Below are 115,343 nucleotides of genomic sequence, written 5' to 3'. Positions count from 1 at the left end.
ATCAAAAGAGGAGGTTCCTTCCTGATGATGTCTCCCTATCAAGTAAACAAAGATATCTTTTATGATCAAAATGTAGAGGGTATATTTGTCCTCACACCTGAAGGACAAACGATCTTGTTTGAGGATGAAGTAGCCTGTACACTGTGGACACATATTTGTACGAAAGAAACAATTACGCTAGAAGAGATGCTAAAAGAGATATCGGGAAAATTTAATGTTAATACAGAAAATACGATGATTACAAATGATATACAGATGTTTTTAGATGAATTAGTTAGGCATAGGTTACTTACTACCTAGGTAATGTTCCTATTTGCTATCATGATAACGAAAATGATAGATATCCATGCCAAACAATTTGGGGCATGATCAACTAAGATAATAAGTAAGTACATGCAATCATGCCCTGTAGCATCTAAAAATATTTGTACGTTAAGAAGGAGATTTTGGTTTGGATATCATAAGAATATTCAAAAATAAAAACTATACATATCTTTTTCTGGCGAATGTAACCTCCTCTATGGGCAATAAAATTGGTCTCATCGCATTCACATTGTATATTCTTACAAGATTTTCTTCACAGCCTATCTTTGCTACCATTACAGAATTAATGTACTCTCTCCCCATGCTTGTCATTTTCTTGTTCATCGGTGCTGTGGCAGATCGTTTTGACCGCAAAAAGATTGCTTCTTGGGCGGATTTTATTTGTGCCTTTCTTTCTCTAGGATTACTTTTTGCTATTGCCATTGATTCCATCGTCCTTTCCTTTTTCATCATATTTGTGAGGAGTGCTGTCTCTAATTTTTTTGGTCCTGCACAAAGAGCAATCATGCAAGGCATTTTAACCGAAAAGGAATATCCAGTAGCTACCGGTTTAAATCAAATGGTAAACAGTATTCTTATATTAGTAGGCAGTTCCATTAGTATCTTTCTTTATTGGCACATTGGTATAGAGGGAGCAATCTTGGTAGATGCCATATCATATCTGGTATCTGGATTGCTAATCCAATTATGCCATATCAAAGTAGAAATCAGATTACCAAATGGTGAAAAGTCGTGGAAAGATGTATCAATAGGAGCCTTGATATCAGATTTCAGTAAAGGTGTTGGATATATTTGGAATAATAAACTAGTATTAGCCATATCAAGTGCTTTTTTTCTATTTGGAATTATAAATGCCGGTTATGCACTCATTCCTACTTATGCATTGAAGTACAAACTTGCTCCAGAGTCATATGAGACAGTATTGCTATGGATGGGGATTGTGTCAGGAGTAGGTGCTTTGTTTGGAAGTGTAGTCGGGTCCTATTTAGCAACTAAAATGAAACTATATCACATAGCAGTTCTTTCCCTTGTGATTATGGGGAGCTCGGTTGTTTTCTCAGGTCTTACGAACAACGTCTCCGTTTTTATTCTCCTTGATTTCTTCATTTCTCTGGCTTTTCCCTTATTAAATATAGGTTTTGGTGGTTGGTTGCCAAGTCTAGTTGACCCCAAAATAATTGGAAGAGTATATGGATGCCTTACGCCTATGATGATGCTGTCACATTCTGTTACGTTGGGGATTATCGCTGTTACTTTCCCCGTTTATATAGGTGTAAGCTTCTTATTCTTCATACACGGCACATGCATGCTTCTAGCGGCCATTTTTTACTACTATATCTTTCAAAAGAATTTTGCAAATAGGCGAGTGGTTGAGCAACAAATGTAAAAGCTATTATTGGAAACATTTCGTTTAAAAAACGCTTTTTCCCCCTATGACCATTCGTTATAATGAAGAGACAAAAGGATGATAACGGATCCATGTAGGTAACTAAAAAAGCGGGGAATTCATGTATGCAACAAAAATATTTTGAGCAGCATCAGCATAGTGATATTGATGAATTGGCGGATATTATTGGTGAACTATTACAAAATCCGATTACCATTGAAGATTTGGATCATCGACTGATTGCATATAGTTCGCATGGAGATAGTACAGATCAGGCTCGTTGGTCTACGATCATGGGACGACGCGTGCCAGAAAAAGTATTAACACGCCTCTGGAAGGATGGCGTTTTTCAACAACTCTTTTCACAAAAGGACCCCGTACATATTCCTGAAAAGACGGAGATTGGACTTGGAAAGCGGGTTGCGATCGCCATACGGAGAGGCAATGATATCTTGGGTTATATCTGGGCACAAGAGGTAAATCGTCCTTTAACTTCCGAAGATGATGAAATCTTGCGTCAAGCGGCTAAGGAAGCGGTACCCCGACTACTACAACGACAAGGGAAACGTAAAGCAGAACAGGACAGGCAAAAGGAATTTTTGTGGGAGCTTCTGTTAGGTGGTCATGGGGAAGAGCCTAAGCTACAACAGAAAGCGATCAGTCTACATATGGAAGTAATTCCTCCTCTACTTGTTTGTACGATAGAGGTTTTGGAAGATAAGGGTGAACAGGTGCATCAATTACTATATCCCCTGTTGATGCGAGATAAAATCTACAGTCTAACAGATGGTTCTCAACTCATTCTGCTCATGCAACACCCCAAGGGAAAAGCTGTGACAGAAGATGCTTTAGTCTCTTTTTCCGAGCAATTTTTAGAGGATAGTATGTCTAAGCTCACGGACAAGTTTGGAAAGGGAAAGGTCTATATTGGTTGTGGTCGTCCTGTTCGTTCACTAACCGAGGGGCGTCAAAGCTATCAAGAGGCATTACAGATGAATGTCGTAAAACGATTGTTCCCTCATGAAACAGAGCGGATACTGAGGTTTCAGCAATTGGGAATCTATCGTTTTTTACCACAGATGAAAAACTGGAATAAAGAACAAGCTTACAAGAATGATCATTTGGCTAAGCTACTTTATTATGATCAAGAAAACCAAACGAATTTGACGGAAACATTGGAAGTCTTTCTCGACCATGTCGGAAAGGTAAATCGAACAGCAGCCCATCTGCATATTCATATTAATACGCTCAGCTATCGATTAAAGCGGATTGAGGAAATTATGAAAATTGATTTAGATGATCCAAACCAACGATATTCGCTATATATTGACTTAAAGGTAATGAAGCTGGAATAAAACTTTTATGCATTTGTGAAAATTCACAAACAAACGCTTTTTCTCTCAAGGGAATCTCTAATGCTCCCTTTATGAAAACGCTGTATTATTGAGTAGTGAAGAAGATATTGTAAGTGAAAGAGAACTGAGCAGGGGCTATCAAGGGAGGATTTTATAATGATTATCGGGATTCCTAAAGAGATTAAGAACAACGAGAACCGTGTAGCAATCACGCCTGCTGGAGTGACAGCATTCGTACAAAGCGGCCATCAGGTGTTAGTTGAAACAAATGCAGGCCTTGGCAGTGGATTTACTGATACTGAATATCAAGCAGTGGGTGCTACTATCGTGCCAACAGCAGCAGATGCATGGGCAGCTGATATGGTTATGAAAGTAAAAGAACCACTTGCTTCTGAATATAACTATTTCCGTGAGGGACAAATTCTATTTACCTACTTGCACCTGGCACCAGAACCAGAATTGACCAAAGCATTGGTTGACAAAAAAGTGATCGCAATCGCTTATGAGACTATTCAAATGCCAAATGGTTCTCTTCCACTCTTAATGCCAATGAGTGAAGTAGCAGGACGTATGTCCGTACAAATCGGAGCTCAATTCCTCGAAAAACCATACGGCGGTAAAGGTGTACTTCTAGGTAGTGTTCCAGGCGTACCAAAAGGTGAAGTAGTTGTCGTAGGTGGTGGTATCGTAGGTACTAACGCTGCGAAAATGGCGGTAGGTTTAGGCGCAAATGTTACAATTCTAGATATTAGTGCAGATCGTCTTCGTCAGTTAGATGACCTATTTGGTGGACGCGTTCATACATTGATTTCTAACAGCTTTAACATTGCTAACGCAGTGAAAAAAGCAGACTTGTTAGTAGGAGCAGTTCTTATCCCAGGCGCACGTGCTCCACGTCTGGTAACAGAAGAAATGGTAAAATCTATGGCTCCAGGTTCTGTGATTGTTGACGTTGCAATTGACCAAGGTGGTTCTATTGAGACGATTGATCGGATCACTACACATGATAACCCAACATATGAAAAGCATGGTGTTATCCATTACTCAGTAGCAAATATGCCGGGAGCAGTAGCTCGTACGTCTACACTTGCTCTGACAAATGTAACAGTTCCTTACGCTGTACAAATTGCTAACAAAGGATATGTAGAAGCGATCCGTAGCAATGTAGCTCTAGGAAAAGGGGTTAACGTTATACACGGTCAAGTAACTTATAAAGCAGTTGCTGATACGCATAATCTACCATTTGTTGCTTTGGAAGATGCTTTATTAGTAGCAAGTAAATAATAAGTTCCAAATTATAAAAATAATTCATTTGAAAAAGTGACATACTTTTTGTTAAAAAAGGTATGGCACTTTTTCTTTTTTTGACTTTATATCCAATGCTAAAGGTTTATGGTATGCTCTTATATCGAGAACAGAATATGCGTTAGGAGTGAAGTGGCAACAATGTATAAGCACCTAAAAAAGTTTATCTTTAAAATGGAGCCTGAATCGGCACACGAGAATGCGATTAAAGGATTACGAATTGCCGACAGCATTCCTTTAGGCAAAAAGGTATTAAACATGATGTATGGCTATGAAAATCCAATGCTCGTAAACAAAGTTTGGGATATTGTATTTCCTAACCCAGTAGGGATTGCAGCTGGTTTCGATAAAAATGCGGAGGTTTATCGTCCCCTGGGATCAGTTGGATTTGGTCATGTAGAAGTAGGGACACTGACTCCGTTAGCCCAACCAGGAAACGACAAGCCACGTTGTTTTCGCTTGAAGGAAGACGATGCGATTATCAACCGCATGGGTTTTAATAACCATGGTGTACAAGCAGCAGCGAAATCATTAAATCATTACCAAGATGCTTGCATGCCTGTTGGTGTGAATATCGGTAAAAACAAGCTGACCCCAAATGATCAAGCAGCAAACGATTATGAGAAATGCCTTGAAGCTTTATATCCCTATGGGCATTATTTTGCAATTAATGTAAGCTCACCTAACACTCCTAACTTACGTGACTTGCAGGAAGTAGACAGTTTACGCCATCTTCTTCGGACGATTCGCCAGAAAGCGGATCAGCTAGAGAAGTACGGTGCGAAGCGTAAACCAGTTCTTTTAAAAGTAGCCCCAGACATGTCAGATGAACATATGAAAGATGTTGTTCATGTTGCCTTGGAAGAGGGTATGGATGGATTAATTGCTACCAACACTACTCTGTCTCGAGAGGGTGTCACCAATCGTACGCTGGCGCAGGAAACAGGAGGACTGAGCGGTCCTATGTTATTGCGACGTTCAACTGAATGCGTGCGTGATATTTACAAAGAAGTGGGCGATAAATTGCCGATCATTGGGGTAGGTGGTATCTTCACTGGTGATGATGCATATCGCATGATGAGAGCAGGAGCGTCTATGGTCCAGATTTACACGAGCATGATTTATGTGGGACCAGGTGCTGCCACAGAGATCAACAAACGTCTGGTTCAGATATTGGAGCAGGATGGATTTACACATATTAGTGAAATTATTGGGATTGATCATAAATAAATACACAACTCGTAAAGAAAAGGAGTCCTTCATTTTGAAAGAAAGACTCCTTTTTATTTTTACAAAGGACGGTAAATCACATTTCTTCTTTATAGCCTTACCCCTATTTTCCTCTACACATTGTTCGAAAAATTCTACTTGGGATTTCTAAAAAACCAGCTACAATATATGTGAGAAGATACAACAAGGAGCGAACAGCTTTACATAATGATCATAGGAGGTCATGTAAATGCGGACACTAATGGTAGGTGCAGGTGCAATCGGTGGATATTTCGGTTGTCGTTTGCTGGAGAGTGGCAGAGATGTTACTTTTCTTGTACGTCCAAAACGTAAGGCACAGTTGGACGAGAGAGGTTTACTTATTCAAAGTGTTAACGGCGATTCCACAGTCCATCCCGACTTATTACTAGCTGGAGAAGAGGCTCCTCCTTTTGATGTCATTATGCTATCACCAAAGGCATACCAATTGGATGATGCAATGAACGATATTTCCCCGTATGTGGGTGAAAATACCATGATTATACCGCTCTTAAATGGGATCGCTCATATGCAGCTACTACAAGAACGCTTTGGAGCAGATAGAGTTTTGGGCGGCTTATGCTTTATCGAAACGACACTTAACGCAGACGGGGATGTTGTCCAAACCAGCAAGGTACATCGACTAACGTTTGGAGAATGGAATGGTGGTACGTCTGAGCGAGTAGAGCGATTGTATGAGTATGTAAAAGCGGCCAATGCGAGCTTTGAACTGTCAGAAAATATTCAGCAAGAGGCTTGGCACAAATATTTGTTTATCACCATGCTGTCAGGTATTACCACGTTGACGAACGCTGCAGTGGGACCAATTCGCGATTCACCGTATGGGGTGGAGCTAACGAAACAATTGGCGGAAGAGTGTGTGAGCGTTATGAAGGCGATTGGTGCCCCTATCTCTGATCAATTACTAGAAATGGCGACGAGCGCTTTCGAACAACAGGGCTACAAAATGAAATCCTCTATGTTACGAGATATGGAGAAAGGGTTACCGATTGAAGGGGAGCATTTGCAAGGTTACTTGCTTCGCCTTGCCGAACAGCATGGAATAGAAACACCGATGCTACGAATTGTTTATAATAACGTAAAAGTTTATGAACAAAAGCGTGAAAGTGCATTCTAATGTTATAATAAGGGGCAGAAAAGGAGGGCTATGCTGATATGGAAGTTGTAAAAATTGCTCCCCGTGGCTATTGCTATGGCGTAGTGGATGCCATGGTACTGGCTATTAAAACGGCCAAAAATCAAAATGTGCCGCGCCCTATCTACATTTTGGGAATGATCGTGCATAATGCGCATGTGACAGATGCTTTTGAACGTGAAGGAGTTATCACGTTGGATGGAGAAGATCGTCTAGCGCTTTTAGATAAAATTGATCAAGGAACCGTTATATTCACAGCACATGGAGTATCGCCGGAAGTCCGTAAAAAAGCCAAGGAAAAAGGACTGACGGTTGTGGATGCTACTTGTCCTGACGTAACGAAAACGCACGTTCTGATTAAAGAAAAGATTGAGGAAGGCTACCATATTCTCTATATTGGTAAAAAGGGACATCCAGAACCAGAGGGAGCGATCGGGATTGCACCTGACCAGGTTCACCTGATTCAAACGCTGGAAGACCTGCAAAACGTACAAATTACAAGCGACAAATTGGTGGTAACCAATCAGACGACGATGAGCCAATGGGATGTAAGGCACCTAATGGAAGCCATTGTAGAGAGATTCCCTACTGTAGAGGTTCACAACGAAATATGTATGGCTACACAGGTCAGACAGGAAGCGGTAGCTAAACATGCAGGGAAAGCTGACGTAACCATAGTAGTGGGTGATCCTCGAAGTAATAACTCCAATCGTTTAGCACAGGTATCAGAGGAGATTGCAGGTATCCCTAGTTATCGCATTTCCGACTTGTCTGAGCTAAACATTGAGTGGTTGAAAGGTAAAAATAGTGTGTCTGTTACTTCAGGAGCATCAACTCCGACGCCGTTAACAAGAGAAGTAATTGCGTTCTTAGAACAGTTTGATGAGCATAATCCAGAAACATGGGAGAAAATACGAACGGTTAATCTCAATAAGTTATTACCAACTGTGAAAGAATAGATAAAAGAGTAAAAGCAGTAACCTGATACGAAAACAGCTTCTTCGGCAATCCGATTGAAGCTGTTCTTTGTGTGGAAAGTCGAGGAGAAATCTGCATGAACAGCCTGAACAAACAAGATTCTTTTACAAACGAAAGCGCTTCAAACGCCTATGTGGCTTTAAGTGGTCTTTATATCTTTTTGTATTACGCTATGGGAGCTTACTCGCCCCTCTTAACAGAGTACTTCAAATCCATTCATTTAAATGGGATTGAAATTGGTACTCTCAGTTCTATCACTCCTGTAGTCTCGCTTATGCTACAACCGCTGTGGGGCATGCTTTGTGATCGGTTTCAAATTCGTAAAAAGGCGCTAATCATGGCTCTTTTCGCTGTAGCTTGTGTCTCCTTTCTGTTTACTTTTATTAACACATATGCATGGGTGTTTTTTACCATCGCGCTATGGTCTGTTTTCCAGTGCGCCATTGTCCCAATCTCAGATAGTTTAACGCTTAGCTATGTGAGCAAGCGCTCCATGCATTTTGGTAATATTCGTTTATGGGGCGCTATTGGGTTTGCCATTGCTGCTTTTCTTACAGCTTTAGCGGTTCAGCAGTGGGGACCGTCCGCTATTTTTTATAGTACAGGAATTGCTTATTTTCTCGCTGTGCTCTTTTTGGTCAGAATTCCAGATGAGCGGATTGAACGTGGGTCTCTTCCTCGCAATAGTTTAAAAGGAGCTGGGCAGCTTTTTAAAATCCCACGCTTCGTACTCTTTCTACTCTGCACGTTTTTCGTATTTGGTTCGATAAATGCTCATAATACCTGGTTTAATCTATATTACCAACATATTGGCGGCGAGATTGCCGCATTAGGTTTTGCTTTCTTACTGTTTGCAGGTAGTGAAGTCCCTTGTATGAGAATGGCTTCGCGCCTTGTCCAAAAAATTGGTTTGGAGCAAACCCTATTATTTGCTTGTGTGGTCTCTAGTGCCCGTTGGTTTTTCTATGGATCTGCTCCTAGTACGACAATCATCCTGAGTTTATTCTTCTTGCAAGGTTTATCAGTTGGGCTATTTCTAGCTACTGCTGCCCAATATGTACGTGATAATACACCTCTTGCATTGCAGGTAACAGCACTTGCCCTATTTGCTTCCTTTGGACAGGGATTAGGTTCTATGTTCGCTAATTATACAGCAGGCTGGGTCATGGAATACTACGGTATTTTACGTACGTATACATTCTTTGGAGTTTCTACGTTACTTGGAATCATTCCTTTATTGCTCATTTGTTATGGACCTTGGAAACGTAAACCAGAAGAGGCTATCATGTAAATAAGTAACCAAAGATTGAATAGGATGTAAGCTACAGTTTAACCCGAATGAAAGACGTGTTTGTGGAGTCTTTTAATCGGGTTTTTCTATGTTCAAAAATAGATTTTCATTTTTTACGTTATACCTTATGACAAGCAAAAAGAATAGGCTGCGCAGCATTTCTTTTTGAATGGGAGGATAGACGTACATGCAGGACGATCACGAGCTGATTGAGCAAGTCTTGCAAGGGGACAATGGAACTAGCTAAAAATCCAGTTACACAAAAGGATTCGCTTGGTAATACGTTTACCTTCAAGAACTTTTCATTTGTAGCATCAAAAGAGGTAACACCTCCAACACTATAAGGTAGCGCAGAAACAAAACACTGATATTGATTGGAACATAGATATTCCTGTGACGAAATAAAAATCGTTTAAAAAGCTTGCTTCAGGGAAAAAGATGACCCCATGTGATGTGGGAGTCATCTTTTTTGTTGGTAACTTAGTGGTTATACGGATACTGAGTCGAATAACCGCTAAATTGTTGGTGAGCTTGTGTTACCTTTTGTTGATCTTCCGCCTCAAGCTTGTACCAGCCTTTTTGGAACATACAATTGTACAATTCGCGGGCTGATTGGTGAGTCTCCATTAATAATTGCATATACGTTTCATGCAATTGTGCGTGACTCGCTTCACGAACGGCATCATTTAAGCTGTCAGTCAAATATTTACAAGTGCTAAGTGCATCATTGATATAATCACGATCATTCATTTCGGGCCCTTTGACTTGTGGTAATTGGTTTGATTGCGGATTAGCAATTTGTTTGTTTTGCATGGAGACGTACCCTCCCTTTCCTTGAAATTATTGCATTTGTGGCAAGGATTTTATGATGTTTGTATTGTTGATAGTAAGATGCGTTATCAGTTGTTCATAATGCATTTGATGCATGTAGCCGGTTTTATTTAAAAGATCTTTTATCTGTGGATCTTTTACCTGCTCTGCAAAAGAATGTAGCTTCTTACATGCATTTAATTCCCAAGACAAAGCATCCTTTAGATAATTTAAATCCTTGCCTGTAATTACTTTTGGTGGAGTAGGGAATGGAATTTGCTGATTTTGGGCGTTTGCTAATGTAGAAGAGATGGTTTGCATAGTAAAGTCCCCCTTTCAAATCATAGACAGTTTACAAAGGTAGCTTTTGTTTGAAAAGATGGTTTCATACGTGACAAAAAAGCCCTTTCCTACACCAAATCGGCGTTTAAGAAAAGGGCTACACTTTTTTTCAATAACCGTAGGGACTACGGGGATAGCCTGCTAATTCTCACTTCGTTGGATGTGATAGCGCAGGAATCTTGTGGCTTTAGCCATGAGAGGTTCAATTGTTTCTTATCACTTCGTAGCTATCGTATATGTAGGGAGCAAGCTACTTTTCCTTATTGTTTGTAGCCTGTATGAATTGCACAGCAGTAATCTCAAAATCAATACTGGCTGGAGCAATGAATAAGTAGTATTCTAACTCCTCTTGCAATTGGTGCTGTAACTCAATTAACTGGGAACGTAAATCTTCACCTAGCTTTGCTTGTACAATTAGTGTGACTTGTAGGCGAGGCATGGCTTGAAACGTATAATCCACCTTTTGCACTTTGACGACTGCACTATGTCGATAGCAGGCTTGTTGCACTAATTTACGTAACACCTGTTCATGAATCTGAATACGACCTTGAGAAAAGGAGGGTTGAACAACAGTGGTTTCACCTACTTGTTTTTTAGAGGTAAAGATTTGCCACGCAGAATCAACAATACGCTTAAACAAATCTTTTTCCACTTCAACTCGTGGAATAGGAATCACGTGCTGACCCATCGTTTCGCGAACATAGCGTGCTGCTTCAATTTCTTTTTCTGGCTTGATCGCTTCTATCGGTATGTATTCAATTACTTCCGGCAAATCAAGTGCAGTTACAATCTTTCCGATCATCCGCGTTGATGTGCCTAAAATTAATACTTTTTCTATAGGAAGCTTGTGCAAGACGCGCTGTACTTCATCGACATGATCTGAAAAATGAAATATAGCACGTTTCACCGCACGGATTTTCGTGTTTTCATATTTAGCTGAGTAGCCTGCAACCTTTCGGCCCTCATAGATGAGAATCCCATCATCAATGATGGCATCAATGTGACGTGAGTGAGCGAGACTTAATGCACTGGTGCTTTTACCTGTACCACTTGGGCCATAGAGAGCATATACTTGCACAAAACTTCCCTCCTCAACTTTTTATTCAGTATAACATGGAATGGTCAAGCACAGGGAGGGAAGTAGATAACCGTAATTTATCGAAAAGGTGCTCCTAGCTCCCGTGCACGTTCTGTAGCTCGAAGGACGGCCTCTGTTACTGCTTGTTTAAATCCACGCGCCTCCAATACTTCCAGACCTGCTTGTGTAGTTCCACCTGGGCTAGTTACCCTTTTACGAAGCACAGCGGGTTCTTCTTTGGTAGCCATTAACATATGGGCAGCACCTAGCAAGGTTTGCACGGTTAACTCACGAGACATCTCCTGTGTGAGACCAGCCCTTTGTCCAGCCCCTTCCATTGCCTCAACGAGATAATAAATATAGGCGGGACCACTTCCAGATAAACCAGTGATAATATCTAATTCATGTTCGGGAACCGTACATACATGACCGATTGACTGAAATAAACATTCAGCAATCGCCATATGGTGCTCAGACGCATATCTACCGGCAGCCATTCCAGTTGCAGATAATCCTACAGCGGAAGACGTATTTGGCATGGCACGAATGATTGGACAATCCACTCCGAGCCACTCCTGAATCGAGGAGGTAGGGACGCCGGCAATGACCGAAATAACTAAGTGATCCTGTGTAACATAATCGCGTAAGGTCTGGCAAGCTGTGGCTACATCTTTTGGTTTCATCGCCAAAAATAATACATCGGATTGTGCAAGCATGGTTGGTAGATCACGGTTTGGAGTAACCCCATATTGTTCTTGCAACTCGCTTAATCGTGCATCATCTGAATGATTGGTCACATTGATGTGGTTGGCAGGTAGTAAATATTTAGCTGTGATACCTTTTAATATGGCTTCTACGATGGAACCTGCTCCCATAAAACCCACGTGTAGTTGTTGGCATATCTGGTTGTCTTGATGATTCTTCATGAGAGAGACCTCCTTTCGTGTATGGACATTAACGTGTCTGCCCGTTACCTAAGATACGATACTTAATAGAAGTTAAAGCTGTTAGCCCCATGGGACCACGAGCATGTAATTTTTGTGTACTGATACCAATTTCGGCACCAAAACCAAACTCACCACCATCAGTAAACCGAGTCGAAGCATTATGGTAAACGACAGCAGCATCTACTGCTTGCAAGAAGCGTTCTGCTTGGACTTGATCTTGGGTCAAAATAGATTCCGAGTGTTTGGTACCATAAGTGGCGATGTGTTCCAACGCTTCGTCCAAATTAGTAACTGTTTTAACAGCTAGAATTGCATCAAGGAATTCTGCATGCCAATCCTGCTCTGTAGCCAAGACAAAGCGATCTTGTAACTCTGGATAAGAAGCAATGGTCCGTTCACATGCACGTAGTTCTACCCCTGCATCAAGAAGGGAAGTCAAAAGGGTTATTGACTGATCCTGCCCAAAATCTTTATGAATGAGCAAGGATTCAAGAGCGTTGCAAACAGCAGGACGACTTAGTTTTGCATTTTGCACAATGGCTTTTGCCATGGAGTAATCAGCCGTTTGGTCAATAAAAATATGACAGTTGCCCACCCCAGTTTCGATAACCGGTACGATGGAATTTTTCACAACACGGTTGATTAGCGATGCTCCTCCACGGGGGATGATCACGTCGATAATCCCATGTAGGCTACACATCACATCCACAGCTCCCCGATCTGTCGTAGATAGGTATTGCACAGCTTCATGTGGTAGTCCCATGTTTTGTAAAGCAGTTTGAATGCTTTTTACCAACGCTAAATTCGAACGAGTAGTAGAGGCACTACCACGCAGTACAACAGCATTGCCTGTTTTTAATGAAATGGCAGCTGCGTCGACTGTAACATTGGGACGTGCTTCATATATCATGCCCACTACACCAAGTGGCACACGAACAGAACGAATGGCCAAACCGTCTTTTTGTACCCACTCTGCCGTTGTTTCGCCAACAGGGTCAGCTAGAACAGCCAGATCCTCTAAGCTATCAGCCAAAGCAACAATACGTTCGGGTGTCAGACTAAGGCGATCAATAAAGCTATCGAGTTGCCCACTTGCTATTGCTTTGTCTACATCATGTTTATTTTCAGCCAAGATATAATCCCGATCAGTTACAAGTTGCTCTTTTATAGCGCGTAAAGCAGCGTTCTTCTGCTCACTGGACAATAGAGCTAATTGACGTGATGCTTGTTGGGCTAGCTTTGCTTGTTTGGTAACTTGCTCAGCAACCTGTTGGGAAGCTGATTTTGTTTGTTGGTTTCCTTCTCTCATTTTTCTTCCACTCCTTATTCCTTCCTATTTTTGCATGAGATGAGGTAGAGACACCCATTGATCTCGATGGATTGCTTCAGTAATAGGTTTCTCCTTTTGCGGCTCGCTAATGATTTGACGTAATAGGTCGCTGTCATATCGGCAAACCCCTCGGCCAATTAATCCAATAGGAGCATACACTTCTACAACATCCCCTTGCGAGAAATCACCTTCCACACTGGTAATTCCTGCTGGAAGCAGACTGCTTTTGCGTTGTTGCATAGCTTCCTGGGCTCCAGCATCTACATGCAAGCGACCAGCGATAGCGGAATGTAGGGCAATCCACTGCTTTTGCGTGGAGACACTCTCACGTTTTTCAGAGGAATGAGGAGAAGAAGTGCCAGAGTTCGTTTCACCAAAAGCTCCAATATACGTTCCTTCACCTGTCCCATTAATAACGTGTAATAAACTATCTTTGGTGGATAACCGGCCAATAAATGTACGAGTGCCCACTTTTAGGGCAGTTTCAGCAGCGATTACTTTAGATTGCATTCCCCCGGTACCAAGAGATGAACCAGAACCCCCTGCCACTGCTTTAATTTCGTCAGTAATTGTAGTAACCTTGTCGAAACGCTTTGCCTCGGGATGATTTCTTGGATCTTTATCATAAATTCCATCAGTATCTGTCAAAATGATGTAGATATCAGCATGCAGCATACCAGCCACTAAGGAACCTAGCATATCGTTATCGCCGAACGTTAATTCTGTAACGGAAACAGTATCATTCTCATTAATAATAGGAGTAATGTTCCGTGAAAGGAGTAGTGACATCGTTTGAAACGCATGGCGGTAACGTTCCTGATCAGAGAAGTCACTGCGAGTCAACAGAATTTGCGCGATATGATAGCGATAGTGAGCAAACAAAGCGGAGTAATGCTCCATCAAGATACTTTGCCCGATGGCTGCTGCGGCTTGCTTAGCTACAATGGTTCTTGGTCGTTGTTCGTACCCTAGCAGGCAATATCCACTTGCTACAGCTCCAGAACTCACAAGTACTACTTCATGACCTTCATTACGTAAGGCAGCAATGGCGTCTACCAAGAGACTCATTTTTTGCTGGTCACAACCGCCTTGTTTTTTTGCTAAGGAACTACTTCCTACTTTCACTACAATGCGTATTTTTCCAGTCTGCTTCATGTTGATCTGCACTCCTTTTCATCTCTAACAAACAAAAAAACCTTCCATCCTTAGAAAAACATAAGGACGAAAGGTTTACTTTCGCGGTACCACCTTAATTAAATGTCGAGCCAATCTTACATGGATCGTCATCTATCTTTACACTTAAAAAGGCACATAGATAGAGCCATAAGCGCTTTCCTTGATAACAGGGGAAAGAATCCTGTCTAGGTCGTCCCTAGCCGCTCTGGGATGGGTTCAAGCTGTTTCATGCACGCGATCTCTCAGCCAATGGATCACGTTCTCTGGAGCAGAAAGGGGGCTTTACTATTTCCCTTCAAAGCGATGAAGTATGATTATTTACATCATTATGATGGGGAGGACAGGAAAATGTCAAGGGACGTTACTGGAAATTTTCCTGTCCGTATATGCCAATGCGTTTCGTTATCTCGTACCGTTTAGATTCGTGATCCCGTTCCAAGTGATAACGGACAAGGGATCGAGAAGCGGCGGTAGTAGGTGAAATACCAGTAACTTCTGCAATCAACCCACTATTTTCAACTGTCACTTTCGTATTTTTTGTTGTGATAAACACGGGATAGTGTTTAGTAGAAGTAGAAAGATATACATTTCCATCAACAATTTTCGTGTCCAGATGATCGTACAGGCTAACAGCTAATGGTCTACTCCAATACTGCTGAAAGAAAAAGAGAATCCCATCTCTTGTATCATAAGGTTTTGGCAATTGCCGATAGATAAGTCCATCTTCCTTAATTTCTTTGCCATTAGGTAGGGTGGCAGCTATATATTCTAAGTCAGTAATTACCTGTTCGGCTTTTTGTAAGAAAACGGACACATCATTAAGATTGGTCTCCATATGAGCCATTGCTGTTGTTTGCCATTTAGCTTGTTCTTTTTTTGTTTCGGCTACTTTTATTTGACTTGTCTTTCCATAAGATTTAGCAGAGTCTTCCTTTTTGTTTTTTGCCGTTCCTTGTGATTTAACAGATTTCTCCGCTTTTTGACTCTGTTCTTTTTCACTGGTATCCTTTGATTGCTCTGGCGGTTTTCCACCTTTGCATCCTGTTGTGCCTGTAATAATTAAAGTCACTATCAACACGATGTACCACTTTTTGTTCATAACCAATCACCTCGTTTATGTTTTTGCCCTTTTGCTAGTTTTTGAGTAGAAAGTCGATTTCACACCCGTTAGATTTTACTAGGCAAAAAGCATGGAGGTAGAGCAAGATGGTTATGATAAGACCATATTCTAGCGAGAAAAGGGAAAAAAGAACGACGAGGGGTTGTTTGTTGACTGTTTTCCCACTATCATAAAAGGGATAAGCATTGAAAATAGGGGGCAGCCCCCGTTATTTGAGGTGGTAATAACGCATGTTCGGATTCGGAAATAAACAAAGAAAACTTATGACGTATGACGTATTGCTTGTAAAAACAAAAGATGGAAAAGGCCGTGATTTTTTCCAAGTTGCTTTTCACAGTTCACAAGCCGCTGATATTTTAAGCATGATTGTTAAATTGGAGAAGTCTAAATACAATTCAACAGAATATCTAGGTGAACTTGGTGATTTCAGCATTATTACGCATTATGAAGGGGTAGAAAGCATTAATATTCATGATTCTGTAGACCCTGATGCAACCCCTGTTCAAATTCAAGATTTCGCTAACATTATGCTCCGTCGCTTTGAATTGCTTCAAGAAGCTGGCAAGCTAGAAGAAACAGATGAATTAGCTTTCTTTATGGGTGAATTAACCATGCTACGTGATGAATCCTTCATTGGGTTGTAGGATTTAAACAAATAGTGATGAAATTCAGAAAATAGGATTGCAAGGTATGCTTATTTGGTTTACAATGAAGCTGAACAATTACTTAATTGGTAGCAAATGTCAACATTCCACGGGATCGATAAAGCAAGACGATTTTTGTGGAATGTTTTTATAGGCAGATAATGAATGAGCGTTCATTCAAATATAAAAACGACACCAAATCTGCCTACTTGCTAAATCAAGCCAATGATACAAGCATATGAAGGAGGAGACTTCATGGAACGCAAAATTAACAAAGCTGCGGTCTTGGGATCAGGGGTCATGGGAGCTGGTATTGCTGCCCATCTGGCCAACGTAGGCATCCCCACTTATCTATTGGATATCGTACCGCGTGAATTGACGGAGGAAGAGAGCAAAAAAGGATTGACGCTGGAACATCCAGCTGTTCGTAATCGTATTGCCCAAACAGGTCGTGATCGACTGCTGAAGGAAAAGCCAGCGCCTCTGTATGATAAAGATTCCATCTCCCTCATCACGGTAGGCAATTTGGAAGATGATCTAGACAAACTAAAAGAAGTAGATTGGATCATTGAGGTTGTTGTTGAGAATGTAGAAGTTAAAAAACAGGTATTTGCCAAAATAGAAGCTTATCGCAAACCGGGCGCGATTGTGTCCTCCAATACATCTGGTGTTTCCATCAATGAAATGTCTCAGGATTGTTCAGAAGAGTTCAAAAAATCCTTCCTGGGAACACACTTTTTTAATCCACCTCGCTATCTAAAGCTCTTAGAAATCATTCCAGGTGAGCACACCGATCCAGCCTTAGTTGAGTTTATGATGCATTTTGGAGAATTTGTACTAGGAAAAGGTACCGTTCTTTGTAAAGATACACCGAATTTTATCGCCAACCGAGTTGGTACATATGGTTTGCAAGTGTCTATTCAAGAAATGCTACGTCTTCAAATAGGAGCAGATGAAGTAGATGCGCTTACAGGTCCAGTAATTGGTCGCCCAAAAAGTGCGACGTTCCGCACTTTGGATGTGGTAGGTCTGGATACGTATGTGCACGTGGCTAAAAACGTCCGTGACAAAGCGACGGATGAAGTAGAAAAAGCAACATTTGAAATACCAGAGCTACTTACCAAAATGGTAGAAAACCGCTGGTTGGGTCAAAAAAGCGGTCAGGGCTTTTTTAAGCAAGAGAAGACGGCGACAGGCAAAGAGATATTCGTTTTGGATACCAATACACTGGAATATAAACCACGGGCGAAAGCTAAATTTGCCTCGTTGGAAGCTGCTAAACAAGCCAAAACATTGCCGCAAAAATTGCAGGCGATTGTGTATGGAAAAGATAAAGGTAGCGAATTTTTATGGAATGTATTGAAAAAGACGATGCTGTATGCCGCTACAAAAGTGCCAGAGATTGCTGATGACATTGTAGCAGTAGACAAAGCAATGAGATGGGGCTTTGGCTGGGAACTCGGTCCCTTTGAAACATGGGATGCCATAGGTCTTGAGAAATCAGTAGCTCGGATGAGAGAAGAGGGCGAAACGATTCCGGCGTTGGTAGAAGAATTACTGGCTAGTGGAAAAACCTCTTTCTATGAAAAAGCAGAAGGCAAAGTAGCTGCTTTTCACATCGGCGGAACCTTTAAAGGATTGGAAGAGAAAAAAGAAATCATTAATTTAGCTGCTTTAAAAGAACAAGGTAAAGTAGTAGTTAAAAACGCAGGCGCGTCACTCATTGATCTAGGGGATGGAGTTGCTTGCTTCGAATTTACTACGCCGCATAATGCGCTAGGTGTGGATATTTTACAAATGTTCACGAAAGCTGCAGATGAAGTAGAGAAAAACTTTACCGGTATGGTTATCGGAAATCAGGGTAAAAACTTCTGTGTTGGTTTAAATCTAGCGATGGCTTTGATGGAAGCACAGGATGAAAACTGGTTTGAGCTGGATATGTTGGCTAAGAAATTCCACAACACTGTTAATCGGATACGTACTATGCCTCGTCCTGTAGTAGCTGCACCATTTGGTATGACGCTTGGTGGTGGAGTAGAGATTTGCTATATGGCTGATCAGGTGCAGCTAGCGGCGGAAACTTATCTAGGATTCGTAGAAGTGGGTGTTGGTGTATTGCCGGGAGCTTGTGGTACCAAAGAAATGCTATTCCGTTCGATGGAAAACATTCCGAGTGGAACTCCTACCCCTATCGATGCTTTCCCATTTGTGGCTCGTGCCTTTGAAACAATTGCTATGGCCAAAGTATCCACAAGCGGTAAGGAGGCAATTAAGCTGGGCTATATGCGCCCAACTGATCGTGTTTCCATAAATCAAGACCATCTGTTGTATGATGCCAAACAGGCGGTATTAGAGCTTGATAAACGAGGATATACAGCTCCTGTTGAACGTACGATTCCAGCTATCGGAACGACAGGATATGCCTCATTACGCCAGAATATCTATGGATTGCGCCAAAGTGGCATGATCAGTGAGCACGACGAATTGATTGCGACTAAAATTGCCTGGATCATGTCTGGGGGAGATGTCCCAGCAGGTACGCAGGTTAACGAAACTTATATTCTAGAACTGGAGCGTCAAGGCTTCCTCGAATTGATCAAAACACAAAAGACGCAACAACGCATGCAACACATGCTGGCAAAAGGAAAACCGTTGCGTAACTAAAGAAGCGTCGGAAAAGAAGGAGGAGAAAGCATGAGAGAAGTAGTCATCGTGGCAGGAGCACGTACGGCTGTAGGTAAATCAAAGCGCGGCTCATTAAAGGATGTTCATCCCGTTGATCTGGGCGCATATGTCGTAGAGGATTTGCTTCGCCGTGTTCCGAATCTGGACCCGGCGTTGATTGAGGATATCATTATCGGGAATGCGGTACCAGAAGCAGAACAGGGAACCAATATGGCTCGTTTAATCGGTCTTCGTGCTGGGCTACCAACCAATGTGTCGGGTATTACCATTAACCGTTTTTGTTCATCTGGCTTACAAAGTATCGCTTATGCAGCTCAACAAATCATGTGTGGTGGTGCCGATGTCATCATTGCAGGTGGTGTGGAAAGCATGAGTCTTGTACCAATGGTTGGTAACAAGGTGGCTTTAAACCCAACTCTAGTAGACACGATGCCGGAAGCCTACATGAGCATGGGACATACGGCAGAGAGAGTAGCGCAGCGCTATGGGATTAGTCGGGAAGAACAGGATCAGTTTGCAGTAAGAAGCCATCAGCGTGCGGCGACGGCTATTGCGGAGGGTAAATTTAAGGAAGAGATCGTCCCAGTAACGGTGAAGCAGGTATTCGTAGACGAGAACGGTAAGCGTCACGAGAAGGAATTTGTATTTGATACTGACGAGGGTGTACGCATCGATACAAATGTTGAAACCTTAGGAAAATTACGACCAGCCTTTCATGTAAAAGGTAGCGTGACAGCGGGTAACTCATCCCAAACTAGCGATGGTGCCGCAGCAGTTCTAGTGATGTCGAGAGAAAAAGCGGATGAATTGGGTATCAAGCCAATTGCTAAATTCCTCTCCTTTACAGTAGGTGGCGTTGATCCTGATGTGATGGGAATTGGCCCGATTGTAGCTATTCCAAAAGCCCTAAAACAGGCTGGGCTTAGCATCCAGGATGTAGATTTATTTGAATTAAATGAAGCGTTTGCCTCGCAATCATTAGCTGTTATTCGTGAGCTAGGCATTGATGCTGAGAAGGTCAACGTTAATGGCGGTGCAGTCGCATTAGGGCATCCATTGGGTTGCACAGGTGCTAAATTAACTGTTTCTCTACTCAATGAGATGAAGCGACGTGAGTCTAAATACGGTGTTGTAACGATGTGTATCGGTGGCGGTATGGGAGCTGCTGGGGTGTTTGAGGTCCTGTAAGGTAAGTACATGAGATAAAAATTCGAGGCATGAATGATGGCTCGTTTAAAATTGAAAGGAGAAATTGACATGGCAGATGTAAAAGAGATCGTACGTGGTGGAAGTTTTTTAATTGAAACAGGCTTAGCAGAAGATGTATTTACACCAGAAGATTATACAGAAGAACAAAAAATGATTGCAAAAACCACAGAAGAATTTGTTGTTAATGAAGTTTTGCCTCATTTAGAGGAGATTGAACATCATCATTTTGATCATTCAGTACGCCTTCTGAAAGAAGCAGGAGAACTAGGCCTTTTAGGTGCAGATGTTCCTGAGGAATACGAGGGGCTTGGTCTTGATAAAATGAGTTCTGCTTTAATTACGGAAAAAATGGCGCGTGCACGTAGTTTTGGTCTAAGTCATGGTGCTCATGTAGGGATTGGTTCTCTGCCGATCGTGTACTTTGGTAATGATGATCAAAAACGTCGTTACTTACCTGACCTTGCATCTGGTCGACGCCTAGCAGCGTATTGCTTAACTGAGCCGGGTTCTGGGTCTGATGCGTTAGGAGCTAAAACAACGGCGCGTTTGTCTGAAGATGGTACGCATTACTTATTAAATGGAGAAAAACAATGGATCACCAATGCTGGATTCGCTGATGTATTTGTGGTTTATGCCAAAATCGATGGCGAGCATTTTACTGCTTTTATCGTAGAACGTGATTTCCCTGGTGTGTCATTTGGACCAGAAGAGAAGAAAATGGGTATTAAAGGCTCTTCTACTCGCACTGTTATTTTTGACGATGCTCAAGTGCCAGTCGAAAATTTATTAGGTGAACAGGGCAAAGGTCACGTGATTGCTTTTAATATTTTGAACGTTGGTCGTTATAAATTAGCAGTTGGTACAGTAGGTTCAGCTAAACGTGCATTAAATATCGCTACGGAATATGCAAAAGAGCGCAAACAATTTAAAACGCCAATTGCAAACTTCCCGCTTATCCAAAATAAATTAGCTTCTATGGCAGCGAGAGTATATGCTTCTGAAAGCTCTGTTTATCGTACGGTGGGTATGTTTGATTCTTCTCTGTCTAGCTTGGGAGAAAAAGCAAATGATGGACGCGAGGTAGCAAAGGCTATCGCCGATTATGCAATTGAATGCTCTATCAATAAAGTATTTAGCTCAGAGGTATTGGATTATTGCGTAGATGAAGGTGTGCAAATCCATGGTGGATATGGTTTCATGGCTGAGTATGAAATTGAGAATATGTATCGTGACTCTCGGATTAATCGAATTTTTGAAGGGACTAATGAGATTAACCGCCTATTGATTCCTGGCACTTTGGTTAAAAAAGCAATGAAAGGCGAGTTGCCTTTGCTACAAGCAGCAACAGGCTTGCAGGAAGAGTTGATGAGCTACTATCCTAGCGAGTTGGAAGAAACACCTTTGGCTGTTGAAAAACATCTTTTGGATATGACTCGCAAAATCATTTTAATGGTAGCAGGTTCGGCTTTAATGAAATACCAAAAGCAATTGGATCAGGAGCAAGAATTACTAGCGATTGCGGCCGATATGCTGATTGAGTTGTATGCTATGGATAGTGCCGTGAAGCGTACAGAAAAAGCGGTGGAAAAAAATGGAGAAGACAAAGAACAGCACAAGTTGAACATGACTGCGGTATATGTGCATGAAGCTTTTGATCGTATCGAGCAAGGAGCGAAGGAAGCATTAGCAGGAATGGAAGAGGGGGACGATCTCCGTCTACGGTTATCCATCCTGAAAAAGCTGACTCGTCGTGATCCAATTAATAGCATTGGTTTGAAGCGTCAAATCGCAAGCCGCGTGTTGGAGAAGGATGGTTACACGGTATAACAAACAATATAGATGATGCACAAAAAAGGTTGCCAAGAATGTTTGGCAACCTTTTTATAACTTTAATTTTACGTATTTCTTTTTTTTGACGCAATATAGTCCTCGCAGGAATTGCGTTCAACCAACTTGAAGGGAATAATAATGCGTTTGGTAGGCTCATCTGGTTGTTCAAGCTTCTCAATTAAGCATTTTCCAGCCTGATATCCCAACTGAAAAATTTGAATATCAACTGAGGTGAGGGGCGGCTGGGAAATTTCTGTGATCAGAGCATTATTAAAACTAATTAGAGAAACATCTTGAGGCACATTAACACCGATTTCGTTAAGTACTCGCAAAATTCCTAGGGCCATCATATCATCTGTAACGATTAGGGCAGTGGGTCTGTTAGGCAAATTCATTAATTCAATCGCGGCTTCTTCACCGCCTTCGCGTAGAACCTTTTCACGGACGATATATTCATCATGTAGGGAGAGGGAAGCTTGTATAACCGCTTGTTTGTACCCTTCCAAACGGTCGACGGTTACGACCATATCAGGTGAGCCACCAACGAAAGCAATTCGTTCATGACCTTTCTGGATGAGGTACTCGGTAATCTCTTTAGCCGCTGTATAATTGTCGTTGTCCACATGATTAATGGCATCCATGTCTATATGTGGTTTTCCTACCATTACAAAGGGAAAATCTCGTTCTTTCAAGTAGTTGGTCACCCGGTCGTTAATTTTGGAGTAGAGGAGAATGAACCCATCTACTCGACCACCTTGAACCATTCTCACTACGCCATCATACAATTCTGCCTCGGTTTCCCCTGTAGACATACAGATAGCATACTCGCGGCTATGAGCAATTTTGCTAATACCACGGATCACTTCAGGAAAGAAAGGATTTTGGAAGATGCGATCCGTTGAATCTGGCATCACCAGCCCGATGGTTTGCGAGGATTTGCTAGCGAGACTCCGAGCTTGAAAGTTGGGATGATAGCCGAGTTGTTCCATTGCTTCCCGAACACGCTGCTTCGTTTCTTCACTGATCCGTGGATGGTTGGCAACGACCCGAGAGACTGTAGATGGTGCTACGTTTGCTGCTTTTGCTACATCTTTAATTGTTACCCCCATGTGTTACCATCCCTTTCCACTCTATATTCATTTGGCTTATCTGTTATCCTATCTCATGAAAAAACAGTCAGGGAGGTTCCCCAAACTGTTCTACTATTTATTGGTTTAGTTCAAATGTGAGGATATGTTTATCTTCCAAATAGGCATCTGTTTTTTCTTGACCATTAACATAGATGGTTTTCATGGCATCTACACCATGAATTTGGAAAATCATTGTTTTCCAAGAAGGTGAGTAGCCTGCGTGAATGTCCTCTATATTTATTTCTACTTGATTTTCATGATGGTGACAAGTAATTTTTCTCTCTAGGTATTGTTTATTTTGATAGGAGAAAGAAGAACCGTCGTCTTCATATAGAACATACTCTGTTACCTGTTGACTTGGATAAACGTGAATAATGACATGCTCGTCAGGTACTTTCGTGGATAATTTGACTGGTGCTTCAGAAATCATTGCCCCTTCTTTCACGAAAATCGGTAAGGTATCTAAGGGCGCTGATACCATGATATGAGTACCGCCTTCGTATTTTGTGTCTGTCCAGTAATCGTACCAGATTCCTTCTGGCAAATAAACAACACGATGGTACGTGGAGGGTCTAGTGATTGGAGCTATCAATACATTCTCACCAATTAAAAACTGATCAGACAAATTAAACGTATGCGGATCATTTGGATATTCCAGTACAAGTGGACGCATCACAGGAAGACCTGTCTGATGTGCTTCGCGGAACAACGTGTATAAGTGCGGAAGCCATTTATAGCGAAGCTCAATATATTTCTTTGTGATCATTCCCACTTCTTCCCCAAATGCCCATGGCTCTTGGGCGACTGTGCCAAGGTTACTGTGGTTGCGGAAATAGGGAGTAAAAGCTCCGAGTTGTGTCCAGCGTGTCAGCAATTCCCCAGTAGTGTCATGCGCAAATCCCCCAACATCAGGTCCTGTAAAAGGAACGCCTGATATCCCAAGATTCATGCACATAGGCATCGCCATTTGCATGTGTTCCCAGAAACTACGATTATCTCCTGTCCAGACAGCTGCATAGCGTTGCACACCTGCGTAACCAGCTCTAGTCAATACAAATGGGCGCTTTCCAGATAACTGTTCTTTTAAGCCCGTATAGGTCGCCTCTCCCATTAAGAGTCCATAGACATTGTGCAGTTCACGATGGCTTTTTGGATTTCCGTCATTTCCATGTATGACCGATAAATCCATGGTTTTTGTTTCATTGAAAACAGCTGGCTCGTTCATATCATTCCAGATACCTTCAATGCCCATGTCTGTATAGAATTTTTGTTTTTGTCCCCACCATCTGCGTACATCCGTATTTGAGAAGTCGGGGAAGGCACTGATTCCTGGCCATACTTCACCCAGATAGATATTTCCTTCGATAGATTTGCAAAAGTGATTTTCACGGACACCTTCTTGATAGATAGGGTATTCCGCATCCTGCTTTACACCAGGATCGACGATGGGAATGATATTAATTCCTTCTGCCCTCAACTCCTGTATCAGCGAATGAGCCTGTGGAAAACGGTCATAGTCAAAAGTAAAGACGCGATATCCATCCATATAATGGATATCTAAGTAAATCGCATCGACAGGAATTTCCTTCTTTTTAAAAAGACTTACAAGCTCGCGGACTTCTTGCTCATCTTTATAGCTGTAGCGTGATTGATGATAGCCAAGCGCCCATTTGGGGGGAATATCCATTCTGCCTGTTAACGTGGTGTATTGAGCAATAACATCCTTTGGGGTGGGCCCTGCCAGAATGTAATAATCTAATTCTCCTCCTTCTGCCCAGAATGAATAGCTTTCCTGACTAGATTTTAGGTCAAAAACGGTTCGATACGTATTATCAAAAAAGATCCCGTGTGCAAACCCGTTCCGAATCGTCATGAAGTACGGAATCGATTCATATAGGGAATCTGTTTCTGGATTATGTGGAGCAAAGACGTCTGTATTCCACATCGTCATTTTTTCACCACGTTTATCAAGGAAGCTGGTTTTTTCTCCAAATCCATAAAAATGGTCGGCAGCATCCATCTCTTTAAAGCAGATGATTTCTTGTTTTTGGGTAAACGCCATCCCTCTTTTGCCTTCTTCTACAAGTACTCGGCCTTGATGATCATAAGCGGCAATGCGAAAAGGAATTTTGCTGATCTTTATGTGAAGCTGAGCCGTTTTAATGAGTAGATACTGGGTGTGTTCCTCGCAAACAGTTTCGATTTCTTGAGGTTCTTTCATTAGCGCAAAGCTGCTTTCCATGGTTGGTTTTGATAGCGGTTTCATAGTAATGCGTGCAATATCCTCCGCATAGAAAGACAAAGTAACCCAACCGCGCTCACAGCGAAATTGGAAGAGTTGATTTATTTCATAATCTATTAGATTACCAATGTCATAGTATTGAGTCGATTTGTTTGCTTTTTCATTTCCGGGATGAATGGCAAAACTGGTATCTTGCATAAAAAAACCTCCTTGGATCTTTTTGGACTGCATGTTTGAAAATCTCGTAATCATTATATTTTTAATCGTTTAATTGCGCAACCGTTTGCGCGATATTTTTTCTTGGTTCATTATATTCTTATGATCATGTGATTATTTTGTAGTGGTTTTTGTAGAATGATAAAGGTCTTGCGAGGTTTGGTGGGAAATAAAAATTGTTATAACTTTTTACTTGTTTTATGAAAGCGATTTTATTACAATGATTTTGCGCAAACGTTTTCATAATTTGATAAAAAACGAATACATAATCATGCAGGGGGGAGTTACATTGAAAAACATGGTATCTTTTGATTTCTGGCAGAAGCTTGGAAAAGCTCTTTTAGTGGTGGTTGCCGTCATGCCTGCGGCTGGGATTATGATTTCTCTTGCCAAACTGATTGCAATGGCAGGTGGAGATGTAACCTTTGTTGTCAGATTTGCCCACGTAATGGAAGAAATAGGATGGGCCGTTATTGGTAATCTTCATATTTTATTCGCGGTTGCCATTGGTGGCTCGTGGGCAAAGGAGCGTGCTGGGGGTGCGTTTGCTGCTTTGATCGCTTTTATCCTAATCAATCGGATTACGGGTGCTGTCTTTGGAGTAAGTGGAGATATGCTATCTAACCCTGAGGCTACTGTTTCCTCGTTATTTGGAAAAGAGTTAGCAGTTAAAGATTATTTCATTTCATTTTTAGGTGCACCTGCACTTAACATGGGTGTCTTTATCGGTATTATTTCAGGTTTCCTCGGCGCAGTTATCTTTAACAAATATTATGATTACAACAAACTTCCGGCATCCCTTGCTTTCTTTAACGGGAAGCGATTCGTTCCGTTTGTCGTTATTTTTTGGTCAGCTGTAACCGCTATCATCTTATCTACTATTTGGCCATCAATACAGGGGATTTTGAATGAATTTGGAAAATGGATTGCTTCTTCCAAAGACACAGCTCCTGTTATTGCTCCCTTTATCTTTGGAACGTTAGAGCGGTTACTACTACCATTTGGATTGCATCATATGCTGACTGTTCCGATTAACTATACCCAACTTGGTGGTACATACACGTTGCTTACTGGTTCCAGCGCAGGTCAAGTAGTAGCTGGTCAAGATCCATTGTGGCTTGCATGGGTTGCTGATTTGAACAATCTTCTTACCCAAGGAGATACGAACGCTTACAACCAATTGCTAAATAGTGTAACACCGGCCCGCTTTAAAGTAGGTCAGATGATTTTGTCAACGGCGTCACTGATTGGAATAGCGCTAGCGATGTACCGTAATGTAGACATCGAGAAAAGACCAAAATATAAATCTATGTTTTTCTCTGCTGCCTTGGCGGTATTTTTGACAGGAGTAACAGAGCCGATTGAATTCATGTTCATGTTCGCGGCACCGCTTCTGTATGTGGTTTACTCTATCTTGACAGGGATTGGCTTTGCTATGGCTGATTTCATTCACCTGCGTCTACATTCTTTTGGATTTATCGAGTTGCTGACACGTACACCAATGGTGATTCGCGCAGGAATGATACAAGATATCATCAACTTTGTTATTATATGTCTCGTCTGCTTTGGATTGAATTTCACTGTCTTTCATTTTTTGATCAAAAAATGTAACTTCCCTACGCCAGGTCGTGCGGGAAATTATACAGATGAAGAAGAACCAGCTACAGGGAAGGAACAAACGAAGGGAAGCACGAATGGTGTTGCTGAAACGATTGTTCAGTTACTAGGTGGTGAAGAGAATATTGAAGATGTGGATGCATGCATGACACGTCTGCGGATTACGGTCAAAAATATAAAAGATGTTGCTGCTGAATCAGAATGGAAAAAGACAGGTTCGCTCGGTCTTATTTTGAAAGATAAGGGAGTCCAGATCGTGTACGGTCCGAAAGCAGATGTAATTAAATCAAGTGTCCAAGATTATTTAGGAGTTTAATATGAGATTGTTAACACTGAACTGTCATTCTTGGCAGGAACTTGATCAACATAAAAAGCTGGGAGAGCTAGCGGATGCCATAGTAGAACATGCTTACGATGTCATCGCTCTACAAGAGGTTAGTCAATCGATTGATGCTGTATTGATCGATGGTCAAATGAAGGCGGATAATTATGCCTATCTATTACTACAAGAGCTTCATAAACGTGGTGAAGACGATTATCAGATGGTCTGGGAATTTTGTCATATCGGGTATGAGCTATACGAAGAAGGAGTAGCTTTGTTGACCAACCTCCCCATCAGGAGTCAAAACTCATTTTATGTGTCTGAACATACAGATACGTCGTATTGGAAAACTCGAAAGGTTGTGCAAGCTACTGTCTGGTATCATCAAAAATCCGTTTCATTCTTTTCTTGTCACTTTGGATGGTGGATGGATGAAGAGGAGCCATTTTCCCTTCAATTTGAACGCCTGACAAAGATGGTTGTAAAGAGTGAACTTACCTTTTTAATGGGTGATTTCAATAATCATGCTGGTGTGAGTGGAGAAGGATATGACAATGTACGAGAGCATGGGTGGTACGATACGTTTTTACTTGCTCAAAATCAAGACGAGGGCAGTACGGTACAAGGGAAGATTGCTGGATGGGGTGGCAATCAGAAAGACTTGCGGATTGATTATATCTGGGTAAATCAGCCTGTCCATGTATTGAAATCGAGAGTAATTTTTAATGGTATAAATAAGTCTGTCATATCTGATCATTTCGGTGTAGATGTCATACTTGGAGAAGTCGGAGGGAGTAATCATGAAGGATAAGTGGCTTGTTGGTGTAGATATCGGAGGAACAACGATCAAACTTGCTTTTTTGACGCAAAACGGTGCTATTCTTCGTAAATGGGAAATTCCTACTGACACAAGCATGAATGGAAGTAACATTCCAGACGATATCGCCAGAGAACTTCGCAATCAGCTGGCACGAATGGGTCAGGATAGAAATGATGTGCTAGGTATAGGGATAGGGGCACCAGGACCAGTCAATATAAAGACTGGATCAGTCGATGTGGCAGTTAATCTGGGCTGGGTCAGCTTTCCCTTACAGGAGCGCTTGGAACAGGCGACCGGTTTGCCCGTCGTGGTGGATAACGACGCAAATATAGCGGCATTAGGGGAAATGTGGAAGGGAGCAGGAGAAGGAGCGAGAGATCTTATCTGTGTTACGTTGGGAACAGGAGTTGGAGGAGGCATAATCTCCAATGGAGCTATTGTGCGCGGTGTAAATGGATCAGCGGGCGAAATTGGTCATATTGCTGCCATACCAGAGGGAGGAGCGCCATGTAATTGCGGTAAAACGGGTTGCCTTGAAACCGTCGCTTCTGCAACAGGAATTGTACGGATGGCGATGGTAGAGGTACATACCAGCTACGAGTCTAGTTCGTTGCGCACGTATCTTGAAACTGGCTCTTCTCTCACAGCTAAAGTTGTTTTCGAAGCAGCTAAAGCAGGAGATAACCTAGCAAGCAAAGTGATTAGGGAGTTGACTTTCCATTTAGGAATAGCGCTTGCCAACCTTGCTAATGGGACTAATCCTCAAAAGATTGTTATCGGAGGAGGAGTTTCTCAAGCGGGTAATGCTTTAATCGTGCCTTTGCGTCAGCAGTTTGTAAGGTTTACATTTCCACGGGTAGCTATAGGAGCAAAGATCGTGCTTGCTACGTTAGGAAATGATGCAGGAGTGACGGGTGGAGCGAGGTTAGCTCTAGACGCATGCAAACAAAAGATGTTGATTATTTGATGTCAAAAGCCAGTGTCCAACTGATTATTAATTGGGCTTTGGTTTTTTTATTTTAATTTTTTTTCTCTTTTCCTGAAACGTTTGAGAAAAACACCTCGTCAAAGAAGATGAATCCAACAAAATGGAAATAATGTTAATGAAAATGGAGGTACCAAAATGAATAAATCCTTTAAAATGTTAAGTGCTGCACTGATTACTGCTGTGGTGGCTACCAGTTCCATTTCAGCTTATGCTGCTACAACTCAACCCGTACAAATAAATAATGCCGAAACAACTAAGGCTTCTAAGCATTCCATTTCTGTGAATGGCCAAGTAATAGACCAGAAGCTAGAAGTATACGCAAATAAACAAAATGTGTTGATGGTCCCATTGCGTACGATCGCTGACAAATTAAATTATAAAGTTACCTGGAATGCTGAAACCAAGAGTGCCGAATTACAAAAAGGCCCACAGTGGACAGCAGTGACGGTAGGAAAAGATCAATACAATGTAAATAAAATGTACGTGCAATTAGGAGCAGCTCCAGAGGCTAAAGAGGGAATTACCTATGTACCTGTTTCCTTCTTTGATGAAGTGCTTAATCTACAAGTAGTTGTCGAAGAGGATGGAGCGATTAAAATCGACGAACAAGCTCAGGGAGTCGCGAAAAAAGGTAGTATTACAGGCATCTCTATTGAAGAGAAAGATGCTTCTATTAAGGGAGCTATTATGGTGAATGGTTTCACAAATGGTGTGCGTTTAAACATCACAGATGAAACAAGCATTGTTAATCAAGATGGTGAAAAGCTAACAATTGCTGATTTGAAATTGGGACAAGAAGTTGAAGCTGAGCATAGTTTGATTATGACCATGAGCATTCCGCCAATGACAAATGCAGTAAAAATCGTGGTAAATGATAAAACGGCTACTTCAGAGGTTTTGGGAACAGTTGGTGAAGTTATTGAAGCTAAAACATTGACAGACGGAACCATTCAAGTAGTGATTGAAGGAGAGAAGCTAAACGACAATTCATTTGAAACGATTGCGTTAAACGTAGCCAAAGATACTCCGATTATTAACACAAAAGATAATACCGCATTAAAAGCAGAGGACTTGCGTAAAGGAGTAAAAGTCTATGGATTTTATGGCCCTACCACAACAAAAAGCCTACCAGCAATCGGGCAAGCGGTGAAAATTGTGGTTGAGCAGGAGTCGTTGATTCAACCGAAGTAATTCGTTCGAAGTAAATGTAGAATAGTAGCTTGAATACCGAATCGATAGGAAAAACGCTTGGACAGATGCTCCAAGCGTTTTTCTTATCTTTTTTCTTATCTAATGAAGAAACAATTCCAAAGCCTCCTAATAAATCGCTTCCCAACCAGCGGGAGTAACAAACAGACGAATGGCAATAATTTTCCGATCCTCCATTAAGGTAAAGTAGTGACGATAAGAAGAAGGAACAGAGATTAAATCACCTGCGGACAGCTCTACATCAAAGTATCGACCGTCTGTGCCTAAAATTGCAAAGATACCATGACCATCTACGCAGAAGCGGACTTCATCATCCGTGTGATGATGTTCTTTAACGAAGTTCTCCAACTTTTTATCTAACTCTGGTGTTTTGTCGCTAAGAACGATCACGTCTGCCGTGGTGTAGTTACGGCGCTCGCTAATGTCCGTTATCTCTGTTTGGAATGTATCTAAAATTTGTTGCTTCTCGGCATCAGTTGGGGAGTAATTTGTACGAAGAGCAGGATCTAATTGCTCCACACCCCAATATTCATAGATAACATCTTGCGTTGTTAAAAATGCTTTAACAGCTTCTGTACCTTCAATATATTCGTTGGTATCGTGAAAACGTACTTTTGCCATGGGTAAAGCCTCCTTGTGTTTCGAATGTTATGAATTATGGTTTTATTCGATTAAATAGCGATGCCAGTAGCTTGCGTAGATAACTGACCTACTTGGAGTAAGCGTAATTGATACTCGAATAAAAACTCAAAAGCTTCTATATGTCGTTTTGCTTCAAAATCATTACGACCCCATGCGTAGATACCATGATTACGGATTAGTACGCCAGGTACATCAGAACGTATGGCCTCTTTAATGGCTAGTGCTAGTGCAGGGATATCTGCATAGTTTTCCACGATGGGAACGCTAAGTAGAGCATTTTCCTCCCAGATGCCGAGTCCCTTAATTAGTTCCTGACCGTGAATACTAAAACTTTGTTTTTGTGCATATAGCTCGGAAATCACATTGTTTGCAATCGTATGCACATGGAAGCAAGCGCCAGCATCGGGAATGCTTTGATAAATAACGGCATGCACTAATGTTTCTGCAGAAGGCTTCAAATTGGTAGGCTCCACGGAATTTGCGTTTTCGTCAACGATCAGATAATCTTCTGGTGTCAATTTGGTTTTATCTTTGCCACTGGCGGTCACAGCAAATTGTAGGGGGACATCGCTGATTTTGATGGAGAGGTTTCCGCTAGTTCCCGGAAACCAATCTCTTCTAGCAAATGTAAGCTTTACCTCATCCAATTGTTTAAAAGCGGCGATGCGCTGTTCAAGTGTTGCGGTCATAGCACAATTCCCTCCTGTTTCGCCTGAATGGCTTTTATAATATCAATCACATCATAAAAGGTAGTAAATGGTTTATGTGATAAATTTTCTTCCTCACATTTTTCTAATAGGAGGGAACGGGCAATGACAAAGTCAGCAATTCGAGAACCTGCTAAGTCAGTGATACTGTCCCCAATGACAACACGTGTGTGAGTGGCAGAATCGTAATTTCTAATAATAGTGGTTTTACACATTCCGCAATCTGTTGGGCAATGCTCATCGCAGGCATGTGGCCACGTAATACGAATGCTTGTTCCACTAAAATCACTGCCATTACAGTAGATTGGTCCATCCAACTGGAACGGAGCGAGAATCGGATGGATAAAGAAATCAATACCCCCGCTTGTAATGAGTAGTGTCACGTTTTCTTGTCGGCAATAATCGACAAACTCAGCGAATCCAGGGCGGATACTGGCATTCTTTACAGCAAATTGCGTAATTTCTTGTTCAAGTGAAGAGGGAAGTAGGGAAAAAAGCTTACCCACGCCTTCTCTGATTGTAATTTGTTGCGTCAAAATCTGTTCAGTTAATGCTTCCCAGCCCGGGGGATGAAAGTGGCGCATGATTGCTACAATGTTGTCTTTTTCTGTAATGGTTCCATCAAAGTCGCAAAAAAGTACAAGTTGTTTTGTCATGCGAGACCTCCCCATTTTTCTAGTGCGAGTCGCAGTTCTTCAGAGTCGTTAGCTGCTTGTGTAAGACTGATCCCTTTTACGGATGCATCGATGGCTACGCGGAAAGCTCTACCGCCTGCCGCTGCGCCTTGTGGGTGGCCATGAATACCCCCACCTGCGTTAACAACCTGATCTAGACCAAAGTCAGCATACAACTGTGGGACTAATCCAGGATGAATACCTGCCGAAGGAACTGGGAAAGCAGGTTGTAAGGAACCATATTCCCCCACCAAGTGATTGGCAAGTTGGTTGGCTTCCAGCTTATCTAGTGCAACGTTTCCATATGGAGAAGGGAACAAGACCAAGTCAGCACCAGCTAAACGTAATAGGCTACCGAGTAAGAGTGGAGCAGCTATGCCGTAATCAGGACTAGGGTAGTAAGCTCCAGCGAGTGCGGGATGGGCCATGATTGGCACTTGAATGTCTGGATCTTCTGCTAGTCGCTGCAATAGGTCGAAGCCGAAAGCGAGTGCATTGAATAAGAGGCAGGAAGCACCAGCATCAATTGCTTGTTTCGCCCGCTCAATGAGCTGTGAGCTAGGACCGGTAAGGTTAGCAGCATACAAGACAGGCTTCCCAGTTTGTTGAGCAACTTCATCTGCTATGATTTTGAAGCGTCGGATGCGTTGAATAAAAGGAGCTTTATCATCGGCAAAGAAAATTTCGTCATCTTTTATAAAATCAAGGCCACCTTCTGCTTGTGCACGAAACTGAACTTCTAATTCGTCTAACGACAAGCCTGTGCATGACTTGAAAATGCTCATTAATAACGGTCGATCATGCACACCGGTTATTTCTCGTATACCTTTTATGCCAAACTTTGGACCATGGAACCCTTGTAAAAAAGAAGGGGGTAGTTGAATATCTATCAGTTTGATTTTGCCATCCATCGATAACTTACCAAATACCCCTGTAAGAAGAGAGGGGATATCTTGTGTGAAGCATCTTGTCGGATAACTGATAGTTATTAGGCCGCGTGTTTCGCCAGACGGGGTGGTTTCAAGAGGAGCTACATGTGCCACTTCTCCCAAATAAGCTCGCAGTTGTTCTTGTTTGGCTAAGGGAAGGTCCGTCCATGAGCCTACCGTCATACCAACTGCTATACCTTCAGCTTTTTTTTGTAAATCTTTTGCTTGCGTTAAATAGGTTACGAGAATTCGATCTGTACTCATGGATGACCTCCTTGTAGGTATAGGATTTTACAAAATTATGTAGAGGTAGCGAATAACAACTAAAAACGCCCCCTTCAAGAGAAGGAGGCGTCTGATAGACAGGACTTCTTCTCTTATCTCTCACATAAGCCATGAAGCATGCTTATGCGTAGGATTTAGCACCGTTTCGCATCGATATGTCGATGCGAGGGTTGCCGGGCATCATAGGGCCAGTCCCTCCGCCTTCTCACAATAAGAGTTGTAGATAATTGGTGTAGTTGTCAAAAAATTAAGCTGTTTCTTGGAGATCATCTTATCCCTTTTTATAAAAAGCGTCAACCCTTTTACAAACAAAATCTGAGTTGAATAAATTGTTTGACATATCAGGTTTGTCTGTGTATATTTCTACTAACGATTCATTTACGAGGCTCTCAGTTACTTAGATATAAGGGTCTGACGTTACTTACAATTACATATCTTTTGGATACCTTATCCAGAGACGGTGGAGGGACTGGCCCTATGAAACCCAGCAACCGACACATGACCACTAATTTGGCGTGTGCACGGTGCTAATTCCTGCAGAGACATTGAAATTCTGGTAGATAAGGGGGAGCGTTTAATGGAAATGGCATGTACAAACGACCTCTTTTCTTCGGAAAAGAGGTTTTCTTTTTCTACGATAAGCAAAGCATGGTGTGAACAGATATGGGCAGAGCATAAATATTGGGTGATGATGCGGTGCTATCAAAAATATAAACAGATATCACAAGCGTTTCGTGATCAACTCAAATTGACACGGGAAACAGGGGAGAAGGATTGGAGTTCATTTGCCGAACATTTGTTACATGAGCTCCAGGAGATTAGGCAGTTGCCGATTGATTCAGGCAACGCCTGCAATGCGTTGAGCCATGCATTTGGCCATTTACGTGGTAAAATTAGTGAACAAGAAAGCGGGTCCTGGCATGTATTATTGCAGTGGAGCTGGGAAGAAGCGTATCGTATGTTGTTCTTACTTACTGTGGAATATGGTGATGACTGTTTGTCACGGTCCCGTCTGTTTTCACCAGATGTTCCTATCAGCCATACCTGGATTCGTTTTCGCGGTAAAGACTTGTTTATTGAAAAGAATTCGGGGCGATGGAATATTCTTGAGCCACATGAGGTCTGGGAGCGGGTCGGTGTTTATCACGTTAGCCTATTAACCAACTATCGTTTATTGGCCAATCTAGGAGGAATCGTCCATCCCTTGGCACATTACGATCAATTTGTAGAACGATACTAGTGATAAAAGGAGAGGAAAGATATGGGGTACCAAGCGTTATCGGTTCAAGAAGCCATTCTATACGTACAGAATCAGGGAAAGATTTTTACTAAAGAAGCGTCTCTTGTTAGCCAAGAAATTGGTGATGGCAATTTAAATTTGGTTTTTAGAATCACGGATGAAGAAACCGGTAAAAGTGTCATTGTGAAACAGGCTTTGCCTTATGCTCGCGTCGTTGGTGAATCATGGCCGTTAACGTTGGATCGATCCCGTATTGAGGCAGAGGCGCTCAAGATTCAACGAGAGTTGGTCGGGGATTTGGTGCCTGAGGTATACCATCACAATACAGAGCTTGCATTGACGATTATGGAGGATGTGGGCGATCATAAATTGCTCCGTGCAGGTTTAATTGATGGAGAGGTGTATCCACATTTCGCTAGACATATTGGCACCTTTCTTGCCCATACTTTGTTCTTTACGTCTGATCCTGGCACACAACCATTTGCTAAGAAGGCTAATGTGAGCAAGTTTATTAATCCAGAGCTATGTAAAATTACTGAAGATCTTGTATTTACTGATCCTTATGAGGACCATGAGACCAACGATTTTAATCCACTTATTCGTCCAGATGTAGAAGCAATATGGGGAAATCAAGCATTACGTCGAGAAATCGCTAAGCTAAAATATGGCTTTTTGACACGAGCAGAGGCTCTATTGCATGGTGATTTGCATACAGGTAGTATTTTTGTCACACAAACGAGCACAAAGGTGATTGATCCTGAGTTTGCTTTTTATGGACCTATTGGCTTTGACATTGGAGCGGTAATCGCTAATCTGATCTTAAATTATGCTGGACAGCATGGGCTACAAGCAGACGTCCAAAAACGGGAGCACTATCGTACCTATCTATTGGATACGGTAGAAGACGTTTGGAATGAGTTTGTATCGCAGTTCGTTCGATTGTGGCACAAACAGGCAGAAGAGCGCAGTGCGCGAGTTCCTGATTTCTGGCAGGATTATGTATCCCAAGTCTTACAAGATACGGTAGGTTATGCTGGATGCAAAATCTTGAGACGTGTGATTGGGCTAGCAGGAGTCGCTGATTTAAACAGAATTGAACAAGCAGATATTCGAGCAGAAGCAGAAAGGCTAGCTTTAGAGATTGGTCAGTCTTTCATTATCAATCGCAAAAATTTTGCGGAAATCTCAGATGTAACCACGATCGTGCGAGAGATCACTGTTGAACGGGAGCAGGTTTTGCAAAAGTAGAATGAAAGCATAACAGGGTCACCTGCTGTCCTATTGAAGAGGGCAAGCAGGTGATTTTTGTTTTATAGAGAATTATGTTCCAATCTACTGGATCAAACAGAGGGGGAGAACCATGAAGAATATCGTGATATCACCTGATTTGGAACTAAAGGAAGTACGTGAAGAGGATGCAGTAGCCACCTTTGCCTTAATTGAGAAGAATCGGGACTATTTGCGTGAGTTTTTACCTTGGTTGGACAATGTACGAGATGTGGAAGATTCAGAAAATAATATTCGTTTTGCCATTCAACAAGCAGCAAATTTGCAGGGAACTCATTACTCGATTTGGTATAGAGGTCAAATGGCAGGAAGAATTGCTGCCAATTATATCGAATGGAGCCATCGAAAAACTGTGATTGGCTACTGGCTGGGAGCTGAATTTCAAGGGAAGGGAATCATGACGCAGGCAGTAAAAGCATATCTGGATCACTTAGTATTTAGAAAATGGAATTTACATAGGGCAGGGATTGCAGCAGCTGTGCAAAATGAGAAAAGTCGTGCTATCCCGGAGCGACTTGGCTTTAGATTAGAAGGAATCATTCGGGGGAATGAATGGCTGTATGATCATTACGTTGATCATGCCGTGTATGGAATGCTACAGCAGGAATGGAAACAGCAAAAAGCAGGGATAGAAGTGAAGTAATCTTTATTCTATAGTTAATCGAATTTTTTGATTTGTAGGGAAGAAGGGGTTGGAGAGTGAGTTCATTTAGACAATTAGCATGGTTTTTTCAAAGACATTGGAAGCGGTATGCCTTTGCAATTAGTGTGCTGATTTTCATTGATGTCCTATTGCTATTACCACCACGTATTATTGGTAGTTTAGTTGATGAGATTCGTAACGGATTATTAACACAAAAGGGCTTGTTAGTAATGGTTGGGGTTCTATTAGGGATCGGCATTTTGCTATATGTATTGCGATATGTGTGGCGTTTTCTATTATTTGGTGGATCACTTACACTGGAAAAAACACTGCGAGATCGCTTTTTTCTACATTTAAATAAAATGTCACCTAGTTTTTTTCAACGTCATCGAACAGGTGACTTAATGCAATTGCGACTAATGACATTCCAGCGATTGAAACGACAGCTAGTATAGGGGTATTAACTTTGGGTGATTCCATCTGTATGACCTTGCTGACTAGCCTAATCAATTAGAAACCGTTAGATTTCCGTACATAGGATTCCCCCACTTCAAGCGAAGCTAAGTGGTGGGTAGTTCAAAAAGTAAACTGTGAAAAAGTAGAGGGTTGTGGAAGAGTAGGAATACGGTGTATGATCTTCTAATGGAAAGGAGATCGCATACATGAAATCTTCGCGCTTTACTTTTACAACATTACTCGTTGTGGTCTTTATTGCTGGAATTACTCAGGGACTAACACTCCCGTTGCTTGCTATCTTGTTAGAGGAACGCGGCATTTCTGCTGTATCTAACGGTCTGAATGCTGCAGCCCTCTATGTCGGAATGTTCATTATGTCGCCATTGATGGAAATCTTTTTACGAAAATGGGGTTATCGGACGTGTCTGTTTATTGGGCTTGTATTGGTAACATTCTCAACTTTGTTAATCCCATTGTTTACTTCATTAAGTGTATGGTTTATCCTCCGCTTGATAATGGGAATGGGCGATTCTGCTCTGCATTATACCAGTCAGATCTGGGTGACGGCAACATCTACACCAGAGCGACGTGGGCGCGATCTTTCGCTATACGGTCTTTCTTATGGAGCGGGTTTTAGCGTAGGACCTTTGGCAATTAATTTAATGCCGTTTGGTTTGTGGGCACCGTTTATGGCTCTTGTTGCTTGTAATTTGGTGGCTTTTTTCATGTTGTTAAAAATTCGTAACGCTTTCCCACCTGAAGTGAAAGCAAATGATGGGAAGAAGGTTGTTAAATCAAGAGAGAAGTACAAGATGGTTATCCAAATGACGTGGCTGGCTTTGATTCCAGCTTTTCTATACGGTTTTATGGAAACGACGCTAAATGGTAGCTTTCCGATTGCGGCCTTACGTACAGGTATTTCAGCAGAGTCGGTTTCCATTATTTTGCCATCCTTCGTAGTAGGTAGTTTGTTCCTGCAATTGCCACTTGGTACGTTAAGTGACAGGGTAGGACGAAAAAAAGTCATGATGTACTGTGCGATAGTCGGATGCATCGCATTTATGCTGTTCCCATTAGCAACTTCATCTGTACCACTAATGATGCTGTTATTAGCTTGTGCAGGAGCAGCAGTGGGTTCGTTCTACTCGCTCGGATTGGCTTACTGTGCTGATATCTTGCCACAGGGCTTAATTCCGATAGCTGGAATTATTGCGAGCATGAATTTTAGTGTAGCTAGTATTATTACGCCAAGTGTTAATGGATTCTTAATTAATTACGTTTCTCCAACTTCGATATTTGTGGCAATGGGCAGTATGTTCATTATCTTCTTCATAGCAGCCATTTTCTTTAGACCAGAGAAAGAACGTACTTCATCTTCTCAAGAGTATGAAGTAGTGGAAATGAAGTAGAAAAAGCGAAACCTTATCTGGTCATACTCCTGTCAAGTAAACAATAAAAAAGGGTAAGTTATGCGGCGATCGTTTCTCGGGTATTCCACCGGGGAACGATCGCTACGTTTTTTTAGAAACGATTTAGATATTCAATAGAGGATATCATAGCTACATAATGGAGCCTATTTTCTATTCCAAAATTGTTCTTGACGCTTTATAAAAAAGAATTATACTTGAATTGTAATGATTATTTAAAAGTTTACCTAGCTCAATTATATTCACCTATGGAAAAATGCATAAAGCCGCATGAACGCTGTTACCTTCGGGTAGCAGCTTCGTTTGTTTTTAGGGGAATTTTAAGTATGATTCTCTTTCTCAACAAGAGAAGGTTTAACCCAAAAAAGAAAGAAGGGTGATTGGTATGTTGCAAAAAGGAAGTATGATTCTTTCAGGTGTGTGTGTTCTGATTAGCTGGCTGTGGGGCAGTATCGCTGGTATTGATCCTGCATGGATTGCTATTGTGGTATGTGGAATTCCGATTGCACTAACAGCGGGTAAGGAATTATGGATACAACGACGTCTAAATAGTGATGTGTTGGTCACCATCGCCATTATCGCTGCTGTCTGTATTGGGGAGTTACTAGCGGCTGCCGAAGTTGCCTTCATCATGATGATTGGTATGTGGCTGGAAGAAAAAACAGTGGCTAAAGCGACTTCCGCCTTAAAAGAGATGGTGGAAATGGCACCCGAACAAGCACGGGTAATGCGAGGAGGTCATTGGATTGAGACAAAAGCAGATTCGGTGCTAGTAGATGAACTGGTATTGGTAAAACCAGGTGAGAAAATTCCGGTAGATGGAATTGTGGTAACCGGCCAGGCTGCAATTGACCAAGCGATTTTAACGGGGGAATCCTTACCGGTCGAGAAGCGTCTAGGAGATGAAGTATTTGTAGGTACTACCAACACAAATGGCTCGCTAGAAATTCAAACAACGCGTGTTGGGGAAGAAACAACCTTTGCTAAGGTAACGCGATTAGTAGAGGAAGCAATGGAGAAGAAAGCACCTGTACAGCGCTTGTTAGATAAATGGGCAGTCTGGATTGTAAGTGCTAGTTTGTTATTGGCGTTCCTTGTGTATTTATTTACGGGTGATATGGTTCGTTCCGTTACGGTGCTGATTGTTTTTTGCCCCTGTGCTTTGGTATTGGCCACTCCTACAGCGATCATGGCGGGGATTGGGAATGCAGCCAAGAACGGGATTTTGATTAAAAGTGGTGTTGCACTGGAGCAATTAGGTTCCATTAATACAGTGCTCTTCGATAAAACTGGTACGTTAACGAAAGGAGCATTGTCAGTTGCAGGGGTTGCTCATGCAGAACATAGCGCTCAAGAGGTTATGCGTTGGGCTGCTGCTCTCGAACAGCATTCGGAGCATCCAATCGCTACGGCCATTTTAAACAAAGCAAAAAAGTGGGAGATAGAATTACCTGATGTAGAATCGTTTATTATGCATGCCGGTAGTGGAATTGAGGGCTTGGTAGAGGGCAAACGTATTTATGTGGGGAACCCTACATTTATCAAGCAGGTGGGGATATCGCTTGAACAGGTCCAGAGCTTGCTTACTACTAAAGAAAACGAAGGGAAAACAAATGTTCTAATTGCTTCAGAGCACAAACTGCTTGGAATGATTTCAGTGTCAGATCAACTTCGCCCCGAAGCGAGAGTAACAGTGGAACAACTAACAGAAGCTGGAGTAGAGGTAGCTGTTGTCACTGGTGATAATAGCGGAGCAGCTCGGTTCATGGCAGAGCAGTTAGGAATTACGCAGGTGTATGCAGAACAAATGCCGGACATGAAATATATGCAAGTAGAGCGCCAGCTCAAAGCAGGACGCAAGGTGGCGATGATTGGCGATGGCATAAATGATGCACCGGCGCTAACGTTAGCGGATGTAGGAATTTCGATGGGAGTACACGGTACGCAAATTGCTGCTCAAGCGTCTGATGTGGTATTGATGTCAAATGATTTGCGAAAGATTGCTGATGTAATGCGTTTGGGACAAAAAGCGGTGCAAGTGATACGAGAAAATCTAATTATTTCTACTGCTATTAACAGTGCAGCTATCCTGCTTGCTTTATTAGGCGTGTTAGGTCCGGTATTTGGTGCGTTTGTGCACAATATCACTTCCGTATTAGTGGTACTAAACTCTGCCAGACTAATTGGATTTTTGTCTACACATAATGACTCAACTCCGTCTTCACCTAATGATGGAGCTCATACGTCAGTCTCTTATGATTCTGATACGGCAAAGTTCAAATCCCTACATGACTACATTTAAAATATGTAATTTTTCTGACAAGTAGGCTAGAATGAAAGGGCATCGTGATGAGACCGAGAGTAACCGCAAACGGGGAGGTACTATGAGCGCAATTATTCAAGTTACCGATCTTCACAAATACTACGGGAAACTAGAGGTTTTAAAGGGCATTTCCACAGAGATTGCAGAACGCGAGGTTGTTTGCGTGATTGGACCATCTGGTTCAGGGAAAAGTACTTTTTTGCGATGTATGAATCAATTAGAAGAGATTACCAGTGGTAAAATCGTTGTAAATAATCATGATCTCACGGATAAGAAAACGGATCTGAATAAGGTACGCGAAGAAGTCGGAATGGTATTTCAGCGTTTTAACCTTTTCCCACACAAAACTGTTCTAGATAATGTGACGTTAGCCCCAATGAAAGTACGTAAGCTACCAGTTGAAAAAGCACGTGAACAAGGCTTGCTCCTATTGGAGAAGGTGGGCCTACGAGATAAGGCGGATGTATATCCAGAAAAATTATCAGGTGGTCAGATGCAACGGGTAGCTATTGCAAGAGCATTGGCCATGAATCCCAAAGTCATGCTATTTGATGAACCTACCTCAGCTTTGGATCCCGAATTAGTTGGTGAAGTGTTGGCGGTTATGAAAGATTTGGCACGTGAAGGCATGACTATGGTGGTAGTGACACATGAAATGAATTTCGCTCGTGATGTGGCTGATCGTGTCATTTTTATGGATCAAGGAATTATTATGGCAGAAGGGAAACCAGATACATTCTTTGATAATCCTACGAATGAGCGGCTTCGATCCTTTTTAGGAAAAGTATACATGTAAGAGAAGAAGAGCAGATGGGGCTGCAAGGGATATCGATCAATGGGTCAAGATTATCTCTGTCAGTTTGCCATCTGCTTTTTTATGCTAATTTTCAACGAACTCTGTTACCCTCGTCCAATAATTGACTAACGGTAACAAACTTGTAGCCTTTAGAACGTAAATCGGTAATAAGCTCCTGCAAGGCTTTTAGGGTTTGTTTTTGATTCATTCCACCATCGTGGAATAAGATGATATCACCTCGTGAGGTATGCTTTTTAACACTATTAACGATAACGGACGAGGTACGAGCTAATGACCAGTCTCGGGGATCAACTGACCAATAGATGATGTCATACCCTGACAATTGAACAGCGCTCATCACATCGGTGGTAATCACTCCCCCTGGCGGACGATAGTACTGAGGGAGGACACCTGTAGCCTTGTAAATGGATTTTTCTGCTTGCTTAATCTCATCATAAATCTCTTGCTCGGTTAATTTGTTTAAATCGTAATGATGATACCCATGATTGCCGATTTCATGGCCCGCTTTTTTTATCCATTGCATAATGACAGGGTATTTATCTGCTTGGGAGCCAAGGACAAAGAATGTTGCAAGAATCCCGTTTTTATGAAGGGTTTCCAGGATACGGGGTGTATAGGTTGGATCAGGACCATCATCAAATGTGAGAGCTACCACCTTTTTTTGCGTTTCAATGCGGTGGATTGGCTCATAGGTCATTTGATTGGCGGTCATACCATTAGTACCCCATAAAGATAGCCCAAACCATGCTAAACCTATGAGGGCAAGGCAGCATGTAAAGCATCTTGCCATTCTTCCCTTCTTCATGTAAAATTCACTCCTTTCTCCAGTCGTTCACTTCCTTAGGTTGACCGAACAGGGATAAGAACATGCTGGAAGAAAAAGCGCAAAGTTTGTCGGATATGATATCATGGAAGGAAAACGTTAAGAAGCGGGAGGAGTGACATGGCGTTGGAAAAAAGCGGTTTGTTGCATGGACTAGCTCATACCTATCAAGGAAAAGATCAACCTGTCGATTATTATCTTCATATAGAAGAGGAAAAAATAAGCCTGAATGAGTGGATTGGTCAACAAATCTCGATTCAGTTTGAAGGACAAAAAAATTGTATTGCCTGTGGACGCAAAACAAACAAAACCTTTAACAGTGGTTATTGCTATCCTTGTTTTACTAAATTACCGGAGAACGATCTTTGTATTGTAAAACCGCATGAGTGTCATTTTGACCAGGGAACCTGTAGAGACGAGAGCTTTGGAGAAAAGCATTGTATGATTCCGCATTATGTATATCTAGCGCTCTCTAGCGATGTGAAAGTGGGATTGACTCGCAAAAACAATGAGTTAAGACGCTGGGTGGACCAAGGAGCAATTCGAGCCATCCCAATTGCAGAGCTACCAACTCGACGGATGGCAGGAGAGCTAGAGGTACATTTGAGCCAATTCATGCCAGACAAAACAAACTGGCGCAAGATGTTAAAAGGTGAAGTAAAAGAAGCCGATTTAATTCAAATGCGCGAAGAAGTCTATGAGAAATTTCCTGAAGAGTTCAAGCCATTCCAATTGCGCGAAGACGAGTGGGTAGATATCACGTATCCGATTTTAGAAACATTGGCTAAAATTAATTCCCTGTCCTTGGACAAGCTAGAATGTGTTTCTGGAAAGCTACTTGGTGTAAAGGGACAGTATCTAATTATGGATATTGGAGTATTCCAAGTACGGAAGCATGCGGGTTATCAAGTAACGGTGAAGAGTGGATAAGCTTTGTTAAAGGTAAAAAACCATGATCGTAGAGGTCATGGTTTTTTCTGTGCTCTGATACTTATCCACTTATACTTCTCTAAAAATTTCGTGAAAAAAATCACATTATTTAAATCTAACACCATGGATATTGTGAAATGGAGCCTCATATACTTTTCGGAAAATGTATATGAGGTGTTTTTGATGGAAAAATACGATCGTGACACGTGGGTGGAAGTAAATTTGGATGACATTCGGAGTAACATACATACTTTCCGTAAGCATATTCCTGAGAAAACTCAAATCATGGCAGTGGTGAAAGCGGATGGTTATGGTCATGGTTCCATAGAAGTAGCAAGGGAAGCCCTTGCAGCGGGTGCTACCTCTCTAGCGGTTGCGTTTTTAGACGAAGGAATTGTTCTTAGAAAGGCAGGTATCACTTGTCCCATTCTGATCTTAGGCTATACACCTATAAGAGCAGTGCAAAAAGCATACGAATGGAACATTTCGTGCACTGTGTTTCAAACGAATTGGATAAAAAAGGCTGAAAAAATAGTAAACAAGAAGCAGGGAAAGAAGAAGGTCAACAAGCATGGAGACAAACCGGAAGACAAGCATGGAAACCAACCTGATCAAGATAAGAAAGAAGAATCCATTCAGGGACGTAAACGTTTGTCTGTTCATATCAACATTGACACCGGCATGGGAAGGCTTGGAGTAAGGACAAAAAAAGTACTTCTTTCTGTCGTCAAAGGGATTTATAAAAGCGATGTTTTCCAATGGGATGGCGTTTACACTCACTTTGCAACGGCTGATTCACAGGATATTACCTACTTGAATCATCAATTTGAACGGTTTCAATCCTATTTGGAATTTTTGCGTGAAAAAGGGCATAAGCTACCTGCTATTCACTGTTGCAATACTGCGGCTACAATGACTCATCCCGAGTGGGGATTTCATTTTATTCGATTGGGAATTGGAATGTATGGATTGTACCCATCTGTCTATCTAAAATCATTGAATATACTTAATCTGAAACCTGCTCTTCAAGTAAAAACCCGTGTTTCAAATGTTAAGTTTATGCAAAAGTCGTTTGGCATAGGCTATGGAGTTACCTATAGTGCTTCACCAGGGGAACAAATTATTACTTTGCCGATTGGTTATGGTGACGGGTTCTCACGTTTACTTTCGAATAAAGGAAGCGTCCTATTACAAGGGCAACGATTTAGCGTAGTAGGTCGGGTAACGATGGACCAATGTATGGTAAGTGTGGATAAAATAAAGGCAAAAGTAGGAGATGAGGTTGTCATTTACGGTCGTTCTGGCAATGAAGAAATAACACTAGAAGAAGTAGCCGAACAAATAGGAACGATTAACTATGAAGTCGCATGCATGCTAAATTATCGAATACCTCGTGTGTATATCAAGCAGCATAAAGTGGTCTCTGTACGTAATTTATTAGAGTCAATAAATCCTAAGCCAAGAAAACATACTGAGAAATAACAGGTAGGATACGTTCAAAAAGGTATAAATGCTGAGAAACTTGAAAAAACTACCTCTGAGCAATTCGGGAGGAAATACATATGACAAGTGCAATTCTAGATGGATATCCTACATGGATGGCTTTTTCTGTTTCTTCCATAGCGCCACCCTAGATGAAAAATTCACGAGACGACTAATAGATGCCATCATAATGTCTTCATCCCTCTTCTTCTCATTGAATAGCTCTTTGCTTCGTTTTTATTTCTAACTATTAAGTTCATCTAGACTCCATTTTAAATACAGATAAACTCCAGAATGAACTGATACATTATAAACAACGAAGGATATGAACATATGAAATTCACTTTATATACCTTCAAAAACACCAAACATTTAGGAGGAATTTCTCAATGAAAAAGAAACTAATGGCAACTACAATGGTTTTTGCTCTATGCGCTATGGCAAGCTCTGCTTTTGCATCTCAAGGTGTAACTGGTCAAATCAAAACAAATGTAGGTACTCCCTCAAATGTAAGTGTCTCAAATGGAGTTCCTTTAAATGCAGTTCCCTCAAATGGAGTTACTTCAAATGTAGGTAACTCAAATGTAGCTAACTTTGGTGCAACTGTAACTGTGTCTAAAACATCTACTGCTGAGACAGCTAAACAAATAGGAGTTACCGAGAAAGAATTACTGGCATATTATGCAAAATATCATCAACTTAATGTAAATAAACCTAATCAAATTAAAACACTAGTAGAAAAACAAGCAGAACTAAAGAGTTTGCCCGTTAGTTCGCCTAGTGAAAAATTAATTCAACAATGGGAACAAAAGAGACTGATGGAGTTAATTCAACAATCGAAACAATTTGAAATGCAAGTGATGCAAGCGATAGAGAAAAAGTAGAGTAATTTAGAATTGTTATGAGATAAGCTGTCCTGAAAGGATGGCTTTTTTTTATGACTAAGAGAGGCTCTTGGAAGGGGGATAGTTTACATCCATTCAGCATGTGCATGTTCCAATATGGGGCTGAATACTTCCAGCGCCTCACCCTAGAAGAAGATTTTACGATACGACTAATAGATGCTATCATAACGTTCATATTCCTCTCCCCTGATATCTTTTGATAAAACATATATTTTATTTTATCAGATGCTTCTTCTAAGATATCTAGGGGGGGATTTATGCCCGTTTAAAGCTATGGTTTGAATGTTTATGACCTAGCACATTGTCTTCACGGCTTTCAAAATTTTCCTTCAAAAATGCTCTGATAATAAAAAATAGATCAATCTATTATTTTTTATTGTTATTTACAAAAATATACAATAAAGTTAGAATTAAGTTAAAAATAATAAAGGATCAACGCTGTTATTAACAAATAAAGGAAGGGGATTAGTATGGCAGACAGTCTAACTTTCACAACATTGGGGGAACTGATAAAAGAAAAAAGAGAAGAATTTGGAATCAGTTTATCAGAATTATCAAGAAGATCGGGGGTTAGCAAAGGAATCATTTCAAAAATAGAATCTGGTGAGACAAAGCGTCCAGAGCTAAAAAATCTCAAATTATTAGCAGACCCTATAAAAATACCTTACGAAGAAATTATTGATCGTTACATTGATGTGGAACTACGAACAGATATCTTAGAGGCATTTTTAGCAGAAGCCATTGAAATTGCAAATATTTCATTACTCACAAAAGTAGCTGTAAAATTCCTTGGAAATCCAAAGAAAGATACGTACACATTGTTGGAGGATTTGTATAGCCTTACCGCCACCATTGAAAACAATGAAGTGAGGGTGGCTCTTTATAATGTTATTGTTAATTATGCGAGAGTGCGTGGAATCCCCATGTACATAGCTAAATCATCCCTACAAAAGTACTTAATTGAAAGACAAGATTTCAAAACTATGGAGGAATCATTTAAAATTGGCGAAGAAACTATTCACTATGTAGATTTTTTGTCTGAGGACGAAAGGGTAATTTTATATTTCAGTATGGCACTTCAAGCATTTGCCATTAAGAAATACCAAAAATGTATTGAACTATGCGAAGCTGGAATTCCATTAGAAGAAAAGGATTCCGAACTTAAAGCTAGAGCGTATTTAGCGATGATTAATTCGCTTTATTTTCTAGGCTTGTATGATGAACTTGAGGGTCATCTGACTGTTTATAAAACATTTGATTTCCAGTTTGTCCATGAATCAGCTACATTGACTAGTGCAACAGTAAAGGCAAAGAAAAAGGAATACGAAACAGCCATCCCATTGTTACTTGAGTGCTTACAAAACACCAGTAAGGGTTCAAAAATTCATGCAGTTAATGAATTATTTGAATTGTATTTGCAAATTGAAAAGTTCGATTCCATTGCAGAGTTAATTTCTCAAGAAGATAATTTTTTGATTATGGAAGCGATAACACCGTATAAGTATTATTCAATGGGATTGTACTATCAATATAAAGGAGCCTATCAAATATTAGTTGAATCTTTCCAAGAAGGATTAGAAAGTTACCTTACTGGTATGTCAGTATATGGAAAAATAAATGCTTATCAAGAAATTAATGAATGTATGAAGAGTATTCTCTCCTATCACTTCAGCGAAAAAAAATCTGTAGATTTACAAATGGTGCAGAAGCTCCAAGAGGTATATAATGGAATTACACAGAATAAGATAATTAGTTAGAATAGGAGGGATTGAAATGAAAAAGGCAATTCTAACGATTTTCATGACTTTAGCAATGGTAATTTCCATAGGTTCTATTGATTCTTTTTCTCATGTTGCAGAAGCTAAGATAATACAGTACGTGTATGATCCAGGCTATTGACACTTATAATTTTTATGAACGCTATTAATTTAGCGTTCTTTTTTTATGGGAATTTTGTAATATTTTGTTGTAATTTGAAAAACGTTTCAATTTTTTGATTCCATATGAAAAATCGTAACGCATGGTAAAATAATACATAAGAGGAAGAAAGGAGGTGTTTGTAATTAGTGTATGTCTTTTGATAATACAAATGGGCGTTCCTACGGTCGCTAAACTAACAGGAACGCCCCCACCTTGAGCAACAAAAAAAGTTACTCAAGGATATTCTACCACTCATTTACAGGATAAGAAAACAGAAATTTTTCAATTAGCAAACGATTTACAGAAGCTTATTGAAGTCCTCCGTAAAGAGTTAGAGCATCGGTTTTTCAAGAAAGGATCATTTTTACATCCAGAAGTATTGCAGATGAGCCAACAACTAGATGAGTACATTGTTGCCTTTCAAAAGCTTACAAAACACTAAACTAGTTGTCGATGAGAATACGCTGTACGGAAACCTTTTGAACCCTTTGGGATATAAATAGCCGTGTTTCAGCTATTACTTAAAGACGCTAGGGAGACTTCATTATGTTGGTATGGGGTGACTCCGATCGAGACAGTGAGCATGCAAGAAGAATCAGAAAACAAAAACTAAGACGCCAATGGTTTGCACGCCGTCTGGAACTGAAAGCCAGAGCCAGAAACGTTGTTTTGGAAACAAAAAAGAAAGGAAACCTAAAAAACCCATAAAATGAATCAATTTCCAAAATCGAAAAAATATGCTAATATTTTTATATTAGTATCTGTTGGGGGAGAAATTTATGAAAAGAAAGGCTTTTGCTTCATTGGCAACACTTTTAGTATTATCTGTAACAGTATTTTCGGGTTAGGGTTATCAGGTGTAAGTGCGAAAAAACATGAAACGCCAAATGACGATGTTGTCTATCTAAATAAGCAGCCAGTTCAGACTAATGAGGTTATCTATGCAACTCCTGAAAACCAAGAAGAATTAGTAAAAAAATACGGTTTGGAAAAACCTTCTGAAACAGCTAAGTTACGATCAATAAGAGTAATCGATACGCCTTCGGAAATGGAACAAAAACAAGAGAATGAAAACAAAAATAAAGCAGCATTAGACCTTAGGAAATATCGTTTTGAAAAAGAGAAAGCCAAAAATGTAGATGGATCAGATGAAATTGCTCGGGGTAAATATTTTTGTAACAAAAAGTCAGGTTCTTGCAAGGCAGAAATCGCTTTATCAGCAAATGAAGATGTAAGTGTTGAACTTAATGCAGCATTTGGAGCAAGCTTTAATGATATAGTATCTGCAGAGTTCGGTTATTCGGTAGGAAGTACTGTAGGTGTTTCAACAACAGTAAATGTTCAAAATGAATCAATTCCTGCTAAAAAGACTTGGATTGTTGTAGGATGCCCAGTATATAAAGCTACTTTCTTCAAGCTTTACGAGGACTCTATTTTTAGTTCAAGATATGTTGGAAGCGGAACATTCATGGTTCCTAAAAGATCAAGTCTAGCTGTTACAGATTGGATTCAAGGTTAACCTAGGTTTGAGTCCGAATAAGTTATTATGTAACCTAACGTCCGAATTATCTAAATTCGGGCGTTTTTATTGTGTTAAATAAGCCCTGTGTGTTAGTTGTAATATTAATCAACAAAGTGTAGCCTTTTCATTAATAGAGGACTAGTTACTAATAAGAATGCCCATGATTCTTGAAATATAGAGGATTCATGGGTATTTTTTAATGATATCCAAAGAGCAATATAATCATCAAAGATCGTTACAATCTTGTGTCTGGTGCTATCATTTATTCGTACAATTCCGCTCCCATATATAAAACATATGTAGATAGAATCACAAATCAAATAAGCATAATGTACCAGATAAAAGATGAACGAATTCCTTTCATTGTTTATTATGCTGGAACTGGAACAATAATTATTCAAGTTTCAATTCCTAAATTTTTATATGGTGATAATGTAACACTCATTAAGGAATCCGATATAGATCGCTTTTACATAGAATTAAATCAACACCTAAATTTTCTTTTGAAAATTGACATACCTAAGGAAGAATGGGTAATTGCAGATAGAGGAATAGATGTTTGCTGGAATTTCCAAGTCGGAAGCAGGGTTGAAGAGTATATGAGAGTACTATCAGTAAAATCGCTTCCGTTTAAGAAAACTATAGTTTATGGGCATGGTGAAACAATTGAGTATAAAAATAAAAGCAGTCAAATCATTTTCTACAAAAAAGAACCACAATGCATTAATGATAAGCAATCTCTAGATGTAATAGAAAAAGCTAGGGGAATAATAAGATTAGAAATAAGACCAAGTAAAAATGACAGATCAAAGTACACTAAAAGTAGACGATTAGTCGACTTATTGACCAAAGATTTTTTTAAATGCATAACGACAAATGCATTAAATCAAATTTCTATCCCTGACATTTTGATTGAGGATTTACCTGATATAGAATTGTTGAAACAACAAATAAGCAAAATAGAAACCTTATTTGGATTTATAAAATTAAGGGAGATGCTAGGAGAAGCAAACTTAAAGAAAGTATATAAGCAAGGGACATTTCAAAATCGAAAGAAATTAGATAAACAAATTAAATTTCTAAGTTTTCGACTAGGAGAACTGAAAATTAATTATGATGACATAAGTTAATTATAATAAGATAGTCATATATGAACACATCTACAATCCAACCTCTGTTAACAATACGATTAAAATTATCTAATTTTTAGGATGTTAAAAACCCTTGATATAACTGGCATATTTCATTTGTAGAAAATACTCTTATTTAAATAAAATGGGAAAACACTCTAGTTAATTGACTTTTTACGACTCGCTTCCGATAGAGTTTCTAAACTTCATTTAAACTCCATGTTAACTACATTTAAACTCCAGATTGAACTGATAAATTATAAACAACGAAGGACATGAACATATGAATTTCACATTAAAAACACCAACACTTAGGAGGAATTTCTCAATGAAAAAGAAACTAATGGCAACTACAATGGCTTTTGCTTTATGTGCTATGGCAAGCTCTGCTTTTGCATCTCAAAGTGTAAATCTAGGTACTCAACTAGGTTCTACTCCCTTATTTACACCTATCAATGGTTCTGCAAGTAAAGCTCCTTTAAATCCAGGTAACTCAAACGGTTTAGTAACGATTGCTGCAAATGGAGTGGTTGAGACATCTGCTGAGAAAGCTAAAAAAATAGGAGTTACCGAGAAGCAATTACTGGCATATTATGAAAAATATAATAACCTTAATGTAAATAAAGCTAATCCTAATAAAATTAAAACGCTAGCAGAAAGACAAGCAGAAATAAACCGTTTTCCTGCTAGTTCACAGAGTGAGAAATTAATCAAACAATGGGAACAAAAGCAAATAAATGTGTTAATTCAACACTCGGAACAAGCGATGCAATTGAAACCAAATCAAATTACGCCGCAAGGTAACGCCGTAAGTAACGGTAACGCGATACAATTGAAACCAAATCAAATTACGTCGCAAGGTAACGCCGTAAGTAACGGTAGCGCCGTAAGTAACGCCGTAAGTAACGCCGCAAGTTATCCCGCAAATTTCCAGATGAAGTAGGAGAAATTTAGAATTGTTATGAGAAAAGCTATCCTACATGGATGGCTTTTTCTGTTTCGTGATGACTGGATAGCTCTTGAAAGGGGGAATAGTTTACATCCATTCAGCATGTGCATGTTCCAATATGGGACTGAACACTTCCATAGCTCCACCCTAGATGAAGAATTTACGATACGATAATAAATGTCATCATAACGTCCATACTCCTCTTCTTTGATACCCTTTGATGAAACATACATTTTATCAGAGATTCATATAAGATATCTAGGGGGGTATTTATGACCGTTTAAAGCTATGGTTTGAATGTTTATGACCTAGCACATTGTCTCCCCGACTTTCAAAATTTCCCTTCAAAAATGCTCTGATAATAAAAAATAAATCAATCTATTATTTTTTATTGTTATTTACAAAAATATACAATAAAGTTAGAATTAGGTTAATATTAATAAAGGATGTAATGATACTACTGATAAATTAGGAAGGGGATTTGTATGTCGGAAAGCCTAACTTTCACAACATTGGGGGAGCTAATAAAAGAGAAAAGAATAGAAATGGGAATCAGCTTGTCGGAATTAGGAAGAATGACAGGGATTAGCAAGGGAGGGATTTCCAAGATTGAAAATGGTGAAACAAAAGGACCAGAGCTGAGTACTTTAAAGCCAATTGCCGATGTTTTAGAAATCCCTTATGAGGAAATAATTGAATATTGCATTAGGGCAGAATATCGTTATGATGTCTACGATGATCTTTTGGAAGAAGCCATAGAAATTGCTAACCCTTCTTTGATTGATAAAGTGGCAATCAAATTCCTAGAAAATATTAAGCATGAAACAGATTCAGCGCTGGAGCATTTGGAACGATTTGCAGATTCCAGCACAAACAACGATACAAAGGTAACGCTCTATAACACAATCGTGAAGTACTCTAGACAGCATGGGCTACCACATAACATAGCTAAAGGGTTATATCAAAAATACTTAATTGAATCAATTTCATAAAGGCTTTTTTCAAAAATGATTAGACTATCCCTACGGGATCTATGCTGTTTTTTTGAAAAAATTAAGCTACTACTTTCATCCTACTTGCCAGTTCCTTACGAATTCGATCCACTGCTAACTTGGATGCATTATAAACAAGAGTAACCAAATCAAAATGGACTTTTGCCCTCTTTCCTGTGCGATATCGGACATTGTTTAGCTGAAAGAACTCCTTCAAATAAGCATGTACTCGCTCCACAGCTGTTCTCTGGTCATAGAGTTCTTCCCACGTTTTCGTTCCTCTGGCTGGCGCGGTGTACTTTCGAAGATCGGTTTCAGCCTTGATTTTATAGACTTTTTGACAGAGAGAATCTTGAGACAATGGACAGTCTTTACATTCTTTTGGCCGTACAAATTTCAACGTTTTGTACTTTTTATCATAACTGTCGTAACGATAAGAGCATTCTCGAACACAAGTTGGCGCAAAATGTGAATCGAACCCAATCATTTCTCCTTCATTCCGCTTGTTGTAAGCAATAATCGCTTGTGCGTTCATTCGTCCGATTTGTTGATAGATCGGGACATAGTCATATCCCGCATCCATGATTGCATATCGCATGTGATTGGGCAGGACAGTTTGAATTCCCTTCAACAAAGGAATCGCTGCTTTCCCATCGTTCATACTTCCAGAGGACATGAGGGAGCAAAGAATATACTGACTTTTCGTACTGACTGCAAGATGAGCTTTGTATCCAAACCAAAACATGTTCTTTCCATCACTATTTTTCTTAATTCCCCAATCAGGTTTGATAGGAACTTGGGACCGTAGGTCCTCCAACGTCACATCCAGTTGAGCTGCAATGGTTTTTTCATATAAGGACTTCTGGGCTTCCTTTTCTTGCTTTTGCTTGTCGTAGATATCTTTTTCTGCTTTTGATTTACGTCCGCGTTTTTTCAATTCTGGTTTCGTCTTTTTTTCTTTTTCCACACCACGATCACGGGATTCAAAATGGGTTGCATCGATGGCAATTGCTTCATCGCCTATGAACCCTTCCTGAATTGCTTGCAAGAGTAACTTGTCTTGGACTTTTTCGAGGTGTGCTGTTTCAGAAAGTTTATGAACCAGACGAGAGTACGATGCCTCGGAAGGAAGACTGTCACAAAATAGAAAACCGCATTCCATTCGAAAGATAAAGTCATGTTTTAAACGTTTCCGCAAATCTTTCACAGTTGGAATCCGTTCTACGATTCGAGCGACCAGAGAATACAGCATGGCAGCATAATTCAACTCAGTAGGAGCTCCATAGATCGATTTTTTGGAAATATAGAAAAGAATCGGTTCAATGTCAAGAGTAGAGAAAATAGCCTCAAAACGTTTGGGAGGTTCTAAGTCGAATAATTCTTGTATATCAAATAGGCTTCCTTGTTTTATAATAGACACTGGGAGTCACCACCACCTCTTAAGTTTAGATCGCACTTAACTTATTAGAGATTTGGGGAGGTACTCCTTTTTCTATGCTCAAAAACCCTTGAGCCCGTAGGGCTCTGATTTATGAAATTGATTCAATTGAGAGACAAAATTTAAAACGTTTGGAAGAATCCTTTAGAGATGGTGAAGAAATCACTCACTATGTTGATTTTTTATCTGATGATGAAAAGATAACATATTACTTTAAAATGGCTTTACATGCTCATAATATTAAAAAATATAATGAGTGTATCGAGTATTGTGAAGCAGGTCTTAGACTAGATGTTTCAAGCAACGAGTTGAAGGCTAGAGCTTATTTATCTATGATAAATTCCTATGGTTTCATGAAAAATTACGGTATGGCAGAGTACCATTTGGACTTTTTAGAAAAATACGAATTTGAGTTCGTTTCCGATTCATGTAAAATTACTAGAGCTATTATACAAGGGAAAAGGAAACATTTCAGTATAGCTATTCCAGCACTACGAAAATGCTATGAAGTGGTACAAAGTGACTTGAAGATACATGTAATCAATGAATTATTAGATTTGTATCTTCAGGAGAATGATTCTACTTCGATTGAAGAAATTTTTAACCTTGAGCCAGAATTTCTACCTCAAAATCCAACAACTCCTTATAAAAAAATAGCTATCGGTAAATATCTCCAGTATAAAGGGAATTATTTGACCAAAAATTGCATATTTAATGAAGGAGCAAGATCATATTTACTAAGCTTAAAGACATTTGGAGCTGTTTATGCAATTCAAGAACTTGCAGAATGCATGACCGAATTTTTAGCTTTGTTTACAACAAATTCAAAATCAATGGATTTGGAATATGTTGTAAGACTAAAAGAGGTGTATACTGATATTGCAAACAAAAAGGAGGGGATATAATTGAGAAAAGCATATGGAATGTTGATGTTGTCGTTAGCCCTAGTGATGACTCTTGGCATTACAGCAAATACTGAAACTGCAAGTGCTAAAGAATTAAATTCTCCGCAAAAAGCTCAATCTTATTTTGTTGATCCTGGTCATTAATTCAATTGTTTTTATCCTCAAATAAAAAAGAGAGCGCTAAATAAAGAGGGCACTGAAAAAGTCCACTTAACAAAAAAAAGGTATAATCCCTCATTTTTCGAGGTGATTGTACCTTTTTTCTGTATAATAAAAGTATCAATTTATGTGGGTGGGTACGATGATTCAAAAACAACAATCAATGATCCTCAGTCCATTTATAGCTATATATGATGTAGTCGTTCCGAAGGATAATTTGTTACGAAAAATCAACGAACTTATGGACTTCTCTTTTGTGTATGACGAGCTTAAGGATAAATACTGCCTAGATAATGGTCGTAAAGCTATTGATCCTATTCGTATGTTTAAATATTTATTGTTGAAGTCTATTTATGATTTGTCTGATGTAGATTTGGTTGAACGTTCGAAATATGACATGTCATTTAAGTATTTTCTCCATATGGTACCAGAGGAGAAAGTGATAGAAGCGAGTTCTTTAACCAAATTTCGAAAGCTACGTTTAAAAGACATTAACCTTCTAGATATGCTTATTAATAAAACAGTTCAAATCGCTATTGAAAAGGGGATTATCAAAAGTAAAGCTATTATTGTTGATGCTACTCATACGAAAGCTCGCTATAATCAAAAATCTCCGAAGGAGATCCTCACGGATCGATCAAAGAAATTAAGAAAAGCCGTCTACACAATAGATGAAAATATGAAGCAGAAGTTCCCTGCTAAAACAACATCCAATGTATTAGAGGATGAAATAGACTACTGTCAAAAGCTCATTGACGTAATCGAAAAAGAAGGCAATATCTCCGAGTATCCAAAAGTAAAAGAACAGTTAAATCTACTGAAAGAAACTGTCACTGATGACCTCGAACAGTTGCAAATCTCAGAAGATCCTGATGCAAAACTTGGTCATAAAAGTGCAGATTTCTCGTTTTTTGGCTACAAAACACACTTGGCAATGAGTGAAGAAAGGATAATCACAGCCGCAACAATTACTTCTGGAGAAAAAAGTGATGGAAAGCAATTACAAACGTTGATTGAGAAAAGTATAGAAGCTGGCATGGAGATTGAAACAGTTATCGGTGATACAGCTTATTCGGAAAAAGATAATATTATTTACAGTAAAAAGAATGAAATCAAACTAGTTTCTAAATTAAACCCTCTCGTTACGCAAGGGAATCGTAAAAAGGAAGATGAATTTGAATTTAATAAGGATGCCGGGATGTATGTGTGTAAAGCAGGACATATGGCAGTCCGTAAAGCTCGACAAGGGAAAAAAGGTGTAGGGAAAAATCAAACGGATACGTATTACTTTGATATTGAGAAATGCAAGCAATGTCCATTGAAAGAGGATTGTTATAAAGACGGAGCAAAAAGCAAAAGTTACTCAGTGAGTATTAAATCCAGTGAACATACTGAACAGGCAAAATTCCAAGAGAGTGAGTACTTTAAAGAAAAATCAAAGGAAAGATATAAAATTGAAGCGAAAAACAGTGAGCTAAAACACAGACACGGGTATGATGTGGCATCATCTTCGGGTCTTATTGGCATGGAGTTACAAGGGGCAATGGCTATATTCACTGTAAACTTAAAAAGAATATTGAAATTAATGGATTAAAAACAAAATAATAAACCGATGAAAATGGTAAAAAGACGACTCTTGCATTCAAGAAATGAATTTGAGCCGTCTTTTTTTTGATGAAGCTATATAATTCCTTCGGAAAATCGTAAGATTTTCAGTGCCCTCCTAAATAAATAGCGTTCTTTTTTTTTGTGAAAATTTTTATTACTCATCATAAATACAGTTAGAACGTTTCCTCGAAAAAAAATTAGGGGGATTCCCCTAAACGGATGGTAAAATAATCAATAACAGGAAAAAGGAGGAATTTAGTTGACTGGTATCAGTTAAAACAACGAGGTGTTCCAACGGTCGCTAAACTAATTGGAACACCCCACTTTGACCAACAAAAATGTTGTTCAGGAAAATTATATCATTGAATAAAAGGAGGAAAAAGCATTAATTCACTGTCTGAAAATGATTTATTGAAGACTTTTGAAGACAAAGAATTAGTGGAACTATATCGAACAGAAGGTTCCTTTTTAAGCCCAACAGTGTTGCAACTGAGCCAGCAGTTAGATGAATATATTGTTTTGATTCAGAAGATAACGAAAACTATAAAGTGAATGTTGAGACTAGAATAGACTGTACGGAAGCCTTTGTGATATATAAATAGCCGTTTTTTTTCAGCTATTTGATGTCTGACAGTCCTTTAAAATTAGGAGGAAATGCACGAATGAGAAAAAAACTAAAGATTGCAATTGTTACTACCTTATCATGTGTATCTCTTTTTTCTGCTGTAGCATATGCTGATTATGGAAAAAAATATCTTTTTACAGGTGGTTTACGGGCTTCGGATGTTAAAAACATAAAATATGTATTAGCTGGAGGAAGCTCTTCTTACCAAAAGAAAGTAATGAAAGCTGGAGTTGAGGCTTGGAATGGGGTTTCAAAAAAAGTAAAGATATCTGAAGGTAACTCTGGGGCAATAGTAAGTGTGATACTTACAAATGCTGATAATGAGGATTTATTTGGGATAATGATACCATTTGCTGACGGAGATCGAGATCGTCGACTGAATGGTATTTGGGATAATATAGACGTAATTGGATATGACAATGCCCTATCATATATTGGAATTGACGAACAAAGAGGGGTATTCACTCATGAAATGGGACATGCTCTAAGTTTAGCGCATAATGACTCAGATTCAGATTTGATTATGCATTCGGTTAAACTGAGTACAGATATTCAGACAGATGATGAAAAGAATTTGAAATTGAAGTGGGGGAATTAATTAATGAACATCAAGAAGTTGGCAGGAACTATTGTTTGTTCGGTTGCATTGGTAGCAGGTGGGTTTTATTTTTTGACACCATCAAAAGTAATAAAGGTAGAAGCTAAAGTAAAAGGTTATGAAAATGTGGCAGCATTAGAAAAAGAAGCAGAGTATATTGTAGTGGGACATCTTGAAAAGAATTTCTCAGAATATGAGCCAACCTTTAACTATACTTCAGTAGGAAGAGTTGGAGAATTCTACACAAAAACTGATATCATTATTGACAAAAGCCTTAAAGGAGACACTGATACAAAGGTTATTCCTGTTCTTCAAGCCGCCGCTTATGTAGAAAGCTCTTCTAAATATCAAGACGATTTAGAAACAATAGAGGGCTTTACACCTATGGAAAAAGGAAAAGAGTACCTTCTGTTCTTAAAAAAAGCTCATGACGGTCAAAGCTATAGTTTGTTAGGGGTATACCAAGGTAAATTTGATATTAACGGGTCTGATAGTAAGGAACGGGGGTTCGCATCAGAAAATAGCCACTATCAAAATCTAAAGGATGAAGTTGAGGAAAAATATAAAGATATTTTTGAAAAGTAAGCATTTTTGAAGGGAATGCCTAAAATTTAGGCATTCCAGTATGCTACTCTATTTTGGCAAGTTTTGTGAAATTGGTCTTTGGGAGGCATGTATTATGCTGATATGGGGGGCTTCAAACCCTTTGATTGATTTTATAGTAGTGTTTCAAGAAGATGAAAAGGAAACGCATCAAGGAGCCATTAACACTGACGAAACATCAATAAAAAGGGACAGAGTAGAAAAAATATTCGAAATAGCACTTTGAACAATACGTTAAACAGGAGTGTTTACATGATTGCTCCAAAACATAATGCAGTACGATCCATAAGGTCGGAAATTATAAAGCGCTTGAAGTCACATGGCTACACACTTCTTAAACTCAGTGAAATGTCGTGTATCAATATTGGACACTTGAGCGGATTCTTGAAGGGGAATCCTACCAGAGCATTAACGGTCGATCAATTAAATGCTATTGGACAAGCTTTTGGAGAGCCTGCTGGATGGCTGTACGATTTATATGTAGAAGAGTGCTTTCCAAAGGGAAAGGTGGCTAAAAGGAGAGTTAGAGCCTATCTTGTCAATTGTGCAGAAATAGGTAGACATGACTGTATTCAGTTGATAATCCCACGATTATTGGAAGACCTTAAATACATCGAAGTTTTATTTGATGTAGCTAAACAGCTATTTTATAAGGGAAAACAGAAGGAGTCCATTTATTTTTACCAGTTGGTGGTTGATAACGAGGAAAATAGCCACTCAGAACGATTTCTTATGAGTCACTATCGTTTGTTCCAAATCTCTGAAAAAGCAAATACTGAGGCAGTTTGGAAGGCTGCTGTTCATTTCGAACCTTTTCGGAAAAGATTGTCTGAGGAACACCAATTGGAGGCTCTTTTACGACTCGCTTGCTATTGTCGGACATTGCATAAGTGGAAAGAGGTAGAGAAATACGCAGATGAATTAAAAGAGCTTGCTATCTTGGTTCACAGAGATGAGTTGTCCAAGAAAAAGAGAGGCAAAAATATAGAGATCAAACTGTTTAATCCAGAGAGTCTTTTAGTTGTTTACTATGGACAAGGACATCTTCTAAAGGCAGTCTCTTTGGAAAAACAGGGATTATTCGAAGAAGCAAAAGAATTTGTGTCTAGCTATGTTGACCTTAGTTGGTTTGAACTACTTGACGAGGTGGGACGAATAGAAGTGGAAAAATTTAAACTGCTGGCTAAAGAAAACATGTATAGGTTAGATGTACTTATGGGAGATACAAGTGTCCTTGCTGACTACATTACATTTCTTGAAGATCATCCAGAAGAGATATTGTCTGGTTTAGTGACAATTGTAGAATCAGCTAATAAACATGGATTTACTGTAGACGCCATACTAGATAAGTTCTCAGAAGAAATAGGCTCTTTTCACGATTATCATGATTCGAGTAGTGTAGAACACCATCTTTGGTTTAGGTATCAATTAGCTATTTATCATTTTCAAAATAAACAACCTAAAAATGGTGTGAAAGAAATTTTGCGATGTATGACTTTTACTACTATCACGAATAGTAGTAAAAATTTCATACGATGTTTGGCACTTTTCGAAGAACATAGATGCCACGCTACAGCTCAACAAGAAAGTGATTTTGAAAAAATTTTGGAGGAGGTGGTGAACAATGAAAGTTTAGATGGACGCCCTCACCCGATACGTGAGGAACGTCCAATGGTGATACATTAATACACACCTATCTTATCACAGAATGGTTTCGATTTACAAAAATTCACAGGAACTTGACTCACAGAAGTTAGACAAATAAGAGATGCTGTCATGAATAGTTGTACGGGAAACTTTACAAAGCCCAGTAGGGGGAATAATTATAAAGCCGTGTTTCAGCTATTCTTTGAAGACAACTAGGATTTCCCATTACAAACGCTGAACTTTGCAAGATGATAAAGTAAATATTTGTAATTTTTAATTAATTTGGTATATTATAAAAGGAGTGTTATTTATGAAAAAGGAAATATTAGCTGGAGTATTATCTGTAGCCATGCTATCAATGGGTGGTATTATTCCAGCAGTAGCTTCAACTAACATTGACTCTAATCAGTCGATCGAACAAAAACAACAATATATTCAAGTGGAGATGGACAAAGAAGGACTCTCCTTGTTAGCAGGTTTAAAAGTTGACATGGGTCAATATGTAACCTTAGGTAAAGATAATTTACTACATCTCGATCCTAAAGCTAAGGAACTGATTGGCGAGAAAGCGTATAGTATTTTCGAGCGTGGTGTTAAGACAATCAATGACGCTTTAAACAGCGGAGAATATCAAATACAAAATAACAAATTAGTAAAAACAGACCTAGTACATCCTCAATTTAGTCACGACGAGTTTTGGTGGGGAATATCACTGCAATACAATAATAGAGAAACAAAAGAACTTGCATCTTTGTGTGAGGAATATTCAACCGATTGGTCATTAGCGTCAGTAATCATTGGGCTGGTTCCAGGTGGGAAAAGTCTATCTGTTGCTTCAGCAATTATGTCATGGGGAAACTCAAAATTTGCAAGAAAACTTACTAGCAAAAATGAGGGTAAAGGTGTAAATGTCGATATAGCTTGGCTACCAGTAGTTATCTCGATCTATGGTAGATAGTATCTACTTTTAAAGATAGCTGGAGGAGAGTATACAATGGAATCTTTGGGATCTTTTTTTACAGCTGTCGTCCTGTTTAGTCTATTAGGTTACCTGTATTTAAATTCCGAAGTAAACCCAATGCTACTAATCTTATTGGGGATATCAGCTTCAGTAAACGTCTATCGTGGGTTCAAAGAATTAAAGAAAAAATCGTAGGAAATTAAAATACGATTTACAGATTGTTTCCCGATAATAACTTTTAAATAGATAAACGTCAGAGCTCTTGTACTCTGACGTTTATCTATTTATTTGGATTTAAGTTACACTTTTATTTACAAACAAAATTTCTTATTCTGTGGCTCCTGTCCACTTGCAATCTACATCCGTAGATAATAGGAGCTGACCGTTCGATTACTTACCAGTTGTTGCTGTCTGAACAGTCACTTTGGACTGACCTGCGGCTTTTCTAGTTTCTAACAAAAATAAAGGAAATGGTGTTATTTTTAGAGTATACAGTGGCGGTTTTATGATGAAATCTAGATAAAAGAGAGGCGATCGTCATGGCAAATAATTATATTTATATCGCATTTGGTTTAATGCTTATCACTACTTTATACGATATCTTCAAAAACAAATGGATATTCAAGCCAATAAATGGCGGTCTACTGTCTGGTTTAATCTATGCAATTGACACAAGATACTGGTTAGTTAGTTTGCTTCTGTTATTATTTTTTTACGGCTTTGGGTTCTGGAGACTAAATAAAAAAGCACAACATAATTTCCCCAAAAAAGGTTGATATGGGGGTGACTCCTATCAAGAAATTGAAATTGAAAGAACCAGCTAGAATATTACGAAGACAAGAATTAAAATATCACTGGTCTACGCAGAGACTTGAACTGAAGGAAGAAGCTAAGAAATATTACGAGATGAAAAAATTCCCAAAAGGTTTATACTGAAAAAGGATATCATGTAAATATTTTGAAACTTAAAAAGGAGCAAATGATTATGAAGAGAAAAATGACGATTGGTGCTTTAGCTTTGGCTTGCGTACTTTCTGGTGTCAGTGTTATGCCTACATTTGCTGAAGCTAATAGTGTAAAGCAAGCTGAGGAAAATCGAATAGTCACGAATAAATCTAATGTTACTCCTCAAGGACTCATTCAACCTATGAAAACTAAAAAAATACTTAGCAAAGACCTAGCTAATACCGAAATGGCAGAAGAGTTTAGTGTCAATAGGGGGTATGGATGGGTCAAGGTATATGTACACAACACAGGCTCTAAGACAATTAATATCTCAGTCTCCGATGAAAACGGCAAACAGAAAATGAGTGGAAAAGTAAACCCTGGAAAAAGTTGGGTCGGATATAGTGAAAAGCCTTGGGGGATCGGTGATTATACCGTGGGACTAACATCAGGTCAAGCAAAAATGTCTGGTACACTCTCCGTTCGTATCGCTAATGAACGAGATGAATTAGACGACTAGGTTCTACATGGGGGTGACTCTTATCAAGAAATTGAAATTGAAAGAGCCAGTTAGAATATTACGAAGACAAGAATTAAGACACCAATGGTCTAAGCGACGTGTTGATCTAAAGGATGATGCTAAGATCATTTTAAGAGTTATAAAATGTCCCTAGAGCTCCTGTTTTGGTAATGTCTGCTTTAGCCGTTTCTTTGGTAGTACCTTCCTTAGCTTTTGCTCAAAATAGTAATGTAAATTCTGCAACTTCGATTCAAACTTCTATTTCTGAAAACAGTACAGAAGCAAGAGTAAATCCTCAATGGAAAACAAAAGTTGCTAGAAAAACACTTGAACAGTTACTTGATACTATTTCAAATAAAAGAAATATTGAAAAAGTTACAAGCGCACTACGTGAACTACCGAAAGGAGATAAGTTAGCAGGTTACTTTGAGGATTCTATCAGTTATATTAAAAAGAACTTAAAAGACCTTCTTGAATGGGAGGAAGTTTTTGAAAATAATGTTCGTGATGTGATAGCTGGGGCAATTTATGACGCAGGTGCTCCACTTTCTGTAGCCCGATCTATTGCGTGGGTTGTAGTTGAGGTTTTGTTATAAAAACTCATAAAGAGGGTAAAGCAAATGACTAAAGAGACTTTGGAACAAAGGTTAGAAAGGTTAGAATTTTATCTGAATTTGATGAGGGAGTTTGCAGTAGACCCAGAAACATTTGTTTTGTGGGATTATGTTATTTCAGAAGGATTTAATGAGAACCAGACAAAACAGATTTTAGATGTACTAAGAGAGCATCATGGTCATGTAAAATCCGCTGTAGAGGCTGGTGCTTCCATTCCTGATTTAGAAGGCTTATTTACCAAAATGATTCCACTTCTTCACATTGAAGGAAGAACAACAAGTAAGGAAAAGGTAATGCAGGTTTTAAGAAGAGCTTCTAAATTACCTATATTTCCTTATCTGAATAAACATTTCTAGATTAATAGAAAGTAAACCGAACGTCCGAATTATCTAAATTCGGGCGTTTTTATTGTGTTAAATAAGCCCTGTGTGTTAGTTGTAAGATTTCAACACAGTGTAGCCTCCCCTTAAATAGAGGACTAATTACTAATAAGAATGCCCATGATTCTTGAATATGGATTTGTGTCAATATCCTTGCTCATCTACTCAAAACTATGGAGATAGAAAGTGTACTCAAAATGGAATAAATGCTGAGAAACTTGAAAAAACTATTTATGAGGATTTACTCGAAGAATTTACAAAAATTAAAGAAGGAAAATATGTTATTGACAACGAAATTGAGGTTAGGTCACATAGAGAGAGATTAGAGAAGTTGACTAGGGAAAAAGCATGAGGGCTATAGATTTAGAGGATGTAGGAGCCTTAAAAGTATGATTCCATGATGTAATAGAAGGGGTGAAGATTTTTGACAGACACACCATCGACTCAATCAAGCACAAATATTCGTTTGTATAGTTACGCGAAATGTAGCACATGTCGCAAAGCCAAACAATGGTTGGATGCGAATGAGGTTGCATATGAAGAAATCCCCATTGTAGATTCTCCACCATCGAAGGAGGAGTTACGTCAGGTCTGGCAAAATAGTGGGATTGACATTCGTAAATTGTTTAATACGAGCGGACAATTCTACCGCGAATTGAACTTGAAAGAAAAGCTGCCAACGATGTCAGAAGACGAGATGTTAGAGTTGCTAGCTTCCAATGGCAAACTAATTAAGCGTCCACTCATAACAAATGGTACGAAGACCACACTTGGTTTTAAAGAAGAAACATTGCAAGAAATGTGGGGGAAATAAAGGCACTTTTTGTTACAGAAAATGTAAGAGGATTTAGAAGGATTTTCATGCGATTAGGTGAAATACATAGAGATTGAGGATCATTTTCAAACAAAAACCACTGTTTAATAAAAATTATTACAAATTAATATTGACTATAATCTATTATTTTTGATATCATAAATCTTGTAGCTAACATTCACTATTCCCTTAGGAGGTAATATATATGGCACAACGTATTATTGGTCTTCAAGCTCCTGATTTTTCAATGGAAACAGTATCTGGTGACGGAAAAGAATTCGGTCGTGTTTCCCTTTCAGATTATAAAGGTAAATGGTTGGTAATGTTCTTCTATCCACTAGATTTCACTTTTGTATGCCCAACTGAAATTATCGCTTTGAGTGATGCATACGAAGATTTCAAAGATTTGGATGCAGAAGTACTAGGGGTATCTGTTGACTCCGTTCATTCTCACAAAGCTTGGATCAACACTCCACGCGACCAAAATGGTCTAGGTGGTTTGAACTATCCACTTGCTGCTGACTTCAACAAAACTGTAGCTCGTTCTTTCGGTGTGTTGGATGAAGAATCCGGTGCAGCTTACCGTGGTCTATTTATCATCGATCCAGAAGGCGTAGTTAAATATCAAGTAGTAACTGATATGAACGTTGGACGTTCTAACGATGAAACTCTACGTGTTCTTCAAGCTCTACAATCCGGCGGACTTTGCGCAGCTAACTGGCGTCCAGGCCAAGCTCATCTAAAAGGATAATTCCTGTTTTAGATCGAGTAACGCTTACACAAACAAAGGGTCTAACTTTACAGTGTTAGGCCCTTTTCTATATTAAAGGAGGCATGAACCATGCGTTTACGTGAGGAACTTCCAGATTTTCCAGGCATCACAGAATGGGTAAACGGTCAAGTTTCTAAGGCAGATTTGCAAGGCGAAAGAGCTATTCTTGTACATTTCTGGTCCGTTAGTTGTTACATGTGCAAAGAGTCTCTACCACAAATTAACGAGTGGCGTGAAAAGTATGCAGATCAGGGCTTGAAAGTAATTGGTATTCATATGCCGCGTTCCGAATCTGATACAGATATCGCTAAAATCAAAGAAACAATTGCTCAATACGACCTTACTCATCCAGTTGCGATTGATAACGAGATGGCAACAACAGATGCGTTCCAAAATGAATATGTTCCTGCTTACTACCTGTTTGACGAGACATTGGCACTTCGCCATTTCCAAGCAGGTGAAAAGGGTTTAAATATGGTCAAAAAACGTTTACATCGAATTTTGGGTATTGAAGAGGATTAGGCTCCTCTTATGTCCAATTATGTAGAGGGGAAACTCTGAGAAGATCCCGTTGCTCATATAGATAAGGAAAGTTCTTGTTTTTGGACAAACTTCACACTATAGGAGCAATGGCGGCTCTGCCGTCACCAGTCTTGGAATAAACATCCGAGTGTTCTACGAAAAAAGGAGGAAGTTAGATGGATTTTCCAAAAGAGTTACGTTACAGCGAAGAGCATGAATGGGTACGTGTAGAAGGCAACAAGGCTTACATCGGTATCACTTCTTTCGCTCAATCCGAACTAGGTGACATCGTATTTGTTGAATTGCCAGAAGTAGGTTCTACAATTCAACGTGATGAGCCATTCGGTAGTGTAGAATCTGTTAAAACCGTATCTGAGCTATATGCTCCAGTTACTGGTAAAGTATTGGAAATTAACGGTGCATTAGAAGATGAGCCTGAATTGGTTAATACATCTTCCTATGACAAAGCATGGATGGTTGTAGTTGAGTTGTCTGATTCAAGCGAGTTGGATAAACTTATGGATGCGGATAAATACGAAGCAATGGTAAAAGAATAATCAGTAACGTTTCAATAACGTTATAAACAGAAAGATCGGTTATAAGAAACCGATCTTTTTTTGCTTTCGTAACCTTTTTGCAAACATTAGAGAGTGATACTCTTTTATAATGAAAGAAAGGTATGCAGTTTAGCAGGAGGTTTCTTACATATGATTATGAAGATAGGACATTGGAGTGCTGGTTTATTGTTGATAGGACTGTTGGCAGGCTGTACACCTGTTGCTTCCCCTAATGAATTATTAAAGGCTCCAACTTTAAATAAAAATCAAGAAGAAGTGAAAAAGGCCGTACTAGCTAATTTGCCGCAGGGTAGCTCACTTATGATTCCCCGTAATAACCCTGGTGAAAACGGAGCCATTATGGAAAAAGACATAAATGGGGATGGAAGCAATGAAGTCGTGGCTTTTTATAAATTAGGAGAGTACAGTTTAGGATTTATTGTTATGCAAAAAACAGGAAGTAACTGGAATAAGATTGGGCAGATTGAGGAAACAGGGCAAGATGTTGATTATGTTGCATTTGAGGATGTGACAGGAGATAAGGAAAAAGAGATTTTCGTTAGCTGGATGGCAAGTGAAGATGTAGATAAAGAGTTTGGTGGATACAAGTGGAAGGATGGACAAATGATCCAAATTCTAAAAACATCTTGTAAGGAAGCCATTGTAGGGGACTTAGACAAGAGCGGGATATCCAATGCCTATGTTTTTAAGCTAGATCGAGACAAAATGAAAGCTCCTGCGGAAGTGTACCAATATGACAAAGCTATTTCAAAAATGAAAATGGTTCAACAGCTGGAACTAGATTGGTCCATCAATGGCTATGAAAATGTTTCATTAGGTAAAGCAACAAAGGAACAAAATGGGATATTCCTAGATTCTGGTGTCGGAGCTCATTCAGGACAAACAGCGCTTTTAGTGAATAAGCAGGGCAAGCTGACGCAGGTCGAGCTGACCAATCATGATAATGTGATGTTTAAGCCCTATTCTTCCTACAGCAAGGACATTAATAACGATGGCATTATTGAAATCTCGACGCTGGTACAGCCAGTAGGCTCAGAAGATTTGTCTATGGTCGATACCCCTTGGCTTACAGAGTGGTATCAATGGGACGGTCAAAAAAGTGTGATTAAAGTAAAAGAATCCTATGACGACATTAGCAATGGATTTCAAGTAAATATACCAAATTACTGGGCCGGTCATTACACGGTAAGGCTAGCTTCAACGAAAGAAGCAGGCACGATCTCATTTTTATACGTAGATTCCCAAGGAAAGCCTTCAGCTGAGCTATTTACCATTGATCCGATTAAAAAATCGGAATGGACTAACAAAGAGAAGGAATTACAGCTACAAAGAAAAGATTATAGCGTTATTGATGAAAACGGTGAGCACGTCTTTATCGTGCTATACCCAACCGATATGAGCAGAATTCCAGCAGATGAACAGCCGATTTATCGAAAAATGCTCTTTAATCTGCAACAACTACAAGAGGCATTTCGCAAAATATAGCTAGATCAACATAGCATCTAGATACATAGCAGGAGGGAGCAAAGACAGATGAAGGTATTATTGCTTGAAGACGAAGAATCTATCCGAGGATTTGTGCGGATTCAATTTAAACGAAACGGCTTTGAAGTGTTAGAGGCGGACACAGGCGAAAAGGCATTGGAAATTGCTAAGAAGGAGCCAGACATCGCCATCGCTGTGTTAGACGTGATGCTTCCAGGAATCAGTGGACTAGAGGTGTGTCAAGAACTGCGGAAGATGTATCCACATTTGGGGATTATCATGTTGACTGCTAAAGCCCAAGAAGTAAACAAAATTGAAGGATTAAATATAGGAGCAGATGATTACATCACAAAACCATTCAGTGCAACAGAACTGATTGCTCGAATGAATTCACTTAAAAGACGGGTGGAAACGATACCTTCCTCGATCAAACCAGGTGAATTGATTACATTAGGTCCGTTTACCCTGCGATTAACGGATAGAAAAATAGTAAAAAACGAACAGGAAATAGATTGTACGCCTAAGGAATTTGCCATTATTCATTTATTAATGGAGAAAAAGGATCGTGCGGTTAGTCGAGATGACATCTTAAATGAAGTCTGGGGCAAAAATTATATCGGGGATCTGAAAGTAGTGGACGTTAACATTAGACGTATTCGGCAAAAAATTGAGGATGATCCATCAAAACCAAAATTCCTGGAGACAATTTGGGGATTTGGTTATCAGTGGAAAGAAGGAACATAGAACATGTATGGGATTAGAAAACGTCTAGTCATGAATTTTACCTTTGTAGTGTTAATGGTAATTCTAGTGCTTGGGAGTTCATTTGTTTTAGGGGTACGTAGTTTTTATTACGGTGGAGCAGAACAAGCTCTGCTTAGCCGCATTAATGTGTCTACTGCCTTTTATAACAAATACATTCAATATTATAATCTGCAAAATAAGGCGAAATATATTTTCGAGCATACGTCACAAGATGATTTGGCGCATGTTGAAATTATTGATTTAGAAGGTAATGTGATTTTAGATTTTAACGGTTTTACCAAACGGAAAAGTATTCTTACTCAAGATGTGCAGGATGCATTAAAAGGTAATACAGGGATTTGGACGGGCAAAAGTGAGGATATAGGTGAACATATCCTCGCTGTGTCTAAACCGCTCACCTATTATGATTCTACGGCTGGAGTATTGCGCTATGTGACCTCTGTAGAAGCAGTTGATAAGGTAGTCAATCAGATTACCTTGCTCGTCTGGGGCGTTGGAGCTGGTCTTGTCCTATTATCTCTTATTTTAAATTTGATTGTATCTAAGCGGATCATTACTCCCATCGTTGAGCTTACGGGTGCGGCGAAGTCAATGGCAAAAGGTGACTTTAGTCAGCGAGCTAGGCAGGGTGGAGACGACGAGATTGGAACGTTGGCTGAAACCTTTAACTATATGGCTAGTGAATTAGAAAAAGCAGAGGAAATCAAGAATGACTTTATTTCGTCCGTCTCCCATGAACTGCGAACCCCCTTAACCTCTATTAAAGGATGGTCTGAGGTGGTGTTGACGGGTGATATGGAAGACAAGGAAGAGACACGTATGGCAATGCAGATCATTGTTAAGGAATCAGATCGTCTAACGGGATTGGTGGAACAATTGCTAGACTTTTCGCGGTTACAGGCAGGTGGAATGGAGATTCATAAGACAGAGCTAGAAGTGAACCAGCTTCTTATGGATGTCCAGCAACAATTTTCAGCGCGCGCCTTCCAAAAAGAGATTCAATTGGTGACTGAAACTCCAGATGAACAATTGTTGGTGTGCGGAGATGAGAATAGATTAAAACAAGTGGTGATTAATCTATTGCACAATTCCATGAAGTTTAGTGAGGAGCACACTACGATAACAATGCGTAGCTATCAGGAAGATCAGATGGTTATAATTGAAGTAATTGACCAGGGAGCAGGTATTTCGGAAGAAGAGCTTCCTAGAATTACGGACAAATTTTACAAAGGCAAGCATAAACAATCAGGCAGTGGCATCGGATTATCTCTATGTTTGGAGATTGTAAAATTACATCAAGGTATTTTTCACATAACGAGCAAAGTAGGCGTTGGTACGACGATTCAGGTTCGTTTGCCAATGCATGTAGAGAAAAGCAGTGAAGGAGAATAACAGGATTTCATTGAAAAATCATCAGAAACGGCTATAATCAAATACGGGATTGATAGAATTATCATTGGTGAAACTGGTAGCATTTTAAACCTAGCATATCGGAAGCTGGTAAGATACAATCAAAGGACAATAACGATTTTGTACTTGTGTGTCTGTTCTGATAAAAACAAATAAGAATTCGACCACATGTACATGGGAGGGAGAGCTTATGGGTTTTTGCTGTGGAGCAGGGATGATTGGCTCTTTTGGAACGCTTCGTCACGAGGATATTTTGGTGCACAATGTACCGATCATGTATTGTCCGGTTTGTAATCGTACGAGAGTTCATCCTACCGTTGAAGGTGAGTATGAAATTCTTGTCGAATATGCTCAGGGAGATCACGCAACAGAAGTAGATTTCGCCGAGTTTGTAGATATTGATAAGCTGTCCGAGCTGTTTGAGAACTGTTCAATGACAGATCAGGGTTCTTACGATGAAAGTCTTAAACGACAAATTGACATCGCCCTTGATTTGCTAGGTGTAGCCAAACAAATGAACGATTTGGAATGGCGAGAAGCTTTAACAAACAGATTAACAAATTTAAGCCATCGGTTACGACAACATCACGCCAATGAGCGAAAGACAAAAAAAGCCTTATAATATAGGCTAACCAGTGAACAGTTGATGGAGGTCAGCCGTTTAGGAGGATTGTATTCGATGCTTCAACTTCAAGGTGTTCATCATATTGCTCTTAGCTGTCGCAATGTGATGGGCGTAGCTCAATTTTTTCAAGAGATTTTAGAAGTACCGATTTCTCTTGATCAATCGGGAGAAGATGAGCCAGTTTATTTTCACATTGGGCCTTATACACGAATTGGTCTACATCCAACAACCAAAGAGCTAAACATAAATTCCGGTCACGTGGATCACATTGCCTTTGCAGTGGCAACACGTGATGAATTAGACTATCTTGTTGATAAGTTGGAAGCGGAAAATATTTGCTACCGGGGGCCGATTGAACGCCCAGGAAGTTATAATCTTTATTTTGAAACTCCGGACGGTCACCACTTGGAGATTCTTTTGGACAAGGATGAAGAAGATGAAACGGATGACGCCTAAGAGAGGGCGTCTTTTTCTTTGTGTAAATTTGTTGGGAAGTCAAACAAAAAAAGGTCTGCCTTTAACTCAGCAAAGGCAGACAGAAAGGAGTTTATAATGAAAAAGGGGGTACTAATGGGTGAGTAGCAGGTAAATTACCTGTCTACTAATTATTACCTATTATGCATTATTTTTAGAAAATTTACAATCATTTTTTTATATATTTATAAAAAGTTAAATCAGTTTCCGCATAATCAACATATTATCTTATAGATTTTTTTCGTGATATTTATTTCATGAAGAAGAGAGGAGAAATATGACGATAAAAATAAGCTTCGGTAGACAGAGAACGACAAAGGCCCCAAATCCTCGCCAAAGGTTTCGACGCACAAATCTGCGAATTATTCTAGTCAGGTAGATTGGTCGGAATGAGAGCGGGGGAATGAGAATGGCTTCTCAATTAGAAAGGGTATTGTTAGAAGTGCAAAAGCGCATGGAACGAAAAGGATATTTACATAGTTTAATGAAAGATTGGGATTGCACAGTTGGCTTCAAGCTAGAAGCTGGCAAGCTGGATAGCTGCTTAGTATTTGTAAATGGAAAAGTGACCACGACAGGATGGAATGCGAGACAAAAGGTGGATGTTGTTGTTACAGGGGATGATCAAAGCTTGCATATGCTTTTGACAGGAGATGAACTTTCCTATCGATATGCTAAAGAGAATATTGAGATGAGGGGACACGTACGGGATCAGTTAAAGCTAGACTCATTGCTACGATTGTCTTTGGAAAATGAGCAAAAGCTAGCCTAGTTTACGATAGTGAATATGTTCTTAGATTCTATATACTTTATATCTGCCGCTTTTTTAAAAGGGGCTATTTGTTTTTGGATTTCCAAGTCTGAGGTCCCATTTACTAGGCACATACCCAATTTTGAACGGAATATCTCTAGTTATTCACATCTTTTTCAAAAAAAACGCAAAATCTTGTAGCTTATTGAATCTAATGTGATATACTAATTAAAAATAAAACATGATATAGCCCACATTTTTTATGGTTGGGGAAGGAGATACATTTACATGGAAGCCAAAACGGTTAAGCGTCTATCTGAAGTTCTTGCTGGTGCCAATGCTCATTATAATTTGGCTGTACCCAAGTTGATTGAAGAAGCAATTAAACGTGGCGAAGGAGTTCTGACAGATAAAGGCGCTTTAAATGCGCTGACTGGCAAATTCACAGGGCGCTCTCCGAAAGATAAATTCATAGTCGATGAACCATCTGTCCATGACAAGATTGATTGGGCTAATAACAAGCCCCTTCCAGTCGAACAATTTGAGCAATTACACGCCGAAGTTTTGGCTTACCTAGAAAAGAAAGAGCTTTATGTTTTTGATGGGTTTGCTGGAGCGGATAGTAACTATCGCTTGCCTATTCGTGTGGTAAATGAATTTGCTTGGCATAATTTATTTGCTCATCAATTGTTTATCCGTCCAACAGTGGAAGAATTAGAAGGGCACCAGGCTGATTTTACTGTTATCTATGTTCCTAATTTTAAAGCAAACCCAGAGGTCCATGGAACTCATTCTGATACATTTATTATCATTAGCTTTGAGCAGAAAATAGTATTAATAGGTGGCACGGAATATGCCGGCGAGATGAAGAAATCGATTTTTAGTGTAATGAATATGTTATTACCTGAGCGTAATGTATTATCTATGCATTGCTCTGCTAATATTGGCCGTGATGGCGATGTAGCTTTGTTCTTTGGTTTATCTGGTACAGGGAAAACTACCCTATCTGCCGATTCTGATCGTCGCTTGATTGGTGATGATGAGCACGGATGGTCTGACCAAGGTGTTTTTAATATTGAAGGAGGATGTTACGCAAAATGTATTCGTCTTTCTGAACAAGGAGAACCACAGATCTGGAATGCGATTAACTTTGGCGCTGTTCTAGAAAATGTGGTGGTGGATCAGGAGAGTGGCACTGCGGATTATGATGATGAGCGTTATACAGAAAATACGCGTGCAGCTTATCCTGTAGAAGCGATTCCAGGAGCAGTCATTCCTGGTGTAGGTGGTCATCCTAATGTCATCCTTTTCCTAACAGCAGATTCTTTTGGTGTTATTCCTCCAATCTCTAAATTAAGCAAAGAGCAGGCGATGTACCATTTCTTATCTGGCTATACGAGTAAAATGGCCGGTACAGAACGTGGTATAACAACACCGCAAAGCGAATTCTCTACTTGCTTTGGCTCTCCTTTCTTGCCGTTACGTCCTGTTGTCTATGCTGAAATGCTAGGTAAAAAAATTGATGAGTCTAATGCTCTTGTTTATCTAGTTAACACAGGCTGGACAGGTGGTGCTGTCGGAGTGGGAAGCCGTATGAAATTGGCGTTTACGCGTGCGATGGTGACGGCGGCTCTACACGGCGAATTGGAAAAAGTAGAGTACTCTATTGATCCTGTCTTTGGTGTACAAGTGCCAACGACCTGCCCAGGAGTACCAAGCGAAGTGTTGCAACCTCGTGATACATGGGCAGATCAAGCTGCCTATGATCAGCAGGCAAATGAATTAGCAAAGCTGTTCCAAGCTAACTTTGCTAAAAAATTCCCTAAAGCAAGTGACATTTCACAGGCTGGTCCTATAGTAAAATAAAAGAGTATAGTAGAGACCCGGAAGCTAGCCCGGGTCTTTTTTGTGTATTGTCTGAGTTTTGTGTCGAGTCCATGACAAATCAAACTCGTTAACTTTGCTAGGATAGGGAATTCTGCTACACTGGAAGGAGTGGCTAAGAGAGAAAACCTCTCAGTTCTACATCAATAGACACGTACACCTAGACTTTAATAAGAGTATCTAGCTAAAGAGAGGAAGCATTACATAAAAGGGAAGGGGCAACTACACATGAGTAACGATAAAAAACAACCTGAATCCACACTTTCTTTAAAAGAATGGGCTGTTGCGATTAAAGTTTTGGGAGAAGGTAAACAGATTATTACTGTCCGTAAAGGCGGTTTATATGAAGAAACAAGAGATTTTAAACTAGAAAATGACACATTCTATTTGTACCCAACCTATGAACACCAGAAGGCAGAGATGGTTAAAGCCGAAAATCAATCTGATTTGGAAGCGACCTTGGTAGGGTGGAGCCTCGAAAAACCGACCATTGATATCGAATATTTTGCTCATATTACTGATGACATTGAAATTTTGGATGAAGCAAAAATTCGTGCTTTGAATCCGTATCACATTTGGACTGACGACTTCGCTGATGTCCGCTTACATTGGAAAAAGAAAAAGCCATTACACATTTTGTTTGCGCGTGTTTATAAATTAGACAAGCCGGTAACGATTGAGATTGCTGAGGAGTATAAAGGCTGTAAATCTTGGCATAACCTGCTGTCCAGCATTCCACAAGAGGGTTTTGCACCAGTATTAAGTGATGAGGAATATGCACAAAGTCGTCAAGAAATTATGGATGTATTAACAAAAGAAGGATAAATCGCCTTTTTGCCTGTAAAGTCTGGAAAATCCCACTATAACAGTAGTGGGCTCTTTTCGTACATGGGTAAGTCTAATATTTCGTTACATGGTTTGTATCATTGAAACTAAAGCTCTGCTGGCATCCCACACAGAGTAATTGCCCCGATTTTTGCCTCTCAAAAATAGGCTTGTTTGTATATACTAAACATTCATGTTTTATAAATATGGGAATAGTTCTTTCCTTGCTTTCTTAGAATTATTATTATAAAATGTTATTGAGAATGAATTGAGAATGCACAGGTTTTTCGATAGGATAGTATAGTGCTTGTCTACAACATCGTGAAGACTGGTTGATCATAATATATGGAGGAATGTCAGATGGCTGCTGTACCACATCTACAGATTAAGAATCTACGCGCAAAGATTGAAGATAAGGAAATTCTAAAAGGTTTGAATCTAGAGATTAAGGGTGGCGAAATCCACGCGATCATGGGACCAAACGGAACAGGTAAATCTACGTTGGCATCTACGCTGATGGGACATCCTAAGTATGAAGTAACAGATGGTGAAGTTACATTAGATGGTGAAGATCTATTGGACATGGCTGTAGACGAACGTGCTCGTGCAGGTCTGTTCCTTGCTATGCAATATCCATCTGAAATTACAGGTGTAACGAATTCTGATTTCTTGCGTTCTGCAATGAATGCAAATCGTGGCGAAGGAAATGAGATTTCCTTAATGAAATTCATCCGTGAGATGGATAGCAAAATGAATACGTTGGAAATGGATGAAGCATTCGCTCATCGTTATCTAAATGAAGGGTTCTCTGGCGGTGAGAAAAAACGTAATGAAATCCTGCAAATGATGATGATCCAACCTAGTCTCTGTATTCTAGATGAGATCGACTCTGGTTTAGATATCGATGCTCTGAAAGTCGTAGCAAAAGGTGTTAATGAGATGCGCTCTGAGGATCGCGGTTTCTTAATCATTACTCACTACCAACGTCTACTAGACTATGTGAAGCCTGATTTTGTACATGTAATGATGCAAGGTCGTATCGTGAAATCCGGTGGCCCTGAATTGGCAGAGCGTCTGGAAGCAGAAGGTTACGATTGGATTAAAGCTGAGCTCGGTATCGAAGACGAGACCGTTAACGCAGAATAAGAGGCGAAGGAGGTCGAGACTATCATGAGTACAGAAACACAACTTCGCTTTGGTAAAGAAGCGATTACGCAATTTTCCCAAGCGAATCAAGAACCAGTCTGGTTTTTAGAAAAGCGTCTGGCTGCATTTGAACATGCACAAACGCTAGCTCTACCTGTGCTGGAGAAAACAAAGATTGATAAATGGAACTTCGATCAATTTCACCCGTTCCAACTAGAAGCGAGTGTAGACAACATCGAACAATTGGATGAAGTCGTAAAAGAACAACTGGACGATAAAGATGTAACCAGCTTACTCGTACAGAAAAATGCGTCTGTAGTCTACCAACAGGTGGATGAAGAATTGAAAAAACAAGGCGTTATTTTTACTGATCTGACTACAGCGCTTCGTGAACACGGTGAACTTGTACAAAAATATATCTATTCAATTGTCAAAGCAGACGAGCATCGTGTATCTGCTTTGCATGTAGCAGTAGTCAATGGTGGTGTATTCTTGTACGTTCCTAAAAACGTAGAAGTGAAAATGCCACTACAAGCGATTTATGAAGTAGCAGGCGAAGAATCCTTACTAGCTCCTCACGTTGTTATCGTGGCAGAAGCGAATGCTCGCGTAACATATGTGGAATCATTTGTATCTGCTGACGGAACGAACATGGTAGCGAACAGCGTTGTGGAAGCGCATCTGGGTGCTAACGCACACGTTCAAGTGGCGTCTGTTCGTTCATTCTCCACTGAAGTACACGATTATGCGTTCCGACGTGCTGTGATTGGTCAAGACGCTAGCATGGAATGGATTTTGGGCGAGATGAATGATGGTTATACAGTTGCCAACAATACCTCCATTATGGAAGGTAGAGGTGGAAATGCTGATACCAAGTCCATCACAGTAGGAACAGGTAAGCAACGTCAAAATTTAACTTCCCAAGTGCAACATATCGGAACTCATACTGAATCCAACATGTTGAGTAAAGCGGTAATGACAGAGGAATCGGTTGCGATCCTAAACGGAATTACCAAGATCGAAAAAGGCGCAGAAAAAGCTAACGGCGTGCAAGCAGAAAATATTTTGATGCTATCTGAAAAAGCTCGTGGGGATGCAAACCCAATCCTGTTGATTGATGAAGACGATGTAAAAGCTGGTCACGCTGCTTCTGTAGGTCGCGTGAGTGAAGAAAGCTTGTACTACCTCATGTCTCGTGGTATTGAGAGAAAAGAGGCAGAGCGTCTCATCATTATTGGATTCTTGGACCCAGTGGTTGCCGAGATTCCGATCGAGGGAGTGAGAAGCAAACTACGCCAAGCACTAGAAAGGAAGTTAGGACGATGAACGCACATGAGGTCCGTAAATTGTTTCCTATCTTACATCAAGAAGTAAACGGTCATCCATTGGTATATTTGGATAGTGCTGCTACTTCTCAAAAGCCGATTCAAGTTCTTGAAGCAGTAGATAAATATTACCGTAGCTACAACTCTAACGTTCACCGCGGCGTACATACTCTTGGTACGTACGCGACGGACGCTTATGAAGGCGCGCGGGAAAAGGTACGGGCGTTCATCAATGCGAAGGAAACTGCTGAAGTGATCTTCACTCGCGGTACAACTACTGCGTTAAACACGATTGCGATTGGATATGCTCGTATGTTCCTTAAAGAGGGCGACGAGATTGTAACCACGCTAGTTGAGCATCACAGCAATTTTATTCCTTGGCAACAAGTAGCAAAGGCAACTGGAGCAACTTTCAAGTTTATCCCTTTGGCTGAAGATGGTACCATTACCTTGGATGCAGTGAAAGCAACTATCACACCACAAACCAAAGTGGTAGCGATCCATCATATCTCTAACGTTCTGGGTGATACAACCCAAATCAAGGAGATTGCTAAGATTGCACATGAGAATGGGGCTATTTTGGTTGTGGATGGTGCTCAAAGCGCTCCACATAAAAAGATTGATGTGCAAGATTTGGACTGTGATTTCTTTGTTTTTTCTAGCCATAAGATGTGCGGACCTACAGGGATCGGCGTATTATATGGAAAACGTGCTGTTTTGGAAAAAATGGAGCCGGTTGAATTCGGTGGGGAAATGATCGACTTTGTATATGAACAGGATTCTACCTGGAAGGAGCTCCCTTGGAAGTTTGAAGGGGGAACACCTATCATCGCTGGGGCCATCGGACTTGGAGCAGCGATTGATTTCCTAAATGACCTGGGCATGGACGAAATTGAGGCTCACGAAAAGAAACTGGTCACGTATGCCATGGAACAAATGAAACAATTGGATGGACTTACGATTTATGGTCCTACCGAACATAGAAGCAGTTTAATTACTTTTAACCTGGCGGAGGTTCATCCGCATGATTTGGCAACGGTTCTGGATGCAGAAGGTATTGCTGTACGTGCAGGTCACCATTGTGCACAACCGTTGATGAGATGGTTGAAAGCTACCGCTACTGCCCGTGCCAGCTTCTATCTGTATAACACAGAAGAAGATGTGGATGCCTTAGTCGCTGGGTTGAAAAAAGCGAAGGAGTACTTTGGAAATGTCTTCTCTTGATGATCTCTATAGACGAGTCATAATGGATCATTATCAAAAGCCGCGGAATAAGGGCAAGCTAGAGGATGAAAGCGGATTGGTTATCAATCTGAATAATCCAACCTGTGGAGACAGCATTTCGTTATCATTACAAGTGGAGAACGGCATAGTTGTGGATGCAAAATTTCTAGGGGAAGGTTGCTCCATTTCTATGTCTTCCGCTTCCATGATGACGGAAGCTGTAAAAGGAAGAACGGAAGAGGAAGCGTTACGTTTGATTCAAATTTTCTCGGATATGATGCAGGGAAAAGAACCGGATGACTCTATTGATTTAGGCGATATTGAAGCTCTGCAAGGTGTCTGCAAGTTTCCAGCGCGCATTAAATGTGCCACGCTCGCCTGGAAGGCATTGGAGCAAGGTATTAACCAGACGGACGCGAAGTAACATACCCTCCAATTGAAGTGAGAGGGCAAAAGGAGTGAACGATATGGCGAAGAAAGCCCCTGAAATCCAAGAATATCAATATGGATTCCACGATAAAGACGTTTCGATTTTTCGTACAAAAAAAGGATTGACCCGTGAAATCGTAGAAGAGATTTCTAAAATTAAAGAAGAGCCAGCATGGATGTTGGAATTCCGTTTGAAAGCATTAGACATTTTCTATAAAATGCCGATGCCTAAATGGGGTGGCGACCTCGATGATTTGGATTTCGACAACATCACGTACTATGTAAAGCCATCTGAAAAAGCTGGCCGTAGTTGGGATGAAGTACCAGAAGAAATTAAAGCTACCTTTGACAAGCTGGGTATTCCAGAAGCAGAGCAAAAGTTCTTGGCTGGTGTATCTGCACAGTATGAGTCCGAGGTTGTTTACCATAACATGCAAGAAGATCTAGAGTCACTAGGAGTTCTATTTACCGACATGGACTCTGCGGTGAGATTGCACCCTGAGATCGTGCAAGAGTATTTTGCGACAGTTATTCCGCCAGCAGATAACAAATTTGCGGCACTTAACTCTGCTGTATGGTCTGGTGGTTCCTTCATTTACGTACCAAAAGGTGTAAAAGTAGACACTCCACTACAAGCTTACTTCCGTATTAACTCAGAGAACATGGGTCAATTCGAACGTACGCTTATCATTGCAGACGAAGATAGCTTTGTACATTACGTAGAAGGCTGTACAGCGCCAATCTACAGCACAGATTCCTTGCATTCTGCTGTAGTTGAAATCATCATTAAAGAACGCGCTCGTTGCCGTTACACAACAATCCAGAACTGGTCTAACAACGTATATAACCTAGTAACAAAACGTGCTGTAGCTTATGCAGATGCAAACATGGAATGGATTGATGGCAACATCGGTTCCAAATTAACCATGAAATACCCTGCTGTTATCATGAAAGGACCACGTGCTAAAGGTACAGTTCTTTCTATTGCAGTAGCAGGTAAAGGACAGCATCAAGATGCTGGAGCGAAAATGATTCATTTAGCACCTGATTGCACATCCACAATTGTATCTAAATCAATCTCTCGTGATGGTGGTAAAGTAACGTATCGTGGTCTAGCGCAATTTGGTCGTAAAGCAGAAGGCGCTAAGTCCAACATTAAGTGTGATACGTTAATTTTGGATAAATTATCCACTTCTGATACGATCCCATACAATGAGATCATGAATGATTACGTGACGCTTGAGCATGAAGCGACTGTATCTAAAGTATCTGAAGATCAATTGTTCTACTTGATGAGCCGCGGTCTGACTGAAGCAGAAGCAACAGAAATGATCGTAATGGGCTTTATCGAGCCATTTACAAAAGAATTGCCAATGGAGTATGCCGTAGAAATGAACCGTCTGATTAAGTTCGAGATGGAAGGAAGTATCGGATAACCCTTTCGTATCAAGGGTTTTCGGCTTCGGAATTGCGGTTTGTCCGAAATTTGTCCGGAAATTTAAAATTGAACATACCGTTCGTACAAGGTTAAAGCGTCATCTTCAATCTTCTTGGTGACGTGGAGATACGTGTCTGCGGTTACTTTCATACTTGCGTGTCCGAGTCTCTCGGACACGTATTTTATATTTACGCCCGATTCGAGAAGATGAACTGCATGGGTGTGTCTCAGAGCGTGTGGTGAGAGAACAGGAACATTTGCACGCTTACATACCTCTTTGAAATGTTCACGTACTACATTGGTGCGTAACCATCTGCCGTCATGTTGGTGGAAGATGATGTTCTCTTTTGTAGGCTTATAATTTTCGTACATAAGACAAACTTCTTTTTGATTGATTCTATGCCGTTTCATGAGTTTCACTGTGGCATCATCTAGTTTGACAGTTCTGTCGCTATTTTTAGTTTTCGGGGTGGAGAGGTATGGGGTAGAGTTTAAAGGATAGAACAGGGTTTTGCTTACTGTGATTATTTTTGCCTCTAGGTCAATATTATCCCAGGTTAAGGCTAGCGCTTCGCCGATCCGGAGGCCGGTTCTCGCCAACAAGGTAAACAAAGCATAGTATTGAATGGACGCTTTGTATTTAGCATGTTTAACCGGAGTATTGGAAGCAGTTAAGAATTGATCAAGCTGCTCTCGTGTGAAAAAACTAACCTTGTCCACTTTTTGAGTTTCTTTTGGAATCTTAATCTTGTGAAGTGGGTTTTCTCTTAATATATTGAACTCATGTACCGCATCAGCCATTGCGCTACTCTTGATGCTGTGGATTCTTCTCACAGTCCCCTCACTGTAATGCTTTCGCAATTCATTAATCCATTTCTGGTATTCAGTGCGCGTGATTTCTTTTAACCGGTAATTGCCCCATCTTGGTAGAATATTGAGCCGAACATTTCTTTCCTGAACGGAATAGGTGGTCGGTTTGACGTATCGTTTTTTGTACACTTCAAGCCAATCATCAAAGTATTTATCAACTTTCTCGTTCCCTTCTTCACTAAAACCGAAGTCGTTGATATCTGATTCCGCCTCATGTGCCGCAAGCTGGGCTTCCTTTTTTGTTTTAAAACCCCCTTTGGATTTTTCATCTACCTTTCCGGTTCTGCGGTCAACAAATTTAATCCGATATTCCCATTTTGCGCTTACGATAATAGGCCATGTGTTTTCCTCCTTATACTCGATGCATTTACTCATCTTTGTCAGGGATGTATTCAATAATTTCCTCAAGGTTAACCCCGAAATGTTTACAGAGCTTGTCCAATACCTCCATTGAAACGTATTCATCTTTGCCCATTTTGGCGATAGTTGCTCCCGATAGAAAACTTCTTAGTTCTCCCTTCTTTGCTCCTCGATCGATCATCAAGATGCGAGCCATGAAAGTTTTTCGTGTGGCATATCTCAAGATCGAAACTGTGATGAGACTGACAAAGGTAAGTAGAGCAAGCGTGGAGAGGGCAATAAGAAAGCTAGAGCAGGTGGGAATCATCAAACGCATTACGACTGCAAGGAAAACAGGCTTACAAGGTGCTAACATGTTCGTTTTTTTACCCTCAAATGACGGGGTTAAGGTGAAGGGGTTGGATGGCGGAGAAAACCCAACAATACTAAGCTCTGAAGCTAACAAAAGCAAGTCCAATACAAGTGTTTTTAATACTCCAAAAAACCAAAAAGAAAATAATAAAAATAATGTTAAAGTAACACGGCTAGAAAAGGACTCCACAGTTATTCCGAGCTACATCCCGAAGAAATTTGTTAAGGCAATCAAGCCAGCGTTTTATTGCGGGACAGTTATTAAGCAGTTTTGGGCAAGGGTTGTGATGTTCAAAAGAATAACTGGTTGGGAGAGAAACGAGAATGTCATACCTGTAGCCTTAGATGCTTGGGAATATACCAAGAATGAGTATAAGCGGGATCAGAAGGAATGGGGATTAGACAGGTTCCTAAAATGTTTTTACGGAACGATGAAGAGAATTGAGGAGAAGAGAACCCAAGAGCTGGTTTCTCAGTGGGTATAAAAAAACTATATACCAAATATTCCATTTGCTGTTATAATTCGCCTTAATATAATAGATGGCTCCTCAAGGGTGGTCGGCTCACTCTCTTTTATCCCGATAGGGAAGGGGGTGAGATTATGGAGGTATATCAAGCGTTGACTTTGATGTTCATGTTCGGCATGTTCATCCTCGCATTGTTAACCTACCTAAAAAAGAAATGACCTCCCTCGAGCTGACTAGGCTGGGAGATCATTCTCACTAGTTCTTGAGCCGCCCTCTTTTGGGGACAGTCTATTATATGACCGTAGGTGCTAGTAACACCTACGGTCTTTTTATTATACGTACTTAAATTTAGTTTAACACAGAATTGAAGTAATCTAAACTAAATTATTATGTAGCAATGAGATGTTTTTGTCTTTTGTAAAGAATAATTATACAAATTTAACAATCTAGCCCTTTTTATGCCTGAAAAAGTCTTCATGTCGTCCACAGCAGTCGGCGCAATCTTATTTATAAAGTCTTGAGGTTTCAATTACTTCGCTCCCCCTTTTTTTTTCAGGACATCTACAGCCTTCTTAATTACTTCCGGTACTGGCAACCCAATGCGCCCAGCGTTTTCTATGATTGAGAGAACTTCATTAGCAAGATAGAAAAAAATCGTAGCATTACGAAATACATGCTCACCATCACAGCTAATTTCCGAGCCTACAACAACTGGGGAGAATCTATTGCAGATCATTCCAAACTAATCTTAAACGGCACAAGAGACAAGCCTACACGCTATCATGGCGTGTTAGGGGCTGATTATATTTGCTACGCAATCCACAAAGGAGGATATGCCACTGATCCTGGTTATCCAGATAAAATTGCCCCACTTTCAATTTTTAAGGTTTGTATAAAAAAAAACAACAAATTATTCTCCACAAAACATTCAAAATTTCAAAAAAGTGAATATAAATATTATGTTAAAATTTACATGAAAACGTTTTCAAAAAATAGAATGTTAGGAGCGATTTCAAGATGAAGAAAAAAATGAACAAAAACCGATTGAAAAAACCTATGGTAGCATTGATGTTAGCCACCTCGATTGGCATACCTTGTATATCTGCACCTGGTAGTGCATTAGCAGCAGAAAATACTCCAACTAGTGTTAATGAAAATGTAAGAGCTGGTATTACTGATGTTCAATCTGAACTAAAAAAAATAGGAAACTACCATTATTCTAATAACATTGCAGGTACAAAAATTGAGTCATGGCCTACACTGACTTTTAAGAATAATCCAGATAGTGTTGAGACAAAAGGTAACTTCAGTATTACGGGTACTGTAAATAAATTGAACTTTGATAGTACAATCGTTGAATACGTAGGAGAAAATGTATTTGAGAATACTACAAATGAAACCCAGAAGTTTTCAACAGCTAAATATACTAAGAGTGTACAAGAGTCAATAGCGACAGCGACAACAAAGGGTTTTAACGTGGGAGGTTCGAGTAACATATTTACCATTCCACTGATCTTAAATAACGGTCTTACAGTAAATGCAGGATTCAACTCTTCTACTACAGAGACACAAACAAAATCCGAGACAAAAACAATAGAAGCATCTGCACAAACTGTAGAAGTTCCACCGCATAAAAAATATAAAGCAGACGTTGTATTGGAACAAAGAAATTTTTGGGGTGATGTTACGTTTACCGGTGTATGGAGTAATCCTGTGACTACAATAAAGGCAACTGCATCATATTGGGCTCCAAATGGTATGGGTGCTTGGAAAGAATACACTTTTAGTGATAAAACTCAAAATTATTGGAAGGGACTAACTACTTCTCAAAAAAATAGTATAAATGGAATCAAATTTGAAAATAGTAATGTAAAGGCAGAAGGGACAGCTAAAGTCGAAGGTATATTTGGTAGTATGCTAAATGTAAAAATTTATGATATTACAGATAAATCAAATCCTAAGTTAGTGGAAACAAGAAGTTTCAAATAATATTTTGAGGAGGTTCCATCAACTTAGAAATACACTCAAGCATTTAGGTTATTTTTAAGTTTAATTTATAAATTGTTACCATTTTCTAACATTATTACCGTGTAAAGGGAAGACTCCTAGTCAAGAAAACACTTTGATTGGACTTACCCCTGTCAAGTAGACAGCATTAAAAAAGCCTAAGCAGCCAGTGTGTTCCGGTATTCGACCGGGGCACACTGGTTTAGTTTTTTCTGAAATCGTTCATGGTTATAAAACCATATGTACTTTTCAATGGCTTGAAAGAGCTCTTCATCTGTTTTACACTCAGAAAAGTACAATGTCTCTGTTTTGAGATGAGAAAAGAAGGATTCTATGCAGGCGTTATCGAGGCAGTTTCCTTTGCGAGAGTGGCTGCCTCTCACGCCAAACTTGTACTGCTTAGACGTGTATTGGAAGCCCTGATCAGAATGCAGGATGGCTTCCTGCACGTCTCTTTGTTTTGCTAACTGCTCCAGAGTATCTAAAACAAGTTTTAAATCATTCCGATGAGAAACCTTCCAGGCAACAACTTCGTTGTTAAAGAGATCTTGGATTACCGATAGGTAATAAAATCGATCGTTCAGTGCTACAAATGTAATATCTGTTACATACAATTGATTTGGTTTTTCGGCTGTGAACTTTCGATTAAGTAAGTTAGGGTTAACAATGGATGCAGTTTTACCAAAAAAGCGCCGTTTCTTACGAATGATGGACTGAACGTTCATCTCCTTCATCAACCGATATACCCTCTTGTGATTCACAATAAATCCTTTCTTTCTCAATGCAATTCGCATTCTTGGATAACCGAAGTATGGATGTACACGATGAATCGCCATCATATGTTCCTTTATGAGTTTATTATGTTGTTGCCTTTTTGCACGTTCTTCTTGCGTATGTTTCCACTTGTAGTAACCAGCGCGGGAAACTTTGGCTATCTCCACTAACCAAGTAACAGGGTACTTCCTTACCAACTGATCAATAACCGCAAACCGAGCTACTTTTGAAACCCATCCTCCCCGTGTAGATTTGGATAACGCTTTTTTAAGTATTCTACCTGCGCTTTTAAATAATCTCTTTCCTCTTCCACGTTAGTGAATTTTGTACGTGGACGCCCTATAAAAGGATTATCTCTTTTAGATGTTTTACCTCGTTGATCCTCTAAACCATCTCCGTCTCGGTATTTCCTGACCCAATTCTTGATCTGAGTAGGACTAGGCACTCCCAATTCTTTGGCAATCGCTTCATAGCTGATCCCTTTTTGTTCGTAAAGAGCAATAGCCTTCTGTTTAAATTCCATCGTATATCGTTGAAATGTTTGTCCTTTTTTAGCCATACGAAAAATCCCCTCCGAGGATAGTGTAGCACCCACCGCTAGGTGAGTGGGCTTTTTACACTGTCTACTCAAAGGGGATAATACCACTGGAGGGCTTTTTTTATTGGTAAACATGTAATTTTACTCATTGCATAATCTCTTCAAGATTTAATAAAACGAGAACACACATTCGTATTTTAAGGAGATGTTTTGATGGCTTCCAAAATTCTTGATCCACTTGTAACTAAATTTATTTTACCTGAGCATGCTGAGATGTTACGCCAGCTTCACGAGGATAAGAAACTGATTGAGAAGCCGATCATTGAAGAGGATGAGCTAGCCGAATTTTGCTACCGGATATCTGACTCACGTCAGTATGATTACGCTCTTACAATTAGCTGGTGGAAAGCAACAAAAGGAGATCGAGGCGTGATTGAATCTGCTTGGGGATGGGTAGAGAAGTTGGATTCAACGTTTAAACAGATCAAGTTAAAGAACGATGAGGATTTCTGGTGGATACCTGTAGAAGATGTGGTCAGTGTAGAAGCCTAAGCAGTATTTCTTACATCTACATACAATGTATTGCCTGTGGGAACAGGGATACAGCAAACACCCCGCCAGATCGATGAAGTGCACCCCTTAAGTTTATCCGATAACCTCGGGGGTTTTTCCAATGTCTACTTTAAGGAGTGCACTTCAGATGATGGCGTGGTCTTTTTTTTCGTCAAAACCTCCGTTTACTCGTCAAAGGATTCGACAAGGTCTATAGGGAAGTCAACTATGGGGTGATTCTTATTAGCATGATTAATTTGCTTGGAAACAAACGCCCGAATCCTAAAACTCGGGCGTTTGTTTACCTAATACCTGTTATCGGGACTTTGTAGGAAACATTATTTTTTTATGTTTTGTCGAGAAGAAATAGATAAAATATCGAAGATAGTGACTATAGAAAACAAAATCAACCACTCCCAAATAATTGCTAAGGAAATGTTTTGTGTACCAATCCAATAAGGGACAGTGGCAAGAATGACAGATGTTATAACTGTCCATATAAGTCTCTTTTTTACGTATTCTTGAAATTTATTCACTTTCTATGGGCTCCTCTCGTTTTTCGTTTATACTACTATAACTACGATAAAAAAGTGCATTTCATTATAAATGAAGTGCACTTTTTGATTCAACCTTCTATTTTTAATCACATGCCGAATACCAACGCGTTGGAACATAAAGGTAGCAGTCTAGATAAATTCCGCAACCCTCATCTTGTTCTAAGAATGACCATAAAGTAAGAGCAGCCGCTGCGGTAGTAAAAGCTGAAAACCAGCTAGGTGGCCTCTTTCCATGTTTCTCCATGAGGTATTGGACAGTTCCTATGAAGGTACCTACAGTTACTGAAGTTTTTAGTCCTATTTTATCTTTTAAATCCTCCACAAAGTCATGGGACCAATAAATTTGGAGTCCCCACCAAGTGAAGTCATAATCCCAATATTCATCATGATCAATAGCCGACATTTTTGATTCATTTTCTTTATCTATTAATGTACCCTTTGAAGAAATTACTAGTTCGTCCTTAATATCGCTAATTTGAGCATTGCTCTTATTAATTATCTCAAATGCTTTGTTATAAGTATCTTTATCTAAATCTTTTTTTGCTTTCTCTGAAAGAGAGAATTGTTTAGTTTTTGCGTCAAGATTAACATAGGGTGATACCTTGTTAATGAATTCTTCCGTTATTGTTTGATTTTCAGACAGTTCTTGGGATTGTACGTTACTACTAGAATGGCTTGAATTGTATGCAAAAGCAGGTGTTACTGAGGAAAACATAGCTAAGCTACAAAGGACAATAAATGATCGACGTAACTTCTTCATAGAGAACCCCCTAAATTTTACTGAAATTAATATCCTTAGTATACCAAACGAGTTAAAATTTTACAAATATTTTGATCTTAAATCTAGTCCTGGAATAATTAAGAAAAAGATTAGGTGTTTATCGGAGGTTTTTTAGGGTATTAGCCGAGAACACTAGTCATTAGATGAATGGGCTTCGGTAAAGGGTTGTGCTATTTTGTGCAGAATATGGTAATTACGTTTAGCAATACATAAAAGGAGGAGTAGAAATGAGACGTCAGGACAGTCACGGACCAGGAATAAGTTCTCTAGGACCAGTAGAAGGAAACAGAGCTTTAGAACTTATGGGACCGCCAGAAGGAAATTAATAGTTGCTAAGTTAGTAAGGCTCCCTGTAAGGGGGCTTTTTTCGTCAAAACCTCTATTTCTTCGCTAAAGGATTCGACAAGGACAGTAGTGAAGTGAGCAATGAGGTGATTTTATGATCTGCTACCTGAAAGCAATACTGGTCATGCTGGACATGTCACAGCAGGAGTTGGCTGATACACTTGGAGTTAGCCGTAATACCATCACAAGCCTTGCGAGGAATAAGTCAGTACCTAATCTAGTGTTGGCTTACGACATAGTGGATGTATTGAATGCACGAGCTGCTGAACAGGGATTACAAAAGCAATGGACAGTTGAGCAAATTTGGGATAGAAAAAAATCACAGTTGGACATGCAAAATCAAAGTTAACTGTGCATACACTGTACCATTAAGGTTAAGGAGATGGTGCAGATGTGGATCGTCCATCAACGGATGGCAGAGCTTTGGTTCATCAATAAAACAAGGGAACTTACTGACTCGGAAATGACAGAAATGAGCCATTGCTTGAGTGCAAACGCTAAAAGAGCTTGGGAGATAGCAAAACTCAAAAACTTATCTTTGATTGCCAGCGTGACGAAAGACATAGAATGGCAGCATGAACTGTGCGCCAGATTGGAAAAGATACAGAGATGAAATGGGAAAAAATCCCCTCTCATATCGAAAAAGGGCTGACGACGCCAGCTAGTTTTATTCATGTTGTAAGCCAGTAGGATTTGATACCAATTTTGATACCACTTTATCAATTAAATATTAATTTCCATGCTAAAAATCGTTGCGTAAAACGGTAGAAATATAGGTTTTATGCGGGTCTAAGTTTTCGTTTCACGAAAGAATAGTCGAGATGGAAGGAAGTATCGGATAACCCTTTCGTATCAAGGGTTTTCGGCTTCGGAATTGCGGTTTGTCCGAAATTTGTCCGGAAATTTAAAATTGAACATACCGTTCGTACAAGGTTAAAGCGTCATCTTCAATCTTCTTGGTGACGTGGAGATACGTGTCTGCGGTTACTTTCATACTTGCGTGTCCGAGTCTCTCGGACACGTATTTTATATTTACGCCCGATTCGAGAAGATGAACTGCATGGGTGTGTCTCAGAGCGTGTGGTGAGAGAACAGGAACATTTGCACGCTTACATACCTCTTTGAAATGTTCACGTACTACATTGGTGCGTAACCATCTGCCGTCATGTTGGTGGAAGATGATGTTCTCTTTTGTAGGCTTATAATTTTCGTACATAAGACAAACTTCTTTTTGATTGATTCTATGCCGTTTCATGAGTTTCACTGTGGCATCATCTAGTTTGACAGTTCTGTCGCTATTTTTAGTTTTCGGGGTGGAGAGGAGGTTATAACAGACAAGAATCCATTCGGCTATATCTCCCAGAGGAATACAAGAAAATCACAGGTATAGATTTTTAGCGCCTTTTCCAATCGGAGAGGCGTTTTTTCATGGGGAGCCGGTTATGCGGCTCTCTATTTTATTTGAAAGGGATGAGCACATGGAGAATGTATTCAAAACACTTGTAGCCATAGGGGGAGGTGTATTATCGGTTGAAGGCAAGCTTAAAAGCAAAATTGGCTTGATCGGTATTGCTAGAAAGGTATTTATCTTTGCTATGGTGGCTGTGGCTCATTTGCTTGATACCGCATTAGGTGACCAGCATGTATTTCGTAATGCTACGATTTTTTTCTATCTTGCTAATGAAGTTCTCTCAATTATCGAAAACGCTGGGCGGATTGCGTTGCCAGTACCGGAAGTAATTAAGAAGGCTGTAGATGTCCTGAAAGAAAAAGGGAGAGTGAAGTAACTATGAATATCATTCAAGACATCGTTCCAGCAGGGAGAAAGAATCGCCCTGGTCGCAACATGATCCCTAAGTACATCACGATTCATAATACAGGTAATGCAGGAAAGGGTGCTGATGCCCTTTCCTATGCTAAATACAATAAAGGTGATGCGGCTGCCCAAAGGCAAGCGTCATGGCATTTTACTGTAGACGACAAACGAATTATTCAACACCTACCCTTAAATGAAATTGCTTGGCATTGCGGTGATGGAAACGGACCAGGTAATTCATCATCTATTGGAATTTGAAATTTGCGAGAACATTGACGGAGATATTCGAAAGGCGGAGGAGCTGGCGGCTCAACTGGTTGCCGATCTACTAAAGCAATTCAGCTTCGGTATTGATGGAGTCAAGCAACATTATGATTGGAGCGGAAAGAACTGCCCTCACATCTTACGAGCACGACCTAACGGCTGGCAGGATTTTATAGCGCTGATTAAATCAAAAGGAGAGGTTAAAATGAAACCAAAAATAGCAAACGAAATCATCATCAACTTACAAGGTCAGTGGGCTTTTTATAATCAAATGGGGATGAAGGATAAGGCTGTAAGGATCGGGCAATTGGCAGATGAGTTGCGGGTGGCTAGTGGGCAAGTCGTACAAAATAAATAGCTTCAAGAGAGTGCCATCCAATCGGGTGGCTTTTTCTTTTCCCTACTACGCACACAAACTATCACATCATGGGAGCTGGTACGATGATCTACAACATGGATTGTATTCTGGAGCGAAACAACATCTATTAGACGATTCTATTGATCTATTTATAGTCGATCCACCGTAGAGTTATTCGGAAATTGGATAAAGTGGAAGATAGTATGTACTATAGCGTTTGGCATTTATAGCTTTTGGTTATTTATTGCGCTTGAAAAATGGAAGACAAAACAGACCACTTTTCAATAAAAAAGAATGCCCTCTAACTTCATTAAAAGAGAGCATTTACTTATTAATATAGTTTTTTGATCATTTCAATTAACTGTGGACTTTTTATAACTTAATTATAGATTATCACACATTTGTGTCCAAAATGATAATAATTTTGTAACAAAATTTAACTATTCTGATTGATATTGTGCTAAATTCGTGATATTGTTAAAATGTTTCAAATGTTGGTAAAATTGCGAAAGGAGAAGGTTAAGACAGTAGGAGAATATTTATTGTTTTGTTGGCTTGTGATGCATGATTTGGCGAGGAACGTAAATTCAAACAAGAAAAGAGGAGACATTATGAAAAAATTTATGTGCTTATTACTGGCATCAACCATTTGCATAGCACCAAACATTGGGACTGCGCCTGTCAACGTTATGGCTGCTGAAAATAGTAAGAGTAGTGCATTTCAAAATCTTGATGAAAGAGTTACAAAGATGCTGCAGAGTGCTGCTTCGGGGGGCCAAGTGTACGGGTATCATAATATAAAGGATACTAATTTGAATGGCAGGAGTATAGAAAGTTCTATTATTGAGAATTCTGAACTTTTAACAGTGGGAGGCACTACTTTAGCTAATACTTTAGGACAAGATCAAACTTTGGTTTCCGGTTCATACGAGCACGAGTTTTCAGAAACGACCAGTACAACTAATACATCGGGTTGGACATTTGGTTATGGATTTAATGCAACTCTTAATATCTTGATGGTTTCAGCTACACATAATTTTAGTGTTGATTATAATATGTCCACTTCAAACACCATAGAAAAAACAGAAAAGCGAAAGCTCACTGTTCCTGAACAAAATATTTTTGTTCCGGCCGGAAAAACATACAGGGTGAATTATGTTTTTGAAAAACTTACTATTTCAGGAAGAAATGAACTTAATGCAGATCTATATGGCGATGCTATTTATTATTATAATAATCAACCGATGTCCCCTCAACTTTTATATTCGGCACTGAACTTTGCCACTGACAAACAGGGATTTGAGCGAGTAACCAGAGATACAGTGGAGGGGAACGATAGATTTGGAATTAGAGCCAAAGGCATAGGTCAGTTCAAAACCGAATATGGAACTGAACTATATATTGAAGTTATTGACATTACTAATTCCAGAAACCCGGTAAAGGTAGAAACGAGATCGGTTCCTGTCGAATTTAAAACCATTTCTGTGGACACCAGAGTGGCTAAATAGATTAGCGAATTCAGTGAAGTAGGGATCATAATTCAATATTGAACATAACTGACAAAAGGCATTAATAGATTTGTATTTGTTCGTGGTATTTTCTACTGAATGGTTGGAGTTTCCAATCCAATGAAAACAGCTACAGCTAGTTTTTCTTCATTAAGCACTTGCAGTTCATAGTTCATCGGCGACAAAAGTGTTTTTTTCTCTTCTTCTGACAGTTTTTCTTTTAATTTGAGCTGCTGTGAAAGAGTATATGTGTTGCCTTTACTCAAATCAATTTGAATAACTGGAGGGGATTCAACAAGTAAACTCCCTATTTTGTGACTACCCAATACGTCCCCAAACGTAAAATAAATAGGTTTTTCAGTATCCCCCATCTTTTCCCTTAAATGTTCCGATATAGAGATTTCAAGTTTAAGATCAGCTGAGGTATCTTTTTGGGATATTTGAAGTACAGATGTTTTCAGATGCTGTCCAGCAATTTCTTTACTGTACTCATTAATCGATTTATAGGTCTTGCTCTCTGCGGATACTTTCTGAATCGTTTCCTCTGATATTTTGTCTACTTTTCCCGAAGATTTATCTACTGCACAACCACTAAGCAGAAATAATAAAGCAATGAAAACGGTTGAAATGACTGAAGTTCTTTTCATGTAGTTTCTTCCATTACTATAATTTTCTTGGGTTTTTATCAGCATATTCCGAATATGAATAATCAGTGTATACATAAGTTTTTTTTGACGGTTCTCCGTGGAAGTGCTTCACTATATTTCCATTTGTGCTTACTGCTTTTGAACCATACTCAATAGTTGTAACAGTATTTGCAGGAATAGTCCAAGTGTAAGTTGTGGTTTCGACTGTTTCACTTCCAAAGGCAACCCCTGCATTTAATCCTACTTTCCCTTGAATTAGTCCCCAATTAAGTTTACTTTCAGCTGATGCACCTATTTTTCCGGTAAAAAATGTTTTTCTTGAAACTGATCTTGTAACAGAGTCATTTGCAGAACCCCTATTTGTTACTTCAGTTTCAAAACTTTTAGATTTATATAACTTTTTTTGCTCATTTCATAAACAGTTTCATTGAAATCGACATACTGGGGACTAATACCCTTGGGAGTAAATTTTGATTCTTCATCTTCTTTAAGAGCATCCTCATAATCGTAATTCACTGGTGTATCCCATACTTTTTCGACAATCTCTAACTCACCTATTTTTTCGTGTGTAATAGTAGGCTCGTTCATACCCGGAGATTCTGCGAACACAGAACTCCCTCCAGATAATACTAAACAGAGTCCTACTGTGGTAGAAAGTTTTTTAAAGGCCATTTCTTGTCCCTCCTATTTTCTGTTAATTTTCAATTATATTACCAATTAGATACAAATGTGTAAATATTAAAAATAAAACTATGTATGAAAGGTATATGGCGGACACCTGTAAATGAAGAGGATGAGCTAGCCGAGTTTTGTTACAGGATATCTGACTCATGTCAGTTTGACTATGCTCTTACAATCAACTGGTGGAAAGCAACAAAAGGAGATCGAGGAGTAATTGAATCAGCGTGGGGCTGGATTGAAAAGTTTGATCCTACTTTCAAACGGATCAAGTTAAAGAATGATAGGACTATTGGTGGATACCTATAGAGGATGTGACTAGTGTGGAAGTCTAAGCAGTATCTCTTACATTTACATACACTGTATTGCCTGTGGGAACAGGGATACAGCAATCCCCCGCCTGTTCAATCTAGGCGGGGGATTTTTTATCAACCGTGCCGTAAAACCCCTTGCTTTAGCTATGGGGATATAAGGCACGGTTGATAATATAAATACTTTTCTGGTTTTTCTAGAAGAGTAAAAAGATCAAATCGGACAAAATAAGGTTTGGTTTATCAAAAAGAAAGAAATCTTCAGGAAGTTAAATAATCTTATCCCCCGATATTAGGGGGGATTCAGTTGGAAAGTAATTTAGTTTGACTCATTTTCTATATGTTTGTATTTTAAACCACTATTTAAGTCAGAGGCACTTGGCTCAATTTGACGCCATTCCCCTACATCTCTATCAGTGTATTTGTAAATAATAGTAGGCTCATCATTGAAAACTACATTTACCCAATACTTTGGCATTTTTCCACGATGACCCTGAATACTTTTAATGTCATTTTCGGAGTAATGCTTTTCGTTAATTAAGTAGGATTTTAACTCATCTTCAAGGTAATTAATATGGTTACGAGTATTTATATAATAAGCTAGATAAGAAAATACTACTACTATTATTAGAATAATAAATTTCTTCTTCACAATAAACACCACACCGTTTTTATTTAATATTATTGCATGCCGGTTTTCCTTTCTCTGCTCAAGCAGCAAAAGAAAGTGCTGTTCCAAATCCTGAATATCCAGGAACAACCCTTTCAATGAAAGTAGGGGATGTTTTATATTCAAGTAAAACTTTGGATGGATCCACTCAAATTGTAGGCCATGTAGGTATTATTGGCCCAGATTTCTTAGTTTATCATGTTACACCCGCTACTGGAACCAAGGGTGGTGGGGTTGCAGATACAATTACTAATTATATGAGCAGACATGGAAAAGGAGAAACTATTGGAGTATACCAGTATAGATCAAGTAGTTCAGCGAATGCTGCAAAATGGGCAAAAAATAATTACAGTCGTGTAACAGAATATAAAATTTCTATTGCAAAATTAAGCCAAATAAATCCAAACTACTGCTCAAAATTTCTATGGCAAGCATTTTATTATGGAGCAGGAGAAGATATAGTCGGTTTTGATCTATCAGATACTCAAGTTACTACAATACATCCATGGCACTTTACTACTGATGAATTTGTAAACTTTTAATTCTTATCTGTATATTTTTGTGAGTAGTTTAGAAAGAAATCATTATCTAATAGAAACAGAAAGCATATTTTATTTAATTAATATCGGGCTTCTTTTCTTGATTGTTCAGACACATAAAAAATATAAGTAATAGTAAAGGTATCTTTTGAGCTCGTAATTGATAGAATACAATGAATCCTCCGGCTGTTAGCTGATGCCTAAATTTTTTTTATTCATTTGAAAGATGTTCTTGATTGTAAAAATGAATGTAATCTTCAATTTTTTTTTGAACATTTTGTATATCTCGGATATGTTAGGGATATAGAATTGCTTGCACTTTAATGGTCCAATTATGGAAGCAAAAGGATATCAAGGGGGGACTATCGCTGTGGATGACATTTTGAAACAGGTAGCGGAACTAGGAGAACAACTGCAAAAAAAGAATATATCATTTGCTCTAGGCGGCAGTGCTCTGTTATACAGTTTGGGGCTCGCTAAGGAATTTCGAGATATTGATCTCACAACAGACGTACCGCGAGAACAGCTAAGTGAAGCACTAGCTCCGTACCATGTAAAAGTGGAGAATTCTGGCGATGGTATCTATAACACTCATTATCGGTTAGCAGTGGAACTAGATGGAAAAGAGATTGACTTTATGGGGATTTTTTCTGTGAAAACAAAAACAGGTGTATGTCATCTTCCTTGCTTACCAGCTTACGAATGGAGAGGAATTCCAGTATGTGCTCCTGAAGTATGGGCGGTTGCCTATCAGTTGATAGGACGTATGGAAAAAGCGGAGCGAATATACGGTTATCTTCAAGAGCATGGGGTTGACCAAAAAGTCTGCGAAAGATTGCTGAAGGAACCGTTGCCTGCTGATATTAAAAAGAGAGTGCTTTCGTTGACCAATTAAAGCAGTTAATATGATTGAGATTGTTGTTAACACTATTTCTAATCGTTGTATATTGCACGAGAATGCACAGTTTTTGCATCAAAATCACGAAGATATTCTTCACTGTAGGGAATATACAATCAATTTTTAGCAAATATTACTTTTATATCGCTGTTGGTGATACTCCCAATTTCCCTGGTAAAAACGAAAAAGGTAGATGTATAGGAATACGGGGGGACGAGTTCGTGTCTAGAATCATGAAGCAAGAAATTTCTCTTCTGCAATTTATTCTGACGATAACTAGCATTGAACTGGGAGCAAGTATTCTGACGCTACCCGCAGATCTTGCACAGGAAGCGGGAACAGATGGTTGGATTTCGATTATTATGGGATATGTTCTTGCTACGGTAGTTGGTTTATGTATTATTAAAGTCATGTCAAAGCATCCAGAAAAGACAATGCAACAAATACTTATTTTTTATTTCTCACCTTTTTTGGGAAAGTTGATTGTGGTTATTTGGATTATATATGCCTTCTTAACTGCGTTCTCAATTTTTGATGCAAGCATCTACATTATTAATGAGTGGATTTTACCAAATACACCTAATTATTTAATCGCGGTTCTATTTATAGTTCCTGTTTACATGGCCTTGCGTGATGGAGTTCGTTTGATTAGTCGATTTCAGCTTGTTGTATTTTTTTTAACAATATGGCTACCGCTTATCCTCCTGTTCTCTTTAAATAACAGCCATATTATGTTTCTCTTACCGACACTAAAAGAGGGATGGGGACCTGTTATTCAAGGGACAAGGATATCGGTATTTGCTTTTTTGGGTTTTGAATTAGCCTTCCTATTTTATCCATATTTAAAACAGAAACAGTATGCGGCAAAGGGTATTATCATTGCCAATTCGATCACTTTACTTATTTACTTACAAATAACTCTGATTTGCTTTGTCGTTTTTAGTCCTGATGAGATTAGCAAATATATATGGCCTACCCTTACATTGGTTAAACCGATACGTTTCTCATTTCTGGAGCGTTTTGAAATTGTCTATGTTTCCTTTTATATCCTAATTTTTTTAACGTCCGTTATACCTTATGTATTTTTTGTTACCGAGAATATTTCAGAGCTATTTCATAGAAGAAGTAGGTCACAATTATATATCGTCCTTGGCTTTTTTTTAATGATCTACATGTTTTATCAACCGTATTTTAAAGATATTACCTTCTTCAACAACGTTTTGTCCTCTATTTCTTATTTCGTAGCATTCGCTTTTCCTCTCTTTTTGTGGCTATATGTGATGATGGTCTCTAAAAAAAAGGTAATAAGTAAGTAGCAGAACGATTCGTTTCTCAATGTAAACATGCTTTAAGTGGGATAGCTCTTAGTAAAGAGCTATCTCTTTTTATTGGGATAAGTGAAAGATGCTCTCTTTTTCTTTGTCTATCTAGTGTCAAGGAGGTGAAGCAAACCTTGGAAATTAACGCTAGCGTACACATTGAGCAATGTTTCCCTGCTTTATGGAGAACAGGCAAAAGAGTATAAGAGACATGACATACAGAATAATGGTGGACAATCTTTCATTACGTTTCACAGCCTGAACAGTCATTCGAGCGTAGAAATCGTTTTCGATGAAGAAGGCAGACTGGTGCAAGTTCAATTTACACAAGATTGATTTACTTAGACAGTGATCGATTCTGGTCACTGTTTTTTTAATCCTCTTAGCTAGCTTACCCTGCCTTAAATTTGAACCTCTCATGGCTAAAGCCACGAGATTCCTGCGCTATCACATCCAACGAAGTGAGAATTAGCAGGCTATCCCCGTAGTCCCTACGGTTATTGAAAAAAAGTGTACGTTGGACTCTTCTCTCTGACCTACTGCTTGGTTTTCGCTTTTCGGTCAGAGAGGACGAAGGTGCTTGAATGTTTTACGCCACAAAGCATTCCTTATGGCAACCCCATACATTCAGTTTTCAATGAGCAATCTATACAAGATTAGTATACCTGTTCTTGTTAGTTATTCAAAGAAGTAGTCGGACAATTAACGTGTCAGAAGACACGCTTTGTCCGAAGCCGAGAACACTCATGATTAAAATCACGAGTGTTCTCGGCTAATCCATAAAGTAATAGAACTGTTAATCTGCTAGTGAATTCCGGAATAATATGGTAGAATATTGAAAAAGTGTTAATAGCAAGGTGTTGGTTAGCATGAGATTCATCCAATCTTCCATATGGAATCTATTAGCAATTATTCTTTGTTCCCCGCTTATATTTCTCACCATGTATTTGGATTACAAACAAGGTAGTGCTTGGATGTATCTGGTGTCCATGATTTTATTACCTTTGTGTGTTAATCGATTCAGATATATGCTGGGGGGAATTGCTATTTCGGTGATCGTAACCCTAATTTCTGCTCACTATGTTTTGGGTGAAAGTGACGCTTACTTTAAACCATTGACAGCAGAAATGGTCGCACTGATACTTTCTGGGCTATACGCTTTTCCGCAATTGCTGATATACCAAGTAATTAGACTTGTTTTTCCGAAAGAAAGATCAGAATAAATAGAAAAATAAGCGATTACTGCGACTGGTGATCGCTTATTCTATTTTTTAAGTAATATAATAAAAAACCCTTGTATTTTTAAAATAAATCTGCTATATTAATTCTTGTATGAAACACATGGACAGGTGTCCGAGTGGCCGAAGGAGCACGATTGGAAATCGTGTAGGCGGGGTCGACCCGTCTCGTGGGTTCAAATCCCACTCTGTCCGCCATTTTACCTATTTTTCATACGTGGCGGTCGTGGCGAAGTGGTTAACGCATCGGATTGTGGCTCCGACACTCGTGGGTTCGATTCCCATCGATCGCCCCATCTTATTTTAAAGACATATAACTGCTACTATTAAAACCCTTTGTTATTCAAGGAGACTTGAAAACAAGGGGTTTTTTGATGAATAAAAAATTCTTTTGGAAATGTATTTATTATTTGGCATAGGCTTATATAAGGAGGATAATTACTTTGAAAGGAGCTTGCAGATGTTTTTATTTAAAATGCTTTTACTTATGATCTCGTTTCTGCTGCTGCTTTTCTTCCTCTATACCTTATCTAAGAAGAAAGAACGTGCGAAGCAGCCGGAGATGCTGAAAGTATGGACCGGTGTGGTCGAGCAGGCAGTTGCAGTGGCTGAACGTCAACCTCAGCCCGAATCTACACAACAGCTGAAGGAGCATAGGTATCCCGATAGTTATAAAGGCGAACAGAAAAATAAGCAAGCAGACGTAAGCTTGCGAAAATGGATCAAGTCTCATTATCAAATGTTCTTTTTTGATGAACCAGTTGCCAAGTTTTCAGCCCATGAAAATAAAGATGAGGTAACGGTGCTTCTGTACGCATGTAATCGTAAGCGTGGATGGTTCACTTACGCTACTTGTGGTTGCGCTGAAAAGAATGGCGCAGAATATATGATTAGCACTTATGAAAAGCAACAGGAATTGCCAATACTTATTGAACAGATTATAGAGCAAGCGCTAGAGCTAGGTAGTTCTAGCTTTGGGCAACTCTTCCCTTGTTGTCGTCCGTTTGGGGCACATCATGGTTTTACACATGTCATTTGTTTATCGCCAGTTTTTGAACCTGAAGGTTTTGCACATTTTACAAATGGGAAAAAGCTTGTTAGCATATTCATGCTCGTTCCCTTATGGCGCTCAGAGGCTGATTTTGTCAAGCAAAACGGATGGCCTGAGCTGGAAGCCATCTTCATGGAGAATGATGTAAACACTTTAGAATGGAATCGAGCCTCTGTCATCTAAAAGGGATGATTCAGAGGCTTTTTTTATACGATCAGAGAGTATAAAATGTTGTAGAGGTAGTAGAAGTACAAGGATGCCCCACTAAAGACTTAAAAAGGAAAAAATTTGATTGGAAATTGGCTGGAAATTATGAAACCGATTGCTTTCCGATACGTATAACCAAGTGCAAGGTAAAATTATAGCACCCTTTTACGCACTTGACTCAATTCTAGGATGAGGTGTTTACATGGGGACATGGGATATTATTTTTCTTAGTTGTGTGGGACTTGGTTTTTTGTTTGCTGTTGTGCTTCTATTTGTGGACCATAGTCACGCACTAACAGGTGGTTTTGAGAGTCCTGTATTTCAACCTGTCTGTGTCGTTAGCTTCACTACAGCCTTTGGCGCTTGTGGGTTTCTTCTACATCGTTTTACGTTATTATCTATGGCAAGTGTGATATTGCTTTCAGTTGGTTGCGGTCTATTCTTAGCTGTAGCAGGTTATTTTATCTGGATTCGTCCAATGAAAAATGCTGAAAATTCTACCGGTTACTCTATTAAACAGCTGGAAGGACAAATTGGAGAAGTGATTACAACAATTCCTGCAAGTGGATATGGTGAAATTATTATTAAAATGTTAAGTGGTACTAGTAACCAAATCGCTTCCAGTCAAGATCAGATTGTTATTCCTCAGGGCTCCCGTGTCGTAGTCGTCAAAGTAGAGGATCATGTTCTACAAGTGATTCCCTTTGAATAAATGCTAGATGAATACATATAGGAAGGATGATTGCTGATGGATTTTGACATCATTGTGCTTGGGCCCATTATTGCTGTGGTCGCTGTCTTTGTAATCATTGGTATTGCATTTTGGGCAAGATACAAGACGGTAGGCGCAGACGAAGCCATGATTGTAACAGGAAGTGCACTTGGGAGTAAGAACGTATTAACAGATGAATCAGGTAACAAGATCAAAATTGTACGAGGTGGGGGTACGTTTGTCCTACCAATTTTCCAGCAAGCGAACTTTATCAGCTTATTATCACATAAATTGGACGTATCTACGCCAGAAGTTTACACAGAGCACGGTGTACCAGTTATGGCCGACGGTGTGGCAATCATTAAAGTAGGTGGCTCCATTGAGGACATTGCTACAGCGGCAGAGCAATTCATGGGTAAGCCAGACGAAGCGTTACGTGCAGAAGCTCAAGAGGTTCTAGAAGGATATCTACGTGCCATCTTAGGAAGCATGACAGTTGAAGAAATCTATAAGAATCGGGAGCGTTTCGCTCAAGAGGTACAGGCAGTGGCGGCTAAAGATTTGAAAAAGATGGGCTTGGCTGTCGTTAGTTTTACGATTAAAGATGTTCGTGATAAAAATGGATATTTGGCCGCGTTAGGTATTCCACAAATCGCAGCAGTTAAAAGAGATGCGAGCATTTCTCAAGCGGAAGCTGATAAAGAGTCACGCATCAAGCAGGCTCAAGCAGAAGAGCATGCTAAAAAGGCCGAATTATTGAAAGAGACCAACATTGCTGAAGCCGAGAAAGAAAAAGAGCTCAAAATTTCTGAGTTTAAACAAGAACAAGATAGAGCACGTGCTACAGCAGATCAGGCTTACTCGTTGCAACAGGCTAAAATGAAACAACAGGTTACCCAAGAGGAAATGACAGTCGACATTGTACGTCGTGAGAAAGAGATTGAGCTGGAAGGGAAAGAAATCCTGCGTAGAGAGCGTCAGTACGATGCAGAAGTAAAGAAAAAAGCAGATGCCGATCGCTATGCTGTAGAGCAAGCGGCTGAAGCAGAAAAGGCGAAGACAATGCGGGAAGCCGATGCTAAGAAATATAGCATTGAAGCGGAGGCGAAGGCACAAGCAGAACAAAAGCGCCTAGAAGGTCTTGCTTATGCTGATGCAGAAAGAGCACGTGGTACGGCTGAAGCGGAAGTAACTCAACTCAAGCTGGAAGCAGAAGCGGAAGGGAAGCGCAAGCTGGCAGAAGCTTACGAAAGGTTCGGTCAAGCGGCTGTATTAGATATTGTTGTGAAGATGTTGCCTGAATTGGCAGAGAAAGTTGCAGAGCCAATGAAAGCTATTGATAAGGTAACGATTATTGATACTGGCGGTGGCCAAGGGGACGGTGTGAATCGTTTAAGTACCAATGTCACTAAGTTAATGACTCAGTTACCTGAGATGTTAAAGGATGTTTCAGGTCTAGATATGAATGAGATGATTGAAAGCTTCATGAAGAAGGGGAAAACAGCCCCAGCAGAAGTAGCCGCTACTCATGAAGAGGTGAAGCAAGGAACGCCTGTGGTTAATTTAACGAATGAGCAGTTGCAAGAGAAATAGTAGTGAGCGATTTTTGAGACGTAATGAGTAATAATGGTTTCTTAGTAGATTGAATGGCTGTAGTGACCCTTCTACCGCGTTTGTTGAGGTAGGAGGGTTTTATTATGTATAATAGAATCTAGGAAGAAGGCAATACCCTTTACATACATTAGGGGGGTATAGTATTATATAGAAGAATAACATCGGAAATGACAAATTGAAGGGAGTTTGAGAAAGATGGAAAATATAATACTACAAGTACAAGGTATGTCCTGCAATCATTGTGTGCAAGCGATAGAAAAAGCTGTTGGTAAATTGGACGGTGTATCCTCTGTAAAGGTCAAGCTGTCTGAAGCAGAGGTAGATGTAGCCTTTGACCCTGCAAAAATCACAGTAGAAGAGATAAAAGAAGCAATTGATGATCAAGGATATGATGTAGAATAAAGCTGAATGAGGCATAAAAGAGAAAAGGTGGGAATGAAATGGAGGAAGATAATCAACATCTTCTATCTGATGAAAAGGAAAAAGGATGTTGCCAAGAGCGGAGTAGTCATCATTCCGAAAAGCTAAAAGGTAATCTACAATCACGCTTGAATCGCATAGAGGGACAGGTTCGTGGGATTAAAGGTATGATTGAAAAAGATGTCTATTGTGACGATGTATTAAACCAGATAGCTGCTGTTCAGTCTGCTCTTAACTCGGTAGGAAAAATGCTTCTAGAAGGTCATATGAAAAGCTGTGTGGTTGAACGTATTCAGGAAGGTGACCACGAAGTTATTGATGAGCTGATAAAAACAGTAGCAAAGCTAATGAAGTAGACATGCTTATATTAGCTCCTATAATGAAAAAGAAAAAGCTCTCTTTCATGTGTGTATGACGCACAGAAAGAGAGCTTTTTATCACATGTAATTAGTGACGATATAGCAAGATATCTGTTGTATAAGAATAGTCAACTACACTATTGAATCTTAATTTCACCGCTAACAATTTTGTTACGGAACTCTTCTACCTTTTTCCAAACATCCTCGGAAATGTTTTTACGGGAAGATTCAGATAAACCTACACCATTTTCTTTCAAACCAAGGGAAAGGATTTTACCACCTTCAAATGTGCCATTGATGTAATTGGTAGCGACTAGATAAGCTGCTTCGTCTACACGTTTCATCATAGATGTAAGCGTAACGTCATTTCCGAAAACAAGAGATTGGTCCATGTCAACGCCAATAACCCATACGTTTTCACCCTTGCCTTTACGTGCTTTTGCTTCATTAAATACCCCGTCTCCTGTTGCACCAGCGGCATGATACAAGATATCAGCGCCTTGGCTGTACATTGTGGATGCAGCAGATTTACCATCATCAGGCTTATCGAATGCACCAGTGTAGATCGTTTTCACTTCTACGGTAGGGTCAGCCGCTTTTACACCAGCTAGGAAGCCTTTTTCAAAGCGCTTGGTAACAGGGATCTCAATACCGCCAACAAAGCCGACTTTCTTTGTTTTCGATGTTAGCGCAGCTACGACTCCAGCTAGAAAGGAGCCTTCTTCTTCTTTAAACACAACAGAAGTAACGTTTGGAGCTTCTACGACTGTATCGATAACAACAAGTTTCGCCTCAGGATTTTCTTTTGCTACTTTTTGCACATGTTCCATGATCGGGAAACCAATACCAAATGTTAAATCCCATTTCTCTTTTACAAATTGGTTTAAGTTTGGAATAATATCCGCATCTGAGCTGGATTGTAGATACTGTACTTCAGCACCTTTATCCTCGTTTACCTTTTGCAAGCCTTCCCAAGTACCTTGGTTAAAGGAGTTGTCATTTACGGTACCTACAGAGGTTACCATACCGATTTTTACATTGCTTTTAGCATCTCCAGCAGGTGTTGCTGGTTGTTGTTTACCACAACCACTTAGGGTCAAGGGTAATACTAATAAAAGTGGTAGAGCGCGGCTAACTAATTTTTTCATGTTGTTTGTACCTCCAGGTAAATGAGTAAAGAACGGCATTGCCGCAGCAGAAAGCTGACAGAAATGCCGTTTTTATTCAAAGGTTTTACATTTTGTCTGGTACTGTAATTTCACCATTAATGATTTTTTGTTTAAATTCTTCAATTTTTTTCCAAACATCATCAGAGATGTTTTTCTTTGTGGATTCAGCTAGTCCTACACCGTTCTCTTTTAAACCAAGAGATACAGCTTTTCCACCATCAAATTTACCATTTAACAAATCAGTGGATACACGGTAAGTAGCTTCATCAACACGTTTTACCATAGATGTCATTGTGATATCTTCACCGAATACTTTTGCTTGATCCATATCTACACCGATAACCCATACGTTTTCGCCTTTGGCATGACGGTCTTTTGCTTCGTTAAACAGACCATCCCCAGTGGAGCTTGCTGCATGGAACACAATGTCCACACCTTGGTTAAACATAGTAGAAGCAGTAGATTTACCAAGGTCAGGTTTATCAAATGCACCTGTGTAAATAGGAACAATTTTAATATCTGGTTTAGCTGCCTTTGCTCCTGCAGTGAATCCTGCTTCAAAGCGCTTGATTACAGGCATTTCAATACCGCCAAGGAAACCAATTTTGCCCGTTTTACTACTTAGTGCAGCTGCTACACCAGCAAGGTAAGACCCTTCATGCTCCTTGAACACGATAGATGTTACATTTGGTGCGTCAACAACAGAGTCAATGATTGCAATTTTTGCCTCAGGGTTATCTTTTGCTACTTTTTGAACTTGTTCAGACATTAAGAAGCCGACACCAAAAGTTAAGTCCCATTTATCTTTAATAAATTGATTCAAGTTCGGGATGATGTCACTGTCACTTGCAGATTGCAGGTATTGAACCTCTGCACCAGTGTCTATTCCAAACTTTTGTAAGCTTTCCCATGTCATCTGGTTAAAGGAATTATCGTTAACGGTACCTGTTGCAGTAACCATTCCTATTTTCAAATGTTTTTTTGCTTCTCCAGATGCGTTCCCGGATTCAGGAGCTTTTGTTCCACAGCCGCTTAAAGCGAGTGAGAAAGTCAAAAGACTGGCACCGAGGATCGTATAAAGCTTCTTCATGATGAAAAATCCTCCCTTATGTCTCTGCTAAGTTTTGTTTCAATTGGGCAAACGATGAAATTTTATCAGACAAATAGTCAAACGTCAATTGTTAGAGTATTTACTTAATGGAGCCATTTCCAAAAATCTATTGATATTTTGCTCATCTCCAGGCTTGGTTATGTATCGCCTAGGATTTGAGGATTGTCGAAAAAAGGAGTAAACTATTATGGAGCGAATTTTCTGATGGTCAGAATAACCGAGGAAAAAAGCGAAAAGTTTTTCGAGTCAAAAGATCAATGAGAAGATGGACAGTGTCAGAGGTTGTTTAGCTTATTTGGTACGAGTGCTTTTGTGCATGCCCCTGTCTGATTTGATATAAAGCTAGATCAGGCTTCTTTGAAGCAAATGATAAAATCCAGTAGCAAAGGTCAGGATAATGCCATCCATGTATATCTAGGGAGGAAGGGACAGCTGGGGAGAGCGGGTGTGTATGTAAAACACCAAGCCAGCTTTCTTGTTGTTCTTTTATCTGATTCATGACTTGAAAAAAGGTAGAAGGACTTAACAAAAAGGTATCTGTTGAAGCAACTTCCGAAGTAGCTGGGTAAAATGAAGTAATGATGTTTTTATGACCGCCTAGTAATGCCGTGAACTCGTATGGTAGCTGCTTTTGTGCTACTACAATTAACTGGGACACAAGTGTCTTTGAAATGATAATTGGTTGGTCAACATGAGCAAAAGGGGAGCCAAATAGGGTCTGGTTCATATCTATTATTTCTCCTTTGAGATAAAAGTGAAAGAAGGTTTTCTCTTGAGCAAAAACCAAAACATTCAAATTGGCGTATGCGGCTGGGGAGATCATGATGATTTATACACACAAGGCGTTAAAGCCAAAGATAAGTTGTCTGTTTACGCCAGCCATTTTCCCATTGTAGAGCTGGATAGCTCATTTTACGCTATTCTACCACAAAAGAATTATGTGACGTGGGCAAAGGAAACCCCTGATGCGTTTCGCTTTATTGTAAAGCCGCATCAGGGGTTAACCGGTCATCAGCGTCACATCGAGCGTGAGGAAAAGCTAGAATTATATAAGAGTTTTGAAAATAGCATTCAGCCACTTGTAGAAGCAGGGAAATTGGAAACCTTACTGTTTCAATTCCCACCTTGGTTTGACTGTAAACGTGAGCATGTGCAATACGTTCAGTATTGTGTGCAATATTTTTCGCGTTACTCTGTTTCTGTCGAATTTCGTCATCAAAGCTGGTTTGAATCTACGTGGAGAGAAAAGACATTAACCTTTCTGCAAAATGTGGGTGCTGTGCATGTTGTCTGTGATGAGCCGCAAGCAGGTTCGGGATCGGTGCCTATTGTTACAGCGGTTAGCTCGCCTAAACAGGCCTTAGTTCGTTTTCATGGCAGAAATAAAGCAGGTTGGCGTGATACAGGTGCGCCGAATTGGCGAGATGTTAGGTATTTGTACCGATATAGTGAGGAAGAATTACAAGAATGGAAACCTAGATTACTGGAGTTAAGTCAGCAAACGGAACGTGTCATAGTTCTATTTAACAATAATTCGGGTGGCGATGCTGTAGCGAACGCCAAACGGATGATGCAACTATTGGATATTGATCCAGATGGCTTGAATCCTCGACAACTAGAACTTTTTTAATAACTTTATGGCGTTTTCACGCCCAGAAAGAGGCCTAGATCATGTCAATTGCATTCATTATTATTTTATTTGTGTTTATCGGTCTGTTTGCAGGTGTGATGGGTAGTATGGTTGGTATTGGTGGAGGGATGTTTTTCGTTCCTGCCTTACTTTATTTTGGTAACGTGTATGAACCAGGCAGCATTACCCCACAGATTGCGAGCGGTACCTCATTGTTAGTTATTGCGGTAACAGCTCTGTCCTCAAGCATTAGCTTTATGAAGCAAAAAAAAGTGGACGTGCAAGCGGCAGTACTATTTTTTATCGGTAGTGCACCGGGTGCTATTGCTGGAGTTTACGTCAACAAGTGGCTAAATAGTGATTCTTTTTATCTATTGTTTGGTTTGTTTCAGATATCTATGTTTATTTTGTTAATGGTCAAAGATAAATTCAAGCCAAGAGCCAATCAGTGGAAGATCGTCAAGACCTATATAGATGATCATGGTGAGCAACAAACGTATGGGTATAACCGTACATCTGCTATCATTATTGCCTTTTTCGTCGGTATCATTTCCTCATTATTTGGTGTAGGTGGAGGGATTCTGATGGTGCCAGCACTCATAGTCCTGTATCGTTTCCCTGCGCATATGGCTACCGCAACCTCTATGTGTATTATCTTTTTATCCTCTGTTGTTGGTTCAACGACCAATATTATTAACGATCATATCCAGTGGTTGTATGTGTTTGGTCTGGCTCCAGGAGCATGGATTGGGGGAACGCTAGGTGCTATCGTTGCTAATAAATTGAAAGGAAAGACCCTTATACTTCTTTTAAGAATTATGATTTTGGCGATTGCTGTTCAAATGATTTATAAGGCATTTGTCTCTTAGCAAGTAGGATTACGTTTTGATAAAAAAACACACCCCTTCTCCCTTTTTCTCATATCGTAAAAAGAAAGGAGGGGTATGATGATTGAAATGAAACCCATCTACTTTAAAGCAGGTGTAGCTCAGGCAATTACAGTTCATTTGCCAAAAACGACGTTGCTCGTTGTAACGACTGACATTGGATATATCATGTGTGGCGCGCTTGATGTTGGTTTATTAAATGAGAAGCTGGCTCATCGCGAAATTATTGCAGGACGTGCAACGGGTGTGAAAACGATACAAGAATTGTTGGACGCCCCTTTGGAATCGGTGACATATGGCTCATTGCCTTTGGGAATAGAGGTAGGTACAAAAGGTAGCGATGCAATTGAACTCATGCTATCTCAACAAAGACGAATGTAAACGTAAAGGACCTCCTAAGTGCCTGTGGAGCTAGGGGGTTTCCAATGGTGGACAACTAGTAGGTCTTAGCAAGACTTCTCTTTTTTAGATAAACAAAGTTTTTTATTCGTATACTTAAACAAAACCCCCTTTTTGACGAAATTACTAATAGGTATAATGGATGTAGAAATAGGAAAGGCCTGGAAAAACTAATGCGATTATTGTCCATCACCCGCTGTGAAACTGGTATGAAGCTTGCACGAAGCATTTACAACAGTAATGGCACAATCCTGGTGGGAAACGGCGTAACTTTAACCAAGAGAATGATTGAACGACTAGCTGAAATGAATATACATTCAATTTATATTGAGGATGAAGAAACGGCTGATATTTTCATCGACGATATTATCTCCGAGCAAACACGACAGGAAGCGATGGGTTTTATTCATACATCGTTTGAAACCTTCCGAGATGATCCCAAAAGATTCAGACAAGTATTTGCGGCAGAAAAAATGGGATTGCGTGTTAAAAGTGTACTAACTAATCTTATCCATGAATTAAAAAACAATCATTCTGCAATGAATTTGCTGGGAACGGTGTGTGGTGTTGATTCTTATGTGTTTGTCCATTCCTTTAACGTGACAATTTATACCGTATTGGTCGGATTAAAAATGGGTTTAAACGATAAGGAGATCGGGGATTTAGCTTTGGGTGCTATGTTACATGATGTAGGTAAAATGTTGATACCGCCTGAAATATTGAATAAGCCCGGACGCTTGACAGATGAGGAGTATGAAATTGTTAAGCAGCATACGGAAATCGGATTTGAATTGTTGAGGAAGCAAATAGGAATTCCGTTGCTGACTGCTCACTGTGCATACCAGCATCATGAAAGAATAGACGGGAGCGGCTACCCCCGTCAACTAAAAGATATGGAGATTCATCCTTATGCAAAAATTCTAGCTGTATGCGATGTGTTTGACGCTTTAACCAGTCATCGTGTTTATCGTAGTCCTATGTTGCCACATGATGCTACGGAGCTGTTATTTGCAGGATCAGGAACACAATTTTGTAAAAATGTGTTAGAAGAATTCCGCAATTCAATCTCCGTTTATCCAGTTGGGTTGGGTGTAACGTTAAGCTCAGGTGTTTCTGGTGTAATCATTAAAAATAATCCAGGACTTCCCTCTAGACCGATTGTACGGATACTAGCAAACGAGGCTCACGAAAAAGTAAATCCATTTGAGGTGGATCTCACTACGGAACTAAGTTTAGTCATTTCAGATTGTGAACCTCTTGGATAAATAGATTATTTTCGCTTATTCTCGTCTCAAGTCCAGCTTGTTCCCATGCGAGGATGCCACCTTTTAAATTAATTAGGTTTTCAAAGCCTTTAGATTCTAAAAGGCTGACGGCGATTGCAGATCGAGCACCAGAACGGCATTGGACAAGTATAGGTTTACCTTTGGAAATGACACCTAGTCGTTCCTGTAGGGAGCCGAGCGGGACATGAACAGCATGTGGGAGATGGCCCTCAAGCCATTCTGAAGGATTGCGTACATCGAGCAAGGTGACGTCTTGCTGATAGACAAGGGGAGTGGCCGTAACAACATCCATCTCCTGCATGTCTTTCAACAGGGAAGACAGATCGTTGTTTTTTTGAATTGGTTCACTATCTCCTATTGCTAAGACATGATCAATTCCAACTGCCTGGAGGTCATGTAAAATTTGTTGGTGATCCTCTTTTTTGCCGAGGACAAATAAGGGAGCTTTTTCGTCAATCAACCATCCTGCCCATGTGCAGAAGCTACGCTGATGTGGAATAGATAGAGAGCCTCTCAAATGTTTTTGGGCAAACGCTTGGGCTGGACGAGTATCAAGCAGGATTGCTTCGCTAGCTAGTAGGTCTTGTAGTACATCTGGATTCATCTGTAACTCTTTAGGTTGAGCTATATCAGCTATCAATGGCGCCCCTTTTTTATTTACTTTTTTCATGCGAGCAAAATAGCGAGGAGGCTCTGGCTGACCGTCTAGTAACCAAGTGACGAACCTACCCTCATCTGTGAAAGATAGAGCAGGGTTATAGCGCTTTTCATAACCCACCGTAGAAGAAGGAATCGCTCCTAGCGCTTTTCCACATGCACTTCCCGCTCCATGTCCTGGCCAGATTTGTAGATAATCCTCCCATTCTTTAAAACGTTGAAGAGATTGGTACATTTGACGTGCCCCTACCTCAGCAGTTCCCATTTGACCAGCCGCTTTTTCTAGCAGGTCAGGACGTCCTACGTCACCAACAAACACAAAATCCCCTGTAAAAATTCCTATCGGTTGAGGTCCTGCTATGCCATAGTCCTGCAACAAAAAAGACAGACTTTCCGGTGTGTGCCCGGGGGTATGCATGACTTCTAGACGAAGGTTACCCACAGATAAAGTATCGCCGTTATAGATAATCTGATGCGTAACACTATCAGGTGACTCATATTGCCAATCAGGGCCACCTTCTCCTGATAGATAGAGGGTAGCTTGTGCTTGATGGGCGAGCTCTCTTGCTCCTGATACAAAGTCAGCATGAATATGAGTCTCCAAAGCTCCCACTATGCGTAACCCTTCTTGTTGTGCAATACGCAGATAAGCTGTAATGTCTCTTTGGGGATCAATGACAACGGCTTCACCAGTTCGTTGACAGCCGACGAGATAGGAAGCTTGAGCTAACTGTTCATTATAAAAGTAACGTAATAACATGGTAATCGTTCCTCCTTTAATTTTTCATAAAATGGATAGAACAAAGGTTATATGCGCCCCTTCATCATTCCTTGCCAGTAGAGGAAAGGAAGTAAATCTTTTTTTACTCGATACATGCTATACCGCTCTTTTGATTGGTCAAAGGGAAACGTTTCGCGCGGTTCTAACTTGTAATCGAATTCCGCCAAGATTAAACGATTGTAGCCTGTTACTATGGGGCAAGACGTATATCCATCGTATCGAGCGGATAAGGATTGCTGGTCCATGAAAGCCAATAGATTGCTAACGAGTACAGGTGCTTGTTTTCGAATGGCTGCTCCGGTCTTAGAAGTAGGGAGGTTACTACAATCTCCTAGAGAAAAAATGCGAGGGTAGCGTGTATGTTGAAGAGTGGTCGCATCAATCTCTACCCAACCAGCTACATCAGCTAAGGGACTATCTCGAATACAACGGGGAGCAAACATAGGTGGTACCACGTGCAACATGTCATAAGAAAGGGTATGTGTCTGATTTGTATCAAGATGAACAAATATAGCTTCTTTCTTTTCTGGTAGAATCTCTATCAAATTCCATCTAAAGTTGGTATGAATATTCTTTCTATTAATAACGTATTGTAAGGCATCTGCATATTTTTTGACTGCAAAAATTCCGGCATTAGCCGAAGCGTAGATGATTTGAGAATGAGAGCGAACTTTTGTCTTTCGCATATGATCGTCAGCTAAATACATGATTTTCTGAGGAGCACCCCCGCACTTAATCGGTGTATTTGGTTGAGTGAAAATCGCATTACCTCCTGAAAAAGTACGGAGACATTCCCATGTGTAGGAAACATATTCATAAGAATAGTTACTGCAAACGCCGCCGTTTCCAATTGTCTCAGGTAGTCCTTTAATTTTATCCCATCCAATTTCAATTCCTGCGGCCACGACCAAATACTCATACTGGATCATTTCTCCACGAGATGTACGCACCTGATGCATTTCAGGCAGAAACGATTCTATAGCTTCTTTGATCCATAGCGCACCCTTAGGAATCTGCGAGGCTTCCTCTTTTTCCGACGATTCCTTTGATACAACACCAGCCCCTACCAGAGTCCACAAGGGCTGGTAGTAGTGCTTCTCGGAAGGATCAAAGATCGCGATGTTTCCATGTAGGGAGGGGCGTGCTCGCAATAATCTGGCAGCAACCATAATTCCTGCGCTTCCCCCGCCTACAATGACAACGCGAAAAGTACGTAGATCTGACATCCCTATTCTCCTTTCAACTATAAATTGACTCAATAGTAAAGTAATGTGAGGAAAGAAAAAATGTCAAAAAAGATTAAGAGAACCCTTTCATTTACTGAAAAATACAAGTCAAGCTTCATTCTCTCTAGAAGCCTTCACTCCTATATTATAGGCTTTTTTCCATTCATAACCAATCATTTCTTTTAAAAATAGCATACATTGTAGTAGCTAGTGTGACCATGATAAACAAGACGAGAAAATAACCATAGCGGGTATGTAGTTCTGGCATTAAATCGAAGTTCATTCCATAAATACCTGTCACAACTGTTAAGGGCATGAAAATAGTGGTCAACGCTGTAAAAATGCGCATGATCTCATTGGTTCGATTAGAAACAGATGATTGATAGGCTTCACGAACGTTACCAATTAACTCTCGAAATGTTTCAAAATTCTCCACAATCTTCACGGCATTCTCATGAATATCAATGAAATATTTGCGTAAGTTTGGAGAGATAAGTGCTAAATCCATTGTTTGAAGGGCATAAATTAGATCGCGTTGTGGTGCCATTATCTTTTTTGCATAGAGAATTTCTCGGCGTAAACCAACAATTTGGGAAAGATGAGAGTTTTTCGCCTTGAGTAAAACTTGTTCCTCCAAATTTTCAATAAGATCTTGAATTTCTTCCATCACATCAAAGTAGCTTTCTATGAGCTGATCCATGAAATAATACAAGAAGGAATCGGGTGAATGAATTTCTTCCTCACGAATAATGGAGGGAAAAATGCGTATCTCATCTATTTCAAATTTACTGACCGTAATGATATAATGCTTTCCAAGAAAGATATTCACTTCCCGCAGAAAAATATCCTCATTATGAAACTGAATGCTATTGCTAACCATAAAGTAATGGTCCTGATAAACTTCGAGTTTGGGACGTTGTTCCTCTTCATCAATGCAATCCTCAATAGCTAATGGATGTAAATGAAACAAGGATTGCAAGATATCCAGATCAAATAAACGAGCTTGTATCCAATAGAATCCATTAGCAGGTGGATGTATTGTCTGTTCTATGTCTTCGGTAGATGTCATGGTTCCATTTTCGATTAAATAGATTTTCAACGTGATACCCTCCTTTGTTCCATTCTCGCAGATACCTCTAGTATATCCCGTATTTCATACAACCTTGATCTGATCAGATTATTACCAACATTTACTCTTACCCAAATCAGCTGAATCAGTTGCAGAGGCTATATTCAAACAGTAAGATTAATATACTTTGTAACATTTATACTAATGAATATAAATGTTATTTTTTTCACTTATAGCCGGCTTCCGAGATTTTATTCAAATATGTAAACGTAAAAAGGTAGGTCAAAACGGAAAGTGGTCGAGATAAAACCATGGGAATAAAGGTGTTAAGCAAAAGGGCAATTGTGGTAATTACTTTAGTGGTTTTGGTTCTTATCGTTGCCTTTTGTGTAGGACGAATCAATCAAAAGGATGAGAGTATTACACCGATCACACTTGCTGAGCCCCCAACTTACGGTAGCGAAGCAGAACAGAAATTATTTCATTTCATCAGGACGCATATGGTTAATCCAGAAGGTGGCATTTATACCAATTATCTAGATAACTCAGATAAAACGAAGGGTCATGCTGTTCTCTCGGAATCAGTGGGGTTATTGCTAAAATATGCTGTTAGTTCCCACAATGAAGAATTATTTATACAGCAGTTGAACTTATTGCAACATCGATTCGTGGAAGGAGATTTCATCGCATGGATTTACCCAAGTACAAGTCATCATACGGTGAATAGTAGCGTGGATGATTTACGAATCATTGAAGCTTTATGGGATGGAGCGCGGATATTTAACAATGAGCAAGCCTTTAACTTAGGATTACGCCTCGCAAAAGGACTTCTTGCTACTAATACCGATGGAAAATGGCTGTTTGATTATGCTGATGAGAAAAAACGGCAAGTGGCTCCAACTGTACAAGTTCGGTATGCCAATTTATCTGCCCTACAAAAGCTAGCAGAAAAAATTCCAGAATATTTACCCATATACGAACAGATGAAAAGAATTTTAGAGCAAGCTGAACAACCGAATGGACTGTATGCACTTGCGTACCTGCCTAAAGAGAGTAGGTATGTTCAAGATCCGGCATTACTGACAACTGCTGTCTCAACCAATATGAGTGAACAGATTATTACAGCTCTGTATGCTGAACAGGCAGGTATTCCAACTGACTCAATGCGCAAGCGTTTAGCAGATAGCCTACAGAAAACAGGGAAGTTATTTGCTACGGCTGATAAACAGAGTGGAAAAATGAAGACCGATATGGAATCGCCTGCTGTTTATGCTTTAGCTGCCATGTTGTTCATAGAAAGTGATCAAATTAGCTTAGCTAGGCAGTGTCTTACTCGGTTAGAGGAACTACAAGTATCCAGCCAATCCTATCAAGATGCTCCAGCCGATATCAGACAAAAAGCGGTGCAATTTGAGGGAGGATATCTGGATGTGTACAGGCTGCAGGCCTTTTCCTTTGATCAACTAGAAAGTTTACTAGCTATGAGGATAGGAGGAGGGAAGAGCGAATGAAAAGAAGTCAAAAATACATGAGTTTTTTCATGCTGGAGCCTTATTTGATACTAGCTTTGCTCGTGCTATTTGTTGCTCAATTTGTCACCATGCAAGACGATGATTCATACACTTATGTCTGGTTCGGATGCACGGTCCTCTTGCTGGTGATTAGCTATACGAAAAATCGAGTGCTGGGTCTATTGCTTAGTCTAGGTGTGATTTTTACATTTGGAACACTCCATCTAGTCCGTTTTTTTGTATTTATGGAGAACGCTAGATTTACTTTATTGGAATTATCTTGGTTTGTGTTATTTCCATTAGCGGCTTACACGGGAGGCGTTTTAGGAGAAAAGGTTCGCAGCATGTATGCGGAGTATCGACATATGTACCGATCTGTTGATGAACTGATGATGGTAGACCCCATTACGGGATTAGCGACGGAAAAACGCTTTTTCTTTGATCTGGAGGAAGAGATTCAACGAGAATACCGTCATTTTATTCGGCGACAACGAGCCGGTTTGGTTGTGGGCACTTGGAAGGAACAAGACCCAGAGACAACTCCACAGGATGAGCAAGTGACAATCATGTTAATTGAAATCGTGCATTACGATCAATTCCAAATTCTATATGGTCAGGAATGGGGCAGGAGATTATTACTTGCCTTCACGGAAGGCTTACATAGCTCATTACGATTAAGCGATAAGAAGGCAAGAGTTGGTGATGCTCGCTTTGCTTTAATTTTGCCTGAGACTCATCCGTCCAATGCCATGGTTGTTCAAAACCGTTTGCGGGAGACAATTGATACGTTTCAGATGCAAGTGAATGCCAACCAGATGAAAGAAGTGACATTTACATTAAAGTTTGGTTTAGCTTCAACTCCTCATCAGGGAGAGAGTCCACAAGAGCTATATGACGTGGCCAAACGGGAGCTTCTTTATGATCTGGGGTAAAGGGCAAGAGAATATAAAAAAGGCTATGTTTTTCTTATTGATAGGGATGTTAGCTTTATCTACTCATGCTGATTTTGCTAATGCACAGAAAAATCAAGGAAACAAACAAACAGGGATTACTTGGTTGTTGTATCATCAGTCAGATGAATATACAACGACAA

At 39.7% G+C, this 115,343-nt stretch carries 113 protein-coding genes, 2 tRNA genes, 7 pseudogenes and 2 riboswitches (2 of these 124 only partly in view); of the genes and pseudogenes, 91 read left to right on the top strand and 31 right to left on the bottom strand.

Annotated elements, in window-relative coordinates; genetic code table 11:
- The 9 genes from EEL30_02850 to EEL30_02810 all read left to right on the top strand — a co-directional run.
- A protein-coding gene (locus EEL30_02850) for a radical SAM protein (GenBank protein ID QDX91408.1) crosses the window boundary here: on the top strand, positions 1-25 show its 3' portion. Its footprint begins 1,271 nt before the window's first position; only the last 25 of its 1,296 coding nucleotides appear in the window; its start codon lies beyond the left edge, outside the window; its stop codon occupies positions 23-25.
- Positions 25-300, top strand: a complete 276-nt coding sequence (locus EEL30_02845) for a PqqD family protein (protein QDX91407.1) — start codon at positions 25-27, stop codon at positions 298-300. The genes EEL30_02850 and EEL30_02845 overlap by 1 nt, the downstream gene beginning before the upstream one ends.
- A 151-nt stretch (positions 301-451) precedes the next feature.
- Positions 452-1,711 carry an MFS transporter gene (locus EEL30_02840; GenBank protein QDX91406.1) on the top strand — a complete coding sequence of 420 codons (1,260 nt, stop codon included), beginning with the start codon at positions 452-454 and terminating at the stop codon, positions 1,709-1,711.
- 125 nt (positions 1,712-1,836) lie between these two features.
- Positions 1,837-3,066 (top strand): PucR family transcriptional regulator, encoded by a 1,230-nt coding sequence (locus EEL30_02835; protein QDX91405.1) that lies wholly within the window; start codon positions 1,837-1,839, stop codon positions 3,064-3,066.
- A 156-nt stretch (positions 3,067-3,222) separates the two neighbouring features.
- Positions 3,223-4,350, top strand: a complete 1,128-nt coding sequence (gene ald, locus EEL30_02830) for an alanine dehydrogenase (protein QDX91404.1) — start codon at positions 3,223-3,225, stop codon at positions 4,348-4,350.
- Between the two features lie 162 nt (positions 4,351-4,512).
- Positions 4,513-5,601 (top strand): quinone-dependent dihydroorotate dehydrogenase, encoded by a 1,089-nt coding sequence (locus EEL30_02825; protein QDX91403.1) that lies wholly within the window; start codon positions 4,513-4,515, stop codon positions 5,599-5,601.
- 229 nt (positions 5,602-5,830) lie between these two features.
- Positions 5,831-6,757 carry a 2-dehydropantoate 2-reductase gene (gene panE / locus EEL30_02820; GenBank protein QDX91402.1) on the top strand — a complete coding sequence of 309 codons (927 nt, stop codon included), beginning with the start codon at positions 5,831-5,833 and terminating at the stop codon, positions 6,755-6,757.
- A 38-nt stretch (positions 6,758-6,795) separates the two neighbouring features.
- The gene (locus EEL30_02815) at positions 6,796-7,734 is read left to right on the top strand and encodes a 4-hydroxy-3-methylbut-2-enyl diphosphate reductase (protein ID QDX91401.1); all 939 of its coding nucleotides are present in this window, start codon (positions 6,796-6,798) and stop codon (positions 7,732-7,734) included.
- A 95-nt stretch (positions 7,735-7,829) separates the two neighbouring features.
- Complete coding sequence (locus EEL30_02810) at positions 7,830-9,044, top strand: MFS transporter (GenBank protein ID QDX91400.1); 1,215 nt, start codon at positions 7,830-7,832, stop codon at positions 9,042-9,044.
- A gap of 480 nt (positions 9,045-9,524) precedes the next feature.
- Here EEL30_02810 and EEL30_02805 read toward each other — a convergent pair whose 3' ends face one another.
- The 7 genes from EEL30_02805 to EEL30_02775 all read right to left on the bottom strand — a co-directional run bounded on the left by EEL30_02805 (position 9,525) and on the right by EEL30_02775 (position 15,826).
- The gene (locus tag EEL30_02805) at positions 9,525-9,857 is read right to left on the bottom strand and encodes a spore coat protein (protein ID QDX91399.1); all 333 of its coding nucleotides are present in this window, start codon (positions 9,855-9,857) and stop codon (positions 9,525-9,527) included.
- 27 nt (positions 9,858-9,884) lie between these two features.
- Positions 9,885-10,175 carry a ferritin-like domain-containing protein gene (locus EEL30_02800; GenBank protein ID QDX91398.1) on the bottom strand — a complete coding sequence of 97 codons (291 nt, stop codon included), beginning with the start codon at positions 10,173-10,175 and terminating at the stop codon, positions 9,885-9,887.
- A 271-nt stretch (positions 10,176-10,446) separates the two neighbouring features.
- Positions 10,447-11,274, bottom strand: coding sequence for a hypothetical protein (locus EEL30_02795; GenBank protein QDX91397.1), 828 nt, complete (start codon positions 11,272-11,274; stop codon positions 10,447-10,449).
- A gap of 77 nt (positions 11,275-11,351) precedes the next feature.
- Positions 11,352-12,200, bottom strand: a complete 849-nt coding sequence (proC, locus tag EEL30_02790; protein ID QDX91396.1) for a pyrroline-5-carboxylate reductase — start codon at positions 12,198-12,200, stop codon at positions 11,352-11,354.
- A gap of 28 nt (positions 12,201-12,228) precedes the next feature.
- Positions 12,229-13,530, bottom strand: coding sequence for a glutamate-5-semialdehyde dehydrogenase (locus EEL30_02785; GenBank protein ID QDX91395.1), 1,302 nt, complete (start codon positions 13,528-13,530; stop codon positions 12,229-12,231).
- A 24-nt stretch (positions 13,531-13,554) separates the two neighbouring features.
- Positions 13,555-14,706: a glutamate 5-kinase gene (gene proB, locus EEL30_02780; GenBank protein QDX91394.1), complete on the bottom strand. Its 1,152-nt coding sequence runs from the start codon at positions 14,704-14,706 to the stop codon at positions 13,555-13,557.
- A gap of 382 nt (positions 14,707-15,088) precedes the next feature.
- Positions 15,089-15,826, bottom strand: coding sequence for a hypothetical protein (locus EEL30_02775; protein ID QDX91393.1), 738 nt, complete (start codon positions 15,824-15,826; stop codon positions 15,089-15,091).
- 251 nt (positions 15,827-16,077) lie between these two features.
- On the opposite strand from EEL30_02775, the gene EEL30_02770 reads away from it, so the two are divergent.
- The 4 genes from EEL30_02770 (at position 16,078) to EEL30_02755 (ending at position 22,212) form a co-directional block, all read left to right on the top strand.
- A complete protein-coding gene (locus tag EEL30_02770) occupies positions 16,078-16,491 on the top strand; it encodes a hypothetical protein (GenBank protein QDX91392.1) in 414 nt (137 codons plus the stop codon).
- A gap of 255 nt (positions 16,492-16,746) precedes the next feature.
- Positions 16,747-19,155, top strand: a complete 2,409-nt coding sequence (locus tag EEL30_02765; protein ID QDX91391.1) for a 3-hydroxyacyl-CoA dehydrogenase/enoyl-CoA hydratase family protein — start codon at positions 16,747-16,749, stop codon at positions 19,153-19,155.
- Positions 19,156-19,185: 30 nt separating this feature from the next.
- The gene (locus EEL30_02760) at positions 19,186-20,364 is read left to right on the top strand and encodes an acetyl-CoA C-acetyltransferase (GenBank protein ID QDX91390.1); all 1,179 of its coding nucleotides are present in this window, start codon (positions 19,186-19,188) and stop codon (positions 20,362-20,364) included.
- A 69-nt stretch (positions 20,365-20,433) separates the two neighbouring features.
- Positions 20,434-22,212, top strand: coding sequence for an acyl-CoA dehydrogenase (locus tag EEL30_02755; protein ID QDX91389.1), 1,779 nt, complete (start codon positions 20,434-20,436; stop codon positions 22,210-22,212).
- A gap of 68 nt (positions 22,213-22,280) precedes the next feature.
- Here the strand turns inward: EEL30_02755 and EEL30_02750 are convergent, their stop codons facing one another.
- Together EEL30_02750 and EEL30_02745 are read right to left on the bottom strand one after the other, a co-directional pair.
- Positions 22,281-23,324 carry a LacI family transcriptional regulator gene (locus tag EEL30_02750; GenBank protein ID QDX91388.1) on the bottom strand — a complete coding sequence of 348 codons (1,044 nt, stop codon included), beginning with the start codon at positions 23,322-23,324 and terminating at the stop codon, positions 22,281-22,283.
- Between the two features lie 97 nt (positions 23,325-23,421).
- Positions 23,422-25,785: a DUF4968 domain-containing protein gene (locus tag EEL30_02745; protein ID QDX91387.1), complete on the bottom strand. Its 2,364-nt coding sequence runs from the start codon at positions 25,783-25,785 to the stop codon at positions 23,422-23,424.
- Positions 25,786-26,092: 307 nt separating this feature from the next.
- On the opposite strand from EEL30_02745, the gene EEL30_02740 reads away from it, so the two are divergent.
- From EEL30_02740 to EEL30_02725, 4 genes are all read left to right on the top strand, one after another.
- Positions 26,093-27,736 carry a PTS transporter subunit IICB gene (locus EEL30_02740; protein ID QDX91386.1) on the top strand — a complete coding sequence of 548 codons (1,644 nt, stop codon included), beginning with the start codon at positions 26,093-26,095 and terminating at the stop codon, positions 27,734-27,736.
- Position 27,737: 1 nt separating this feature from the next.
- On the top strand, positions 27,738-28,553 hold the full coding sequence (locus EEL30_02735; protein QDX91385.1) for an endonuclease: 816 nt from the start codon (positions 27,738-27,740) through the stop codon (positions 28,551-28,553).
- Positions 28,543-29,529 (top strand): ROK family glucokinase, encoded by a 987-nt coding sequence (locus EEL30_02730; GenBank protein ID QDX91384.1) that lies wholly within the window; start codon positions 28,543-28,545, stop codon positions 29,527-29,529. Before EEL30_02735 ends, EEL30_02730 begins: the two co-directional genes overlap by 11 nt.
- Positions 29,530-29,685: 156 nt before the next feature.
- Positions 29,686-30,741: a copper amine oxidase N-terminal domain-containing protein gene (locus tag EEL30_02725; GenBank protein QDX91383.1), complete on the top strand. Its 1,056-nt coding sequence runs from the start codon at positions 29,686-29,688 to the stop codon at positions 30,739-30,741.
- A gap of 126 nt (positions 30,742-30,867) precedes the next feature.
- On the opposite strand, the gene EEL30_02720 is transcribed toward EEL30_02725, so the two are convergent.
- The 4 genes from EEL30_02720 to EEL30_02705 are packed head-to-tail and all read right to left on the bottom strand — an operon-like array spanning position 30,868 to position 33,975.
- A complete protein-coding gene (locus EEL30_02720) occupies positions 30,868-31,380 on the bottom strand; it encodes a cupin domain-containing protein (GenBank protein QDX91382.1) in 513 nt (170 codons plus the stop codon).
- A gap of 50 nt (positions 31,381-31,430) precedes the next feature.
- Complete coding sequence (locus EEL30_02715; protein QDX91381.1) at positions 31,431-32,090, bottom strand: methylthioribulose 1-phosphate dehydratase; 660 nt, start codon at positions 32,088-32,090, stop codon at positions 31,431-31,433.
- On the bottom strand, positions 32,087-32,764 hold the full coding sequence (locus tag EEL30_02710; protein ID QDX91380.1) for a 2-hydroxy-3-keto-5-methylthiopentenyl-1-phosphate phosphatase: 678 nt from the start codon (positions 32,762-32,764) through the stop codon (positions 32,087-32,089). The genes EEL30_02715 and EEL30_02710 overlap by 4 nt, the downstream gene beginning before the upstream one ends.
- On the bottom strand, positions 32,761-33,975 hold the full coding sequence (locus EEL30_02705) for a 2,3-diketo-5-methylthiopentyl-1-phosphate enolase (GenBank protein ID QDX91379.1): 1,215 nt from the start codon (positions 33,973-33,975) through the stop codon (positions 32,761-32,763). The genes EEL30_02710 and EEL30_02705 overlap by 4 nt, the downstream gene beginning before the upstream one ends.
- 110 nt (positions 33,976-34,085) lie before the next feature.
- Positions 34,086-34,213, bottom strand: a riboswitch (SAM riboswitch).
- 227 nt (positions 34,214-34,440) lie between these two features.
- A riboswitch (SAM riboswitch) is annotated at positions 34,441-34,563 on the top strand.
- Positions 34,564-34,573: 10 nt separating this feature from the next.
- Between EEL30_02705 and EEL30_02700 the strand changes: the two genes are divergently transcribed.
- From EEL30_02700 to EEL30_02670, 7 genes and pseudogenes are all read left to right on the top strand, one after another.
- Complete coding sequence (locus tag EEL30_02700; protein QDX91378.1) at positions 34,574-35,236, top strand: DUF1722 domain-containing protein; 663 nt, start codon at positions 34,574-34,576, stop codon at positions 35,234-35,236.
- Positions 35,237-35,257: 21 nt separating this feature from the next.
- On the top strand, positions 35,258-36,484 hold the full coding sequence (locus EEL30_02695) for an S-methyl-5-thioribose kinase (protein ID QDX91377.1): 1,227 nt from the start codon (positions 35,258-35,260) through the stop codon (positions 36,482-36,484).
- Positions 36,485-36,596: 112 nt separating this feature from the next.
- Complete coding sequence (locus EEL30_02690) at positions 36,597-37,166, top strand: N-acetyltransferase (GenBank protein ID QDX91376.1); 570 nt, start codon at positions 36,597-36,599, stop codon at positions 37,164-37,166.
- A 56-nt stretch (positions 37,167-37,222) separates the two neighbouring features.
- A pseudogene (locus tag EEL30_02685) lies at positions 37,223-37,665 on the top strand (multidrug ABC transporter permease/ATP-binding protein).
- Positions 37,666-37,828: 163 nt separating this feature from the next.
- Positions 37,829-39,031, top strand: a complete 1,203-nt coding sequence (locus EEL30_02680) for an MFS transporter (protein ID QDX91375.1) — start codon at positions 37,829-37,831, stop codon at positions 39,029-39,031.
- A gap of 403 nt (positions 39,032-39,434) precedes the next feature.
- Entirely contained in the window at positions 39,435-41,351 is a 1,917-nt protein-coding gene (locus EEL30_02675) for a cation-translocating P-type ATPase (GenBank protein ID QDX91374.1), read from the top strand.
- Positions 41,352-41,433: 82 nt separating this feature from the next.
- Positions 41,434-42,168 (top strand): amino acid ABC transporter ATP-binding protein, encoded by a 735-nt coding sequence (locus EEL30_02670; protein QDX91373.1) that lies wholly within the window; start codon positions 41,434-41,436, stop codon positions 42,166-42,168.
- 91 nt (positions 42,169-42,259) lie between these two features.
- On the opposite strand, the gene EEL30_02665 is transcribed toward EEL30_02670, so the two are convergent.
- Positions 42,260-42,994, bottom strand: a complete 735-nt coding sequence (locus tag EEL30_02665; GenBank protein ID QDX91372.1) for a polysaccharide deacetylase family protein — start codon at positions 42,992-42,994, stop codon at positions 42,260-42,262.
- A gap of 138 nt (positions 42,995-43,132) precedes the next feature.
- Between EEL30_02665 and EEL30_02660 the strand changes: the two genes are divergently transcribed.
- The 9 genes and pseudogenes from EEL30_02660 (at position 43,133) to EEL30_02620 (ending at position 52,830) form a co-directional block, all read left to right on the top strand.
- The gene (locus EEL30_02660) at positions 43,133-43,942 is read left to right on the top strand and encodes a DUF2797 domain-containing protein (protein QDX91371.1); all 810 of its coding nucleotides are present in this window, start codon (positions 43,133-43,135) and stop codon (positions 43,940-43,942) included.
- 183 nt (positions 43,943-44,125) lie between these two features.
- The gene (alr, locus tag EEL30_02655) at positions 44,126-45,424 is read left to right on the top strand and encodes an alanine racemase (GenBank protein ID QDX95651.1); all 1,299 of its coding nucleotides are present in this window, start codon (positions 44,126-44,128) and stop codon (positions 45,422-45,424) included.
- Positions 45,425-45,813: 389 nt separating this feature from the next.
- Positions 45,814-46,308 (top strand): hypothetical protein, encoded by a 495-nt coding sequence (locus tag EEL30_02650; protein ID QDX91370.1) that lies wholly within the window; start codon positions 45,814-45,816, stop codon positions 46,306-46,308.
- A gap of 491 nt (positions 46,309-46,799) precedes the next feature.
- Positions 46,800-48,086, top strand: a complete 1,287-nt coding sequence (locus EEL30_02645) for an XRE family transcriptional regulator (protein ID QDX91369.1) — start codon at positions 46,800-46,802, stop codon at positions 48,084-48,086.
- Positions 48,087-48,526: 440 nt separating this feature from the next.
- The gene (locus tag EEL30_02640) at positions 48,527-48,691 is read left to right on the top strand and encodes an aspartyl-phosphate phosphatase Spo0E family protein (protein QDX95650.1); all 165 of its coding nucleotides are present in this window, start codon (positions 48,527-48,529) and stop codon (positions 48,689-48,691) included.
- A 267-nt stretch (positions 48,692-48,958) separates the two neighbouring features.
- Complete coding sequence (locus EEL30_02635) at positions 48,959-49,768, top strand: hypothetical protein (GenBank protein QDX91368.1); 810 nt, start codon at positions 48,959-48,961, stop codon at positions 49,766-49,768.
- A 248-nt stretch (positions 49,769-50,016) separates the two neighbouring features.
- A complete protein-coding gene (locus EEL30_02630; protein ID QDX91367.1) occupies positions 50,017-50,901 on the top strand; it encodes a hypothetical protein in 885 nt (294 codons plus the stop codon).
- A 328-nt stretch (positions 50,902-51,229) separates the two neighbouring features.
- Complete coding sequence (locus EEL30_02625) at positions 51,230-51,844, top strand: hypothetical protein (GenBank protein ID QDX91366.1); 615 nt, start codon at positions 51,230-51,232, stop codon at positions 51,842-51,844.
- A gap of 491 nt (positions 51,845-52,335) precedes the next feature.
- Positions 52,336-52,830, top strand: a pseudogene (locus EEL30_02620) (XRE family transcriptional regulator).
- Between the two features lie 73 nt (positions 52,831-52,903).
- Here the strand turns inward: EEL30_02620 and EEL30_02615 are convergent.
- On the bottom strand, positions 52,904-54,262 hold the full coding sequence (locus EEL30_02615) for a transposase (protein ID QDX91365.1): 1,359 nt from the start codon (positions 54,260-54,262) through the stop codon (positions 52,904-52,906).
- Between the two features lie 125 nt (positions 54,263-54,387).
- On the opposite strand from EEL30_02615, the pseudogene EEL30_02610 reads away from it, so the two are divergent.
- The 29 genes and pseudogenes from EEL30_02610 to sufB all read left to right on the top strand — a co-directional run bounded on the left by EEL30_02610 (position 54,388) and on the right by sufB (position 80,311).
- Positions 54,388-55,185 (top strand): annotated as a pseudogene (locus tag EEL30_02610) (transcriptional regulator).
- Between the two features lie 301 nt (positions 55,186-55,486).
- Positions 55,487-56,938 carry an IS1182 family transposase gene (locus EEL30_02605; protein QDX91364.1) on the top strand — a complete coding sequence of 484 codons (1,452 nt, stop codon included), beginning with the start codon at positions 55,487-55,489 and terminating at the stop codon, positions 56,936-56,938.
- Positions 56,939-57,336: 398 nt separating this feature from the next.
- A complete protein-coding gene (locus tag EEL30_02600; GenBank protein QDX91363.1) occupies positions 57,337-57,504 on the top strand; it encodes an aspartyl-phosphate phosphatase Spo0E family protein in 168 nt (55 codons plus the stop codon).
- 110 nt (positions 57,505-57,614) lie between these two features.
- On the top strand, positions 57,615-58,175 hold the full coding sequence (locus EEL30_02595) for a hypothetical protein (GenBank protein ID QDX91362.1): 561 nt from the start codon (positions 57,615-57,617) through the stop codon (positions 58,173-58,175).
- A 3-nt stretch (positions 58,176-58,178) separates the two neighbouring features.
- Complete coding sequence (locus tag EEL30_02590) at positions 58,179-58,760, top strand: hypothetical protein (GenBank protein QDX91361.1); 582 nt, start codon at positions 58,179-58,181, stop codon at positions 58,758-58,760.
- Between the two features lie 270 nt (positions 58,761-59,030).
- Positions 59,031-60,464 (top strand): DNA-binding protein, encoded by a 1,434-nt coding sequence (locus EEL30_02585; GenBank protein QDX91360.1) that lies wholly within the window; start codon positions 59,031-59,033, stop codon positions 60,462-60,464.
- 271 nt (positions 60,465-60,735) lie between these two features.
- Positions 60,736-61,383, top strand: coding sequence for a hypothetical protein (locus tag EEL30_02580; GenBank protein QDX91359.1), 648 nt, complete (start codon positions 60,736-60,738; stop codon positions 61,381-61,383).
- Between the two features lie 542 nt (positions 61,384-61,925).
- Positions 61,926-62,162, top strand: a complete 237-nt coding sequence (locus tag EEL30_02575; GenBank protein ID QDX91358.1) for a hypothetical protein — start codon at positions 61,926-61,928, stop codon at positions 62,160-62,162.
- Between the two features lie 209 nt (positions 62,163-62,371).
- Positions 62,372-62,851, top strand: a complete 480-nt coding sequence (locus EEL30_02570; protein ID QDX91357.1) for a hypothetical protein — start codon at positions 62,372-62,374, stop codon at positions 62,849-62,851.
- A gap of 170 nt (positions 62,852-63,021) precedes the next feature.
- A complete protein-coding gene (locus EEL30_02565; protein QDX91356.1) occupies positions 63,022-63,447 on the top strand; it encodes a hypothetical protein in 426 nt (141 codons plus the stop codon).
- Positions 63,448-63,471: 24 nt separating this feature from the next.
- Complete coding sequence (locus EEL30_02560) at positions 63,472-63,822, top strand: DUF1878 domain-containing protein (protein QDX91355.1); 351 nt, start codon at positions 63,472-63,474, stop codon at positions 63,820-63,822.
- Between the two features lie 157 nt (positions 63,823-63,979).
- The gene (locus tag EEL30_02555; protein QDX95649.1) at positions 63,980-64,198 is read left to right on the top strand and encodes a hypothetical protein; all 219 of its coding nucleotides are present in this window, start codon (positions 63,980-63,982) and stop codon (positions 64,196-64,198) included.
- A 72-nt stretch (positions 64,199-64,270) separates the two neighbouring features.
- Entirely contained in the window at positions 64,271-64,660 is a 390-nt protein-coding gene (locus EEL30_02550) for an arsenate reductase family protein (protein ID QDX91354.1), read from the top strand.
- 205 nt (positions 64,661-64,865) lie between these two features.
- Positions 64,866-65,411, top strand: coding sequence for a peroxiredoxin (locus EEL30_02545; protein QDX91353.1), 546 nt, complete (start codon positions 64,866-64,868; stop codon positions 65,409-65,411).
- 90 nt (positions 65,412-65,501) lie between these two features.
- Positions 65,502-65,954: a TlpA family protein disulfide reductase gene (locus EEL30_02540; GenBank protein ID QDX91352.1), complete on the top strand. Its 453-nt coding sequence runs from the start codon at positions 65,502-65,504 to the stop codon at positions 65,952-65,954.
- A 176-nt stretch (positions 65,955-66,130) separates the two neighbouring features.
- On the top strand, positions 66,131-66,511 hold the full coding sequence (gene gcvH / locus EEL30_02535) for a glycine cleavage system protein GcvH (GenBank protein QDX91351.1): 381 nt from the start codon (positions 66,131-66,133) through the stop codon (positions 66,509-66,511).
- A gap of 150 nt (positions 66,512-66,661) precedes the next feature.
- A complete protein-coding gene (locus tag EEL30_02530) occupies positions 66,662-68,017 on the top strand; it encodes a hypothetical protein (GenBank protein QDX91350.1) in 1,356 nt (451 codons plus the stop codon).
- 48 nt (positions 68,018-68,065) lie between these two features.
- Positions 68,066-68,761, top strand: a complete 696-nt coding sequence (locus tag EEL30_02525; GenBank protein QDX91349.1) for a DNA-binding response regulator — start codon at positions 68,066-68,068, stop codon at positions 68,759-68,761.
- 3 nt (positions 68,762-68,764) lie between these two features.
- Positions 68,765-70,174, top strand: a complete 1,410-nt coding sequence (locus EEL30_02520) for a sensor histidine kinase (GenBank protein QDX91348.1) — start codon at positions 68,765-68,767, stop codon at positions 70,172-70,174.
- A gap of 208 nt (positions 70,175-70,382) precedes the next feature.
- Positions 70,383-70,814, top strand: a complete 432-nt coding sequence (locus EEL30_02515) for a hypothetical protein (GenBank protein QDX91347.1) — start codon at positions 70,383-70,385, stop codon at positions 70,812-70,814.
- Positions 70,815-70,871: 57 nt separating this feature from the next.
- Complete coding sequence (locus EEL30_02510; protein ID QDX91346.1) at positions 70,872-71,273, top strand: VOC family protein; 402 nt, start codon at positions 70,872-70,874, stop codon at positions 71,271-71,273.
- Positions 71,274-71,700: 427 nt separating this feature from the next.
- Positions 71,701-72,063: a hypothetical protein gene (locus EEL30_02505; GenBank protein ID QDX91345.1), complete on the top strand. Its 363-nt coding sequence runs from the start codon at positions 71,701-71,703 to the stop codon at positions 72,061-72,063.
- A gap of 267 nt (positions 72,064-72,330) precedes the next feature.
- Positions 72,331-73,908: a phosphoenolpyruvate carboxykinase (ATP) gene (gene pckA / locus EEL30_02500; GenBank protein ID QDX91344.1), complete on the top strand. Its 1,578-nt coding sequence runs from the start codon at positions 72,331-72,333 to the stop codon at positions 73,906-73,908.
- Positions 73,909-74,154: 246 nt separating this feature from the next.
- On the top strand, positions 74,155-74,751 hold the full coding sequence (locus EEL30_02495; GenBank protein ID QDX91343.1) for a DUF1802 family protein: 597 nt from the start codon (positions 74,155-74,157) through the stop codon (positions 74,749-74,751).
- 360 nt (positions 74,752-75,111) lie between these two features.
- Positions 75,112-75,897, top strand: a complete 786-nt coding sequence (gene sufC, locus EEL30_02490; protein QDX91342.1) for a Fe-S cluster assembly ATPase SufC — start codon at positions 75,112-75,114, stop codon at positions 75,895-75,897.
- A 24-nt stretch (positions 75,898-75,921) separates the two neighbouring features.
- Entirely contained in the window at positions 75,922-77,223 is a 1,302-nt protein-coding gene (gene sufD, locus EEL30_02485) for a Fe-S cluster assembly protein SufD (GenBank protein ID QDX91341.1), read from the top strand.
- Complete coding sequence (locus EEL30_02480; protein QDX91340.1) at positions 77,220-78,446, top strand: cysteine desulfurase; 1,227 nt, start codon at positions 77,220-77,222, stop codon at positions 78,444-78,446. Before sufD ends, EEL30_02480 begins: the two co-directional genes overlap by 4 nt.
- Complete coding sequence (locus EEL30_02475) at positions 78,433-78,870, top strand: SUF system NifU family Fe-S cluster assembly protein (GenBank protein ID QDX91339.1); 438 nt, start codon at positions 78,433-78,435, stop codon at positions 78,868-78,870. The genes EEL30_02480 and EEL30_02475 overlap by 14 nt, the downstream gene beginning before the upstream one ends.
- Before the next feature lie 43 nt (positions 78,871-78,913).
- The gene (gene sufB, locus EEL30_02470) at positions 78,914-80,311 is read left to right on the top strand and encodes a Fe-S cluster assembly protein SufB (GenBank protein QDX91338.1); all 1,398 of its coding nucleotides are present in this window, start codon (positions 78,914-78,916) and stop codon (positions 80,309-80,311) included.
- A 62-nt stretch (positions 80,312-80,373) separates the two neighbouring features.
- Here sufB and EEL30_02465 read toward each other — a convergent pair whose 3' ends face one another.
- Together EEL30_02465 and EEL30_02460 are read right to left on the bottom strand one after the other, a co-directional pair.
- On the bottom strand, positions 80,374-81,558 hold the full coding sequence (locus EEL30_02465; GenBank protein QDX91337.1) for a site-specific integrase: 1,185 nt from the start codon (positions 81,556-81,558) through the stop codon (positions 80,374-80,376).
- The gene (locus tag EEL30_02460) at positions 81,551-81,739 is read right to left on the bottom strand and encodes an XRE family transcriptional regulator (GenBank protein ID QDX91336.1); all 189 of its coding nucleotides are present in this window, start codon (positions 81,737-81,739) and stop codon (positions 81,551-81,553) included. Before EEL30_02460 ends, EEL30_02465 begins: the two co-directional genes overlap by 8 nt.
- Here EEL30_02460 and EEL30_02455 point away from each other — a divergent pair.
- Together EEL30_02455 and EEL30_02450 are read left to right on the top strand one after the other, a co-directional pair.
- The gene (locus tag EEL30_02455) at positions 81,738-82,379 is read left to right on the top strand and encodes a hypothetical protein (protein QDX91335.1); all 642 of its coding nucleotides are present in this window, start codon (positions 81,738-81,740) and stop codon (positions 82,377-82,379) included. The genes EEL30_02460 and EEL30_02455 overlap by 2 nt on opposite strands.
- A 113-nt stretch (positions 82,380-82,492) precedes the next feature.
- Positions 82,493-82,579: a hypothetical protein gene (locus EEL30_02450; protein ID QDX91334.1), complete on the top strand. Its 87-nt coding sequence runs from the start codon at positions 82,493-82,495 to the stop codon at positions 82,577-82,579.
- A 311-nt stretch (positions 82,580-82,890) separates the two neighbouring features.
- Here EEL30_02450 and EEL30_02445 read toward each other — a convergent pair.
- Positions 82,891-83,034: pseudogene (locus EEL30_02445) on the bottom strand (holin).
- Here EEL30_02445 and EEL30_02440 point away from each other — a divergent pair.
- Together EEL30_02440 and EEL30_02435 are read left to right on the top strand one after the other, a co-directional pair.
- A pseudogene (locus EEL30_02440) lies at positions 83,035-83,226 on the top strand (mannosyl-glycoprotein endo-beta-N-acetylglucosamidase). It abuts the pseudogene before it with no gap.
- Between the two features lie 152 nt (positions 83,227-83,378).
- Entirely contained in the window at positions 83,379-84,350 is a 972-nt protein-coding gene (locus EEL30_02435; protein ID QDX91333.1) for a hypothetical protein, read from the top strand.
- A 176-nt stretch (positions 84,351-84,526) separates the two neighbouring features.
- Here the strand turns inward: EEL30_02435 and EEL30_02430 are convergent.
- A protein-coding gene (locus EEL30_02430) for an IS3 family transposase (GenBank protein ID QDX91332.1) occupies positions 84,527-85,701 on the bottom strand; the annotation gives its coding sequence in 2 pieces (ribosomal slippage) (positions 84,527-85,401 and positions 85,401-85,701; 1,176 coding nt in all).
- 192 nt (positions 85,702-85,893) lie between these two features.
- Here EEL30_02430 and EEL30_02425 point away from each other — a divergent pair.
- Complete coding sequence (locus EEL30_02425; protein QDX91331.1) at positions 85,894-86,232, top strand: YolD-like family protein; 339 nt, start codon at positions 85,894-85,896, stop codon at positions 86,230-86,232.
- 338 nt (positions 86,233-86,570) lie between these two features.
- On the opposite strand, the gene EEL30_02420 is transcribed toward EEL30_02425, so the two are convergent.
- Positions 86,571-86,768 (bottom strand): hypothetical protein, encoded by a 198-nt coding sequence (locus EEL30_02420; protein ID QDX91330.1) that lies wholly within the window; start codon positions 86,766-86,768, stop codon positions 86,571-86,573.
- 103 nt (positions 86,769-86,871) lie between these two features.
- Entirely contained in the window at positions 86,872-87,549 is a 678-nt protein-coding gene (locus EEL30_02415) for a hypothetical protein (GenBank protein QDX91329.1), read from the bottom strand.
- Positions 87,550-88,009: 460 nt separating this feature from the next.
- Between EEL30_02415 and EEL30_02410 the strand changes: the two genes are divergently transcribed.
- Positions 88,010-88,264, top strand: coding sequence for a helix-turn-helix domain-containing protein (locus EEL30_02410; protein ID QDX91328.1), 255 nt, complete (start codon positions 88,010-88,012; stop codon positions 88,262-88,264).
- Positions 88,265-88,306: 42 nt separating this feature from the next.
- The gene (locus EEL30_02405) at positions 88,307-88,528 is read left to right on the top strand and encodes a hypothetical protein (GenBank protein QDX91327.1); all 222 of its coding nucleotides are present in this window, start codon (positions 88,307-88,309) and stop codon (positions 88,526-88,528) included.
- A gap of 291 nt (positions 88,529-88,819) precedes the next feature.
- Here the strand turns inward: EEL30_02405 and EEL30_02400 are convergent, their stop codons facing one another.
- Positions 88,820-89,257 carry a site-specific integrase gene (locus EEL30_02400; GenBank protein ID QDX91326.1) on the bottom strand — a complete coding sequence of 146 codons (438 nt, stop codon included), beginning with the start codon at positions 89,255-89,257 and terminating at the stop codon, positions 88,820-88,822.
- Positions 89,258-89,393: 136 nt separating this feature from the next.
- Here EEL30_02400 and EEL30_02395 point away from each other — a divergent pair, with 136 nt between their 5' ends.
- The 3 genes and pseudogenes from EEL30_02395 to EEL30_02385 all read left to right on the top strand — a co-directional run bounded on the left by EEL30_02395 (position 89,394) and on the right by EEL30_02385 (position 91,861).
- Positions 89,394-89,702, top strand: a complete 309-nt coding sequence (locus tag EEL30_02395) for a holin (GenBank protein QDX95648.1) — start codon at positions 89,394-89,396, stop codon at positions 89,700-89,702.
- A 2-nt stretch (positions 89,703-89,704) separates the two neighbouring features.
- Positions 89,705-90,353 (top strand): annotated as a pseudogene (locus tag EEL30_02390) (N-acetylmuramoyl-L-alanine amidase).
- Between the two features lie 611 nt (positions 90,354-90,964).
- The gene (locus tag EEL30_02385; GenBank protein ID QDX95647.1) at positions 90,965-91,861 is read left to right on the top strand and encodes a hypothetical protein; all 897 of its coding nucleotides are present in this window, start codon (positions 90,965-90,967) and stop codon (positions 91,859-91,861) included.
- Positions 91,862-91,953: 92 nt separating this feature from the next.
- Here the strand turns inward: EEL30_02385 and EEL30_02380 are convergent, their stop codons facing one another.
- Together EEL30_02380 and EEL30_02375 are read right to left on the bottom strand one after the other, a co-directional pair.
- A complete protein-coding gene (locus tag EEL30_02380; protein QDX91325.1) occupies positions 91,954-92,508 on the bottom strand; it encodes a hypothetical protein in 555 nt (184 codons plus the stop codon).
- Between the two features lie 16 nt (positions 92,509-92,524).
- Positions 92,525-93,180, bottom strand: a pseudogene (locus EEL30_02375) (hypothetical protein).
- Positions 93,181-93,264: 84 nt separating this feature from the next.
- On the opposite strand from EEL30_02375, the gene EEL30_02370 reads away from it, so the two are divergent.
- Positions 93,265-93,495: a hypothetical protein gene (locus tag EEL30_02370; GenBank protein QDX91324.1), complete on the top strand. Its 231-nt coding sequence runs from the start codon at positions 93,265-93,267 to the stop codon at positions 93,493-93,495.
- Positions 93,496-93,816: 321 nt separating this feature from the next.
- Here the strand turns inward: EEL30_02370 and EEL30_02365 are convergent, their stop codons facing one another.
- Positions 93,817-94,311: a DUF3139 domain-containing protein gene (locus tag EEL30_02365; GenBank protein ID QDX91323.1), complete on the bottom strand. Its 495-nt coding sequence runs from the start codon at positions 94,309-94,311 to the stop codon at positions 93,817-93,819.
- Here EEL30_02365 and EEL30_02360 point away from each other — a divergent pair.
- From EEL30_02360 to EEL30_02310, 11 genes are all read left to right on the top strand, one after another.
- Positions 94,302-94,709 carry a hypothetical protein gene (locus EEL30_02360; protein QDX91322.1) on the top strand — a complete coding sequence of 136 codons (408 nt, stop codon included), beginning with the start codon at positions 94,302-94,304 and terminating at the stop codon, positions 94,707-94,709. The two genes, EEL30_02365 and EEL30_02360, sit on opposite strands and share 10 nt — an antisense overlap.
- Before the next feature lie 367 nt (positions 94,710-95,076).
- A complete protein-coding gene (locus tag EEL30_02355; GenBank protein QDX91321.1) occupies positions 95,077-95,601 on the top strand; it encodes a hypothetical protein in 525 nt (174 codons plus the stop codon).
- Positions 95,602-95,825: 224 nt separating this feature from the next.
- Entirely contained in the window at positions 95,826-96,920 is a 1,095-nt protein-coding gene (locus EEL30_02350) for a spore gernimation protein (protein QDX91320.1), read from the top strand.
- Between the two features lie 872 nt (positions 96,921-97,792).
- Positions 97,793-98,146: a hypothetical protein gene (locus tag EEL30_02345; protein QDX91319.1), complete on the top strand. Its 354-nt coding sequence runs from the start codon at positions 97,793-97,795 to the stop codon at positions 98,144-98,146.
- 120 nt (positions 98,147-98,266) lie between these two features.
- Positions 98,267-98,359, top strand: a tRNA-Ser gene (locus EEL30_02340).
- Positions 98,360-98,381: 22 nt separating this feature from the next.
- A tRNA-His gene (locus EEL30_02335) sits at positions 98,382-98,457 on the top strand.
- Between the two features lie 164 nt (positions 98,458-98,621).
- Positions 98,622-99,395 carry a suppressor of fused domain protein gene (locus EEL30_02330; protein ID QDX91318.1) on the top strand — a complete coding sequence of 258 codons (774 nt, stop codon included), beginning with the start codon at positions 98,622-98,624 and terminating at the stop codon, positions 99,393-99,395.
- A 226-nt stretch (positions 99,396-99,621) separates the two neighbouring features.
- Positions 99,622-100,131: a serine protease gene (locus EEL30_02325; GenBank protein ID QDX91317.1), complete on the top strand. Its 510-nt coding sequence runs from the start codon at positions 99,622-99,624 to the stop codon at positions 100,129-100,131.
- 36 nt (positions 100,132-100,167) lie between these two features.
- Positions 100,168-101,724: a flotillin family protein gene (locus EEL30_02320; GenBank protein QDX91316.1), complete on the top strand. Its 1,557-nt coding sequence runs from the start codon at positions 100,168-100,170 to the stop codon at positions 101,722-101,724.
- A 216-nt stretch (positions 101,725-101,940) separates the two neighbouring features.
- Positions 101,941-102,147, top strand: a complete 207-nt coding sequence (locus tag EEL30_02315; GenBank protein QDX91315.1) for a copper resistance protein CopZ — start codon at positions 101,941-101,943, stop codon at positions 102,145-102,147.
- A 38-nt stretch (positions 102,148-102,185) separates the two neighbouring features.
- Positions 102,186-102,521: a CsoR family transcriptional regulator gene (locus EEL30_02310; GenBank protein ID QDX91314.1), complete on the top strand. Its 336-nt coding sequence runs from the start codon at positions 102,186-102,188 to the stop codon at positions 102,519-102,521.
- A 140-nt stretch (positions 102,522-102,661) separates the two neighbouring features.
- Here the strand turns inward: EEL30_02310 and EEL30_02305 are convergent, their stop codons facing one another.
- From EEL30_02305 to EEL30_02295, 3 genes are all read right to left on the bottom strand, one after another.
- Positions 102,662-103,672 carry a BMP family ABC transporter substrate-binding protein gene (locus tag EEL30_02305; protein ID QDX91313.1) on the bottom strand — a complete coding sequence of 337 codons (1,011 nt, stop codon included), beginning with the start codon at positions 103,670-103,672 and terminating at the stop codon, positions 102,662-102,664.
- Between the two features lie 85 nt (positions 103,673-103,757).
- Positions 103,758-104,783 carry a BMP family ABC transporter substrate-binding protein gene (locus EEL30_02300; GenBank protein ID QDX91312.1) on the bottom strand — a complete coding sequence of 342 codons (1,026 nt, stop codon included), beginning with the start codon at positions 104,781-104,783 and terminating at the stop codon, positions 103,758-103,760.
- Between the two features lie 307 nt (positions 104,784-105,090).
- Complete coding sequence (locus tag EEL30_02295; protein ID QDX91311.1) at positions 105,091-105,531, bottom strand: M67 family peptidase; 441 nt, start codon at positions 105,529-105,531, stop codon at positions 105,091-105,093.
- Between the two features lie 45 nt (positions 105,532-105,576).
- Between EEL30_02295 and EEL30_02290 the strand changes: the two genes are divergently transcribed.
- From EEL30_02290 to EEL30_02275, 4 genes are all read left to right on the top strand, one after another.
- Positions 105,577-106,434, top strand: coding sequence for a DUF72 domain-containing protein (locus tag EEL30_02290; GenBank protein ID QDX91310.1), 858 nt, complete (start codon positions 105,577-105,579; stop codon positions 106,432-106,434).
- A 41-nt stretch (positions 106,435-106,475) separates the two neighbouring features.
- Positions 106,476-107,303 (top strand): sulfite exporter TauE/SafE family protein, encoded by an 828-nt coding sequence (locus tag EEL30_02285; GenBank protein ID QDX91309.1) that lies wholly within the window; start codon positions 106,476-106,478, stop codon positions 107,301-107,303.
- Positions 107,304-107,381: 78 nt separating this feature from the next.
- Complete coding sequence (locus tag EEL30_02280; protein ID QDX91308.1) at positions 107,382-107,702, top strand: DUF1805 domain-containing protein; 321 nt, start codon at positions 107,382-107,384, stop codon at positions 107,700-107,702.
- A gap of 227 nt (positions 107,703-107,929) precedes the next feature.
- Positions 107,930-108,985 (top strand): HD-GYP domain-containing protein, encoded by a 1,056-nt coding sequence (locus tag EEL30_02275; GenBank protein ID QDX95646.1) that lies wholly within the window; start codon positions 107,930-107,932, stop codon positions 108,983-108,985.
- Here EEL30_02275 and EEL30_02270 read toward each other — a convergent pair.
- From EEL30_02270 to corA, 3 genes are all read right to left on the bottom strand, one after another.
- A complete protein-coding gene (locus EEL30_02270) occupies positions 108,957-110,423 on the bottom strand; it encodes an MBL fold metallo-hydrolase (GenBank protein ID QDX91307.1) in 1,467 nt (488 codons plus the stop codon). The two genes, EEL30_02275 and EEL30_02270, sit on opposite strands and share 29 nt — an antisense overlap.
- 47 nt (positions 110,424-110,470) lie before the next feature.
- Positions 110,471-111,670 carry an NAD(P)/FAD-dependent oxidoreductase gene (locus EEL30_02265; GenBank protein QDX91306.1) on the bottom strand — a complete coding sequence of 400 codons (1,200 nt, stop codon included), beginning with the start codon at positions 111,668-111,670 and terminating at the stop codon, positions 110,471-110,473.
- Positions 111,671-111,833: 163 nt separating this feature from the next.
- A complete protein-coding gene (gene corA, locus EEL30_02260; GenBank protein QDX91305.1) occupies positions 111,834-112,769 on the bottom strand; it encodes a magnesium and cobalt transport protein CorA in 936 nt (311 codons plus the stop codon).
- A gap of 281 nt (positions 112,770-113,050) precedes the next feature.
- On the opposite strand from corA, the gene EEL30_02255 reads away from it, so the two are divergent.
- The 3 genes in view from EEL30_02255 to EEL30_02245 are tightly spaced (each overlapping or abutting the next) and all read left to right on the top strand, a layout consistent with a single transcriptional unit that may run on beyond the window.
- Positions 113,051-114,250, top strand: coding sequence for a hypothetical protein (locus tag EEL30_02255; protein ID QDX91304.1), 1,200 nt, complete (start codon positions 113,051-113,053; stop codon positions 114,248-114,250).
- Positions 114,247-115,182 carry a diguanylate cyclase gene (locus EEL30_02250; protein ID QDX91303.1) on the top strand — a complete coding sequence of 312 codons (936 nt, stop codon included), beginning with the start codon at positions 114,247-114,249 and terminating at the stop codon, positions 115,180-115,182. Before EEL30_02255 ends, EEL30_02250 begins: the two co-directional genes overlap by 4 nt.
- Positions 115,169-115,343, top strand: the 5' end (the start) of a protein-coding gene (locus EEL30_02245; GenBank protein ID QDX91302.1) for a hypothetical protein. Its footprint extends 1,214 nt past the window's final position; only the first 175 of its 1,389 coding nucleotides appear in the window; it begins with the start codon at positions 115,169-115,171; its stop codon lies beyond the right edge, outside the window. Before EEL30_02250 ends, EEL30_02245 begins: the two co-directional genes overlap by 14 nt.

The sequence above is a fragment of the Brevibacillus laterosporus genome (assembly GCA_007833815.1).
GTDB lineage: Bacteria > Bacillota > Bacilli > Brevibacillales > Brevibacillaceae > Brevibacillus_B > Brevibacillus_B laterosporus_D.
This window is presented reverse-complemented; position numbering and strand designations above follow the sequence as displayed.

Coding starts and splice junctions, on each gene's coding strand:
- EEL30_02405 (QDX91327.1), top strand. CDS start 88,307: ATGTGGATCGTCCATCAACGGATGGCAGAGCTTTGGTTCATCAATAAA.
- EEL30_02495 (QDX91343.1), top strand. CDS start 74,155: ATGAGTAACGATAAAAAACAACCTGAATCCACACTTTCTTTAAAAGAA.
- EEL30_02705 (QDX91379.1), bottom strand. CDS start 33,975: ATGAGTACAGATCGAATTCTCGTAACCTATTTAACGCAAGCAAAAGAT.
- EEL30_02845 (QDX91407.1), top strand. CDS start 25: ATGATGTCTCCCTATCAAGTAAACAAAGATATCTTTTATGATCAAAAT.
- EEL30_02700 (QDX91378.1), top strand. CDS start 34,574: ATGGAAATGGCATGTACAAACGACCTCTTTTCTTCGGAAAAGAGGTTT.
- EEL30_02565 (QDX91356.1), top strand. CDS start 63,022: ATGTCTGCTTTAGCCGTTTCTTTGGTAGTACCTTCCTTAGCTTTTGCT.
- EEL30_02515 (QDX91347.1), top strand. CDS start 70,383: ATGGGTTTTTGCTGTGGAGCAGGGATGATTGGCTCTTTTGGAACGCTT.
- EEL30_02665 (QDX91372.1), bottom strand. CDS start 42,994: ATGAAGAAGGGAAGAATGGCAAGATGCTTTACATGCTGCCTTGCCCTC.
- EEL30_02455 (QDX91335.1), top strand. CDS start 81,738: ATGAAAGTTTTTCGTGTGGCATATCTCAAGATCGAAACTGTGATGAGA.
- EEL30_02415 (QDX91329.1), bottom strand. CDS start 87,549: ATGAAGAAGTTACGTCGATCATTTATTGTCCTTTGTAGCTTAGCTATG.
- EEL30_02680 (QDX91375.1), top strand. CDS start 37,829: ATGAAATCTTCGCGCTTTACTTTTACAACATTACTCGTTGTGGTCTTT.
- EEL30_02280 (QDX91308.1), top strand. CDS start 107,382: ATGATTGAAATGAAACCCATCTACTTTAAAGCAGGTGTAGCTCAGGCA.
- EEL30_02540 (QDX91352.1), top strand. CDS start 65,502: ATGCGTTTACGTGAGGAACTTCCAGATTTTCCAGGCATCACAGAATGG.
- EEL30_02385 (QDX95647.1), top strand. CDS start 90,965: ATGAAAAAATTTATGTGCTTATTACTGGCATCAACCATTTGCATAGCA.
- EEL30_02750 (QDX91388.1), bottom strand. CDS start 23,324: ATGGGGGTAACAATTAAAGATGTAGCAAAAGCAGCAAACGTAGCACCA.
- EEL30_02725 (QDX91383.1), top strand. CDS start 29,686: ATGAATAAATCCTTTAAAATGTTAAGTGCTGCACTGATTACTGCTGTG.
- EEL30_02835 (QDX91405.1), top strand. CDS start 1,837: ATGCAACAAAAATATTTTGAGCAGCATCAGCATAGTGATATTGATGAA.
- EEL30_02575 (QDX91358.1), top strand. CDS start 61,926: ATGGCAAATAATTATATTTATATCGCATTTGGTTTAATGCTTATCACT.
- EEL30_02330 (QDX91318.1), top strand. CDS start 98,622: ATGTTTTTATTTAAAATGCTTTTACTTATGATCTCGTTTCTGCTGCTG.
- EEL30_02465 (QDX91337.1), bottom strand. CDS start 81,558: ATGAGTAAATGCATCGAGTATAAGGAGGAAAACACATGGCCTATTATC.
- EEL30_02650 (QDX91370.1), top strand. CDS start 45,814: ATGAAAAAGAAACTAATGGCAACTACAATGGTTTTTGCTCTATGCGCT.
- EEL30_02255 (QDX91304.1), top strand. CDS start 113,051: ATGGGAATAAAGGTGTTAAGCAAAAGGGCAATTGTGGTAATTACTTTA.
- EEL30_02530 (QDX91350.1), top strand. CDS start 66,662: ATGATTATGAAGATAGGACATTGGAGTGCTGGTTTATTGTTGATAGGA.
- EEL30_02730 (QDX91384.1), top strand. CDS start 28,543: ATGAAGGATAAGTGGCTTGTTGGTGTAGATATCGGAGGAACAACGATC.
- EEL30_02310 (QDX91314.1), top strand. CDS start 102,186: ATGGAGGAAGATAATCAACATCTTCTATCTGATGAAAAGGAAAAAGGA.
- EEL30_02765 (QDX91391.1), top strand. CDS start 16,747: ATGGAACGCAAAATTAACAAAGCTGCGGTCTTGGGATCAGGGGTCATG.
- EEL30_02735 (QDX91385.1), top strand. CDS start 27,738: ATGAGATTGTTAACACTGAACTGTCATTCTTGGCAGGAACTTGATCAA.
- EEL30_02315 (QDX91315.1), top strand. CDS start 101,941: ATGGAAAATATAATACTACAAGTACAAGGTATGTCCTGCAATCATTGT.
- EEL30_02300 (QDX91312.1), bottom strand. CDS start 104,783: ATGAAGAAGCTTTATACGATCCTCGGTGCCAGTCTTTTGACTTTCTCA.
- EEL30_02320 (QDX91316.1), top strand. CDS start 100,168: ATGGATTTTGACATCATTGTGCTTGGGCCCATTATTGCTGTGGTCGCT.
- EEL30_02690 (QDX91376.1), top strand. CDS start 36,597: ATGAAGAATATCGTGATATCACCTGATTTGGAACTAAAGGAAGTACGT.
- EEL30_02460 (QDX91336.1), bottom strand. CDS start 81,739: ATGGCTCGCATCTTGATGATCGATCGAGGAGCAAAGAAGGGAGAACTA.
- proB (QDX91394.1), bottom strand. CDS start 14,706: ATGAAGCAGACTGGAAAAATACGCATTGTAGTGAAAGTAGGAAGTAGT.
- EEL30_02295 (QDX91311.1), bottom strand. CDS start 105,531: ATGAACCAGACCCTATTTGGCTCCCCTTTTGCTCATGTTGACCAACCA.
- EEL30_02760 (QDX91390.1), top strand. CDS start 19,186: ATGAGAGAAGTAGTCATCGTGGCAGGAGCACGTACGGCTGTAGGTAAA.
- EEL30_02395 (QDX95648.1), top strand. CDS start 89,394: ATGGAGAATGTATTCAAAACACTTGTAGCCATAGGGGGAGGTGTATTA.
- sufB (QDX91338.1), top strand. CDS start 78,914: ATGGCGAAGAAAGCCCCTGAAATCCAAGAATATCAATATGGATTCCAC.
- EEL30_02435 (QDX91333.1), top strand. CDS start 83,379: ATGAAGAAAAAAATGAACAAAAACCGATTGAAAAAACCTATGGTAGCA.
- EEL30_02510 (QDX91346.1), top strand. CDS start 70,872: ATGCTTCAACTTCAAGGTGTTCATCATATTGCTCTTAGCTGTCGCAAT.
- EEL30_02285 (QDX91309.1), top strand. CDS start 106,476: ATGTCAATTGCATTCATTATTATTTTATTTGTGTTTATCGGTCTGTTT.
- EEL30_02585 (QDX91360.1), top strand. CDS start 59,031: ATGATTGCTCCAAAACATAATGCAGTACGATCCATAAGGTCGGAAATT.
- EEL30_02745 (QDX91387.1), bottom strand. CDS start 25,785: ATGCAAGATACCAGTTTTGCCATTCATCCCGGAAATGAAAAAGCAAAC.
- EEL30_02670 (QDX91373.1), top strand. CDS start 41,434: ATGAGCGCAATTATTCAAGTTACCGATCTTCACAAATACTACGGGAAA.
- EEL30_02275 (QDX95646.1), top strand. CDS start 107,930: ATGAAGCTTGCACGAAGCATTTACAACAGTAATGGCACAATCCTGGTG.
- EEL30_02595 (QDX91362.1), top strand. CDS start 57,615: ATGAGAAAAAAACTAAAGATTGCAATTGTTACTACCTTATCATGTGTA.
- sufC (QDX91342.1), top strand. CDS start 75,112: ATGGCTGCTGTACCACATCTACAGATTAAGAATCTACGCGCAAAGATT.
- EEL30_02520 (QDX91348.1), top strand. CDS start 68,765: ATGTATGGGATTAGAAAACGTCTAGTCATGAATTTTACCTTTGTAGTG.
- EEL30_02675 (QDX91374.1), top strand. CDS start 39,435: ATGTTGCAAAAAGGAAGTATGATTCTTTCAGGTGTGTGTGTTCTGATT.
- EEL30_02560 (QDX91355.1), top strand. CDS start 63,472: ATGACTAAAGAGACTTTGGAACAAAGGTTAGAAAGGTTAGAATTTTAT.
- EEL30_02775 (QDX91393.1), bottom strand. CDS start 15,826: ATGAACAAAAAGTGGTACATCGTGTTGATAGTGACTTTAATTATTACA.
- EEL30_02555 (QDX95649.1), top strand. CDS start 63,980: ATGGATTTGTGTCAATATCCTTGCTCATCTACTCAAAACTATGGAGAT.
- EEL30_02800 (QDX91398.1), bottom strand. CDS start 10,175: ATGCAAACCATCTCTTCTACATTAGCAAACGCCCAAAATCAGCAAATT.
- EEL30_02755 (QDX91389.1), top strand. CDS start 20,434: ATGGCAGATGTAAAAGAGATCGTACGTGGTGGAAGTTTTTTAATTGAA.
- EEL30_02660 (QDX91371.1), top strand. CDS start 43,133: ATGGCGTTGGAAAAAAGCGGTTTGTTGCATGGACTAGCTCATACCTAT.
- EEL30_02570 (QDX91357.1), top strand. CDS start 62,372: ATGAAGAGAAAAATGACGATTGGTGCTTTAGCTTTGGCTTGCGTACTT.
- EEL30_02505 (QDX91345.1), top strand. CDS start 71,701: ATGGCTTCTCAATTAGAAAGGGTATTGTTAGAAGTGCAAAAGCGCATG.
- EEL30_02635 (QDX91368.1), top strand. CDS start 48,959: ATGAATCAATTTCCAAAATCGAAAAAATATGCTAATATTTTTATATTA.
- EEL30_02410 (QDX91328.1), top strand. CDS start 88,010: ATGATCTGCTACCTGAAAGCAATACTGGTCATGCTGGACATGTCACAG.
- EEL30_02325 (QDX91317.1), top strand. CDS start 99,622: ATGGGGACATGGGATATTATTTTTCTTAGTTGTGTGGGACTTGGTTTT.
- proC (QDX91396.1), bottom strand. CDS start 12,200: ATGAAGAATCATCAAGACAACCAGATATGCCAACAACTACACGTGGGT.
- EEL30_02625 (QDX91366.1), top strand. CDS start 51,230: ATGAAAAAGAAACTAATGGCAACTACAATGGCTTTTGCTTTATGTGCT.
- EEL30_02265 (QDX91306.1), bottom strand. CDS start 111,670: ATGTCAGATCTACGTACTTTTCGCGTTGTCATTGTAGGCGGGGGAAGC.
- EEL30_02345 (QDX91319.1), top strand. CDS start 97,793: ATGAGATTCATCCAATCTTCCATATGGAATCTATTAGCAATTATTCTT.
- EEL30_02525 (QDX91349.1), top strand. CDS start 68,066: ATGAAGGTATTATTGCTTGAAGACGAAGAATCTATCCGAGGATTTGTG.
- EEL30_02480 (QDX91340.1), top strand. CDS start 77,220: ATGAACGCACATGAGGTCCGTAAATTGTTTCCTATCTTACATCAAGAA.
- EEL30_02770 (QDX91392.1), top strand. CDS start 16,078: ATGTTCGGATTCGGAAATAAACAAAGAAAACTTATGACGTATGACGTA.
- EEL30_02590 (QDX91361.1), top strand. CDS start 58,179: ATGAACATCAAGAAGTTGGCAGGAACTATTGTTTGTTCGGTTGCATTG.
- EEL30_02605 (QDX91364.1), top strand. CDS start 55,487: ATGATTCAAAAACAACAATCAATGATCCTCAGTCCATTTATAGCTATA.
- sufD (QDX91341.1), top strand. CDS start 75,922: ATGAGTACAGAAACACAACTTCGCTTTGGTAAAGAAGCGATTACGCAA.
- EEL30_02580 (QDX91359.1), top strand. CDS start 60,736: ATGAAAAAGGAAATATTAGCTGGAGTATTATCTGTAGCCATGCTATCA.
- EEL30_02695 (QDX91377.1), top strand. CDS start 35,258: ATGGGGTACCAAGCGTTATCGGTTCAAGAAGCCATTCTATACGTACAG.
- gcvH (QDX91351.1), top strand. CDS start 66,131: ATGGATTTTCCAAAAGAGTTACGTTACAGCGAAGAGCATGAATGGGTA.
- EEL30_02305 (QDX91313.1), bottom strand. CDS start 103,672: ATGAAAAAATTAGTTAGCCGCGCTCTACCACTTTTATTAGTATTACCC.
- EEL30_02475 (QDX91339.1), top strand. CDS start 78,433: ATGTCTTCTCTTGATGATCTCTATAGACGAGTCATAATGGATCATTAT.
- EEL30_02805 (QDX91399.1), bottom strand. CDS start 9,857: ATGCAAAACAAACAAATTGCTAATCCGCAATCAAACCAATTACCACAA.
- panE (QDX91402.1), top strand. CDS start 5,831: ATGCGGACACTAATGGTAGGTGCAGGTGCAATCGGTGGATATTTCGGT.
- ald (QDX91404.1), top strand. CDS start 3,223: ATGATTATCGGGATTCCTAAAGAGATTAAGAACAACGAGAACCGTGTA.
- EEL30_02370 (QDX91324.1), top strand. CDS start 93,265: ATGAAAGGTATATGGCGGACACCTGTAAATGAAGAGGATGAGCTAGCC.
- EEL30_02250 (QDX91303.1), top strand. CDS start 114,247: ATGAAAAGAAGTCAAAAATACATGAGTTTTTTCATGCTGGAGCCTTAT.
- EEL30_02380 (QDX91325.1), bottom strand. CDS start 92,508: ATGAAAAGAACTTCAGTCATTTCAACCGTTTTCATTGCTTTATTATTT.
- EEL30_02785 (QDX91395.1), bottom strand. CDS start 13,530: ATGAGAGAAGGAAACCAACAAACAAAATCAGCTTCCCAACAGGTTGCT.
- pckA (QDX91344.1), top strand. CDS start 72,331: ATGGAAGCCAAAACGGTTAAGCGTCTATCTGAAGTTCTTGCTGGTGCC.
- EEL30_02815 (QDX91401.1), top strand. CDS start 6,796: ATGGAAGTTGTAAAAATTGCTCCCCGTGGCTATTGCTATGGCGTAGTG.
- EEL30_02545 (QDX91353.1), top strand. CDS start 64,866: ATGGCACAACGTATTATTGGTCTTCAAGCTCCTGATTTTTCAATGGAA.
- EEL30_02270 (QDX91307.1), bottom strand. CDS start 110,423: ATGTTATTACGTTACTTTTATAATGAACAGTTAGCTCAAGCTTCCTAT.
- EEL30_02720 (QDX91382.1), bottom strand. CDS start 31,380: ATGGCAAAAGTACGTTTTCACGATACCAACGAATATATTGAAGGTACA.
- EEL30_02810 (QDX91400.1), top strand. CDS start 7,830: ATGAACAGCCTGAACAAACAAGATTCTTTTACAAACGAAAGCGCTTCA.
- EEL30_02710 (QDX91380.1), bottom strand. CDS start 32,764: ATGACAAAACAACTTGTACTTTTTTGCGACTTTGATGGAACCATTACA.
- EEL30_02715 (QDX91381.1), bottom strand. CDS start 32,090: ATGACCGCAACACTTGAACAGCGCATCGCCGCTTTTAAACAATTGGAT.
- EEL30_02425 (QDX91331.1), top strand. CDS start 85,894: ATGGCTTCCAAAATTCTTGATCCACTTGTAACTAAATTTATTTTACCT.
- alr (QDX95651.1), top strand. CDS start 44,126: ATGGAAAAATACGATCGTGACACGTGGGTGGAAGTAAATTTGGATGAC.
- EEL30_02645 (QDX91369.1), top strand. CDS start 46,800: ATGGCAGACAGTCTAACTTTCACAACATTGGGGGAACTGATAAAAGAA.
- EEL30_02825 (QDX91403.1), top strand. CDS start 4,513: ATGTATAAGCACCTAAAAAAGTTTATCTTTAAAATGGAGCCTGAATCG.